We start from the raw sequence: 115,343 nt of genomic DNA on the forward strand, positions 1-115,343 counted from the left end.
CCCGCGGCATCGGCGCCCGCACCATCGAGCTCCTGCAGGATGCGGCGCGTGCCAGCGGCCGCAGCCTCTACCAGAGCGTGGGCGCAGTGGCGGGCAAGGGTGGCGGCAATCTGGCCGCGTTCGTGAACCTGGTCGATTCGATGCGCAACCTGACGCAGGGCCACAACCTGCGCGAGATCATCGAGCAGGTGATCGAGAGCTCCGGCCTGGCCGACTTCTATCGCACCGAAAAGGAAGGCGCCGAGCGGCTGGAGAACTTGGCCGAACTGGTCAATGCCGCGGAAGCCTTCGTGACGCAGGAGGGCTTTGGCAAGGATGCCGTAGCGCTGCCGGTGGACGAGCTCTCGCCCGGTGCGATCACCGAAGGCCTGCCGGCTGCCGTGGCCAACGCGGCGCCGGCGGTGCCGGATGCCGAGACCGGCGAGATCATGTCGCCGCTGGCGGCCTTCCTGACGCACGCATCGCTGGAAGCGGGCGACAACCAGGCCCAGGCCGGCCAGGACGCCATCCAGCTGATGACCGTGCATTCGGCCAAGGGCCTGGAGTTCGATGCGGTCTTTATCACCGGCCTGGAAGAAGGCCTGTTCCCGCATGAGAACTCGCTGTCGGACGGCGATGGCCTCGAAGAAGAACGCCGGCTGATGTATGTGGCGATCACGCGGGCGCGCCAGCGGCTCTATCTGTGCTTCAGCCAGACCCGCATGCTGCATGGCCAGACCCGCTACAGCATCAAGAGCCGCTTCTTCGACGAGCTGCCCGAAGCCTGCCTCAAGTGGCTGAGCCCGCGCAATCAGGGCTTTGGGTCGGGCTTTGCGCGCGACTACCAAGACGCCTGGCAGCGTGGCTCGGGCCTCAAGTCCATGGTCGGCGCCGGCAAGTATGCCGAGCGGCCGGCCTATGCGGCAGCCCCGGTGCCAGCCGCGATGGTCAAGAAGGTCGACGAGGAACATGGCGGCCTGCGCGTGGGCAAACCGGTGTTCCACAACAAGTTTGGTGAAGGTGTCTTGCTGACGCTGGAAGGCAGCGGCGCGGATGCCCGCGCGCAAGTCAACTTCGGCCGCCACGGCACCAAGTGGCTGGCACTGTCGGTGGCCAAGCTGACCCCGATCGAATAGACAGAAGCGCGAGAGACGAGGGATTGATGAGGAGAGTTCTGACAACGCTGGCACAGAGCATGGCAATCGGCATGGCAACGAGCCTGGCCTTGCTGGGCGTGGCCCATGCGGCGAGCAACCTGCCCATGCGTCTTGGCGATGCGGCCCGGCCGCTGGCCTACAAGCTCGACCTGAAGGTTGACCCCGCGCAGCCGCGCCATAGCGGCACCGTCGAGATTTCGCTTGAGCTGAACAGTGCGTTGAAAGCGCTGCGCCTGCATGCCAAGGACCTGCGCATCAGCGCGGTCGAATACCGGGCCGAAGGCGGTGCCGCGCAAATCGGCAAGGCCAGCACGGCCGACGCCGACAGCGTCTTCCTGCGCTTTGCCAAGCCACTGCCGGCCGGCCGCGGCACGCTGCGGGTGCGCTTCACCGGCCTGATCAGCGAGCAGGACACGCTGGGCCTGTTCCGCCAGCGTGAAGGCGGCGACTGGTATGCGACCACGCAGTTCGAGGACCTCGGCGCGCGCATGACCTTCCCGGTGTTCGATGAGCCGGGCTGGAAAGTGCCCTGGACGCTGAGCCTCACCGTGCCGAGCAAGCAACTCGCCGTGGCCAACGAGCCGGTGCTGCGAGAGCGAGCCGCAGGCAAGGGCTGGAAGCGCGTCGAGTTCAAGACCACGCCGCCGCTGCCCAGCTATCTGCTCGCCTTTGCGGTCGGGCCATTCGCGGTCAAGGACGGCGGCCTGGCGGGTGCCACGCCCCTGCGCTACCTGACGCCACGCGGCCGCGCCGAAGAAGCGAGCTTTGCCGCATCGGTCACTCCGGACGTGGTGCAGCAGCTGGAAAGCTGGTTCGGCATGCCGCATCCGTTCAGCAAGCTGGACAGCCTGGTGATCCCCTTGACCGAAAACTTCGGCGCGATGGAGAACCCGGGCCTCATCACCTACTCAAGCAAGATCATGCTGGGCAAGCCCGGCCAGGAGACCTTGAGCCTGCAGCGCAACTATGTCTCCACAGCGGCGCATGAGATTGCGCATCAGTGGTTCGGCAACCTGGTGACCATGGGCTGGTGGGACGATCTCTGGCTCAACGAGAGCTTCGCCTCCTGGATGGGCGACAAGATCACCGCCCAGTTGCGCCCCGATTGGCGTTGGGAACTGACCACCCAGCATGTGCGCCAGGAAGCGATGGCCGGCGACCGCCTGCCCAGCGCGCGCCGCGTTCATCAGCCTGTGCGTACGAACGAAGACCTGGGCACGGCTTTCGACGAAATCACCTATTCCAAGGGCCAGAGCGTGCTTTCGATGTTCGAGTCCTGGCTTGGCGAGGCACGCATGCAGGCCGGCGTGCGCCGCTACATCAAGCACCATGCGGGCGGCAGCGCGTCCAGCGAGCAGTTCGTCCATTCGATCGCGGAAGGCGACAAGGACCTGGAAGCGGCCTTCGCCAGCTTCATCGACCAGCCCGGCATCCCGGTCGTGCGCTTCGAACTGCAGTGCGAAGCCGGCAGCGCGCCGCGCTTGCGCCTGAGCCAGTCGCGCTATCGGCCGCTGGGGGCGAAGAACATGCCCGACAGCCAATGGACAGTGCCGGTGGTCCTGCGCACGCCGGGTGGCGTGAGCCGTCATCTGCTGAAGACGCAGAACGAAACGGTGACGCTGCCCGATGCCAGCTGCCCGGGCTGGCTGCAGCCCAATGTTGGCGGCAAGGGCTACTACCGTTCGCAGATGGACCCGGCCCTGATCCAGCCCGCGAAGTACAGCGTCAGCGAACTGCTCGCCCTGCTGGACGATCAGCGCGCGCTGACGCAGAACGGTGAGCTGAAACTCAGCAGCCTCGCGCCGCTGGTGAAGGCGCTGGCGGCCGACCCGCGCCGCGAGCTGCGTGAAGCCGCGCTGGAAACAATGGCCGGCCTGGAGCCCATGACCGTGGCCGAGCAGCGCAGTGCCTATGCGGCTTTGCTGCAAAGCCTGTTTGGCGCGCAGGCTCGCGAGCTTGGCTGGCAGGTCGGCGCTGACGACGACGAAGACCGCCGCCTGCTGCGCGAAGCGCTCTTGCCCTTCATGGCCGACAGCGGCCGCGATGCGGTGCTGCGCGAACAGGCGCTGCTATACACCCGTGCCTGGCTCGCTGCCGCGACGCGCGATGGCCTGGCCCACGAAGAGCTGATTGACCCAGGCCTGCGCGGCACCATCCTGCGCTCGGCCGCCCTGGCAGGCGATGCGACGCTGTTCGATGGCATGCTGAACCTGGCCCGCGTCACGCCTGACCGTCGCCTGCGCGAGCAGCTGCTGTCGGCGCTGGGCGTTTTCGGTGCGCCGGACCTGGCTGCGCGAGCGCGGCGCCTCCTGCTCGATGCCAAGCTGGACAGCCGCGAAACCATCGGCCCAGTGCTTGGGCGCCAGATCCAGGACCCGCTGCTGGCGCAGAGTGCGTTGGACTTCGTGGCCGAGCATGACGCCGCCCTGCGCAAGCGCATGACCAAGGTGGCCGAGGCCAATCTGCCCGAGGTGCTGGCTGGTGGCTGCACGAAAGAGCGGGCCGAGCGACTTCAGAAGCAGTTCGGTCCGGCTGCCGCGCAGCTCGATGCCGGCCCGGCCCTCCTGGCCAAGGCGGTTTCGCGCATCGAGCTGTGCTCGGCCTATCGCGAAGCCCAGGCGGGCTCCCTGCAGGAGTTGCTTCAGAGCACGCGCTGAGCGGCGCAAGCTGTGCGGATCTGGTCGGCCGCCAGGCGGGCGTTGATCAGGACGTCGGCCTGGTTGGTGAAGGGATAGTCGGCATTGGCCATTTCCAGCCCCAGCCTGCCGTGGCGCAGCGTGGTCCACGCCAGCTCACCCTGCGCGTCGCGGCATGCCAGCTGCAGATGACCCTCGTCCAGGTACTTGGAGCCGGCACTCTGGCCCTTGCCACTGTCGGCGGGGTTCCACAGCGCCCGTGAGACGTAGCGGTAGCGGGTCTCCTTGTCCTCGGCATCGCGCATCAGGATGGTGATGGGCTGGCCGACTTCCGCTGGCACCATCCAGAGTTCGGCCTGCTTGAGGCGGCCGAGCGCCGTGCGCTTGGCCGGCACCGACTCCGGATTGAAGGGATCGGTCTCGACCACCCAGCCGAAGGTGTTGGCGATGTTGCGGTAGTCGTGCGCGGCTGTTGCGCCGGCCACGGCCGCGTTCCAGCGCGCGAACAGGTCCTGCTTGCCGGCATGCTCCCAGCGGCAGAGGCTTTGGTGCCCGGCTCTCAGGCCGTAGCGCTGCAAGCCCGCCAGGGCCTTGGCGCCATGGCGGGGCAGCGTGTCGATGCCACGGCCCACGAACGGCAGAAAGTCGCCCTCTCCATGCAGGCAGGTGCCCCAGGGCGTGCAGACGATGGCGCTGCCGACGAGCGTGCCGCGTGTGCGGGTGCCCAGGCCGGAGAACTTGGTGGCCAGCAAAGCCGAGGCGCGCGCCGGCCCGCTGAAATCGATCACGGTGGCAGCGCTGATGCGCCGGTTCAGGCGCGAGTCGGGCACCGGCAGCACCTGGCCTTCGGTACCGCGCCGGAACTCGGCGATGCCCAGACCCAGCGCATAGATCTCGCGCTCCACTGCTTCCGGGCAGGTCGCCGTTCCGCCTGAACGGTCAACGAGGCCGCCGAGCTGGCTGCACAGCAGGCCCCTGTCTTCGCGCCCGGGCTGGAAAGCGCCGCCATTGCTCAGACCCAACCATGGCACGGGCATCGGGCGGCGTTCCTTCGCTTCAGAGCTTGTCCAGCTTCATGCCGGTGGCTTCGCCGGTCAGGTAGCCGACGGCGGCACCGAAGCGGTCCTTGAAGTTGGCGCGCACCAGCGGGTCCAGCGTCGCTTGCACCTTGCTGTGCAGGCTGGCGCTCCAGTCGCCGGGATGCTGGAAGTTGCTGGTGATGTAGGTCCAGCCGTTCAGGTCGTCCACCACGCCCAGGCCCGTCGCTTCGGCGCCCGAAGGCATTGAGACCAGGCGTGAGAGAACCTTGGTGTCGACGTTGTAGGCCCAGACGAAGTTGTTGACGTGATAGCCGCTGTCTTCGCCGATGAAGAGGGTGCGCAGCTTTTCGGAGAACTTCAGGTTGTCGGGCGCGCCGATCTTGTCGGGGTTGGCCAGGTTGCCCAGTGCGTCGGCGGCGATGTCCTCGCCCACCAGCAGCATCTTGGTCCGCGTGACCACCCATTCGCTGTTGATCGCCGTGCCGGCCGTGTCCTTCTGGCCACCCGACAGCGTGTGAGCCAGCACGCCACCGGCATTCACGGCCTTCTCCAGCGTGACGCCATAGGCCTCGTTCCAGGCCGCGTTGTTGCGCACCATGGAGCTCTGCATGTTCTGCAGGGCCGAGTAGGCGATCTTGTCCTTGGCATTGACCGTCGTGCCTTCCATCTTGCTGAAGGCCATCGTGCCGCCAACAAGTGCTGCGTAGCGATGTGATTCCAGGAAGGCCGCGGCCTTCTCCATGCCCGGCTTGACCTTGACCCACTGCACCTTGCCGCTGAAGTTGATCTTCGTATAGCTGGCGTCCTTGGGATCGGCGGTCTGCACGTCCATGATGTCGGTCGGCTTCAGCGTGTTGGCCAGCGCTTCGATTTCTGCGCTGCTGGCCGAGCCCATCTTGATCCAGGTGACCGCGGCACCGGCGGCGGCCGGGTCGATAGAGAAGCCGGCGCCGAACCTGGCGACGTAGAGGCTGCCCGATGACAGGTCTTTTTCCTTGTCGGCCACGAACATGAACAGGCCGCCATTGGTGGCGTCGTCGCCCATCAGTGCGGTGCGGTTGTCGGGCATCACCTCGATCAGCTCATGCGAAATGCGGCCCAGGCAGTAGTGCTTCTTCAGGGTGCCCGTGCCGTCCGGGTTGACCGTCACTTCGGGCATGTGGCCGTAGTGGTAGGGGTTGGCCTTGGTCTCGTCGCCGAACGTGTTCTTGCTGAAGGCCTTGAACATCGTGTTGGAGGCGATGGTGAAGGCATCCGGCTCGTACTCTTCGCTGGAGAGATGCGTGCCCCAGGGCGAGAGGCTGGAGCCGCAGGTGATCCACAGGCCATGCGCCGCCGAGGTGTCGACGTTGTGGTACTTCACCAGCGTCAGCTTGCCGGTCGTCTGGTCCTGGTCCAGCGTGAGGACGGCGATGGGCGAGGGCAGCTTGCCGTACATGTCGGTCTTGCCGTCTTGCGCCCATGTCGTGTACTCGAACTGCACGACGGCAAACACGGCCTTGCCCTTGATGCCGGCCACGGTCGGGTTGGGCACCGACAGCAGCGAAGTGCCGTCCGGCGAGTCGGAGAAGAACTGGCGGCTCTTGCCGGCCACCGAGGTGTCGATGATGGGCTGGTTCTTGATGTCGACATAACCGCCGGCCAGGAGGGTGCCGCCCTTGCCGTCCGGCACCAGGTCGCCGGTCATGAAGAAGGGCTGGTAGGCCAGCTTGAAGCTCTGCTTGCTGCCGTCGCTGAGCATCACGTCCAGGCTTGAAGCCACAGCCGTCTTGGCCATCGCGGCCGGGTCCGCCAGGCTCGGTGCGGCCATCGCTGCAAAGCTGGCCGAGGTGAAGGTGATGCTCGCGGCGTCACCGCCGCCGCAGGCGCTCAAGCCGATGCTGGTGCCGACGCCGCTGATCGGCAGCAGCATTGGCGTGCCGAGAAACTTCAGGGCCTGGCGGCGGTTCGGGTGATGGGCTTGGGACATGCTCGATTTACTCCACGGTGTCGTTGTCGTCGTGCGCGGCCGTTGGTTGATCGGGCCGTCGCGCTGGGGCCGCAATGTAGGCAGCGGGTGTGTCAACAGCGTGAAGACGCGGCGCGACAAACACAAAGGCCCCGGGGTTGCCGGGGCCGTTGTGGTCGGGGCGTGCGACTACTTGCTCAGCAGATCGCGCGGCGCGCCGAACATGAAGCAGTCGATGAAGGTGAAGTACAGCGAGGCGTAGAAGAGCGTGGGCAGCAGCAGGACCAGCGCCAGCAAGGGCAGCAGCAGCAGCGGCCCCAGCACCAGCGCCGCGCCGCTGATCAGGAGCGACAGCCCCATGATCAAGCCGGCCCATGCCATGGCATTGACCGAGAACGCGCCGCGGTTGCGCCACAAGCCCAGGGTGCTGGAGAACAGCGCTTGCATCGCTCCTTGGCCGCCCCAGTGGACCAGGGCCGGCGCATGCCAGAAGGGAATGGCCAGCAAGGTGCTGGCCAGCAGGTGCCAGCCGAGCGCCTTCAGCACGGCGGGCTCCATCCAGATCGCGTTCATGGCATCGCCGTCCGGCTTCTCGCGGGCCATTTCCTTCTGCAGCGCGCGTATCGCCTGGTCCATGGTCGCGCCATCGACCCAGTTCAGCACCAGGGCCATCACCAGAGCGCTTGCCGCGTAGGCCGCGCACAGCGTCAGCTGGGTCCGGCTTTGCGGGGAATTGACCTTGAAGGGCGCGGCGAAAACCTGGATGCTGGGCGTCTTGTCCTGCAGCACCAGATGGGTGGCCAGCATGAAACCCAGCGACATCAGGGGCAGCGCAGCCACCAGGAGCAGGCCGCCAAAGGGCAGCAGACTCAGCAGCAGGGCGCTGAACATCGAGAATGAGAACAGCCCGGTCAGCGCGAGCGGCTTGCGCTGCCAGACCTTGAAGGCATGGCGTATCCAGAGCAGCCCGTTGCGGGCAGGCACGGTCTGCAGGTGCAGCGTCATCGTCATGCAGCTTCCTTCACGGCATGCCAGGGTGCGCCGATGCGCTCGCGCAGCACGCGCTCGAAATGCGTCGGGTCGTGGGGTTTCAGGAGCGCAGCGTCGCGCGGCAGATGGAAGTCCCAGAGCCGCGAAATCCAGAAGCGCAGGGCGGCAGCGCGCAGGAGGGCCGGCAGCAGCCGGTGCTCGGTGCCGCTCAAGGGCCGCACGGTTTCATAGGCATCGACGAAGGCCTGGGCACGCAATTCATCGAGCCGGCCGCTGGCCAGGTCGATGCACCAGTCATTGATGCATACGGCGATGTCGAACAGCCAGGTATCGACGCCAGCGAAATAGAAGTCGAAGAAGCCGCTGAGCTTTTCGCGACCGGGCAGTCCATCGAACATGACGTTGTCGCGGAACAGATCAGCGTGAACTGGGCCGCGCGGCAGCTCGGCATAGCCTGCCGACGCGGCCAGTTGCTGCTGGAAGCTCAGCTCTTCGGACAGGAGCGCGGCTTGGGCCGCTTCCAGATGCGGCAACACCACGGGCACGGTCTCGGTCCACCAGGGCAGGCCGCGCAGATTGGGTTGGTGCAACTCGTAGTCTTGTGCGGCCAGATGCATGCGGGCCAGCTCGGCGCCGACCTGTTCGCAATGGAAGACGTCGGGCGCGAGCTGATGGCCTCCGCACAGACGGTTGACCACGGCCGCCGGCTTGCCGCTCAGCTCATGCAGGATCTCGCCGCTGGCATCCGCCTGCGGGTCGGGCACCTGGATGCCGCGCCGCGCCAGATGCTGCATCAGGCGCAGGTAGAAGGGCAACTGCTCGAAGCTCAGGCGCTCGAACAGCGTGAGCACGAACTCGCCGCGATCGGTCGTGAGGAAGAAATTGCTGTTCTCGATGCCGGCGGTGATGCCGCGCAATTGCTGCAGCCGGCCCAGGTTCAGGCGGCTCACGAGGGCTTGTGCCTGCTCGTGGGTGACTTCGGTGAAAACAGCCATGGCGCTCAGAGTGGGCTTGCGACCCGGGGCCGCAGGCCGGAGGTGTTCAGAAAGTCAGCAGCTTCCAGACGCGCTTGCCGGCGGCGCCACGCGTGACGGAGCCGGAGGACATGTCGCGGCCGCCGTCGGGCAGGATGATTTCATAGGACGGCAGCTTGCTGTCCTTGGGCGTGACCTTGGCCGTCTGGGCCTGGCCGCGCACGCGCAGCTCCTCGATGCGGGTGCTGTCGTCCTCGAGCACGATGACCTCGACCTTGGGTTCGGGCGGGGTAACCAGGGGCGCCTGCGTGGTTCCTGCTGTTGGCGCGGTCGGCGCCGCGGGTTTGTCAGCCGCCTGAGCGGCATGTGCGGCCAGGGCCAGCAAGGGCAGGGGCAGCAGACGGTGCAGGCGGTGGTTGTGCTGAGGCATGGGTTCATTCTAAGTGCATGACAATCGCCGCCATGAGCAAACCCATCCTGCTGCTGGTCGACGGTTCCAGCTTCCTCTACCGTGCCTTCCATGCCATGCCTGACCTGCGTGGGCCGCAGGGCCAGGCCACCGGCGCCGTGCACGGCATGGTGGCGATGATGAAGAAGCTGCGCGACGACATCGGCGCCGAGCATGCCGCCTGCATTTTTGACGCCAAGGGCCCGACGTTCCGCGACGAGTGGTACCCCGAATACAAGGCCCAGCGCGCACCCATGCCGGATGCGCTGCGCGAGCAGATCGACCCGATCCATGAAGTGGTGAAGCTCCTGGGCTGGCCGGTGCTGGTGGTGCCCGGCATCGAGGCGGACGACGCCATCGGCACGCTGTGCCGCGTGGGCGCTGCGGCGGGCCACCAGGTGATCGTGGCCACCGGCGACAAGGACATGGCCCAGCTGGTGAATGCCGATGTGAGCCTGATCAACACCATGGCCAAGCCGCCCGAGCGCCTGGACGAAGCCGGCGTGCTGGAAAAATTCGGCGTACCGCCGGACCGCATCATCGACTACCTGACCTTGATGGGCGACACCGTGGACAACGTACCCGGTGTCGAGAAGGTCGGCCCCAAGACGGCGGCCAAATGGATTGCCGAGCATGGCTCGCTGGATGGCGTGATCGCCAATGCCGACAAGATCAAGGGCGTGGCCGGTGAGAACCTGCGCAAGGCCCTGGACTGGCTGCCCATGGGCCGCAAGCTCGTCACCGTGGTGTGCGATTGCGACCTTGCCGGGCATGTGCCCGGCTGGCCGGCGCTCGAGGAACTTGCGCTGAAGCCGGTGGACGAGACCGGCCTGAAGGATTTCTACAGCCGCAATGGCTTCAAGACCTGGCTGCGCGAGCTGAGCGGCGAAACGCCGGCTGCATCGGCCCCGAAGGCCGCCCCGCAGCAGACGGGCGACCTGTTCGCCGATGCATCGGCGCCGGCCTCTTCTGCCATCGACAAGCACTACGACACCGTGCTCGACTGGGCCACCTTCGACCAATGGCTGGCCCGCATCAATGCCGCGCCGCTGACGGGCCTGGACACCGAAACCGATTCGCTGGACCCGATGCGGGCAAGCATCGTCGGCATCAGCTTCAGCGACCAGGTCGGCGAGGCCGCCTACATTCCCTTGCGCCACGCCGGCCCCGATGCGCCCGCGCAGTTGCCACTCGAAGAGGTGCTGGCCAGGCTGAAGCCCTGGCTGGAAGACGAGTCCAAGGCCAAGCTCGGGCAGAACATCAAGTACGACACCCATGTGTTCGCCAACCACGGCGTCAATGTGCAGGGCTATCGCCATGACACGATGCTGCAGAGCTATGTGCTTGAGGCGCACAAGACCCACGGCCTGGAAGCATTGGCTGATCGCCACCTCGGCCGCCACGGCCTGAGCTACGAAGACCTCTGCGGCAAGGGCGTGCACCAGATTCCATTCGCTCAGGTCGATGTGGCCAAGGCGAGCGAGTACAGCTGCGAAGATTCGGAGATGTGCCTGGGCGTGCATGAAAGGCTCTATCCGGCGATCGAGGCTGAGGCGGGCCTGAAGTACGTCTACGAGCAGATCGAGATGCCGGCCTCCAAGCTGCTCATGCGCATTGAGCGCAATGGCGTCTTGATCGACGGAGCCAAGCTGCAAGCGCAAAGCCATGAGCTGGCGCAGCGCCTGGTGAAGATCGAACAGGAGGCCTACGAGATTGCCGGCCAGCCCTTCAACATGGGCAGCCCCAAGCAGATCGGCGAGATCCTGTTCAACAAGCTCGGCCTGCCGGTGGTGAAGAAGACGGCGACCGGTGCGCCCTCCACCGACGAGGAGGTGCTGGACAAGCTTGCCGAGGACTATCCGCTGCCGGCCAAGATCCTCGAGTACCGCGGCCTGGCCAAGCTCAAGAGCACCTACACGGACAAGCTGCCCTTGCAGGTCAACCCGGAAACCGGCCGCGTCCACACCAACTACTCGCAGGCGGTTGCGGTGACCGGCCGCCTGGCCAGCACCGACCCCAACCTGCAGAACATCCCGATCCGCACCGCGGAAGGCCGCCGCGTTCGCGAGGCCTTTGTGGCGCCAGCCGGGCATCACATCGTCAGTGCCGACTATTCGCAGATCGAGCTGCGCCTGATGGCCCACATCAGCGAAGACCCGGGCCTCCTTAAGGCCTTCAGCGAAGGCATCGACGTGCACAAGGCCACCGCCTCCGAAGTGTTCGGCACGCCGGTGGCCGAGGTCAGCTCGGAGCAGCGCCGCTATGCCAAGACCATCAACTTCGGTCTGATCTACGGCATGGGTGCCTTCGGCCTGGCCACGAGCCTCGGCATCGAGACCAAGGCGGCCAAGGACTACATCGACCGTTACTTTGCCCGCTTCGCCGGCGTGAAGCGCTACATGGACGAGACCAAGGCCCGCGCTGCCGAGCTCGGCTATGTGGAGACCCTGTTCGGCCGCCGCATCACCCTGCCCGAGATCAAGGGTGGCAACGGCCCGCGCAAGGCCGGCGCCGAACGCCAGGCCATCAACGCCCCCATGCAGGGCACGGCGGCCGACCTGATCAAGCTGGCCATGGTGGCGGTGCAAAAGGCGCTGGACGAGTCGGGCAAGAAGACACGCATCATCATGCAGGTGCACGACGAGCTGGTTTTCGAGGTGCCTGACGCCGAACTGGACTGGATCAAGGCCGAGGTGCCTCGCCTGATGGCCGGCGTGGCCAGCCTGAAGGTGCCGCTGCTGGCCGAGGTGGGCGTGGGCTCAAACTGGGATGAAGCGCATTGAAGAGCGCCCGAGGATTTGTGCTGCCAAGGCGGCTCATATCGGACCATCGGGTCGGCGATGGGCGGCTTAAGGTGGTGGTCTTGTATTGAATGTTCCGTCGGAGGGCAAGTGATGGCAAAAGTGTTGATCTATATCGGCCTCAACCAGGGCGGCAGCTTCGACAAGATCTTCAAGGACTTCGACGTCTGCTACGGTTTTGAGCCCATCCCGCTGCTGGCCGGTCGACTGCAGGAGCGCTACCGGCCGTTCCCGAGTGTCCACATCATCAATGCGGCGGTGTGCGTCAACGAGGGGCCGGTCAGCTTCTATGTCTCCAAGATGGACGGCGACCACGACAACATGCAGTCGTCCTCGCTGTGCGAGGTGTCGGACGGCTACCGCAACAACGGACCGAAGAACCAGGTGTTCACCAAGGAGGTGATCACGGTGCAGGGCATCAACCTGGCGAATTTCCTCAAGCAGCATGGCATCTCCGAGATCGACACCTACATCTCGGATGCCGAGGGCTACGATTTCTCCATCCTGCAGACGGTCAAGTCCTTGTTCGACGAACGCCGGGTCAAGCATGCGCAGTTCGAGACTGAGCCGGATTACGTGGCTGTCGAGCAGCGAACTGGCCAGCCCGCCAACAAGAGCTCGCTGTTCATCGATGCGCTGATCAACAACTACGACCTTGTCGGCATGCAGCAGGGCAATTACGACCCCAGCAGTCCGACGCGCTGGTTCAACCGCGACCTCGAGTTCAGGGTCAAGCCCGAAGGCGAGTGAGCGATGGCCCGGGCCAGGGCCTGGGTTAGCATCGCGCCCCATGAATTGGCCCTACGAGTTGCAGATCGGCTGGCGCTACACCCGCGCCGGTCGCGGCGGTCGCCGAAATCGCTTCATCTCCTTCATCTCCGGCGTTTCGGTGCTCGGCATTGCCCTGGGCGTGGCCGCGCTGATCATCGTGCTGTCGGTGATGAATGGCTTCCAGAAAGAGGTGCGCGACCGCATGTTGTCGGTGATTTCGCATGTCGAGCTGATCGACGCGCGCGGCGGCGGCATGCCGGACTGGCAGCCGCTGGCCACGAAGGCGCGTGAGAACAAGGCCGTGATCGGCTCGGCACCTTTCGTGGCCAGCCAGGCCTTGGTGGCGCGTGGCGAGGAAATGAAGGGCACGATGGTGCGCGGCATCGACCCGGCCTACGAGCTCTCGGTTACGCCACTGGCCGCCCAGTTGACCAAGGAAGGCGTGCTGACCAGGCTGAAGCCCGGCGAATGGGGCATCGTGCTGGGCGCCGAGCTGGCGCGCTCGCTGGGCGTATTCGACGGCGACAAGATCACCATCGCAGCCCCCGGTGGCCAGGTGACGCCGGCTGGCGTGCAGCCGCGATTCCGGACCTTCACCCTCGTCGGCACCTTTCGCTCAGGCCACTATGAATACGACAACGGTCTGGCCCTGATCCATATCCAGGACGCAGCGCGGCTCTTCCGCGTCGAGGGCGCCACCGGCGTTCAGGTGAAGCTCAAAGACGTGCACGAGGCCCGCAATGTGGCCCGCGAGCTGGCCTTGAGCCTCGGCCCGGAAGTGATCGTGCGCGACTGGACCCGCACCAATGCGAACTGGTTCGACGCGGTGCAGATCGAGAAGCGGTTGATGAGCATCATCCTGACGCTCATCGTGGCCGTGGCAGCCTTCAACCTGGTGTCGACGCTGGTGATGACGGTGACCGACAAGCAGGCTGACATCGCCATCCTGCGCACGCTGGGCGCGAGCCCTCGCTCCATCATGGGCATCTTCATGGTCCAGGGCGCGGCCTCTGGCGTGATTGGCACGCTGGCGGGCGTCTTGCTGGGCCTGGGCGTGGCTTTCAATCTGGACGTGATCGTGCCGGCCATCGAGCAGCTCTTGAACGTCAGCTTCCTGCCCGGCAGCATCTATCTGATCAGTCACATGCCCAGCGACCCGCAGCAGGGGGACATCATTCCGATTGCGCTCAGCTCGCTGGCGCTGGCCTTCCTGGCCACGCTCTATCCGAGCTGGCGCGCCAGCCGCGTGCAACCGGCCGAGGCCCTGCGTTATGAGTGAAGCCCTGACCGACTCCATCGTCCTGCAAGGCACGGGCCTGCAGCGCCGCTTTCATGACGGCACCCTGGATGTGACCGTGCTCAGCGGCGTGGACATCACCGTGCGCCGTGGCCAGACGCTGGCGATTCTTGGCGCCTCGGGTTCGGGGAAGTCCACCTTGCTGCATCTGCTCGGCGGCCTGGACCGCCCAACCTCCGGCCGCATCAGCCTGATGGGGCAAGACCTGGCACCGATGAATGAATCGATGCTCGGCCAATGGCGCAACAAGCACCTGGGCTTCGTCTACCAGTTCCATCACCTGCTGCCCGAGTTCAGCGCGCTGGACAATGTGGCCATGCCATTGCGCGTGCGCCGCTTGCCCTTGGCCGAAGCACGTGATGCGGCGGCCGCCATGCTGGCGCGTGTCGGGTTGGCGGCGCGCACCTTGCATCGCCCGGGCGAGCTCTCGGGCGGCGAGCGTCAGCGCGTGGCGATCGCCCGCGCGCTCGTGACCAAGCCGGCCTGTGTGCTGGCGGATGAGCCCACAGGCAACCTGGACCGTGACACGGCGCAGGGCGTGTTCCAGCTGATGCTGGAGTCGGCGCGGGAGCAGGGCACGGCCTTCGTGCTGGTTACGCACGACCAGAATCTGGCCTCGCAATGCCAGGCGCAATTGCGCCTGGTCGGCGGGCGTGTGCAGCAATAGTTTGTCAAGACCACCATGAGCAGCAGTACTCGATTCATTCTCAAGCTGAGCTGCCCGGACCGCCCGGGCATCGTCCATGCGGTCACCGGTTTCCTGCTGGCGCAGGGCGGCAACATCCTGACCTCGGCCCAGCATGGCGATGGGGACCATCAGCGCTTTTTCATGCGCATCGAGTTTGAATCGGCAGCGGCGCTGGACCTCGAGTCGGTGCGCCATGCATTTTCGCCGTTGGCCGCCCAGATGCAGATGGACTGGACCCTGGTGGCCAGTGCAGCCAAGACGCGCGTGCTCTTGCTGGTTTCAAAGCTCGGCCATTGCCTGAATGACCTGCTGTTCCGGGTGCAGACCGGGCATCTGCCTATCGAGATCCCGGCCATCGTCTCGAACCATCGCGAGTTCTATCAGCTGGCGGCCTCGCACAACATTCCCTTCCATCACTTCCCGCTGCTGGGCGCCACGCCCGAGCAGAAGGCAGCGCAGGAGCGCCGCATCCGCGAGGTGATCGAAGAGAACCGCATCGACCTGGTCGTGCTGGCTCGCTATATGCAGATCCTGTCGGGCGAGATGTGCGAGTACCTGTCGGGCCGTGCCATCAATATCCATCACAGCTTCCTGCCCAGCTTCAAGGGTGCCCGGCCTTATCACCAGGCCCATGAGCGCGGCGTGAAGCTGATCGGCGCCACCGCGCACTACGTGACCTCGGACCTCGACGAAGGCCCGATCATCGAGCAGGAAGTGGCACGCATCGACCACAGCATGACGCCCGAGCAGCTGGTGGCGATCGGCCGCGATACGGAATGCGTGACGCTGGCCCGCGCCATCCAGTGGCATGCCGAACATCGAGTGCTGATGAACGGCCGGCGCACCGTGGTGTTCCGCTGAATCGCAGGGCGCGGGCATGTGGATAGACAGCCACTGCCATCTGGACGCTGCTGAGTTCGACGCCGACCGCGCAGCGGTGGTGGACCGGGCCCGTGCCTCTGGTGTTTCGCAGATCGTGATTCCGGCGGTAGAGGCAGCGAACTTCGAAACGGTGCGCGATCTGGCCATCCAGCATCGCTTTGTCTATACGCTGGGCATCCATCCGATGTATGTGATGCGAGCTGCGGAGCAAGATCTTGCCCTGCTGGCCGAGGCGCTGGAGCAGCATCACTGCGACCCTCGGCTCGTCGCCGTGGGCGAGATCGGGCTGGACTTCTTTGTGCCCGGCATTGATGCCGAGCGTCAGCAGTATTTTTATCTGGAGCAACTGAAGCTGGCGCGTCGCTTCGATCTGCCCGTGATCCTGCATGTGAGGCGCAGCGCCGACAAGCTCTTGGCTGGCTTGCGCCGCATCGGCGGCATTCGCGGCGGTATCGCGCATGCCTTCAATGGCAGCGCCCAGCAGGCGGCGGCCTTTGTCGAGCTTGGTTTCAAGCTGGGCTTTGGCGGCACGCTGACATTTGATCGCTCCTTGCAGATCCGCCGACTGGCATCCGAGCTGCCTGCTGAAAGCCTGGTTCTCGAAACCGATGCGCCTGATATTCCTCCGCAGTGGCTCTACAAGACCGCCGAGCAGCGCGCCGGTGGCGGGATCAGCCGCAATGAGCCGGCCGAGCTGCCGCGCATCGCGCAGAGCTTGGCAGAGCTGCGCGGCTGGACGCTGGAGCAGACCGCAGCGGTCACCAGCGCGAATGTGCGGGCCGCGCTGCCGCGGCTGGCTCTCGGCTGATCAGCGGTCCAGCTCCTTCGTCAGCGTCAAACTTCGCGATTGCGTGGCGCCATCGGTGTTTCAGGCACCGGATAACCGGCTGCGCCGAAGGTGGCGACCACAGCCTTGTGGGTGTCGAAATACACCTGCCAGTAGTGATCCGTGTACGTATACGGACGCACGCAGAGCAGCGGGCCTTCGGCGGTGAAACTGAGGATCTCGATGTCCGGTGCCGGTGAGGTCTTGACGTTCGGAATGGCGGCAACGGCAGTGCGCAGCCGGGCAATCGCATCTAGCGGGTCCACGCCATTGGCGATCTTGGCCACGCAGTCGACACGGCGGAAGGGCAGGCTGGAGAAATTCTGTATCGTGTCCGAGAACACCTTGTTGTTGCCGACGATGGTCTGCACGTTGTCCGGCGTGGTGACCGTGGTGCCGAAAAGGCCGATCTCGGTCACCGTGCCGGTGACTCCGCCCACCTGGACGAAGTCGCCCACCTTGAAAGGCCGCAGCACCTGCATGAAGACGCCGGCCGCAAAGTGGGTCAGCAGGCCGCCCCAGGCGGTACCGATGGCCAGGCCGGCGCCAGCCAGCAGGGCGGCAAAGGAGGTGGTCTGGATACCGAAGATGTCCAGGATTGCCAGCACCAGCACGATGTTCAGGAGCACCGTGAGGATCGAGCGCAGGTAGGTTGCCAGTGTCGAATCGATGCGGCGACCTCGCTCGAGTGCGACGCCAACCAGGCGTACGCTCAGGTTGATCAGCCAGCGGCCCACAATCCAGGCTGCCAGTGCTGTCAGCACCTTCAATCCGAAGGCTGCGCCCTGGGTGTTCAGGAACAGCCAGATGGCTTCGGTATTCATCATCTCAATCTCCTGCAGTCGTGACTCAAGTATCTCGGGCGCCGATCATCGCTGAAGCCGTCGGCGCAGGGCAGGCCGAGCGCTGGCAAGGACTGACCCCGCAATTCGATGCGCAGGCGCGCTGGCTGCTGCTGGGCAGCTTTCCAGGGGTGGCTTCCTTGAAGGCTCAGCAGTATTACGGCCATCCGCGCAATCAGTTCTGGCGTCTGTTGGGAGACGTGTTCGGCCTGCCATTGATCGTGGCGGCTTATGAAGATCGGCTGCGCCTGCTGCGCCAGCAGCGCATCGCCTTGTGGGACGTGATCCAGGAGACTGAACGAGAGGGTAGCCTGGACAGCAATATCCGCGACCCGTTGCACAGCGACCTTGGCGGGCTGCTGGCACGCCTGCCGCATCTGGAGACCATAGGCTTCAATGGCGGCACGGCCGCACGCTTGGGCATGCGGCAGTTGGCGGCGCTGGGCGAGTCACGATGGCGAGTCCTGGCGCTTCCTTCCAGCAGCCCTGCCTACACGATGGCCTACGATGACAAGCTGAAGGCCTGGCAGTCGCTGAGGCAGAGTCCCCCATGAGCAGCAAGAAGACGAGCAAGAAGCAGTCAGAGTGGGCCCCGGCCACGCTGAGCGAATACGACGGCGTGCGCTTCCTTCACCTGGATTCGATCTGGGTGCAGGGCGCCATGCGCATCCGCAAGCCCCAGCAACTGGAGCTGGAATACATCCAGCGCATGATGGCGTGGATGCTTTGGCGCGAGACGGACGAGATCCGTGCAGGGCATGCGGTGCAATTGGGCTTGGGGGCGGCAGCCATCACCCGCTTCTGTCACAAGGTGCTGCGCATGCAGACCACGGCCGTCGAGCTGAACCCGAGCGTGATCTCGGCCTGCCGAGCCTGGTTTCATCTGCCCGAGGACGACAGGCGATTGACGGTGCTGAATGAAGACGCTGGCGAGTGGGTGCAGCGGGATGAAAACATCCAATGCGCACAAGTCTTGAATGTGGATCTCTATGACCACGATGCCGCCGGCCCGGTGCTGGACGATGAAGCCTTCTATGCCGGCTGCCGCAATGTGCTGGCCGACGGTGGGCTGATGACGGTCAATCTCTTTGGCCGCAGTGCCAGCTTCACCCGGAGCGCGACTCGCATTGCCCGGATCTTTGGCTCTGACCAGGTGTGGAGCCTGGCGCCGACCAAGGAAGGCAACACGGTGCTGGTGGCTGCCCGCGGGGTGAGGGTTCCCGAGCGGGAGGAATTGGAGCAGCGTGCAGCTAATATCGAGTCGCAGTATGAGTTGCCGGCGCGCAAGTGGTTGCGCCTGGTGCGACCGCTGCCGATCAGCATCATCAACCAGCTGAATGACTAGCCGATGAGCACCAAGACCAAGACAGCCGCACAGGCGCCAGATGCCCGCCCCGAGTTGAAGCCGGAGGGGCGACTCGAATGGCGCCAGCTGCTTCGCTGGCTGGTCGAGGACGAGATCATCGATGCCGAGCAGGCCCAAAAGATGGAGCAGCGCTTTGCGGCTGGCGACAGCTCGCTGCATCCGCTGGTTCGGCTGGGCAGCGCGGGCCTGGTGCGCAAATCTGCTGGCAAGCCGCTCGAAGTTGAGGTGTTGACCGAGTGGCTGGCTACACGGGCCAAGCTGCCTTACTTGAGAATCGATCCTCTGAAGGTTGATGTGGGCCGGGTATCCGATGTGATGTCGGGCAGCTATGCCGAGGCCAAGCGCTGCTTGCCGATCCAGGTCGGCCTGACCGACGTGACGATTGCGACCTCTGAGCCCTTTGACACCAGTTGGATGGCGCAGATCGAGTCCCACACGCGCAAGACCATCAAGCTGGTGATTGCCAACCCGCTCGAAATCGCCCGCTTCACGACCGAGTTCTTTACGCTGGCTCGATCGGTCCGTGCAGCCGCCAAGGCCGGTGAGACCAACCAGGTGGCCAGCTTCGAGCAGTTGGTGGAGCTGGGCAAGAGCAACAAGGCGCTCGATGCCAACGACCAGGGTGTCGTGCAGGTGGTCGACTGGCTGTGGCAGTACGCTTTCGATCAGCGAGCCAGCGACATCCATCTCGAGCCGCGCCGCGAAATGGGCGTGATCCGCTTCCGCATCGATGGCGTCTTGCACACCGTATATCAGCTGCCTTCGGCGGTGATGAGCGCCATGACCTCGCGCATCAAGTTGCTCGGCCGTATGGATGTGGTTGAGCGCCGCCGCCCGCTGGACGGGCGTATCAAAACCCGCAATCCTGCTGGTGATGAAGTTGAAATGCGGCTCTCCACTCTGCCCACTGCGTTTGGCGAGAAGATGGTGATGCGCATCTTCGACCCCGACACGGCGGTCAAGGATCTCAGCATGCTGGGCTTCTCCAGCCATGACACCGAACGCTGGGAGAAGCTGGTCACTCAGGCACACGGCATCATCCTGGTGACCGGGCCGACCGGCAGCGGCAAGACCACCACGCTGTACTCGACGCTCAAGCGGCTGGCCACGGACGAAGTGAACGTCTGCACGATTGAAGACCCGATCGAAATGATCGAGCCGGCCTTCAATCAGACCCAGGCGCAGTCGGCGCTGGATTTCGGTTTTGCCGAGGGGCTGCGCGCGCTGATGCGCCAGGACCCGGACATCATCATGGTCGGCGAAATCCGCGACCTGGCCACGGCCGAAATGGCCATCCAGGCTGCGCTGACCGGCCATTTGGTCTTTTCGACGCTGCATACCAACGACGCTGCGGCTGCGATCACCCGGCTGACAGATCTGGGCGTTGCGCCATATCTAATCAGCGCGACCGTTATCGGCGTGCTGGCGCAGCGCCTCGTCCGCACGCTGTGCGTCAACTGCAAGCAGCCCGACCCCTCGGTGACGCGTGACTCCTTGAACGAAATGCTCAAGCACTGGCGCATGAACGGCGGCGTGAAGCCCTACAAGCCCGTTGGCTGCCTGGATTGCCGCAATACCGGCTATCGCGGCCGTGCGGGTCTGTACGAGCTGCTCACCGTCAGTGAAGCCGTCAAGGCCACATTGCATCCTGAACCGGACATCAGCGCCTTGCGCCGCAAGGCCATGCAAGAGGGCCTCCGCCCCCTGCGCCTTGCCGGCGCCATGAAGATCGCCGAGGGCGTTACCACGATGGAGGAGGTGCTGCGAAGCACGCCGCAGTGGGAGGCATGAAGCGGGTGTCCGTGCCGGCGGCCAGGCCGCCGTGAGAACTTTTCACTGAGAAGTTCTCCGAACCCTGAAATTCTTGTGCTACAGTCGTGGGCTTCGCTGCTGCGAGCGGTGCTTCGAAACGAAGTGCAGATCTGGGTGGTGAAGGCAGGCGAGCCCTGGGCTGCAAGCGCTGCGAGAACTTAGAAAGTTTTCAAAAGCGCTTGACGAATTCGAAAGAATTCAGTCATAATCTCGCTTCTGTGCTGATCGCCGATTTAACGGTGATTAACGCAAGAGGGTCGAAAGATTCTCACTGTTCTTTAATAATTCACAGCCGATAAGCGTGGGCGTTTGAAGGTGAGTTTTGATGCTTGGTGACGAGTATCAAGTCTCTTGGACTTTAAACGCTCACGGAAATTAGATGGAATCATGTAAATGGTTTTGTCGATTCCGTTGAGTAAATCAAGATCGAACTGTAGAGTTTGATCCTGGCTCAGATTGAACGCTGGCGGCATGCCTTACACATGCAAGTCGAACGGTAACAGGTCTTCGGATGCTGACGAGTGGCGAACGGGTGAGTAATATATCGGAACGTGCCCAGTTGTGGGGGATAACTACTCGAAAGAGTGGCTAATACCGCATACGACCTGAGGGTGAAAGCGGGGGATCGCAAGACCTCGCGCAATTGGAGCGGCCGATATCAGATTAGGTAGTTGGTGGGGTAAAGGCCCACCAAGCCGACGATCTGTAGCTGGTCTGAGAGGACGACCAGCCACACTGGGACTGAGACACGGCCCAGACTCCTACGGGAGGCAGCAGTGGGGAATTTTGGACAATGGACGCAAGTCTGATCCAGCCATGCCGCGTGCGGGAAGAAGGCCTTCGGGTTGTAAACCGCTTTTGTCAGGGAAGAAAAGGGTGTTTCTAATACAGACGCCTCATGACGGTACCTGAAGAATAAGCACCGGCTAACTACGTGCCAGCAGCCGCGGTAATACGTAGGGTGCAAGCGTTAATCGGAATTACTGGGCGTAAAGCGTGCGCAGGCGGTTATGCAAGACAGAGGTGAAATCCCCGGGCTCAACCTGGGAACTGCCTTTGTGACTGCATAGCTAGAGTACGGTAGAGGGGGATGGAATTCCGCGTGTAGCAGTGAAATGCGTAGATATGCGGAGGAACACCGATGGCGAAGGCAATCCCCTGGACCTGTACTGACGCTCATGCACGAAAGCGTGGGGAGCAAACAGGATTAGATACCCTGGTAGTCCACGCCCTAAACGATGTCAACTGGTTGTTGGGAGGGTTTCTTCTCAGTAACGTAGCTAACGCGTGAAGTTGACCGCCTGGGGAGTACGGCCGCAAGGTTGAAACTCAAAGGAATTGACGGGGACCCGCACAAGCGGTGGATGATGTGGTTTAATTCGATGCAACGCGAAAAACCTTACCTACCCTTGACATGTCTGGAATCCTGAAGAGATTTGGGAGTGCTCGAAAGAGAGCCAGAACACAGGTGCTGCATGGCCGTCGTCAGCTCGTGTCGTGAGATGTTGGGTTAAGTCCCGCAACGAGCGCAACCCTTGTCATTAGTTGCTACGAAAGGGCACTCTAATGAGACTGCCGGTGACAAACCGGAGGAAGGTGGGGATGACGTCAGGTCATCATGGCCCTTATGGGTAGGGCTACACACGTCATACAATGGCCGGTACAGAGGGCTGCCAACCCGCGAGGGGGAGCTAATCCCAGAAAACCGGTCGTAGTCCGGATCGTAGTCTGCAACTCGACTGCGTGAAGTCGGAATCGCTAGTAATCGCGGATCAGCTTGCCGCGGTGAATACGTTCCCGGGTCTTGTACACACCGCCCGTCACACCATGGGAGCGGGTTCTGCCAGAAGTAGTTAGCCTAACCGCAAGGGGGGCGATTACCACGGCAGGGTTCGTGACTGGGGTGAAGTCGTAACAAGGTAGCCGTATCGGAAGGTGCGGCTGGATCACCTCCTTTCTAGAATAGATTGAGCCACGGTTCAGCATATATGCTGAGCATGAGCGAGATCCAAATGACTCATTTTTAAGCGCCCACACTTATCGGCTGTAATTCAACAGTAAGAGTGAAATAAGCGTGAGCCTGCCGAGCTGGCCTCAACAGGTGAGCGCACTGGCACAGGGCACGCGAAGAGTTCGCGTGGGTCTGTAGCTCAGTTGGTTAGAGCACCGTCTTGATAAGGCGGGGGTCGCTGGTTCGAATCCAGCCAGACCCACCACGGAATTCAAGCCGAGAGGCTATGAGAGAGATCCCGGGGGATTAGCTCAGCTGGGAGAGCACCTGCTTTGCAAGCAGGGGGTCGTCGGTTCGATCCCGTCATCCTCCACCATTTATCTTCACTCAGCGTTGGCAAACCAAAATATCCGGAGTGGGTATTGTGGTTTGCCAGCCTTTATTGGCTGTTGTTCTTTAACAATTTGTAGAGTCGAATCAGCGTTGTCGACGGAAAGTTCAGTTTCTTCGCGAGTCTTCGGATTTGTGGGGCTGGACACCGTGCCGTCGGCAACATTTTGATTGCGTCAAACATAGACTTCAACTAAGCGAAGTAGTGATTGCTGAAAGGTAGTTGCTAAGTTGATTAGGTATGAAGAACGGCGTAACGCGTGAATACTCAAATATAGCCACTCGGGTGAACGATACCTGGGTGGTAAGTTCCTTGATCGGCAGTGCTGTCAGCGCTGTCAAAGTTATAGGGTCAAGTGAATAAGTGCATGTGGTGGATGCCTTGGCGATTACAGGCGACGAAGGACGTGATAGCCTGCGATAAGCTTCGGGGAGCTGGCAAATTAGCTTTGATCCGGAGATTTCCGAATGGGGAAACCCACCTCGCAAGAGGTAACTCTGACTGAATACATAGGTCATTGTGGCGAACCGGGTGAACTGAAACATCTCAGTAGCTCGAGGAAAAGACATCAACCGAGATTCCGAAAGTAGTGGCGAGCGAAATCGGAGTAGCCCTCGCGTTTTAGCAGTTTGTATATCAGAACGGAATGGAAAGTCCGGCCATAGCGGGTGATAGCCCCGTATGAAAAATGCAGATTGTGGAACTAGGCGCGAATAGAGTAGGGCGGGACACGTGAAATCCTGTCTGAATATGGGGGGACCATCCTCCAAGGCTAAATACTCGTAATCGACCGATAGTGAACAAGTACCGTGAGGGAAAGGCGAAAAGAACCCCGGGAGGGGAGTGAAATAGATCCTGAAACCGCATGCATACAAAAAGTAGGAGCCTCGAAAGGGGTGACTGCGTACCTTTTGTATAATGGGTCAGCGACTTACATTCAGTGGCGAGGTTAACCGAATAGGGAAGCCGTAGAGAAATCGAGTCCGAATAGGGCGTCATAGTCGCTGGGTGTAGACCCGAAACCAAGTGATCTATCCATGGCCAGGATGAAGGTACCGTAACAGGTGCTGGAGGTCCGAACCGACTAATGTTGCAAAATTAGCGGATGAGCTGTGGATAGGGGTGAAAGGCTAAACAAACTTGGAAATAGCTGGTTCTCTCCGAAAACTATTTAGGTAGTGCCTCAAGTATTACCATCGGGGGTAGAGCACTGTTTAGGCTAGGGGGTCATGGCGACTTACCAAACCTTAGCAAACTCCGAATACCGATGAGTACAGCTTGGGAGACAGAGCACCGGGTGCTAACGTCCGGACTCAAGAGGGAAACAACCCAGACCGCCAGCTAAGGTCCCCAAAATTGGCTAAGTGGGAAACGAAGTGGGAAGGCTAAAACAGTCAGGATGTTGGCTTAGAAGCAGCCATCATTTAAAGAAAGCGTAATAGCTCACTGATCGAGTCGTCCTGCGCGGAAGATGTAACGGGGCTAAGCCAGTTACCGAAGCTGCGGATGTGCAATTTATTGCACGTGGTAGGAGAGCGTTCTGTAAGCCTGAGAAGGTGGGTTGTGAAGCCTGCTGGAGGTATCAGAAGTGCGAATGCTGACATGAGTAGCGTTAAAGGGGGTGAAAAGCCCCCTCGCCGAAAGCGCAAGGTTTCCTACGCAACGTTCATCGGCGTAGGGTGAGTCGGCCCCTAAGGCGAGGCAGAGATGCGTAGCTGATGGGAAACAGGTAAATATTCCTGTACCGATTGTAAGTGCGATGTGGGGACGGAGAAGGTTAACTCAGCCAACTGTTGGAATAGTTGGTTCAAGCGTGTAGTCGTGCCCCTTAGGCAAATCCGGGGGGATGAGATGAGGCGTGATAACGAGTCTGCTTGCAGACGAAGTGAGTGATACCCTGCTTCCAAGAAAAGCCACTAAGCTTCAGCTTACAACGACCGTACCGCAAACCGACACTGGTGCGCGAGATGAGTATTCTAAGGCGCTTGAGAGAACTCTGGAGAAGGAACTCGGCAAATTGACACCGTAACTTCGGAAGAAGGTGTGCCTCTAGTATGTGAACCATTTACTTGGGGAGCAGAATGGGGCCGCAGAGAATCGGTGGCTGCAACTGTTTATTAAAAACACAGCACTCTGCAAAGACGAAAGTCGACGTATAGGGTGTGACTCCTGCCCGGTGCTGGAAGATTAAATGATGGGGTGCAAGCTCTTGACTGAAGTCCCAGTAAACGGCGGCCGTAACTATAACGGTCCTAAGGTAGCGAAATTCCTTGTCGGGTAAGTTCCGACCTGCACGAATGGAGTAATGATGGCCACACTGTCTCCTCCAGAGACTCAGCGAAGTTGAAATGTTTGTGATGATGCAATCTCCCCGCGGAAAGACGGAAAGACCCCATGAACCTTTACTGTAGCTTTACATTGGACTTTGAACAGATCTGTGTAGGATAGGTGGGAGGCTTTGAAGTAGGGACGCTAGTTTCTATGGAGCCAACGTTGAAATACCACCCTGGTGTGTTTGAGGTTCTAACCTTGGTCCCTTATCGGGATTGGGGACAGTGTATGGTGGGCAGTTTGACTGGGGCGGTCTCCTCCCAAAGTGTAACGGAGGAGTTCGAAGGTACGCTAAATACGGTCGGAAATCGTGTTGATAGTGCATTGGCATAAGCGTGCTTGACTGCGAGACTGACAAGTCGAGCAGGTACGAAAGTAGGACAAAGTGATCCGGTGGTTCTGTATGGAAGGGCCATCGCTCAACGGATAAAAGGTACTCTGGGGATAACAGGCTGATACCGCCCAAGAGTTCATATCGACGGCGGTGTTTGGCACCTCGATGTCGGCTCATCTCATCCTGGGGCTGTAGCCGGTCCCAAGGGTATGGCTGTTCGCCATTTAAAGAGGTACGTGAGCTGGGTTTAAAACGTCGTGAGACAGTTTGGTCCCTATCTTCCGTGGGCGCTGCAAGATTGAGAGAGCCTGCTCCTAGTACGAGAGGACCGGAGTGGACGCACCTCTGGTGTATCGGTTGTCACGCCAGTGGCATCGCCGAGTAGCTAAGTGCGGAAGAGATAACCGCTGAAAGCATCTAAGCGGGAAACTCGTCTCAAGATGAGTCTTGCCGGGGCCTAGAGCCCCCTGAAGGGTCGTTCGAGACCAGGACGTTGATAGGCTGGGTGTGGAAGCGCAGTAATGCGTTAAGCTAACCAGTACTAATTGCCCGTGAGGCTTGACCCTATAACTTTGACAGTTCGAAAGAACAGATCAGAGACTATATTGAGTCAAACACAGTTATGCTGTTCTTCAGAAGTCTGAATTGAACGCAATCAAAATACACAAGCTGATTCGAGCGCTATAATTGAGAGATCAGTTGCGCAACTCTACAAATTGGGTTTGTTGAGCACCTTCCCAGGTCTCAATGAGCCAACCAGTCAAGCCTGATGACCATAGCGAGTTGGTCCCACTCCTTCCCATCCCGAACAGGACAGTGAAATGACTCAGCGCCGATGATAGTGCGGATTCCCGTGTGAAAGTAGGTCATCGTCAGGCTATTTACCTGAGACGCCCAGTCGCAAGACTGGGCGTTTCCATCTGTGTCAGCAGATGCAAGCATTCAGGGCGCCAAGGCGTTGTGATGAAGGTTTGCATCTGCTGATGCTCCCGGCAACGGGAGCTTGCAGAAAAAGAAGCAATTAAGGGTTGACGATAAGATCGTTATCACTCATAATCTCGCTTCTGCGTTGATCAGCGATCGACGCAAGAGAATCAAAAGATTCTCACTGTTCTTTAATAATTCACAGCCGATAAGCGTGGGCGTTTGAAGGTGAGTTTTGATGCTTGGTGACGAGTATCAAGTCTCTTAGACTTTAAACGCTCACGGAAATTAGATGGAATCATGTAAATGGTTTTGTCGATTCCGTTGAGTAAATCAAGATCGAACTGTAGAGTTTGATCCTGGCTCAGATTGAACGCTGGCGGCATGCCTTACACATGCAAGTCGAACGGTAACAGGTCTTCGGATGCTGACGAGTGGCGAACGGGTGAGTAATATATCGGAACGTGCCCAGTTGTGGGGGATAACTACTCGAAAGAGTGGCTAATACCGCATACGACCTGAGGGTGAAAGCGGGGGATCGCAAGACCTCGCGCAATTGGAGCGGCCGATATCAGATTAGGTAGTTGGTGGGGTAAAGGCCCACCAAGCCGACGATCTGTAGCTGGTCTGAGAGGACGACCAGCCACACTGGGACTGAGACACGGCCCAGACTCCTACGGGAGGCAGCAGTGGGGAATTTTGGACAATGGACGCAAGTCTGATCCAGCCATGCCGCGTGCGGGAAGAAGGCCTTCGGGTTGTAAACCGCTTTTGTCAGGGAAGAAAAGGGTGTTTCTAATACAGACGCCTCATGACGGTACCTGAAGAATAAGCACCGGCTAACTACGTGCCAGCAGCCGCGGTAATACGTAGGGTGCAAGCGTTAATCGGAATTACTGGGCGTAAAGCGTGCGCAGGCGGTTATGCAAGACAGAGGTGAAATCCCCGGGCTCAACCTGGGAACTGCCTTTGTGACTGCATAGCTAGAGTACGGTAGAGGGGGATGGAATTCCGCGTGTAGCAGTGAAATGCGTAGATATGCGGAGGAACACCGATGGCGAAGGCAATCCCCTGGACCTGTACTGACGCTCATGCACGAAAGCGTGGGGAGCAAACAGGATTAGATACCCTGGTAGTCCACGCCCTAAACGATGTCAACTGGTTGTTGGGAGGGTTTCTTCTCAGTAACGTAGCTAACGCGTGAAGTTGACCGCCTGGGGAGTACGGCCGCAAGGTTGAAACTCAAAGGAATTGACGGGGACCCGCACAAGCGGTGGATGATGTGGTTTAATTCGATGCAACGCGAAAAACCTTACCTACCCTTGACATGTCTGGAATCCTGAAGAGATTTGGGAGTGCTCGAAAGAGAGCCAGAACACAGGTGCTGCATGGCCGTCGTCAGCTCGTGTCGTGAGATGTTGGGTTAAGTCCCGCAACGAGCGCAACCCTTGTCATTAGTTGCTACGAAAGGGCACTCTAATGAGACTGCCGGTGACAAACCGGAGGAAGGTGGGGATGACGTCAGGTCATCATGGCCCTTATGGGTAGGGCTACACACGTCATACAATGGCCGGTACAGAGGGCTGCCAACCCGCGAGGGGGAGCTAATCCCAGAAAACCGGTCGTAGTCCGGATCGTAGTCTGCAACTCGACTGCGTGAAGTCGGAATCGCTAGTAATCGCGGATCAGCTTGCCGCGGTGAATACGTTCCCGGGTCTTGTACACACCGCCCGTCACACCATGGGAGCGGGTTCTGCCAGAAGTAGTTAGCCTAACCGCAAGGGGGGCGATTACCACGGCAGGGTTCGTGACTGGGGTGAAGTCGTAACAAGGTAGCCGTATCGGAAGGTGCGGCTGGATCACCTCCTTTCTAGAATAGATTGAGCCACGGTTCAGCATATATGCTGAGCATGAGCGAGATCCAAATGACTCATTTTTAAGCGCCCACACTTATCGGCTGTAATTCAACAGTAAGAGTGAAATAAGCGTGAGCCTGCCGAGCTGGCCTCAACAGGTGAGCGCACTGGCACAGGGCACGCGAAGAGTTCGCGTGGGTCTGTAGCTCAGTTGGTTAGAGCACCGTCTTGATAAGGCGGGGGTCGCTGGTTCGAATCCAGCCAGACCCACCACGGAATTCAAGCCGAGAGGCTATGAGAGAGATCCCGGGGGATTAGCTCAGCTGGGAGAGCACCTGCTTTGCAAGCAGGGGGTCGTCGGTTCGATCCCGTCATCCTCCACCATTTATCTTCACTCAGCGTTGGCAAACCAAAATATCCGGAGTGGGTATTGTGGTTTGCCAGCCTTTATTGGCTGTTGTTCTTTAACAATTTGTAGAGTCGAATCAGCGTTGTCGACGGAAAGTTCAGTTTCTTCGCGAGTCTTCGGATTTGTGGGGCTGGACACCGTGCCGTCGGCAACATTTTGATTGCGTCAAACATAGACTTCAACTAAGCGAAGTAGTGATTGCTGAAAGGTAGTTGCTAAGTTGATTAGGTATGAAGAACGGCGTAACGCGTGAATACTCAAATATAGCCACTCGGGTGAACGATACCTGGGTGGTAAGTTCCTTGATCGGCAGTGCTGTCAGCGCTGTCAAAGTTATAGGGTCAAGTGAATAAGTGCATGTGGTGGATGCCTTGGCGATTACAGGCGACGAAGGACGTGATAGCCTGCGATAAGCTTCGGGGAGCTGGCAAATTAGCTTTGATCCGGAGATTTCCGAATGGGGAAACCCACCTCGCAAGAGGTAACTCTGACTGAATACATAGGTCATTGTGGCGAACCGGGTGAACTGAAACATCTCAGTAGCTCGAGGAAAAGACATCAACCGAGATTCCGAAAGTAGTGGCGAGCGAAATCGGAGTAGCCCTCGCGTTTTAGCAGTTTGTATATCAGAACGGAATGGAAAGTCCGGCCATAGCGGGTGATAGCCCCGTATGAAAAATGCAGATTGTGGAACTAGGCGCGAATAGAGTAGGGCGGGACACGTGAAATCCTGTCTGAATATGGGGGGACCATCCTCCAAGGCTAAATACTCGTAATCGACCGATAGTGAACAAGTACCGTGAGGGAAAGGCGAAAAGAACCCCGGGAGGGGAGTGAAATAGATCCTGAAACCGCATGCATACAAAAAGTAGGAGCCTCGAAAGGGGTGACTGCGTACCTTTTGTATAATGGGTCAGCGACTTACATTCAGTGGCGAGGTTAACCGAATAGGGAAGCCGTAGAGAAATCGAGTCCGAATAGGGCGTCATAGTCGCTGGGTGTAGACCCGAAACCAAGTGATCTATCCATGGCCAGGATGAAGGTACCGTAACAGGTGCTGGAGGTCCGAACCGACTAATGTTGCAAAATTAGCGGATGAGCTGTGGATAGGGGTGAAAGGCTAAACAAACTTGGAAATAGCTGGTTCTCTCCGAAAACTATTTAGGTAGTGCCTCAAGTATTACCATCGGGGGTAGAGCACTGTTTAGGCTAGGGGGTCATGGCGACTTACCAAACCTTAGCAAACTCCGAATACCGATGAGTACAGCTTGGGAGACAGAGCACCGGGTGCTAACGTCCGGACTCAAGAGGGAAACAACCCAGACCGCCAGCTAAGGTCCCCAAAATTGGCTAAGTGGGAAACGAAGTGGGAAGGCTAAAACAGTCAGGATGTTGGCTTAGAAGCAGCCATCATTTAAAGAAAGCGTAATAGCTCACTGATCGAGTCGTCCTGCGCGGAAGATGTAACGGGGCTAAGCCAGTTACCGAAGCTGCGGATGTGCAATTTATTGCACGTGGTAGGAGAGCGTTCTGTAAGCCTGAGAAGGTGGGTTGTGAAGCCTGCTGGAGGTATCAGAAGTGCGAATGCTGACATGAGTAGCGTTAAAGGGGGTGAAAAGCCCCCTCGCCGAAAGCGCAAGGTTTCCTACGCAACGTTCATCGGCGTAGGGTGAGTCGGCCCCTAAGGCGAGGCAGAGATGCGTAGCTGATGGGAAACAGGTAAATATTCCTGTACCGATTGTAAGTGCGATGTGGGGACGGAGAAGGTTAACTCAGCCAACTGTTGGAATAGTTGGTTCAAGCGTGTAGTCGTGCCCCTTAGGCAAATCCGGGGGGATGAGATGAGGCGTGATAACGAGTCTGCTTGCAGACGAAGTGAGTGATACCCTGCTTCCAAGAAAAGCCACTAAGCTTCAGCTTACAACGACCGTACCGCAAACCGACACTGGTGCGCGAGATGAGTATTCTAAGGCGCTTGAGAGAACTCTGGAGAAGGAACTCGGCAAATTGACACCGTAACTTCGGAAGAAGGTGTGCCTCTAGTATGTGAACCATTTACTTGGGGAGCAGAATGGGGCCGCAGAGAATCGGTGGCTGCAACTGTTTATTAAAAACACAGCACTCTGCAAAGACGAAAGTCGACGTATAGGGTGTGACTCCTGCCCGGTGCTGGAAGATTAAATGATGGGGTGCAAGCTCTTGACTGAAGTCCCAGTAAACGGCGGCCGTAACTATAACGGTCCTAAGGTAGCGAAATTCCTTGTCGGGTAAGTTCCGACCTGCACGAATGGAGTAATGATGGCCACACTGTCTCCTCCAGAGACTCAGCGAAGTTGAAATGTTTGTGATGATGCAATCTCCCCGCGGAAAGACGGAAAGACCCCATGAACCTTTACTGTAGCTTTACATTGGACTTTGAACAGATCTGTGTAGGATAGGTGGGAGGCTTTGAAGTAGGGACGCTAGTTTCTATGGAGCCAACGTTGAAATACCACCCTGGTGTGTTTGAGGTTCTAACCTTGGTCCCTTATCGGGATTGGGGACAGTGTATGGTGGGCAGTTTGACTGGGGCGGTCTCCTCCCAAAGTGTAACGGAGGAGTTCGAAGGTACGCTAAATACGGTCGGAAATCGTGTTGATAGTGCATTGGCATAAGCGTGCTTGACTGCGAGACTGACAAGTCGAGCAGGTACGAAAGTAGGACAAAGTGATCCGGTGGTTCTGTATGGAAGGGCCATCGCTCAACGGATAAAAGGTACTCTGGGGATAACAGGCTGATACCGCCCAAGAGTTCATATCGACGGCGGTGTTTGGCACCTCGATGTCGGCTCATCTCATCCTGGGGCTGTAGCCGGTCCCAAGGGTATGGCTGTTCGCCATTTAAAGAGGTACGTGAGCTGGGTTTAAAACGTCGTGAGACAGTTTGGTCCCTATCTTCCGTGGGCGCTGCAAGATTGAGAGAGCCTGCTCCTAGTACGAGAGGACCGGAGTGGACGCACCTCTGGTGTATCGGTTGTCACGCCAGTGGCATCGCCGAGTAGCTAAGTGCGGAAGAGATAACCGCTGAAAGCATCTAAGCGGGAAACTCGTCTCAAGATGAGTCTTGCCGGGGCCTAGAGCCCCCTGAAGGGTCGTTCGAGACCAGGACGTTGATAGGCTGGGTGTGGAAGCGCAGTAATGCGTTAAGCTAACCAGTACTAATTGCCCGTGAGGCTTGACCCTATAACTTTGACAGTTCGAAAGAACAGATCAGAGACTATATTGAGTCAAACACAGTTATGCTGTTCTTCAGAAGTCTGAATTGAACGCAATCAAAATACACAAGCTGATTCGAGCGCTATAATTGAGAGATCAGTTGCGCAACTCTACAAATTGGGTTTGTTGAGCACCTTCCCAGGTCTCAATGAGCCAACCAGTCAAGCCTGATGACCATAGCGAGTTGGTCCCACTCCTTCCCATCCCGAACAGGACAGTGAAATGACTCAGCGCCGATGATAGTGCGGATTCCCGTGTGAAAGTAGGTCATCGTCAGGCTATTTACCCCGCGAAACCCTCCGACTCCCATGAGTCGGAGGGTTTTTGCTTTTGCAGCGTGCAGTATCTGCGCTCAGCATGCAATATCTCTGCGTCCTGCTGCAGTCGGCATCCTGGCTCATCTTGGACGCCCCGTTCCGTCAATACCTTGAAAGCGCCGCCGTCTTCCGATGCATCGGCTACAAGGTGCGGCAAGTCCCGGTGACATGTCGAAGACGTCGATGAAGTTGTCTTGAAGTTCATTAATCGAACATGTCGAGATCTCCCTCCTGCAGGTATTCGCTCCCTCGTATCCCCGCTTTGTCGCAGCGGGATGCAGTTCGTCGCTTGTCCGTGGCGGCTCATCTCGGCACTGGGAATACTCCGATCCATACAAAGCTCGGCCATCAGACCGGGCTCGTGGAGAGAGACCCATGCGACGCTGCGATTACCGCCTTATTGCGAGTTCTTTGACCCTTGCCCTGACGTTGGGCTTGCCTGCTGTGCCTGCGCAAGCGAGTGAGGTGGTCAAGCTGGCGCGCCTGGTCATCACGGGCAAGCGCCTGGGCAGCACGCCGCCCCCGCCGGTGGCGCCCGCTCCGGCCAAGCTGCCCCGAGTTGTGATCGAGGGCCAACATGTCGAGCCCATGTATCGCGTGGCTCAGCAGCATCCCATGCCTGTGCGCGGTCTTGTCAGGCCCATCTGATTCCTTCCAGCGCAACCTGAGCGCTGTCCTTCGGACTCAGACCCAAGCGGGTGGCTTCGGGTTTCGGCGCCCCATCGCGAAGCTGTCCACACATGGTGGCGCCGCCTAGCACTTGAAGTGGAGGGTAGTTAAGGTGGTGCGGTGGGGCTCATGGTCCCAAGAAGAAAAGGGCCCAGAAGGGCCCTTGAATCTTCGAGTGAGTGACTCGGGTCAGAGCCGCTCCGCCACCCAGGCTTGCACACCAGCCAATGCAGCAGGCAAGGCCTTGGCATCGGTGCCACCGGCCATGGCCATGTCGGGCTTGCCGCCACCCTTGCCGCCCACTTGCTGTGCCACGAAGTTGACCAGGTCACCGGCCTTGACTTTGCCGATGCTGTCCGACGTGACTCCGGCTGCCAGCTGGACTTTGTCGCCGTCGACAGCTGCCAGCACGATGGCTGCCGTCTTGAGCTTGTCCTTCAACTTGTCCATGGTTTCGCGCAGCGTCTTGGCATCTGCGCCGACCAGCGTGGCGGCCAGGACCTTGATGCCCTTGACGTCTACGGCTTGAGCCATCAGCTCATCACCCTGGGCGGAGGCCAGCTTGCTCTTGGCCGAAGCGAGTTCCTTCTCGAGTGCCTTGACCTGATCCAGCACCGCATGAACGCGTTGCTCCAGCTCGGTGGGAGCCGCCTTCAGCGTGCCGGCCACAGCCTGCACCGTGTCTTCCAGCGATTGCAGATAGGCGAGGGCGCCGTCGCCCGTGACTGCTTCCACGCGGCGCACACCAGCAGCCACGCCGCCTTCGCCAACAATCTTGAACAAGCCGATATCGCCCGTGGCCTTGACGTGTGTGCCGCCGCAGAGTTCCTTGGAGGATCCGATGGAGAGCACGCGCACAGTCTCGCCGTACTTCTCCCCGAACAGCATCATCGCGCCGCTCTTCTGAGCGTCGTCCAGCGCCATCACTTCGGCCTTGGCCCCCGCATTGGTCAGGATTTCGGCGTTGACGATGGCCTCGACCCTGCGGATTTGCTCGGCCGTCATTGGCGCGTTGTGCGCGAAGTCGAAGCGGGTGCGCTCGGCGTTGACCAGCGAGCCCTTCTGTTGCACATGGCCGCCGAGCACTTCGCGCAGGGCCTTGTGCATCAGGTGGGTCGCGCTGTGGTTGCGCACGGTCTTGCTGCGGGCATCGGCGTTCACCTTGGCGGCGAACTGGTCGCCGGTCTTGATCGTGCCTTCCAGCACCCGACCATGATGACCGAACACATCGGCCTGGATCTTCAACGTGTCTTCCACAGCGAAGCGGCTCGTGTTGTTGCGCAGCTCGCCGCTGTCGCCGGCCTGGCCTCCGCTCTCGGCGTAGAAAGGCGTGTGGTCCAGCACCACCACGGCGTCGTCACCGGCCTTGGCTTCGCTGACCAGCGCGCCATCCACATACACAGCCGTGACCTTGCTCGTTTCGCAGACCAGGTGCTCATAGCCGTGGAAAGCCGTGGCCGTGCCCTTGTACTCAAGGCCGGCGGCCATCTTGAACTTGCCGGCGGCACGGGCCTGCTCGCGTTGACGGGTCATGGCCGCGTCAAAGCCCGCTTGATCGACAGTCACGCCACGCTCGCGGCAGACGTCGGCGGTCAGGTCGACCGGGAAGCCGTAGGTGTCGTGAAGCTTGAAGGCGGTTTCGCCGTCGACCTGCTTCTCCCCCTTGGCCAGAGCGGCCTCGAGGATTTCCATGCCATTGGCAATGGTCTGGAAGAAGCGCTCTTCTTCCTGTTTGAGCACCTCGGTCACGCGTGCCTGCGCCTGGCGCAGTTCCGGATAGGCATCGCCCATCTGGTTCACCAGCTCGCCAACAATCTGGTGGAAGAAGGGCTTGCGGGCGCCGAGCTTGTAGCCGTGGCGGATTGCGCGGCGAGCGATGCGGCGCAGGACGTAGCCGCGGCCCTCATTGCCCGGGATCACGCCATCCACAATGGTGAATGAGCAGGCGCGGATGTGGTCGGCGATGACCTTCAGCGAGGCGCTTTCCTTGTCGCAGTCGCCGCCACCGGCCGCATCGACGGCCGCCTTGGCCGCAGCGAGCAGGCTGACAAAGGTGTCGATCTCATAGTTCGAATGGACATGCTGCAGGACGGCCGCCAGGCGCTCCAGGCCCATGCCGGTATCGACGGAGGGCTTGGGCAGCTTGTGCATCACACCGTCTTCGGTGCGGTTGAATTGCATGAAGACGTTGTTCCAGATCTCGATGTAGCGATCGCCGTCTTCGTTCGGGCTGCCCGGCGGGCCGCCAGCGATTTCTTCGCCGTGGTCGTAGAAGATCTCGGTGCAGGGGCCGCAGGGGCCGGTGTCGCCCATCATCCAGAAGTTGTCGGACATGTAGCGGCCGCCCTTGTTGTCGCCGATGCGCACGATGCGCTCGGCGGGCACGCCCACAACCTTGTTCCAGATCTCGTAGGCCTCGTCATCCTCGGCGTAGACCGTCACCCACAGCTTCTCTGCCGGCAGCATGAACTTGGTGGTTAGCAGCTCCCAGGCGAACTGGATGGCGTCATGCTTGAAATAGTCCCCGAAGCTGAAATTGCCCAGCATTTCGAAGAAGGTGTGGTGGCGCGCGGTGTAGCCCACGTTGTCCAGGTCGTTGTGCTTGCCGCCGGCGCGAATGCACTTCTGGCTGGTGGTGGCGCGGCTGTAGGCGCGCTTGTCAAAGCCCAGGAACACGTCCTTGAACTGGTTCATGCCCGCGTTGGTGAACAGCAGCGTCGGGTCATCGCCGGGCACGACCGGGCTCGAGGCAACGATCTGGTGACCCTTGGACTCGAAGAACTTCAGGAAGGTTTGGCGAATCTCTGCTGCTTTCATTCCGGAGGGCTTTCTGCGGCTACCGCAAGCGGTAAATACTTGATTTTTCGGGGCTTTCGATTATAGGCGGCCTGACCCGTCGAAGCGGCTCCCGGCCCGGGTAGAGTTGCCCCTCCAACGCATCGAGCGAATGAACGAACGAGACGGAGCGAGTGACGATGGACCAATCCCTGTTGGAACCCCTGGCGACCCTGGATGACGCCAGTCTGCTCAGGACCCAGGCCCTGATTGGCGGCGAATGGGTGAGCGGCAGCAGTGGCGCCCGCTTCCCGGTGCATGACCCCGCGACCGGTGCCTTGCTGGCCGAGGTGGCCAATCTCGGCGCGGTGGATGCCGAAGCGGCCGTGGCGGCGGCCAACAACGCCTGGCCAGCCTGGCGCGCCAAGCCGGCCAAGGAGCGCGCAGCCATCATGCAGCGCTGGTTCCAGTTGCTGATAAGGCATGCGGACGACCTCGCCCGCATCATGACGGCCGAGCAGGGCAAGCCGCTGTTCGAGGCGCGCGGCGAGGTGACATACGGCGCGAGCTTCATCGAATGGTTTGCCGAGGAGGGCCGGCGCATCTATGGCGAAACCATCCCGACCACGGACAACAACAAGCGTTACCTGGCGATCAAGCAGCCCATCGGCGTCTGCGCCGCGATCACGCCCTGGAATTTCCCCATCGCGATGATCACCCGCAAGGTCGCGCCGGCCCTGGCTGCGGGTTGTACTGTGGTGATCAAGCCCGCCGAGGCCACGCCGCTGTCGGCCTTGGCGGTCGCCGAGCTGGCCCAGCGCGCCGGGATGCCGGCCGGCGTGCTGAATGTCTTGAGCGCCGACGCCGATGCGTCTATCGCCATCGGCCAGGTGCTGTGCGACAGCCCCGTGGTACGCCATCTCTCCTTCACAGGCTCCACCGAGGTTGGCCGCATCCTGATGCGCCAGTGCGCGCCGACGATCAAGAAACTGTCGCTGGAGCTCGGCGGCAACGCGCCCTTCATCGTGTTTGATGACGCCGACCTGGATTCGGCCGTCGAAGGCGCGCTGGTCAGCAAGTACCGCAATGCCGGGCAGACCTGCGTCTGCGCCAATCGCTTCTATGTGCAGGAAGGCGTTTACGACGCCTTCGTCGAGAAGCTGGCGGCCAAGGTGGCCGGCATCAAGGTCGGCAATGGCTTCACGCCGGGCATCAACCAGGGCCCGCTGATCGATGACGCTGCCATCACCAAGGTCGAGGCCCATGTGGCTGATGCCCTGGCTCTGGGTGCGCGCCTGGTTGTGGGTGGCCGCCGGGCCGAGGCGCTGGGCCTGCGCTTCTTCGAACCCACGCTGCTGGCGGACGCCACGCCCGACATGCTCTGCGCCCGCGAAGAAACCTTCGGGCCGGTGGCGCCGGTATTCAAGTTCAAGACTGAGGCCGAGGCGGTTGCCCTGGCCAACAGTACCGAGTTTGGCTTGGCCAGCTACTTCTACAGCCGCGACATTGGCCGCGTGTTCCGTGTCGGCGAGGCGCTGGAGTACGGCATGGTGGGCGTGAACACCGGGCTTATCTCCACCGCTGAAGTCCCCTTTGGTGGGGTCAAGCAAAGCGGTCTCGGCCGGGAGGGGGCTCGCCAGGGCATCGAGGACTATGTGGAGATCAAGTACCTCTGTCTGGGGGATCTCCAGGGCTGAACAGACCGTGCGCCAGGGATTCCACGGGGGCGGCGGACGCGTGCCTGCGTTGAATATCGGGTCATCCGCGCTGCATCTTGCGCGCGCGGAGCAAGCCCATGCAGGCATCGCCCCTGGTCGACGGCATCCACAAGGTCTGGCAGCGCCTGCTGGTGCTGGCCGAGACCTGGCCTGCCTTGCTGGTGCTGGTTGGCGGCCTGGCCAGCACGGGCCTGCTGGCCATCACCTGGCAAGCCGAGGCCGAGCATGAGGTGCAGGGGCGGTTTGCCGGCCTGAGCGAGCGGATCGAGGCCGAACTTGGCCGTCGGCTGGATGCCAGCGTGCTGGCCCTGGAAGGTGCCCGCGGCCTGTTCGCTGCCTCCGGCGAATTGCGGCGCGAGCAGTTCAGCGCCTTTGTCGAATCCTTGAGCCTGCGGCGCGAGCTGCGCGGTGTGCGCGGCCTGGGCTTCGTGCAGGCCGTGCCGCGCGAAGAGCTGGCGAGTTTCGTCCGGGCGCAGCGTGCGCAAGGGGCGGAGCATTTCAACTTGCAGAGCCAGCTGTCCGACGCCGAGCAGTATGTGGTTCGCTTTGCCGAGCCGGCGGCGCGCAATCGCGTGGCGCTGGGCCTGGTGATGAACGCCGAGCCCACGCGTTATGCCGCGGCCTTGCAGGCGCGTCGCAGCGGCGCGCTCACTTTGTCAGGCCGGCTGCGCTTGTTGCAGGAGGAGAGCAATGCGCAGGCCTTCCTGCTCTTGCTGCCGATCTACCGAAGTGGCGTGCCGCGCGCAGGCGAGCCGGAACCGCCTCAGGCCTTGCAGGGTTTTGTCTATGCAGTGCTGATGGCCGATGAACTGGGCGCCGGCATGGGCGAGGCCGCCGACGGCCTGCTGGAGTTCGAGCTCTTTGACAGCCCGCTGCCCTTGCCGGAACAGCGCGTCTATGTCTCCACCACCAACGCTGGCAGCGCTCGTTTCAGTTGGCAGCGACGCATTGCTCTTGGTGGTCGCGAACTGCTCCTGCGAACACAGAGTACGCCGGCCTTCGAGCAAAGCCCCAACCTGGAGAGACCTCGGCTGCTGGCCGGTGCAGGCACTCTGTTGAGCCTTGCGCTGGCCTGGGTAACCTGGCTGCTCAGCTCGGGCCGACGGCGTGCTCAGGCACTGGCCAAGGAGATGACGGTCGATCTGGAACTGCTCGCACGCGTGGCCCGTGCGACCAACAACGCGGTGCTCAGCGGCGACCGCGAACTGCGCATCAACTGGGTGAACGAGGGCTTCACCCGGCTGACCGGCTACAGCAGCGAAGAGGCCTTGGGTCGAACGCCGGGTGAACTGCTCACGGGACCGGAGACCGACCCTGCGGCGCTGCAGTTGCTGGCCGATGTGACCTCTGAAGGCGTCGGCGCCCGCCTCGAAATCCAGAATCGACGCAAGGACGGCAGCCTCTACTGGGCCGAGACCGAGATCCAGCCCATCCGCAACGCTGACGGCACGGTCACCGGCTTCATCGAGATCGCGCTGGACATCACCGAGCGCAAGGCCATGGAGGCCGAGCTGCGTGCGCGCAACACCATGCTGGACCACGCCGGCCGCCTGGCCGGCGTCGGTGGCTGGGAACTCGACCTGCCGACGCGGACCATGCGCTGGTCGATGCAGGCCTGCCACATCCACGACGAACCCAGCGGCCTCGCACCCGAACTCGACCAGGCACTGAAGTACTACGGCAGCGGCGGCCGTGGCCTGTTGCGCGATGCGGTGGAGACGGCTGCGCGCACCGGCGAGGGCTGGGACATCGAGCTGCCCCTGACTACGGCGCTCGGTCGCTTCATCTGGGTGCGCGTGGTTGGCGAAGCCGCCGAGCGCGGGCCCGATGGCAGCGTGATCAAGCTGGTCGGAGCCTATCAGGACATCACGGCCCGTCGCTCTCTCGAGGCCCGCACCGTGCGCAACAACGAAGTGCTGCGCAGCGTGCTGGAGAACCTGCCCTGCGGTCTGAGCGTGTTCGATTCCGAGCTGCGCCTGCAGGCCTACAACGCGCAGTTCCGTGCGCTGATCGAGCTGCCCGACGAGCAGTTCCAGGTCGGCCGCACCCGCTACGAAGACATCGTGCGCTTCAATGCAATGCGCGGCGAGTACGGCCCGGTCGAGAAAGCCGAGCGACATATCGCCAAGATCATGGCGCGCGGTCGCAGCGAGGAGCCACACCAGGTCGAATGGAACCGGCCGAACGGTTGCGTGATCGAAGTGCGCGGAGCGCCGATGCCGGGTGGTGGCTTTGTCGCCACCTACCTCGACATCAGCGAACGCAAGAAGGCCGAGGCCGAGATCGCCCGCACCGGCCTGCTGCTGCGCACGGTGCTTGACGCTGCGGTTGACGTATCGATCATCGCCACCTCGCGATCGCGCGAGATCACCGTCTTCAATCGAGGTGCCGAGCGCCTGCTCGGCTATCGCAGCGAGGAGGTGCTGGGCCAGCGCGCTATGGAGCTGTTCCATGATGCCGAGGAGGTGCGCCAGCGCGCGGCCGAGTGGTCGGTGCGGCTGATGCGTCCGATCATGGGCAACGAGGTCTTTGTCGACCGCGCGTTGCTGGGTGTGGCCCAGGAATGGACCTATGTCCACAAGAGCGGCGCTCGCGTGCCGGTGCTGCTGACGGTGAATCCAATGCAGACCGAGGACGGCGAGATGCTGGGCCACCTCGGACTGGCCATCGACCTGACCCGCCAGAAGCAGCACGAGGCTTCGCTGCAGCTGGCCACGCAGAAGGCCGAGCAGGCCAACGAGGCCAAGAGCCAGTTCCTCGCCAATATGAGCCACGAGATCCGCACGCCGATGAATGCCATTCTCGGCATGCTCAGGCTCTTGCAGAAGACCACGCTGAACCCACGCCAGGCTGACTATGCTGGCAAGGCTGATGGCGCGGCCCGCTCGCTCTTGGGCTTGCTCAACGACATCCTCGACTTCTCCAAGGTCGAAGCGGGCAAGATGAGCCTGGATCCGCATCCGTTCCGGCTTGACCAGCTGTTCCGCGAGCTCTCGGTGATCCTCTCGGCCACGGTGGGCAACAAGCAGGTCGAGGTCTTGTTCGACATCGCACCCGATCTGCCGCCGCTGCTGATGGGCGACGCCTTGCGGCTGCAGCAGGTGCTGATCAACCTCGGCGGCAATGCGATCAAGTTCACGCAGAAGGGCGAGGTCGTGGTGCAGCTGCGGCTGCTGGAGCGAGGCGACAAAGACGTACTGCTGGAGTTTGCGGTGCGCGACACCGGCATCGGCATCGCGCCCGAGCACCAGGCGCGGATCTTCACCGGCTTCACCCAGGCAGAAGCCTCGACGACGCGGCGCTTCGGAGGCACCGGTCTGGGCTTGGCGATCAGCCAGCGCCTGGCTCGAATGATGGGCGGCGAGCTCAAGCTGGACAGCGTGCTGGGTGCCGGCAGCCGCTTTCATTTCCAGCTGCGCCTGCCGGTCCTGGCGGCCGCCGAGGCCGGCGCACCTGTGCATGAGGATCAGGAGCTGCGCGTGCTGATCGTCGATGACAACTCGAGCGCTCGCGAGATGCTCGGCTCGATGGCCCGCTCACTCGGCTGGCGGGTCGATACCGTCGGCTCCGGCGCTGAGGCGCTGGCCCAGTTGGCCGCGCGGCATGGCGGTGGCGCCAGCTACCAGGTGGTGCTGGTGGACTGGCAGATGCCCGGCATGGACGGCTGGGAAACCAGCCAGCGCATCCGCGAGCTGGCGCCCGATGCGGCCACGCCGCTGCTGGTCATGGTCACTGCCCATGGCCGCGAAATGCTGGCCCAGCGCAGCGAGCAGGAGCAGGGTCTGCTGAACGGCTTCCTCGTCAAGCCGGTCACTGCCTCGATGCTGCTGGATGCGGTGGTCGATGCCCGCACCGCCGGCGGCGCCGAGCCCGGCAAGCCCTTGCGTCTGCCTTCCTTGCAGCGCCTGGCCGGCTTGCGGCTGCTGATCGTCGAAGACAACCTCAACAACCAGCAGGTGGCCTGCGAGCTGTTGGAGGATGAAGGCGCCAGCGTGCTGCTCGCGGCCGATGGTCAGCAGGCGGTCAACCTGGTCAGCAGCGCGCAGCCGCAGTTCGATGCCGTGCTGATGGACGTGCAGATGCCGGTGATGGACGGTTACGAGGCCACGCGCGTGATTCGAGAGCAGCTGGGCTTGCGCGAGCTACCTATCGTCGCGATGACCGCGAACGCCATGCCGGCGGACCAGGCAGCGAGCCGGGCCGCTGGCATGGACGAGCATGTCGGCAAGCCCTTCGAGATCGACCATCTGGTGGCGCTCCTGAACCGGCTCTGCGGCCGCGGCAATCTCGCCGCGCGCCTGCCGCGTGCCGGCCTGGAAGACATCGCAGTGCTTGTGGAGGCTGCGCGCCAGCAGGGTGTAGTCATCGCCGCAGCACTCGACCGGCTGGGCGGCAAGCGCGAACTGCTTGCACGGATGTCCGCCAGCTTTGCGCAAGGTCAGGCTGGGCTGGCTGCGCGTCTTCGTGAGCTTCTTGGCGCACGCCAGGTGGCCGAGGCGGCGGGTGCCTTGCATGGTCTGCGCGGTCTGGCTGCCACGCTTGGGGCCGAGCGCCTGAGCGCCCAGGCCCAGCTGCTGGAAAGCCGCCTTCGCGCGGACGGCTCGCTGGCGGATGATCAGCTGCAGCGCTTCGAGCACGAACTGGCCGAGGCCTGCGCAGCACTGCAGTCGGTAGCCAAGGCGCTCGCCGGCGCGGAGCCGCCGCCCGCAACAGCAGCGATTTCCCACGGGCCCTCACTGGCTTCGCAGATGCGCAACCTGGTGGCGCTTCTGGCCCAGTCCGACCTGGCAGCGCTCGACGCCTTCGAGCAGTTGCGCCAGCAGCATGGCGCCAGTCTGGGGCCAGGTCTTGCCTCTTTGCAGGCAGCGATCACCGAGCTTGATTTTGAGACTGCGCTGGCTCAGTGCCAGAATCTGCCGCAGGGAGTCAGCTGATGGAAGACCTGGGCCTGACAGCGGATGGTGCACCGGCGCATGACCACGGCAGCCTGCTGAGGCTGCTCGGGCGGCGTCCGCGCCTGCTGCTGGTCGACGACCAGCCGCTCAACATCCAGGCGCTCTACCAGGTGTTCTCGGCTGACTATCAGGTCTTCATGTCCACCCAGGCCTCGCAGGCGCTGGCCTTGTGCCGGGACCGCCAGCCCGATCTGCTGCTGCTCGACGTGGAAATGCCCGGCATGGACGGCTACGAGCTGTGCCGCGAGCTCAAGCGTTCGCCCGACCTGCGGGGTATTCCGGTGATCTTCGTGACCGCCCACCAGGATGCCGAAGCCGAGACCCGCGGCCTCGAGGCCGGCGCGGTGGACTTCATCTCCAAGCCCTTCAATGCAGGCGTCGTGCGGGCCCGGGTCAAGGCGCAGCTGAGCCTGAAGCTGCAGTCCGATCTCTTGCGTCGCCTGGCCTTTCTGGACGGTCTCACCGGCCTCTACAACCGGCGTCATTTCGACGAACGCTTCGAGCTCGAATTCCAGCGAGCCCGCCGCACCGGCGCGCCCTTGTCCCTGGTGCTGGCCGATGTGGACTTCTTCAAGCGCTATAACGACCACTACGGCCATCTGGCCGGCGACGATTGCCTTCGCCGTGTCGCCTTGGCCCTGAAGGATTGCCTGAAGCGGCCTGGCGACCTGCTCAGTCGCTATGGCGGCGAGGAGTTCGCTTGCGTCCTGCCTGAAACCGACCTGGCGGGCGCGCTGGCGGTGGCCACCGGCATGGAGCAGGCGGTGCGTGAGCAGCAGATGGCGCATGCACATTCCGACGCCGGCGCCGAAGTCACCATCAGCCTGGGTGTTGCCTGCGTGCAGCCGCATGCGGGCATCGAGTCGGCGCAGTTGATCACAACCGCCGACGAGCAGCTCTATCGCGCCAAGGCCCAGGGGCGCGCCCGCGCATGCGCGATCCAGCTGTGAACGCAGGCATGGACAAGCAAAGCCGCCGCGAGTCTCGGTGGCAGGGCCTGACCTTGTTGCTGCCGATGCTGGCGGCGCTGGCCGTTGGCGTGCCTACCTTCCAGGTTGTCAACGCCAGCCAGCAACGGGCGCTCGAAAGCCAGCTGCAGGCCACGCTGACGGCCAACCGCGAATCGATGCAGCTGTGGCTGGAAAGCGAGTGGCAGCGCGCGCGCCATGCGCTCGAAAGTGCCAAGCTGGCCGAGCTCATCGCCAGTGGCAACCGGCCACGCCTGGATGCGCGGCTCCAGGATCTCGAGGAAGGCCTGCAAGGGCAGGCCGTCAGCCTGATCGACATGGAGGGCCGGCTGCTGGCCAGCAGCGTGAGCTGGACGCAAGCGCCCGACTTCTCCCGGGCTCGCGGCCTGGTGCATTTGCGGCGCGGCGAGAACACGGTGCTGGGCCTGCAGCGGCGCGGCCCTGGGCAGTCTGCCTGTGTGAGCCTTGCCGTGCCGCTCGAGCCTGCCGAGGGGCAGCCCGTGCGCCATGCGCTGCTGCTGCACCGCCTGGCCGGCGCGGGTTTATCGCGCACGCTGGCGGTGGCCCGCTTCGGTGCCACGGGCGAGTCCTATGCCTTCGGCCCGGAAGGTGAGTTGTACACCGAGAGCCGGTTTCCCGACCATCTGCAGGCCATCGGGCTGCTGCCTCCGGCTGCGCATTCGGCCATCCTCGGCCTGCGCCTGGGCGACCCGGGCGTCAATCTGGTTCAGGGGCAGCGCAACAAGCTGCCCGCCGCGCAATGGCCGCTCACCCGCATGGCGCAGTCGGCCGTCGCGGGGCGCAGCGGCATCGATGTGGAGGGCTACCGCGACTACCGCGGCGTGCGCGTGATCGGTGCCTGGCAATGGCTGGACGAGCTGGGTTTTGGCCTTGCGACAGAGATCGACGAGGCCGAAGCTTATCAACCGGTGCGAGTCGTCGCACAGGGCTTTGCGGTGTTCGGCCTGATGCTGGCAGCCGGCAGCCTGGCCTTGGCCTGGCAGCAGCGCCGCCAGGCTCTGCAGCGCCGCGCGCTGGCTGCCGCCGCCCAGGAGCTGCAAGCCGAGATCAAGGTGCGGCGCGAGGCCGAGATCGAACGTGAACAGGCCCTGCTGATCGCCGAGCATGCCTCGCGGGCCAAGACCCGCTTCCTGGCCAATATGAGCCACGAAATCCGCACGCCAATGAATGCCGTGCTGGGCTATGTGCAATTGCTGCAGCGAGACGGCCAGCTGGGCCCCGAGGAGCGGCACAAGGTCAACGCCATCGCCAGGGCGGGCCAGCATCTGCTGGCGCTGATCAATTCGGTGCTGGACATGGCCAAGATCGAGGCCGGCCATATCGACCTGCAGGACGAGGTGTTTGACCTGAGCGAGCTGCTTCAGGGGCTGGACGAGTTGTTCGAGCTGCGCTGCCGCCAGCAAGGCCTGACCTGGTGCACCGGCCTGGTCCTGCCCAAGCCCTGCCCGGTGCGCGGCGACCGCCACAAGCTCAACCAGGTGCTGATCAATCTGGTCGGCAACGCCATGAAGTTCGGCCGTGAACGCATCGAGCTGCGAGCCGAGCGGCTGATCGATGGCCGTTTCCGCTTCCTGATCCACGACGACGGTCCGGGCCTGCCAGAGAACGAAGCCGAGCATGTCTTCGAAGCCTTTCACCAGGGTGAGGAAGGCATTGCCAAGGGCGGCACCGGCCTGGGCCTGGCGATCACGCGCGGGCTTGTGCATGCGATGGGTGGCCGGGTGCGTTTGCGCAACGCCAACCCTGGCTGTGAAGCCAGTGTCGAACTGCCCCTGGCAGCCGCGGCGGAACTGGCACCAAAGGCCGTCAGGCAAGGCCCGGTCCAGGGGCGGCTGGAGCGCAGCGTGCGGGCCCTTGTGGTGGACGACAACGATGACAACCGCCGCATCCTCGGCGAGACCTTGCAAGGCCTGGGTGCCGAGGTGCAATTGGCGGTCGATGGCCAGGAGGGCTGCGATCTGGCGCTGGCCCGGCCGCCCGACATCATCTACATGGACCTGCGCATGCCCCGCATGGACGGCATCCAGGCGCTCAAGCACCTGCGCGCCCAGGCTGCGACGGCGCAACTGCCCATCGTGGCTGTGTCGGCGTCCAGCCTGACGATGAGGCGGGAAGACTTTCTCTCGGCCGGCTTTGATGAAGCGGTCAGCAAACCCTTTATGCTCATGGACATCGTAGCCACGCTGACGCAGCTGTTGGGTGTGCATCTGATCGATACCTCGAGCCCGGCCAGGCAAGACCTGCCCCCCGCAACCGGCCGACCGCATGTGCCGGAGGCGCTGCGCCATGCCCTGCGCGAGGCGGCCGAGCTGGGGGAGCTGACCAAGGCGCAACGCCTGCTGGACGGCTGGCTGGTGGCCGGTGGCGATGCCGAGGCTGTGGAGCTGCTGCGGCAGATGCTGCGCCGCTTCGACTGGGACGGTTTTTCTGCAGCCCTGGCGGAGGCCGACCATGATTGAAGCCAGCACCAGCACCAGCACCAGCCGCAGCGCGCGCATCCTGATCGTTGATGACACGCCGGCCAATCTGGAGGTCATCAGCGGTCTCCTGCAACCGCTGGGCCATGAGTTGTCCACCGCCACCAGCGGCGAGCGGGCCCTGCAGATCGTCGAGCGCCTGCTGCCGGACCTGATCCTGCTGGACATCATGATGCCTGGCATCGACGGCCTGGAAACCTGCCGGCGCCTGAAGAGCAATCCGATGACGGCCGGCATACCGGTGATCTTCGTGACCGGCGCTGGCGACAACGTCGATGCGGGCTTTGCGGTCGGTGGCGTAGATTACCTCGTCAAGCCTGTGCGCGAAGCCGAGCTTGGCGCACGCGTGATGGCACATCTGAAGCTGGGCTGGCTGGTGCGCGAGCTGGCCGAGAAGAATGCCGGCCTCGAGGAAGCGCGTCAGGAACTCGAGCGCCGGGTGCTCGAGCGCACGCGCGAACTCTCGGTGGCCAACCGCAACCTGCGCCTGGAGGTCAATGAGCGCCGTCAGGCCGAAGACCGGCTCAACTTCCTGGCGCGTCACGACTTCCTGACCCGGCTGCTGAACCGGCCGGCCTTCGAGGACGCATTCGCTCACCTGCTGAGCAGCCGTGCCGGCCTGCCGCATTGCCTTCTCTACCTGGACCTGGACCAGTTCAAGGTGGTCAATGACGTCTGTGGCCACGTGGCCGGCGATGAGCTGCTGCGTGAAGTGGCGGAGCTGATACGCGGCCTGCTGGGGCCGGGGGACCTGCTGGCGAGGCTGGGGGGTGACGAGTTCGCCGCACTGCTGGTCGGCGTCAGCATCGAACAGGGCAAGCGTCAGGCCGACCAGATCCGCCGCGCCATCGAGGAATATCGCTTCGTCTGGGAACAGCACACCTTTGGCGTGGCCGCCAGCGTTGGCCTGGCCGCCGTGAAGGGTGACGAGACCTCGGTCGACGCGCTGCTGGGCCGGGTCGATGCCGCCTGTTTCGCGGCCAAGGAAGAAGGCCGCAACCGCGTGCATGTCTATGACGAGCAGGTGGGCGACCTGCAGACGCGCCAGGCCCAGATGCAGCTGGCGCCGCGCCTCACCCAGGCGCTCGAGCAAGACCGCTTCGTTTTGTACCGCCAGCGCATCAAGCCCCTGCAGGTCAACGAGGAGGGCGAGCATTTCGAGGTGCTCCTGCGCATGCGCGACGAGCAGGGCGGTCTGGTGCAGCCGCATGGCTTCATTCCGGCGGCCGAGCGCTTCGGCCTGATGGCCCAGATCGACCGCTGGGTGCTGCGCCGCCTCAGCTGGCATTACCGGCGCCATCCCGAGCAGCTGCAAAGTCTGGCGCTGTGCAGCGTCAACCTCTCCGGTCTGTCGTTGGGCGACCCGATGTTCGAGGAGTTCGTCGAGCGTCTGCTGGAGGAGGGCCATCTGCCGCCGCCCAAGCTGTGCTTCGAGATCACCGAGACCGTGGCCGTGACCAACCTGCCGCGCACCTTGCGTTTCATCCACAAGTTCCGCCGCCTGGGATTGCGCTTTGCGCTGGATGACTTCGGCAGCGGCGTCTCGTCCTATGCCTATCTGAAGTCCTTGCCGGTCGACTTCCTGAAGATCGACGGTGTCTTCGTCAAGGACATGGTGAGCGACCCGGTGGACCGTGCCATGGTGCGTTCGATCAACGAGATCGGGCAGGTCATGGGCCGGCGCACGATTGCCGAATATGCCGAGAACGGGGCGATCATCGCCCTGCTCACCGATTTGGGTGTCGATTTCGCACAAGGGTATGGGCTGGAGCAGCCGCAGCCCTTCATTTACTGAGGATTGCGTCGAGAGATTCGCTGAGTGTTTTGCCTGGTTGGGGTAGCTGGGTTGAAGACCTTGTTAAAAGGGGAATGCACATGAACTCGATCTCGATCAGTAAGAGGCTGGCCTTGTTGGTTGTCGGCCTGCTGGGGCTGCTGGCCCTGGTGGTGCTTGTCTCGCTGATGCGGCTGGACAGCTCGAACAACACCTTGCGCTCGCTCTATGGCGACCGCATGGTGCCGGTCAAGCAGCTCAATGAAGTGGCGGACGGCTATGCCATCGGCGTTGTCGATTCAGCGCACAAGCTGCGCGATGGCGGCATGAAGCCCGATGCTGCAGTGCGAGCCATCGAACAGGCGCTGAAAACTGTAGACAAGGAGTGGAAGGCCTATCTGGCCACCGAGCTGACCAAGGAAGAGCAGGCCCTGATCGACAAGACCAGACCGGCCCTGAAAGCCGCCGAGGGCGCCGCCGCCAAGCTGCTCGAACTGGCCCGTGCAGGCAATCTCGAAGGCGTGGCCAAGTTTGCCGGCGCCGAGATGTATCCGGCGATCGACCCCCTGGCTGGCGATCTGCAGGAATTGATCGACCTGCAGTTGACCGTGGCCGAGAGCGAGTACAAGGCCAGCCAGGAGGCCTTCAAGGCGCTGCTATGGACGAGCATCATCGTGTTCCTGCTGACACTGGCGGTGGCTGCGGTGCTGTCGGTGATGATCGTGCGCTCGATCACCGGCCCCTTGAAGGAAGCCGTCGAGATTGCGGAAACCGTGGCCGCCGGCGACCTGCGCCGCAAGATCGAATTCAGCGGCTCGGACGAAACCGCCCAGTTGCTCGGAGCCCTGGCCAAGATGAATCAGGGCCTGGTGGACATCGTCAGCCAGGTGCGCGATTGTGCCGAGTCCATCACTTCGGGCTCCACCGAGATCGCCAGCGGCAGCATGGACCTCAGCCAGCGCACTGAGGAGCAGGCGAGCAGCCTGGAAGAAACCGCCGCCTCGATGGAGGAGCTGACCTCGACCGTCAAGCAGAACTCGATGACTTCGGAAGAGGCCAACAGCCTCGCGGCCAAGGCTTCGGGCGTGGCCGGCAAGGGTGGGCAGGTGGTGCAGGGCGTGGTCACGACCATGGGCCAGATCACCGACCAGTCCAAGAAGATCAGCGACATCATCGGCGTGATCGATGGCATCGCATTCCAGACCAACATCCTCGCGCTGAACGCCGCCGTGGAAGCCGCGCGGGCAGGTGAGCAGGGCCGTGGCTTTGCCGTGGTGGCGAGTGAGGTGCGCTCGCTGGCCAGCCGCTCGGCCGAGGCTGCCAAGGAGATCAAGAACCTGATTGGCGCCAGTGTCGAGCGGGTCGAGGCCGGCGCTGCGCAGGTCACCGAGGCCGGCCGCACGATGGACGACATCGTGTCGCAAGTCCAGCGCGTCAGCCAGTTGCTGGCCGAGATCAGCCTGGCCAGCCGCGAGCAAAGCCAGGGCATCGACCAGATCAGCGACGCCGTGATGCAGATGGACCAGGTGACGCAGCAGAACGCCGCCCTGGTCGAGGAATCGGCTGCCGCCGCCGAGAGCCTCAAGCTACAGGCGCAGACGCTGTCTCGCGTGGTCTCCTTGTTCAAGCTCTGAGCTGAATTGGCGACGCACCGCGGCCGCCTTGCCCAGGCCCTGAGAGCGCTGCCCCGTCAAACAAAAAGCCCGACCTGAGTCGGGCTTTTTGCTTGGAGCGCTCCAACTCAGGCGGCTGCTGTCGCTGCCACGGCTTCGACGGCCTGCTTGGCTGCAACGCGAACGCGCTTGGCCTTGGCCACCACCGGCGCGACAACTGCTGCCGGCGCAGCAGCGCGGCGGGCCGGTGCCTTGCGGACAGGCTTGGCAGCAGGCTTTGCCACCGCCTTGGCAGCCTTGACGACCTTCTTGGCGACCTTGCTGGCGAGCGGCTTGACAGCGGCGCGGGCCTTGCGGGCCGGGCGCTTCACTTCAACAGCCTTCACCAGGCTGTCGGCACCGGCGGCAGCCTTGCCGGCCACGGCCAGCACGGCCAGGGCGCTGGGCAGGCTCAGGCGCGAAGCGGTCTGCAGGCCGTTGGCCAGGACCGGATTGTCGATGCTGTTGGCGAACTTCGCGGCCTTGCTGATCTGCGTGGCGGTGGTCTTGGCGCTGATGTCGATCAGCTGCTCGCTGCGGTCGGCGACCTGGTCCACGCCCTTGGCTGCCAGCTGAGTCAGGGTGTTAACGCGTTCGTTGCTTGTCTTGACCTTGCCGATGACGCGGTGGCCGCCCAGGCGGTAGGCCTTGACGACTTGCGTGGCGGCGCTGCGGCACTGCTCGACGGTGTTCAGGGTGACGTGGGTCAGGGTGGGCTTGCGCATCGGGGCATCCTTGCTGGTTCAGTTGAAGACAAATCGACTGAAGCCAGTATGGGTGGTGAGTTCTAGGGAGGGATACCCAAGCCAGCCCGATTTCCTAGAGAGCGCGCTCCAATGCCGGCGCTAGAATCTGGCCACTTCGCGGGTGTAGTTCAATGGTAGAACGCTAGCTTCCCAAGCTCGATACGTGGGTTCGATTCCCATCACCCGCTCCACTTCCTTGCGCTCCACTCCCTCTCAGCGCACCTTCTTCAGCTCCTCACCGCCCACCGGTGGCGTGGCATAGGGGTTGCTGGTCGTCGTGTACGTGCCATCGGGATTTCGGATCACGCGCTGGCCGCCATGGATGCTGGCGCGCACGTTGTTGCCGTTGGCATCGCGGTAGGTGTTGTATTCGCCAATCGCCTCCAGGTTGCGGCGGTGCATGTTGTCGTTGGTGGCCTGCGTATTGGCATTGGTGTTCGAGTAGATCTGCGCCACCTCGGCATTCGTCTGCGATCGGATGGCGGCGCGGTCGGCCGCACCCTTTGCGTTGATCCTTGCCATCTCGCCAGCGTGCCAGCGCTCGATCTCCTGCCGTTGATTGGATGAGAAGCGCTGCTCGGCATCCCTGGTGGAACCCTGCATCATCGCGACCCATTGCGGATTGGCCTTGATCGACGAGGTGATGCGGTCGCCGACCTTGGGGTCCAGCTGGCCCTCGGGCGCACGCTGCGCAAACACCATCGAGGTGCCGCCCACCACATTGCCCTGCAGCTCGGAAAAGGTGACGCTGGCACTGAACAGCTCGCGCACCGGCTGGCCATTGACCTGGTAGGCGATCAGCATCTGCCCGGCATCGAAATGCATGCGCGTGCCGCCCTGCGGCGCAGCGGTTGCGGCGCGGGCCGCCTGCGACAGGTCGGCGCGGTCGCGGTATTCCACGATCTGCGCGCCGGGGCGCCGCTGCTGCACGACGCCGGCGAGAAAGGCCTGAGTGGAGTTGAAGGGCACGGCGGGGCAGGGGTTCATCTGGATCTGCGTGCCTTGCACCTGCCAGCTGAAGCCGTGCAGGATCTCCAGGGCCTGCTGCCCATCAGGCGAGCTGGCCAGCCATTCGATGCGCATCTGGTTGCCAACGCAGTTCGTCTGGCGGTTCCAGTTCACGCCGCCTTGCGTTCGCCAGCCTGCCGGGATCATGGCACTGGCCGCGGCGATGGGCTGGCCGAAGCCCTGTGCATCGACGATGTCGACCGCTTGCTCACCCTGGGCCAAGGCCTGGGCCGGAGCCCGCAGATTCGCGGCAGGCGGCGCCTGACCCGGCGCTTGCATCGGCACAGGTCCTGGCTGGGCCTGGCTGCCCAGCTTGTCACCCGGCTTTTCGGTGACCGGCTGGGCGCCTTGCGGGCTGCATGCCGCCAGAGTGGCGACAGCAAGGGTGGCAAGAGACAGACGAAGCCAAGGCGTTTGATGCGTGTCCATGGGCACTCCTGCTCGAGGAGCGCCCATGATGTCACGGAGGCACGGGCTTGTGGAGCTTCAGACGGCGTCCCAGGCGCTGGCCGAGGGCCCGAAGGCAAAGGCGTCCATGCCCAGACTGCCGAAGGTCAGGCTGGCATGGATGCGGCGCGCCGCAGCCTCGCGGCCGCCGGCGCCGGCAGCGATGTACCAGGGCAGCAGATGCTCGTCGGTCGGATGCATGTCCAGCGCATGCGGTGCCTGTCGGCGGTAGTTCTTCAGCGCCTCCCAGTCCCGCGCGACGCTGCGTTCGACCATCCACTGGCGGAAGGCGGCCGACGGCCCAATCTCCTCGGCATCAATTGCCGGATTGCCCATGAAGACCATGCGCAAGTTGTGGGTGATGCTGCCGCTGCCGATGATCTGCACGCCCTGTGCAGCCAGCGGCGCCAGGGCCTCGCCCAAGGCGAATTGCTGGGCCGGGCTCTGCGTGGGCACGAAGGCCAGCGGCAGCACCGGGATGTCGGCCTGCGGGTACATATAGCGCAAGGGCACCCAGATGCCGTGGTCCAGGCCAGCCTGGTCAACACGGGCGGTTTCTATGCCGGCCGCCTTCAGCAGGGCCTGGGCTTCCTCGGCCAGCGCCGGCGCGCCGGGCGCGTCGTAGCGCAGCGTCTGCAGCTTGGGATCGAAGCCGCCGAAGTCGTAGATCGCCTGATGTCGAGTGCCGGCCAGCAGCACCGGCATGCGGCCCGAGGTGTGGGCCGAGACAATGAGGATGGCGCGCGGCCGGCCGAAGCGCTCATCGATCTGCCGACCGAGCTGCTGCAGGAAGGCGCCTGCCTCGCGCGGCTCCAGCGCGGTCATCGGCGAACCATGGGAGAGAAACAGCGGAGCATGGACGTGCGTGTTCATGGCTCCCATTGAACGCCTGCCGCTGCGCCGGACCGCGCTGAATTCTTGTACGGGCCATTCGAACGGCTTGCATGCCCGCTCGCCGCTACAGTCGGGCCATGCCTGAATCTGCTATTGCCCCTACGCCTCCCTCGGTCCTGCAGTTGGCCTGGCGCCAGTTCTGGCGCGATGCCCGCGCCGGCGAGTTGCGCCTCTTGATGCTGGCCGTCGCGCTGGCCGTGGCGGCGCTGTGTTCGGTCGGCTTCCTGTCGGACCGGCTCGACCAGGGCCTGAAGCGCGATGCCGCCCAGCTGCTGGGCGGCGACGCGGTGGTCTCCAGCGACCAACCCACGCCCGCTGCCTTGAAGGCGCTGGGCACGGAGCTGGGCATCAGCCATGTGGACAGCGCCACCTTCCCCAGCATGGCCCGTGCGCCGGATGCGCGCGGCGGCGCCAGCCGGCTCGTGGCCGTCAAGGCCGTGGGCGCTGGCTACCCCTTGCGCGGCAAGCTCCAATTGGAAGACGGGCGCAACGTTGGCACGCCGGCACGCGGCCAGGCCTGGGCCGACCCGGCGGTGCTCGATGCCCTGGGCCTGAAGCAGGGGGACACGGTGCTGCTGGGCGACAGCAGCCTGGTGCTCGCGGGCGTGATCCGCAACGAGCCCGATCGCGGCGCCGGTTTCATGAATTTCGCGCCGCGGCTGATGATCCATGTCGCCGATCTGCCGGCAACCGGCCTCATCCAGCCGGCCAGTCGGGTGAGCTATCGCCTGGCCCTGGCCGGTGAAGCGGCTCAGGCGAGCGCGGTGCGCAGCTATGTTGAGCGTGCCAGCAAGATGATCGAGACCGAGCATTTGCGCGGTGTGCGCCTCGAGTCGCTGGAAAACGGCCGCCCCGAAATGCGCCAGACCCTGGACCGGGCCGGCAAGTTCCTCAACCTCGTCGCAATGCTGGCCGCCTTGCTGGCGGCCGTTGCCGTGGCCCTGGCGGCACGCGACTTCGCCTCGCGCCATCTGGACGACTGCGCGATGCAGCGGGTGCTGGGGCAACCGCAACGCCGCATCGCCTGGGTCTACGGCCTGGAGTTCGGAACCGCGGGCGTGATCGCCAGCCTGATCGGAGTGGCGCTGGGCTTTGGCTTGCACTATGGCTTCGTGGCACTGCTGTCAGGGCTGATCGACGTCAGCCTGCCACTGCCGAGCGCCAAGCCCGGCCTCTTGGGCCTGGGGTTGGGCTTGTCGCTGCTGCTGGGCTTTGGGCTGCCACCGGTCTTGCAGCTCGCCGCCGTGCCGCCGTTGCGCGTGATGCGGCGTGATCTGGGCAATCTGAAGGGCGGGTCCTTGCTGGTGCTGGTCAGCGGCGTGCTCGGCTTTGCGGCCATCCTGATGGCGCTGGCTGACGACGCCAAGCTGGGCTTGATTTCGGCTGGCGGCTTTGGCGTGGCACTGGGCTTCTTTGCGCTGCTGGCCTGGCTGACCGTTGTGCTCTTGCGCAAGGTCGTACCGATCAGCGTCAATGGCAATGGCGCGCCGCGCTGGCTCTTGCTGGCCACGCGCCAGGTCGCGGCGCGGCCGGCGTTTGCCGTGGTGCAGGTGGCTTCGCTGGCCGTGGGACTCCTGGCGCTTTCGCTCTTGGTGCTATTGCGAACCGACCTGATAGCCAGCTGGCGCTCGGCCACACCGGCCGATGCGCCGGACCGCTTCGTCATCAACATCCAACCGGAGCAGGGCGAGGCGTTTCGCGCGCGCCTCGTGGCAGCTGAGGTCAAGCGCCTGGACTGGTATCCGATGATCCGCGGCCGCCTGATTGCCATCAATGGCAAGCCCATCGAGCCCAAGCAATTCAAGGAAGAGCGCGCCCAGCGTCTGGCCGAGCGCGAGTTCAACCTCAGCCACACGGCCGAGCTGCCCAGCCACAACAAGGTTGTGCAGGGGGCCTGGACGGCGGACGAAGCCGAGGGCTTGAGCGTGGAGACCGGCTTGGCCGAGCAGCTCGGGCTGAAACTCGGCGACCGTCTGCGCTTCGACGTGGCCGGCACGCAGGTGGAGGGGCGCATCAGCAATCTGCGCAAGGTTGACTGGAGCTCGATGCGTGTCAACTTCTTCGTGCTGTTCCCGCAGGCGCACATGCCCGAACTGCCCAGCAGCTTCATCTCGGCCTACAAGTCGCCTGCCGGCAGGGGGCTGGACACGGCGCTTACGCGCGAATTCCCGAACGTGACCGTTGTCGACGTGTCGGCGCAATTGCGCCAGGTTCAGCAGGTACTGGACCAGGTGATCCAGGCCGTGCAGTACCTGTTCGCCTTCACGCTGGCGACCGGCCTTGTGGTGCTCTTGGCGGCCGTCTCGAGCACCCGCGATGCGCGCACGCGCGAGTTCGCCCTGATGCGTGCCTTGGGTGCCAGCGGCAGGCTGCTGGCCCAGGTGCAGCGGGCCGAGCTGCTGGGCCTGGGGGCACTTGCCGGTGGCTTGGCCGGCTGCGTCGCGCTGCTGCTGGGCTGGCTGCTGGCCCGCTATGTGTTCGAGTTCCAGTGGAGCGCAAGCGCCTGGGTGCCGCTGGGCAGCGCACTTGCCGGCGCCTTGCTGGCGCAGGCCGCGGGCTGGTGGGGCTTGCGCGGGGTGCTCAACCGACCGGTGGTGGCGACTTTGCGTGAGGCGGACACGCAGTAGGGCAGGCCGGGTCGCGCAAGGCCAAGTTGACCCAATGAAAAAGGCGCCTCGCGGCGCCTTTGCTTTTTGTCAGTCGAACGCTCAGTTCGCGGCGGCCGAGGTCACGCTGTCCATCAGGCCCATGTCGGCGCTGCTCATCAGGCCTTCGATGTCCATGAGGATGAGCATGCGCTCATTGATGGCGCCGATGCCGGTGATGAAGCTGGTGTCCACCGCGGCCGAGCTCAGCTCAGGGGCAGGGCGGATCGCATCGCGGCTCAGTTCAAGCACGTCTGACACCGAATCGACCACGGCGCCGACGACGCGGTTCTTCACGTTCAAGACGATGACCACGGTGAAGCTGTTGTACTCGGCCGTGGCGCAACCGAGCTTCAGGCGCAGGTCGACGATGGGCACGATCACGCCGCGCAGGTTGACCACACCCTTGATGAACTCGGGCGCGTTGGCAATGCGGGTCGGCTGCTCGTAGGAGCGGATTTCCTGCACCTTCAGGATGTCGATGCCATATTCCTCGGAGCCCAGACGGAAGGTCAGGTACTCGCCGTTGTGCGGCACGTGTGCCTTCTGATTGACCATCAGCGCACCGGAATCGCGGGGGACCACAGCGGTGGAGGTTTCGTGCATGTTATCCATTTGGGCCTCTTGGTGGTTCATTCAGCAATGCGAAGGGGACGACGGACTGTAATCCGGCTTCAGAAGCTTTCCCAGTCGCCGCCAGCGTCGGGCGTGACCGTTTCACGAGCCGGTGCGGCTGCTGCAGGGCGGGTGACGGACTTTTGCGCAGTTGCCACAGCCACAGGCGCCTTTTTCAGGGCTGGCTGGGCGGTAGTCGGCCGGGCTGTGGCGCCAGCCCTGGACGGGCTGGAAGCGGGCTGAGACCTGGCCACCGTGCTGTTGCCGGCTGCCGGCTTGCGCGTGGTGCGCACTGCAGCAGCGGGGCCTGGGTGGGAAGGTGCCGAGGCGCTGATGCGGAAGCGGTCGACCGACTGTGCCAGCCGCTCGGCCTGGTCACGCAGGCTTTCGGCCGCTGCCGCCGATTGCTCGACCAGAGCAGCGTTCTGCTGCGTCATCTGGTCAAGCTGCACCACCGACTGGTTGACATTGCCGATGCCGTCGCTCTGTTCACTGGCGGCAGCGGAGATTTCGCCAATGATGTCGGTCACGCGCTGCACACCGGCCACGATTTCGCTCATCGAGCTGCCGGCTTCCTGCACCAGGCGAGAGCCAGTCTCGACCCGCTCGACGCTGGCGCCGATCAGGGTCTTGATTTCCTTGGCGGCCTCGGCGCTGCGCTGGGCCAGCGAACGGACTTCGCTCGCCACCACCGCAAAGCCGCGACCCTGTTCGCCGGCACGGGCGGCTTCCACTGCCGCGTTCAGCGCCAGGATATTGGTCTGGAAGGCGATGCCATCGATCACGCCGATGATGTCGTTGATCTTCTTGGAGCTGGTGTTGATCTCGTCCATCGTGCTGACCACGTGGCCCACCACTTCACCGCCACGCGCGGCGGCAGAAGAGGCCGATGAGGCCAGTTGGTTGGCGGTGCGCGCCGAGTCGGCTGTCTGTTTGACCGTGCCTGTCAGTTGTTCCATCGACGAGGCCGCCAGCTGCAGGTTGGAGGCGGTTTGCTCGGTCCGGCCCGACAGGTCCTGGTTGCCGGTGGCAATCTCGACCGATGCGGTGCGGATGCTGTCTGCGGCCACTCGCAGCTGACCGATCAGGCCCTGCAGCGCCTGCTGCATCTTGTGCAAGGAATGCATCAGGTTGGAAGCCTCGTCCTTGCCCTCCACCGACCTGAGCGTTTGGGTCAGATCGCCTTCGGCGATGGCTTCGGCCAGCGCCTCGGCTTCGGCCAGAGGCTCGCAGATGCTTTGCATATTGAGCAGCGTCAGCGGTGCGACGACCACGGCGCTGAGGACCAGCACGACGACGAACCAGGTCAGCATGGCGGACTGGGTCTTCTCGGCAGCGGCTTGAGCAAGCTGGGATTCCTTGCTCAGCGCTTCGCGCAGCCCCTCCAGCAGCTTTTCCGCTTCCCTGATCGACTCCTTGCCGGCGCTGAGATCCTTGTTGGCGGCGACGACGTCGCTGTAGCCGCCCGATTCGAGCTTGCCGAACACCGGCTGTACCTTGTCGGCATAGCTGTCGATCAGGGGCAGCATCTGGCGCAGCACCTGGTTGTCGGCATCTTCCTCGCCACTGAGCATTTCCTTGGCGGCGGCCGCAAAGCCCTGGCGGGCTTCGTCCCAGCGCTTGCGCTGGCTGCGCACCTCATCGGCACTGCCGACGCTGATGATCATGTCCTTTTCATAGCGGCGTAGGTCGCCCATGGCACCGATCAGGCGGCTGAGACTGTTGGCCTCGGCCACCGACATCTCGGCAAACTGCTTGGTCTGCGCACGCAGCGAGTTCATGCCGAGAAGGCCGACCCCGCCCACCATGACGAGCAGGGCCAGGACCATGGCGATGGCCCCGATCATGCGGGTTCGAATGCTGAATTGACGGATCAAGGCGCTGAACGACATTGTTATTTTCCCGAATGTTTCTCGACGGTCTGACAGGTGTCGAGACGAGTGGTCTCAGTGGCGCGATCGGCGAATCAGGCTGCCAACGTCCAGGATCAATGCCACGCGGCCATCGCCCATGATGGTGGCACCCGAGACATCGGTGACCTTGCGGTAGTTGGCCTCGAGGTTCTTGACCACCACCTGCTGCTGCCCGAGCAGTTCGTCGACCAGCAGGGCGACGCGGCCGCCCTCGGCTTCGACGACCACCATGATGGACGAGACATGCTCGAAATCGAAGCGTGGAACGTTGAAGACTTGCTCAAGCTCAATAACCGGCATGAATTCGTCGCGCACCTCGACCACGCGGCCCGACCCGCCCACGGTCTTGATGGTGTCGGACTGCACCTGGAAGGACTCGACCACCGAGGCCAGTGGCAGGATGTAGACCTCTTCACCAACACCCACACTCATGCCATCCATGATGGCCAGCGTCAGCGGCAGGCGCACCGAGACCTTCATGCCGTAGCCTTCGGCCGAGTCGATCTCGACCGTGCCGCCCAGTTGGGTGATGTTCCGCTTCACCACGTCCATGCCGACACCGCGGCCGGATACGTCGGTGACCTGGTCAGCCGTGGAGAAGCCAGGCGCGAAGATCAGGTTGTAGACCTCGTTGTCGGTCATGCTGTCCGGCGCGTCGATGCCCTTCTCGCGGGCCTTGGTCAAGAGCTTCTGGCGGTTCAGGCCGCGGCCGTCGTCGCGCACTTCGATGACGATCGAGCCGCCCTGATGGGAGGCCACGAGCGTGATCGTGCCGGTCTCGGGCTTGCCCTTGGCCGCGCGGTCGGCAGGCATTTCGACGCCGTGGTCGCAGCTGTTGCGCACCAGGTGGGTGAGGGGGTCGGTGATCTTCTCGACCAGGCCCTTGTCCAGCTCGGTGGCTTCACCTTGCGTGACCAGCTCGACCTTCTTGCCCAGCTTGGAGGCCAGGTCGCGCAGCATGCGCGGGAAGCGGTTGAACACGACCGACATCGGGATCATGCGAATCGACATCACCGATTCCTGCAGATCGCGGGTATTGCGCTCCAGGTCGGCCAGGCCCGAGGCCAGCTGCTGGTACAGGGCTGGGTCGAGGCCGGCGCTGTTCTGCGCCAGCATGGCTTGGGTGATGACGAGCTCGCCCACCAGATTGATCAGCTGATCGACCTTTTCGACAGAGACGCGCAGCGTGGATTGGTCCATGCCGCCGGGCGCTCCCTTGGCCTCGACCTTCGGTGCAGCGGCCTTGGGCGCTGCTGCAACCGGCGCGGCAGCGACCACGGGCTTGATGTCGCCGCTGGCTGCACCAGGCGAGCCGGGTGCGTCGTCGAAGAAGCCGTAGCCCATGTCCTTGGCCTCCGGCTCGGGTGCGCCGGGCGCGCCCTCATGGAAACCGAAGCCATCGCTCAGCGGCAGGATCTTGACCTGCTCGCGGGCGACGTGGAAGGTGAACAGGTCCAGCAAGTCGTTGTCGCTGCTGCTGGTCAAGACCTTGAAGCGGCGCATGCCGTCGGCAGCAACGCCGCCGTCCAGCGGCTCGATGGTGCCGAGGTCGGTGATTTCCTTGAACAGGTCGACCAGGTTGTCGGCTTGCGACGGGTTGTCCAACGGGCCGACCTGCAGCTCGATGAAACGAGCGCCAGGCTTGCCAGAGGCCACAGGTGCCGCGGCAGCGGGCGCTGGCGCAGGGGCGGCCTTCGGCGCGGCGGGTGCAGCGGCGGCGGGCGTGCCGCCTTCGACGAAGGTGCGGATGCTGCTGATCAGCTCGACGGTATCGACAGCGTCGCCACCGTTACCAGCATGGCGACCCAGCTGCGCGCGCAGCGCATCACCGGACTGCAGGAGCACGTCGACCATCGGCGCCGAGGCCTGCAACTCATGACGGCGCAGCTTGTCCAGCAGCGTCTCCATGATGTGGGTCAGCTCGGCCACGTCGCTGAAGCCGAAGGTGGCGGCGCCGCCCTTGATCGAGTGAGCGCAGCGGAAGATGGCGTTCAACTCCTCGTCGTCCGCCGTCTCGATGTTCAGATTCAGGAGCATCTGCTCCATGTTGTCCAGGTTCTCACCCGCTTCTTCAAAGAAGACCTGGTAGAACTGGCTCAGGTCAATGCCAGCACTGATGCTTGCGCCTTCGGAGGTCATATCTCCCATGTCCGGACTCCTGCTTTCAACGCACGCAAATTAGCGGATCACCTTGCCGATCACCTCGATCAGCTTGGCAGGGTCAAAAGGCTTGACCAGCCAGCCGGTGGCGCCAGCCGCACGGCCGGCCTGCTTCATCTGGTCGCTGGACTCGGTGGTCAGGATCAGGATCGGCGTGGTCTTGAACTTCGGGTTGTCGCGCAGCTTCTTGGTCAGGCTGATGCCGTCCATGCGCGGCATGTTCTGGTCTGTCAGCACCAGGTCGAAGTCACGCTGGCTGGACTTTTCCCAGGCATCTTGCCCATCCACGGCCTCGACCACATTGAAACCTGCGTTCTTCAGCGTGAAGGAGACCATCTGGCGCATCGAGGCCGAATCGTCCACAGCAAGAATTGAGTGCATCGCTTTCTCTCCGGGGTAACTTGTGTTTGGTTGATCTGTTGATTCTGTATTCAAAACAGCTCGATTGAGCCTGCATCCATCTCGTCCTGCGTGACAGGATTGGGGCGCAGCGGCGCTATTTCGACCACGGCCAGGCCATCTTCGTCATCGCCAAAGGTATCGCGGGCCAACTGGTCCGAGCAATTGCGCAGGCGCTGGCTGGTATGGGCAATCAGTTGCGTGGCCATGTCCTGGAACTGCAGGGCGGTGATCGCGCCGGCCACATCGGAGCGGATCTGCAGCAGGCCATCGCTCTGGAGGCCGGCTTCGGCGGCTTCCTGCAGCAGGTGGTTGAGCTGGGTCGAGGCACTGAAGAAGTGGGCGGAGAGGGCTTCGCCTGCGTCGTCGAGCAGGCGCTGCAAGCGCTCCAGATCATTGGTGACCGTCATCAGATGATCCTGGAGCTCGGCCGCCGCGAGCAGCGGCTGCATGCCCGGGTCTTCGTCCGCAGGGGCTTGCATGTCATTCATCTAGGTCTGGTCTCCAACGGTTGTGCTTTGCCTGCGGCCGCCGCCCCATCCTCTAGACCCCGAGAGCGCGTGCGTGCGGCTGTATCCATTTGTATGGATCTTCGGCATTTCCGTCTCCGGTGTCGACAGGGCTATCGCGGACATGCCGGGACAGTGCAACTGTTCGACGCTTTCCCTGAATTTCTGCCTAGGGTAATCCCTTTTTGCGGGGCAGGGCGTGGTTTTGCAGTCGCACTTGCGATTTGGCATGGTCGGGCGTCATGGAGCGAATTGGCATACTCCCGCCTCATGACGGCCCCCCTGGCAGACCGGCGCCTGCGCGTCCTGCATGTTGAAGACTCCGAGCTCGATCATCAGCTGATCCTGGCACAGCTGCGCCGCGCCGGGCTTGCCATGGACATCCAGCGCGTCGACACCTTGAACGAGGTGCGTCAGGCGCTGACGATGGAGTGGGACGCCATCATTTCCGACTACAACCTGCCAGGCTTCTCCGGCCTGGTGGTGCTGGACATGGTCAAGGATGCGCGGCTGATGATGCCCTTCATCCTGGTCTCCGGCGAGATCGGCGAAGACACTGCCGTGGCGGCGATGCGCACGGGCGCTTCCGACTACCTGCTGAAAAACAACCTGACCCGCCTGGCCCCGGCCTTGTTGCATGCCATCGAGGCCAATGAGAGCGAGCAGGCGCGCATGGAGGCGGACCGTGAGCTGCTGCGTTCCAAGCAGCGCCTTCACGAATTGGCGGGGCATTTGCAGACCAGCGTCGAGATGGAGCGGGCGGCGATCGCCCGCGAGATTCATGACGATGTCGGCGGCTCCCTGACGGCTCTGAAGTTCGACCTGGCCTGGATGGCCCGCCATGCGCAGGATGAAGGCGTGCGTGGCCGCGTGCAGTCGGCGCTGGAGACCGTGAGCCACGCCATTGAGGCCAGCCAGCGCATCATGCACAACCTGCGGCCGGCGATTCTTGAGCAGGGCCTGGTGGCGGCCGTGCAATGGATGGGCGCGCGCTTCGAAAAGCGTACCGGCATCAGCACCTCGATTTCAACCAGCTCCGAACAGATCCAGCTTCCGCCCGGCGTGCCGCTGGTGGCCTATCGCACGGCGCAGGAGGCGCTGACCAACGTCTCCAAGCATGCAAATGCGTCAAAAGTCACGATCGAGTTGAGTGTCGCCTCGGGCGTGCTGACCCTGGAGGTCAGCGACAATGGCGGCGGCCTGACACCGGGCGCGCTGGCCAAGGCGCGCAGCTTCGGCATCCGCGGCCTGCATGAGCGGGCGGCGACGGTGGGCGGCTGGGTCGATCTGAGCAGCAGCACGCGAGGCACGAGCCTGATCTTGTCGGTGCCGCTGGAAGCGCAGCGGGCCGAACAGTTGGGACAAGAGGAGGCTTCGGCCATAGAACACGATCCGTCTTCCTGGGGCAGTGCATGATCAAAGTGATTCTTTGTGATGACCACGCGTTGATTCGGCGCGGCATCCGCGACACCTTGTCCGATGCATCCGATATCGAAGTGGTCGGCGAGGCTGGCGACTACGGCGAATTGCGCACGCTGATGCGCCAGCCCGAGTTCGCCTGCGACGTGCTGGTGCTGGACATCAACATGCCGGGCCGCAGCGGCCTGGACGTGCTGCACGTCCTGAAGGACGAGGGCTCGCCGATCAAGGTGCTCATCGTCTCCATGTATCCGGAAGACCAGTACGCGATCCGCGCGCTGCGCGCCGGGGCCTACGGCTACGTCAACAAGGGCGGCGACCCGCAGCTCCTGGTGCAGGCGGTGCGCACCGTGGCGCAAGGCCGCAAGTACGTGACGCCCGAGATCGCGCAGATGCTGGTCGAGAGCCTTACCGCGCCGATCACCGAGCAGGCGCACCAGAAGCTGTCGGACCGCGAGTTGCAGACCCTGGTGATGATCGCCTCCGGCAAGCGCCTGTCCGACATCGCCGAGGAGCTGATGCTCAGCCCCAAGACGGTCAGCGTCTATCGCGCCCGTGTGCTGGAAAAACTGGGCCTGGCCAACAACTCCGAACTGACCGTCTACGCGATCCGCAACGGTCTGGTCGAGAGCTGAATGCAGCGCGCGACGGAAGTCGCGCGGAACTGGCCGGTGAACCCGGAGCTTCTCTGGGGATCCAGGCGTGCTTTGTGTCGGACTCGACACCCACCAGCAACAAGCCGGTGCTCGGGCCTGCGAAAAATCGATCGGGCCTCGTCGGTGACTCCGTGCGGGGCTTGATTGATCCACAAGCAATCCCGTGAAAGGAGTTCCCATGAGCACGATAGCCACGGTCGGCAGCAGCTCAAGTGCCTGGTCCGGCCTCAGCGCTTCTCGCGCTGGCCCGACAAAGGAGAAGATGTTTGCGAAGGTCGACAGCGACGGCAGTGGCGGTGTCGACAGCAGCGAGCTGCAGGCCATGCTCGACAAGATGAGCGAGCGCACAGGCCAGAGCCTGGGCATGGCCGACGAACTGCTTGCCAAGATGGACGCCAATGCCGACGGCAGCCTCGATGCCGATGAGCTGGACAGTGGCATGAAGAGCCTCATGCCGCCGCCGTCATCGACGTTGCAGTTCGCCGGTCAGCGCAGCGGCAGCGAAGGCGGGCCGCAGGGTGGGCATGGTGGGCCGCCGCCGGGGCCACCGCCAGCCCAGCTGTCGAATGCGGAAAGCAGCCCATCTTCATCGACCTCGACCTCGTCCTCGTCCACGGATCCGCTGGACCTCAATGGCGATGGCACGGTTTCTGCGCAGGAGCGTGCCACGGCGGCCCTGGAGCAATTGGTCCAGCTGCTGCGCGATGCCTACAGCCAGACCATTGAACCCGATCAGACGAGTGCGAAGACGGCGGGCAAGCTCAGCGTCGCGGCCTGAATGAACGCCCCCGGTTGGCTGTTGCACCGGGGGCGTTTTCATGCTGGCAGCCTGGCCCGCTTGGCCTTATAAAGGGGGCTACCCCTTCGGGGCAATAGAAGCGGGCCATGAGCAATCTCGCCACCGAGCACGAGCCGCAAAGTCCGGCCGTGCCAGCAAAGACATCGTTGGCCGCGGCCTTGCCGCAGGCTTCATCGCGCCCATCGCGACCATCGCGCCAGTCCCTGGTCCAGCGCCTGAGCTGGCTCAATCTGAGCGTCCTGAGCCTGACCTTGCTGCTCACCTTGAGCCTGATCGCCTATCTGTCCTGGTGGCGGGTGCGCGAGCGCCAGGCCCAGGCTGCCGAACTGAGTGCGGTGCTCCTGTCCAACAGTCTCGCTCCGGCCCTGGCCTTCAATGATCGCGATGCCGTGCGCAACGAGCTGAGCGCCTTCTCCCGCCGTGCCGACCTGCTCGAAGTGCTGGTGCTCGATCAGGGCCACAGCTTGATCGGTCAGTGGAAGGCGCCAGGGCTTGCCATCGCTTCGCGCGCAGCGGCGCCGCCCGAACTGCTGCAAGCCCAGACCGAGATCAAGGGTGCCGAACTCGAGGTCTGGGTGCCGGTGCAGTTCAAGGGCGAGACCTTGGGCGCGCTGCGCTTGCGGGAAAGCCTGGAAGGCCTGCAGCGAGACGTCTGGCGAATCCTGGCCCTGGCGGCCTTGCTGACTGTGGTGGCGCTCGCCATCGCTGCCCGGGTGTTGCGCGTGGTTCAGAAGCGCGCCCTGGCGCCGCTGTTGGAGCTGTCCAGGCTGGCTGAGCAGGTATCGCTTGGCCATGACTACAGCCGGCGCGGCACCGTCTACCGCCAGGATGAGGTGGGTCGCCTGACTGAGCGCTTCAATGAAATGCTCAAACGCATCGAGGTCTGGCAGGCCGACCTGAACCAGCAGCTCAAGACCGAACAGGCCGTGGGTCAGCAATACCAGCAACTGGCCCACTACGACAGCCTCACGCAACTGGCCAACAGGCACTTCTTTCAGCAGGAAATCCAGCGCATGGTGTCGCAGACGCTTCGCGACAAGGGCCTGTCGGCGCTGATGTTCATCGACCTGGACAACTTCAAGCAGGTGAATGATCGCCATGGCCACGAGGCGGGCGACGAAGTGCTTCGTGAAGTCGCGCGGCGCATGCAGGCGGTCCTGCGCCTGTCGGATCGGCTTTGTCGCCTGGGCGGCGACGAGTTCGCGCTGCTGCTGCCCAATCTGCCCGATGAAGCCGGCGCCGAGCATCTGGCGGGCCGTCTGGTCGCCGCGGTGCGCGAGCCCATGCTGGTGCACGGCGAGCTGATGCCGGTCGGCGCCACCATCGGCCTGGCCTTCTGCCCCCTGGATGCGCGCGATGCCGCCGGGCTCCTCAACCGAGCCGATGGCGCCATGTATGCAGCCAAGCGGGCCGGCAAGAACACCTTTCGTCGCGCGGTGCACGATGATGGCCCGGCACCTGACTGAAGCCCTGGGGCTGGCCCTCGTGCTGCTGGCTGGCCCGGCCTGGCCGCAGGCCGCGGCCGAGAGCGCCGACCCCAGCCTGGAGGAGTTGCTCAAGCGCAGCCTGCCGGGTGCGGCGCGTCACGCGGAGGTGTCCACTGCTTCGCGCTTCTCGCAGAGCGCAGACCGGGCGCCGGCGCTTACCTACCTTGTCACGGCCGAAGACATCCGCAACCATGGCTATCGCAATCTGGGCGACATCCTCAACAGCCTGCCCGGCCTCTACCTGACCTACAACGGCGTGTTCAGCTTCGTGGGTGCGCGCGGCCTCGGGCGGCCGGGCGACTTCAATGCGCGCTTGCTGGTGCTGATCGATGGCATGCGGGTCAACGAGAACATTTATGACGCGGCCCAGATCGGCCCGGAGTTTCAGCTCGACGCGGCCTTGATCGAGCGCGTCGAGTTCACGCCCGGGCCGGGCTCCGCGCTCTATGGCAACAACGCCTTTTTCGGCGTGATCCAGGTCTTCACCCAACGGGTCGACAAGCTGGCCGGTCCGCAGCTGGGCGTGAGCGTGGGCAGTGATCGCTTCGTGCGTGCACATGCCTCCTATGGTCAGCGCCTGGAGCAGGGGGGCGACTGGTGGTTGGCGCTGACCGCCTTCAACCAGCGCCATCTGCCGCTGCTGGTAGACCTGCCATCGCGCGCCCTGGACGTCGAGGCCTTGCGCCAGCGCCAGTGGGACCGCGGCAGCAAGCTGGCCGTCGGCTGGTCGCAGGGCGCATTCAATCTGCATGCGGGTGTCTCCGAGCGACGCCTGGGCTTTCCCGACGTCGCGCTCAACAGCGCGCCACCCCTTTACGTGCAGGCGCGCGACCTGACGCGGCTCAGCTATGTGGCCCTGCAGTACGAAGGCAGCTGGGGCGCCGACTGGGACTGGGAGCTGCGTGCCTCGGCGCAGCGCTCGCTCTACCACCGCGACACGCCGCTTTTCGACGAAGCAGGCCAGGCCCAGACCTTCCGCGGCCGCGCGCTCGGACGCTGGAACGGGGCGGAGTTCAAGCTGGCCACCCAGCGCTGGGCCGGGCAGCGCTGGATCGCCGGGCTGGAGGTGCAGCACGACCTGATCCAGCGCCTGAGCTATCAGTTGCTGGGCCAGGAACCGCTGCAGGAATCCTGGGGCACGGACCGGCGCATGGGCCTGTATCTGCAGGATGAGCTGAGCCTGTCCGACAATCAGCAATTGGTGCTGGGCTGGCGCCGGGACCAGTCCCGCTACTCTCCCGGCAGCAGCAGTCCGCGCCTGGCCTGGGTCTGGCGGCCCAACGAGAACGCCAGCCTGAAGCTGCTGCACGGCAGTGCCTACCGCAGCGCCAACCTGTTCGAGTTCGATCTCAACCTTGGACAGGGTCAACCCATGCCGGCGCCCGAGCGGACCCGCAGCACCGAGCTGGCCTGGGAGCAAGCGCTGGGCGGGGGCCTGCACTACAGCCTGGCCGTCCATCAGGCCCGGCTGCGCGACTTGATCACCCTGGACGCGGAACGCTTCACCTTTGACAACCAGACCGGCGTGAGGAGCCGCGGCATCGACATCGGCATCGATCAGCGCTGGCCTGGCGGGGCCCAGTTGGGGGGCACGCTGTCGCTGCAGCGCAGCCATGACCGGCAGGGGCAGCGGCTCAGCAATTCGCCGACCACGCTGCTGAAGGCTCGCTGGCTGCAACCCCTGGCGGCCAACTGGCAGCTGGGCTGGCAACTGCTGGCCATGAGCGAGCGGCGCACCGCCATCGGCCCGCTGGCCGGCCATGCCGTTCATCACCTGAACCTGCTGTGCAGGCTCCAGCCCGACACCGAGCTGGCCTTCGGTCTCTACAACGCTTTCGACAAGCGCTACTACGACCGCACCGACCCCGAGGGGCCACCGCTGCGCCAGGAAGGCCGCAGCCTGCGCATCAGCCTGACGAGGCGCTGGCCATGAGACGCCTGCTTGCACTGCTGACGCTGCTGGGCCTGGGCCTAGGCGTCGGCGGGGCCTGCCGCGCCGAGGAGTCTGAGGCGCAGCTGAAGGCGGCCTTCATCTACCGCTTCGTGCAATACACGCAATGGCCGCCGCCACCCTTGCGCGAGTTCGGCTATTGCGTGGCCGGCCGCGGCGCGCTGCCTGAGGCGATCAAGTCCCTGGCGACCAAACCGCTGGACGTGGCCGCGGTGCGTTTCCATCGCATCACGGCGCCTGAGCAGGCCGGCCAATGCCAGACCCTGGTGCTGGCAATGACCGAGCGGGGCGAGCTGCGGCGCTGGTTGTCGGCGCTGGCTGATGCGCCCATTCTCGTCATCGGCGACAGCCCGGAGGCCTTTCGTGCCGGTGCGGCCATCGTGCTCGCGGTGGAGCCCAATGGCCTGAGCTTCCGCGTGAATCTGGCGGAAGCGAGAAAGCGTGGCTTGAGCCTGAGCTCGCAGCTCTTGAAACTGGCCCGGGAGGTCAGGTAGCGGGCAAGCGCTGGGCCGCTCCCGAGCTGCCCGCCACCCCCTCGGGGGGCGCCTGACGCGCCGCGTCAGGCCTAGGGGCTCACGTAAATGCCGCCAGCATTCGCTCCAGTGCGATCATGAAGGGCTGATGCATCAGCGGCAGCGTCGCCACCATGCCGATCAGGCCGATGCTCACTGTCAGCGGGAAACCGACCGAGAACACATTGAGCTGCGGGGCCACGCGCGAGATCACGCCCAGCACCAGGTTCACGAACATCAGCATCGTCACCAGCGGCAGGGCGATCCACAGCCCCATGCGGAAGATTTCGGCGCCCCAGGCCTGCGGCTGCGCCACGCGCAGGAAATGGAAGGGTTCCTCGCCGACCGGGAAGGCATGAAAGCTCTGCACGAGCGCATTGATGAGCAGCAGGTGGCCGTTGATCGCGATGAAGAGGAAGGCGACCATCGAGCCGAAGAAGCGCGCGCTGGCCGTGCCCTGGCTGCCGGTTGCGGGGTCGAAGAAGCCGGCAAAGTTGAGGCCCATCTGCAGGCCGATCACTTCACCCGCGAACTCCAGCGCGGCAAACACCACGCGCACGGCAAAGCCCATCGAGAGCCCGATCAGCAATTGCTGCATCAGGAGCATCATCAGGAGCGGCGGCGAGTCCAGGCTCTGCACCGGCATGTCGGGCAAAGAGGGCTGTGCGGCCAGCGAGATGAAGACGGCCAGGCCGATGCGCACCCGCATCGGCACATTGCGCTGGCTGAAGATCGGCATGCCCGACATCAGTGCCAACGCGCGCACCGCCGGCCATAGCAGCGGGTTCAGCCAGGCCAGCAGCTGGGCCTCGGTGACGCTGAACATCAGCGTGCCCCTTCAGCCGACAACGGACGGAATCGTCTGCAGCGTGCGCTGGATGTACTCCACGAGCGTGGTCATCATCCACGGGCCCGCAATCGCCAGCACCAGCACCGCCGCCACGACCTTTGGCACGAAGGACAGCGTGGCTTCATTGATCTGCGTGGCCGCCTGGAACACGCTGACCAGCACGCCCACGGCGAGCACCGTCAGCAGGATGGGCGCGGCCACCAGCATCAGCATGTAGAGCCCTTGCTGGCCGAAGGTGAAGACTTGTTGTGCATCCATGGCAGGCAGTCTTTTCAAGTCACAAAGGAGGCCGCGAGCGAGCCGAGAAGAAGATTCCAGCCATCGGCCAGCACGAACAGCATCAGCTTGAAGGGCAGGGCCACCAGCACCGGCGACAGCATCATCATGCCCAGGCTCATCAGCACCGAGCTGACGATCATGTCGATGACGAGGAAGGGGATGAAGATCAGGAAGGCGATCTGGAAGGCGCTCTTGAGCTCGCTGGTCACGAAGGCCGGCACCAGCACCTTGAAGGGCACTGCTTCGGGCTTGACCGACGCATCGAGCTTGGCCAGGCGCGAGAACAGCGCCATGTCCGACTGCCGGGTCTGCTTGAGCATGAAGCTTCGCATCGGCACTTCGGCCTTCTGCAGCGCCACCTCGAAGCTGATCTGGCCGGCGTTGTAGGGCTGGTAGGCGTCGGCGTAGACCTTGTCCAGCGTCGGGCTCATCACGAAGAAGGTCAGGAACAAGGACAGGCCGATGATCACCTGGTTCGGTGGCGCGGCTTGCGTGCCCAGGGCCTGGCGCATCAGGGAGAGCACGATGACGATGCGGGTGAAGCCCGTCATCATCAGCAAGACGGCCGGCAGGAAACCCAGCGCGGTGAAGAACAGCAGCGTCTGGATGGGCACCGAATAGCTGTTGCCACCTGCGCCCTGGCCAATGATCAAGGGCAGGGTGCCCGGTGCCGTGGTCTGCTGGGCGAAGGCAGCAGCGCTTCCGGCCAGCAGCAGCAAGGCCAGCGAGAGCTTACGAAGCATCGCCGCCCCCGGAGTTGCCGCGCATGCGGGCCTTCAATTGCTCGGCGAAGGGCAGGGCATGTGCAGCGGGCGCGCTTTCCGGCTGCGGCGGCATCACATGCAAGGTGTTGATCTGCGCGCCGGTCACGCCCAGCACCAGCCAGCGGCGGTCATCTCCCTGGCCGACCTCGACGGTCACGATGCGCTGGTTCGGCGACAGCGGCAGCATCGCCACGGTGCGCATCTGGCCGGCGGCTGCGCCGCCGCCCAGCGGCGTGCGCTTGAGCAGCCACAGGGCGAGCGGAATCAGGCACAGGATGGCCAGGAACCAGAGAAAGGGGAGCAGGCTGGAGGTCATTGGCCCTGATTTTGGGCCGCCGTGCGCTCCGCCAATCCGCCGTTCAGGGGCGGATTCCCGGCGCTTCAGAAGGTTTTACTGGCCTTTGGAGAGGCGGCGCATCCGTTCGGACGGCGTCACGATGTCGGTCAGGCGGATACCGAACTTGTCGTTCACCACCACCACTTCCCCCTGGGCGATCAGGTAGCCATTGACCAGCACGTCCATGGGCTCGCCGGCCAGTGCGTCCAGCTCCACCACCGAACCTTGGGCGAGCTGCAGGATGTTCTTGATCGGGATGCGGGTGCGGCCGAGTTCAACCGTGAGCTGGACCGGGATGTCCAGGATCATGTTGATGTCGCTGCCCGGCATATTGCTCGGCGTGGGACTGAAATTGGCAAAGCTGGCCGCGGCCACCTGCTCTTGCGGTGGCGCGACTTCTTCGGCGACTTCGGTGCCGCCTTGCGGGTTGGCTTCAGCGAGCGCGGCAGCCCATTCGGCCGCCATCGCGTCCTGTTCTTCTTGCGACGGGGTATCAGGCATTGCGTGCTCCCAGCCAGCCCTGGTCAGGACCGGTCAGCATGTTTTCGACCTTCAGTGCGTATTTGCCGTTCGAGGTGCCGTAGTGGCAGTCGAACACCGGCACGCCATCGACCTTGGCCTTGATCAGTTGTTCCAGGTCCAGCTCAATGAAGTCGCCGGGCTTGAATGCGAGCATCTGCTCCACCGTGGATGGCGCCGTGCCCAGCTCCGCCACCAGCTCGACCTGGGCGGCCTGGATCTGGTGCTTGAGCAGGTTGACCCAGCGGCGGTCGGGCTCGGTCGAATCGCCCACCGTGGTGGAGTAGAGAACGTCGCGGATCGGCTCCAGCGTCGAGTAGGGCACGCAGAAATAAACGGTGCCGCTGGTCTCGCCGATTTCCAGCGTGAACGAGGTCGAGACGACGATTTCGCTCGGCGTGGCAATGGTGGCGAACTGCGGCTGCATCTCCGAGCGCTGGTACTCCAGCTCCAGCGGATAGATGCCGGTCCAGGCCTTCTTGTACTCGGCGCAGATCACTTCCACGAGGCGCAGGATCACGCGCTGCTCGGTGGCCGAGAAGTCGCGACCTTCGATGCGCGCGTGGAACTTGCCGATGCCTCCGAACAGCGAATCGATCACTGCGAACACGAGCGTCGGGTCGCAGACGATCAGCCCGGAGCCGCGCAGCGGCTTGACCGAGACGATGTTGAAGTTCGTCGGCACCACGATCTCGCGTAGGAAGGCGCTGTACTTCTGCACCTTGATGCCGCCGATGGCGACTTCCGGGCTCTTGCGGATGAAGTTGAACAGGCCGACGCGGATGTTGCGAGCGAAGCGCTCGTTGATGATTTCCATCGTGGGCATGCGCCCACGAACAATCCGCTCCTGGCTGGCCAGGTTGTAGTCGCGGATGCCCCCCTGCTGGACTTCTTCGGCTTCGAGCTTCTGGCTCTCACCGGTGATGCCCTGCAGCAGTGCATCAACTTCGTCTTGCGAGAGGATTTGCTGATTCATGGCGTCGCGCCTTCCGACTCACGGGACGAACCGCCGGGCCGCCCCAAGGTGAGGCCCGGCCCCCTCGGGGGGCAGATGACGAAGTCAGCGGGGGTTGTCATTACTGGACGATGAAGTTGGAGAACAGCACCTGATTGACCGGGCTGACCACGACCGGCTTTTTCTTCTTCTTTTTCTTCGGCGTTGTGTCGGCTTCTGCTTCCTCGTCTTCGTCAGGCAGTTCAATACCCATCGGCCGCACCGACTCGCGCATGATTTCCTTGGCCAGCTTTTCCTTGCCCTCGCGGCTCAGGAGATCCGCCGAGGTCTTGTGCGAGAGCACCATCAGGATGTTGCTGCGGATCGCCGGCATATAGGCCTTGACCTGGTCGGCGATCTTGGCGTCACCCACTTCCAGGGTCACGCCGACTTGAGCGAAGCGGTCCACGTCCTTGTCGGCCAGGTTGACCGTGAACGGGTCCAGCGGCACGAAGACCGGCGGATGGCTGGGGTCGACCTTGTGGGCGGCGGCCGGCGCATGAGATTCGGCTGCTGCTTCCTCGCCGTCTTCGCCCTCGGCCGGCGGCTTCTTCTTCAGCACCAGGAAGGCACCGGCTGCAACGAGGACGAGCACCAACACGCCGACCACGATGATGATCAGCTTTTTCTTGCCACTCCCTGCGGGTGCGGCTGCGGTCTCGGCGGCGGCTGTTGCCATTGATTGGGCTCCTGGTTCGGGCTCACGGCATCACGCGAAGGCGTGAGGATGGGTGAGCCTGACCCGATTATTGAAAACTCCAGCTTAGTGGATGCAAAAAATAACAGGGCAAAGCACTCAGTTATGAGTCGCCCTGCATGAAAACCTTAGGCGTAGAGGTCCAGAACGCCTCGGCTGCGAGGAGGCGGGGTACGGCTGCCCGCCTGGGCCGACAGCAGTTCGGCGTCGCTGGGCAGGCCGTTCAAGTTGCTTTGGCCGGCCAGGCTCGAACCGGATGTGCTCTGCTGGGCCTGTTCACGGGCTTGCTGCTGGCTTTGCTCGAACACGCCGCCGCCACTGAGCGTCAGGCCTTGATCGCGCAAGGCTGCCGCCAGCTCGGGCAGGCTTTGCTCCAGCACGTGGCGGGTATCGGCCTGCACGGCATGGAAGGCAATCTGCGCCTGCTGCCCTTCAACCGTGATCTGTACCGACACCGGACCCATCTCGGCCGGGTTGAGCTGCAATTGCGCCTGCTGCACTCCTTCCGCGGCCAGCAAGGCCAGGCGGGCCGACATGGCGGGCGCGAACTCCGGGCTGTGCAGCGGCTGAGCCAGCGCGACCGGTGCTGGCGCGCTGCTGCCGGCGGCTTGCGCCGAACGTGGGTTGCTCAGTGCTTGCAGATGAGCCGCAAAGCTGCCCGGGCTGCCGGCTGGCGCTTGGGCGCCTGGGGCCGTGAGCGCTTCCGCGGTGCGGGCCGGCCGGGATTCACCCGCGGCCAGCGCCTGACCCTGGAAGGTGTCTGTGAGTTGCAGCTGGCTGGTGCCTGCGGCGGCGGCATCCTTGGCTTGCGCCACGGCGGTGGCGGGCAGGCTGAGGTCTTGGGCCGTGACCGGCAAGGCCGATGCGCCCGCCGCCGATGACTGAGGCAGCGCCTCTGTGGCATCGGGATCGGCAGCGGTGCCATTGGCCACAGTTTTCAGCGGCGCTGCGGCCGGCGTGTTGAGCATTTGCAGAATGGCTTGCGCCACGCTGGCGCCGGCAGCCACTGCTTCATCAAGTGGCAGATCGTCGCCGGCGTCGATGGCCGGCTCGACAGCTGCCTCGTCGGCGGCGCAGGTCAGCTTCAGCGGCTCATCAGGCACTTGCCGAGCCTGGGCCGCCTCGCTGCCTGGCTTGAGCTGCGTCATGACCGCTGTCTTGGCGGCCTTGCGATTGCGCGGATCGACCTGTGTCTCGGCAGTGCCGTTGTCCTGGGCGATGGCGGTTTGATCCTGACCCTCAGCGCTGGCTTCAGCAGCGTCGCCGGCTTGGGTCTGCTCGGCTGCTTCGGCCTCGGCCTTGCGTGCTTTGCCTCCAGGCTGGGTTGGCGCTTTGGCTTGCGTTTGAGCCTGAGCCGGCGCGGGCGCCGGGCTGGCAGCCTTGGGGGCTTCCTGCTTGGGTGCGGCAATCTTCTCGCGCAGCAGCTCGGAGAAGGCGGCTCCGCCACCTTCAGTGCCATTGCCGGCGCGAGCGCTGCCGCCCAGGCCCAAGGTGGGCAAGAGCGCGGTGTTGGGGCGGTTGCCCGCCTGGGTGCTGGGTGTTGTACTGCTCATGGGGAGATCCTTGTTGGGGCGCGACTGCGGGGCATCAGGCCAATCGGGCGACTCGGGCGACTCGGGCGACTCGGGCCAATCACGCTGACAGGCGCATCGCGGGCCCATAGGCCGTCAGCGCGGCGCGGGCGGCCTGCTCGTCGGTGGCCTTCTGTTCCTGGCGTAGCAGGCCGCGCATCTGCTCCAGACGCCGGCGCTCGATCAGCTTGCGCACCGAGGCCACGCGCAGCTCGCGCTCGCGCACCAGGGCCTGGGCCGTGGCCAGATGCGTTTCCGCATGGCTGGCGACATTGCCCTGGCTGGTGATGGCCTGGTCCAGGCGGTTGCCGAAGGTCTGGTAGCAGCCCAGGATGTCGACCGTGGTTCGTTGTGCGAATTGCTGGGTCCACCGCTGCTGGTATTCCTGCCGGTAGTCGGTCAGCTGGTTGGCCTGCATGCGGGCGGCGTCCGCGCGCGCGCGCGCCTGCTGCAAGGCCTGCAGGGCTTCATCGCGCTCAACTTCGGCACGCTCGAGCAGTATCAACAGGGCCGACAGGTTCTGGCTGGCGCTCATGACGGAGATCTCCTTCTTGGCTTATCGGCCAGTTCTGACTCAAGCTTGAAGAATCACTTGGCCCAGCTGTGAAATGCTGCCGGCCAAGGGGGCCGCGCTGTGCATGTCCTGCTGTAGCAAGCGATTCATTTCGGGATGCAGGCGCACGGCCGTGTCCAGGTCCGGGTCGTTGCCTGCCTGGTAGGCGCCCAGCTGGATCAGGTCGCGAGCCTTGTTGAACTTGGCCAGCAACTGGCGGAAACGGCGCGCCGCTTCCACATGCGGCTGCTTGGCCACATTGGTCATCACCCGTGAAATCGAACGTTCGATGTCAATCGCCGGGTAATGGCCGGCTTCGGCCAGCTCACGGGACAGCACGATATGGCCGTCCAGGATGCCTCGGGCGGCGTCCGCAATCGGGTCCTGCTGATCGTCGCCCTCGGACAGCACGGTGTAGAAGGCCGTGATCGAGCCCTCGCCATACAGGCCATTGCCGCTGCGCTCAACGAGTTGAGGCAGCTTGGCGAAACAGGAGGGAGGATAGCCCTTGGTGGCCGGCGGCTCGCCGATGGCCAGGGCGATCTCGCGCTGTGCCATCGCATAGCGGGTCAGCGAATCCATCAGGAGCAGCACATGCTGTCCACGGTCGCGGAAATGCTCGGCAATCGCGGTGGCGTAGGTCGCGCCCTGCATGCGCACCAGCGGCGGCGCATCAGCCGGCGCGGCCACGACGACCGAGCGTTGCAGGCCTTCCTCGCCGAGGATGTCTTCGATGAATTCCTTCACTTCGCGACCGCGTTCGCCGATCAGGCCGACCACGATCACGTCCGCCTGCGTGTAGCGGGCCATCATGCCCAGCAGCACCGACTTGCCGACGCCTGTGCCGGCAAACAGGCCCAGGCGCTGGCCGCGGCCGACGGTGAGCATGGCATTGATGGCGCGCACGCCAGTGTCCAGCGGCGTACGGATCGGTTCGCGGTCCATGGCGTTGATCGGGCGGCGGATCATCGGCTCGTCCTGCACCAGCTCCAGCGGGCCCTTCCGGTCCAGCGGATGGCCATGCGAATCGACGACGCGGCCCAGGAGGCCATCGCCCATGGGCAGATGCAGGCCGCGGTCTTCGCCCCGGCGCCAGAGATGCTGAGGATGGCCAAGCTGTGGCGCCTGTGCCGGGCCGATGCGCGGCAGCACCAGAGCGCCGCTGGACAGGCCTTGCACTTCGTCCGTCGGCATCAGATAGGCCCGATCGCCCGAGAAGCCCACCACCTCGGCCTTGACCGGCGCACTGCCGCGGCGCGGGTTGGCGCTCGTGCTGGGCATGTGGATTTCGCAGACCGAGCCGACGGGCACGCGCACGCCGGTCGCTTCCAGCACCATGCCGGCCACGCGCACCAGCTTGCCTTGCGGCTCCAGCGGCACCGGGTTGGCGGCGAAGGCCTGGAGGTCTTCCAGATACCTTGTCCAGCGCTCAGCCCGCGCGCTCATTCCTCGCCCCCTGCGTCGCCGGCCGTGCCGCCGCGCCGGTCTTCCCAAAGCGAGCTCTGGCCCATCGCAGCCACGGCTTGCTGCCAGCGCGTTGCCATCGTTGCATCGACGCTGGAGATGTCGGAGTCGACCTTGCAGCCGCCGCGGGCGACTTCCGGGTCGGGAATGACTTGCGCCTCGCGGGCCCGCATCTCTTCACCGGCACCGTCCTGCACGAGGGGCAGGTCGGCCGGGTTCACGCGCACACGAACATGGCGGGCGGACAGCAGGAGCGCCTCGACCGCGTCGTGCGCGACGCGGGCGATCAATTCGGGGTTCTGCTTGAGTTCGCTGCGCACCACCTGGCGGGCCAGCTCGACGGCGCAACGCGCCAGTGTCTCGCTCATCTGGCCTTCCAGCTCCAGCAGCTCGGCATCGAAGCCGCTGACCAGCTTGCCGATCTGGGCGCTCATCTGCGTGGCGAAGCTGTGCTTGAAGGCATCCAGCGCGGCCATGCCATCGCGATAGCCATCCTGATAGCCGGCCTGGCGAGCGGCATGCAGCTGCTCATGCAGATCGGGCTCGGGCGGCGCCGGCGGGACCGCGGCCGGCGCCGGTGCTGCCGCAGGGGCGCTGACGCCGGGGCCACCGCGCGGATTGGCGGGCTTGCCGCTGAGCGCGTCCGGGCTCCAGGCCGCGAAGCCGCTGAGCTCTTCGCGCGGAATGAAGCGGGCATAGGTCTCGCGCCTCTCCTCGCCCGTCCGGCGTTCCGGCGGTGGCACTTGGCGTGGAGCTCTGGTGACCATCTGCATTCAGCCTCAGACGAACTGGTCGTCGCCACCGCCCACCAGGACGATCTGGCCTTCGTCCACCAGGCGGCGAACGATCTTGAGCATTTCCTTCTGCTCGGACTCGACCTCGGAGAGCCGCACGGGGCCGCGCGTGTCCAGGTCTTCGCGCAGCGTTTCGGCCGCACGCGTGGACATATTGCGGAACACCTTCTCGCGCAGCTCGGCGTTGGCACCCTTGAGGGCGACCACGAGCGATTCGCTCTGCACTTCCTTGAGCACGGCCTGGATGCCCTTGTCGTCGATCTTCTCGAGATCGTCGAAAGTGAACATGTTGTCCATGATCTTCTGGGCCAGATCGGAGTCGGCCTCGCGGATGTAGTCGAGCACGGACGCTTCGACGCTGCTGCCCATCATGTTGATGATCTCGGCCGCGGTCTTCACGCCGCCCAGCGAGCTCTTCTTCATGCGCTCGCCGCCGGCCAGCAGCTGGCTCATGACTTCGTTCAGGTCTTTCAGGGCCGTGGGCTGGATGCCGTCCAGCGTGGCGATGCGGATCAGCACCTCGTTGCGCTGGCGTTCGGTGAACACCTTCAAGACCGAGCTGGTCTGGTCATGGTCGAGGTGCGAGAGCACCGCCGCGATGATCTGTGGATGCTCGTTGCGCAGGAGCTCGGCCACCGAGCCCGAGTCCATCCACTTCAGGCTTTCGATCGAGGACACATCGCTGCCCTGCAGGATGCGGTCGATCAAGAGGTTCGCCTTGTCGTCGCCCAAGGCCTTGCGCAGGACGGTACGCACATATTCGTCGGTGTCTGCGACCAGCATGCTCTGCGTTTCCGCCACGGCATCGAAGCGGTTCAGGACCTGTTCGACCTTCTCGCGCGGGATCACCTTGAGCTTGGCGATGGTCTCGCCCAGCCTTTGCACTTCCTTGGGCTGCAGATGCTTGAAGACCTCGGAGGCTTCTTCCTCTCCGAGTGACATCAGAAAGATGGCTGCGTCTTCTATGCCTTGTTCGTCCATGGTCGCTGCTTTCTTCGGGCTCAGGCGGTGCCGGCAATCCAGTCGCGCATGATGTTCGCGACGGCCACCGGGTTCTCCCGCGCCAGTTGCCGGGCGCGTTCGAGCTTCTCATTGTGCAGGGGGGCTTCCAGCTGCGGCAGCTGCACCATGCCATCGGGCAGGGCGTTCTCGTCGTCGACCACGGCGTTCAGCTGATTGCCGGCAGTATCCGCGCCGGCCACCACTTCCGGCGCGGGCGGATTCACGGCGCGGATGGCCGGGCGCACCATGCCGAACACGGCGATCAGGGCCACGATCACGAGCGCTGCGGGCACAACGGCGGCGCGCAGCAGGTCCAGCAGCCAGGGCTGTTTCCAGACCGGCACTTCGACAACGTCGATCTTTTCCTGGATGAAGGGTGCGCTGACCACTTTCACCGAGTCTCCACGGTCGGCATTGAAACCGAGCGCCTCCTTGACGAGTTCGTTCAGCTTGTCCAGCTCGGCCTGGGGCAGGGCGGCGCTGGTGGACTTGCCCTTGGGGTCGACCGTCGTGCGATGGTTGACGACCACGGCGGCATTCAGGCGGCGCAGATTGCCGGTGGCGTTGCGGGTCACGCGCACCGTCTTGTCGAGCTCGTACTGGGTCGAGGCATCGCGGCGTGAGCTGTTGTTGCCAGCACCTCCTTGCGTGGCCTGCAGCGGCGCGGAGGCGCCATTGATCGGCGCCGTGGCCGGCACGGGCGGCTGATTGGTCGCGGCGCCGGGCACACCGGTGGGCTGTTGCGGCGTGGCGTTGTTCGATTCGCTGCTCTGCTGCACCCGCACCGCGGCGCTGGCGTTCTGGCCCTGGTTGGGCTTGTATTCCTCGGCGGTCGACTCGGTCTGCGAGAAGTCCACATCGGCGGTGACCGTCGCGCGCAGGTTGTCTCGGCCGACCACAGGCTCCAGCAGCTCGTAGATGCGCTTGTTCAGGTTGGCTTCGACCTGCTGCTTGTATTGCAGTTGCTGGCTGTCGAGGCCGCTGCCGGTCTCCGGCGGCGTGGAGATCAGCGCGCCGGTGTGGTCCAGCACGCTGACGGCCTTGGGGTTGAGCTCAGGCACCGAAGCCGAGACCAGGTGCACGATGCCGGCCACCTGGGCGCGGTCCAGCGTGCGGCCTCCGCGCAAGGTCAGCATCACCGAGGCGCTGGGCTTTTGCTGCTCGCGGAAGAAGCCGTTCTGCTGCGGCATGGCCAGGTGCACGCGGGCGTCGGCCACATCGGCCAGGGCGGTGATGGTGCGGGTCAGCTCGCCCTCGAGAGCTCGCTGGAAGTTCAGCCGCTCGTTGAACTGGGTCTGGCCGATGGAGGTCTTGTCCATCAGTTCGAAGCCGACCGTGCTGCCCTTGGGCAAGCCGGCCGAAGCCAGCTTCATCCGCACGTCATAGACCTGGGCTGCCGGCACGAGGATGGTGCCGCCAGGCTCGTTGCGATAGGGCACGTTCATCGCGGCCAACTGGGCGATGACGGCGCCGCCGTCCTTGTCGGACAGGCCGGAGAAGACCGGTCGGAAATCGCCCTGGCTGGACCACAGCGTCATGGCCAGAACGGCAGCGGCCAGCGCGGCCAGACCGGCCACGAAGCTCAGCTTGGAGCGCAGCGGCATGGCAGACACGCGCGCTGCAAACCCGGGCTGGGCCGGTTCGGCTTCGATCACGTTGCCAGCGGCGTTGAGGTTGGGGCTGAGGGCGTTATCCATGAGAGGCTGCAGTTTTCGCGGGCCTTGGACAGCATGCTCCCGCTGGTGCCGATTATTTAGAAATGTCCCCTCAAGAAAGCCGGGAACAGGCCGATGAAGCGAGCGCAGTTCCCACCTTAGACGGGCGCAGTCCTGCCTACCATTGCCTCACCTTGCCACCCTTGGCAGGAGCAGGCCATGGACCTCAAGCTCAAACCTTTCGATTTCGCCCAAGCTGCCGCACGCGCCGGACTGACCCCAACCGGTCAGCCCCTGGCGACGGCCAAGCCTGTGGGCGGCACCAGCTTTGCCGATGCCATGAGCCAGGCGATGAAGGGCGTCAGTGCAGCCCAGAACGAGGCTGGCCGGCTGCAGCGCGAGGTGCAGCTCGACAACCCCACCATCAGTCTTGAAGAGACGATGGTGGCGATGCAAAAGGCCCAGATTGGCTTCCAGGCGACCCTGCAGGTCCGGAACAGGCTGGTTTCCGCCTATTCCGAGATCATGAACATGCAGGTGTAGAGCGGTCTCAACAAGGCGCCGACTTGGGCGCATCCTTGCCGCACAGCGAGGCGCGGCCCAGCGCATTGAGCTGCACCCGTACCTGGCCACCATGCTTGGTCGAGAACTCGGTCGGGCCATGCTCGACGGCGCGGCCCAGGCCCGCCTCGAACTGCGCATCGCTGGAATACACCATCCAGACGCCCGGCCAGTCCTGACTGCGCTGCGAGATCACGTTGCAGCGTTCCTTCAGGCAGTTGCAGGGCGTTGTGCTGTTGGCGCCCCAGCACCATGCCTGGCCTTCGTGCTTGAAGTTGAAGAACACCGGGCCGACCTTGCTGCTCTGGCTGTGCGCCAGCTGGAAGTCCCGCTGCAGGGACTCGGCCGCCAGCCGCATGCGCTGACGCTCCTGCATGCGCTGGTAGTTGGGCACCGCCACGGCGAGCAATATCGCCGCCACAGCCAGCACGATGGCGACCTCCATCAGTGTGAATCCGGCGTGGCGTGGGCGGCTCATCAGATCTTGCGCTGCAAGAGGCGGCGCCGCTTCTGGGTCTGGTCGATGAAGCGCTGCAGATCGCGCAGCGAGAGCGGTGGCAGCTGCACGAAGGCGCAGCCCAACTGCACGAACTCGGCCGGGTTCTGCAGCGAGCTGACGTGCTGCAACCGCAGACTGGTTTCCAGCCGGGTATCCCGGTCCAGCTCCAGGCGTGCCAGCTCGATCAGTGCACCCGGTTCCAGCGGCGGCAGCTCCGGCGGCAGAAGCAGGGCGAGGCCGCCAATGCTCACGTCCAGCACTCGGAGGCGCAAAAGGCCGATGGCAGGGTCGGGGTGCTCGAACTTGGCGAAGGGATAGGCGCTACCCGTCGGTTGCACCCGGTAGGCCTGGCGGCGCTGGAAACGAAACAGCGGGCTGGGCAGATTGGCTTGCAGCATGGCGCCGGCGCTGCCTTGCACCAGCACCAGGCCGTCGACGTCGAACTGCAGCCTGATGTTGTCCAGAAAGGCTTGGGCCTGGACCTCGTCGCTGGCCAGCAGCGTGCGCAGGTGCTCGGGGCTGGCACTGCTGTCCAGGTCGATCACGCCCCGGCGCGCATCCACCTCGACGAGCAGGGCCTTGCAGCTTTCCCCAGTCGGCGTGCTGAGGGTCAGCGGTGTGCGTTGGGCCTGCAGCTCGCGCAGCAGGGTCTGGATCTCGAGGGTCGCATCGAGACGAAAAGAGCCGACGTCGACTGTGTCGACGCCGGCCTCAGACGACGGGTTGGCATCAGGCATGCCTGGAGGATGCGCTTTCCCGGTTCAGTGAACCGTCTTGTTCTTGCCGGCCAATACTTGGTCGAGGTCTTCCAGCCAGGGTTCGGCCAGGTGACGGATCTCGGCGTCGTTCAGGAGGATACGCTGCATGATGCGCGTTTTCAGCTTCGACTCTTCCGGCTGCAGGGCCGCCTGCGAGGCCGCGTGCTTGAGCTGCGAAATCAACAGCACGCAAGCGCCTTCGAGCTTGACGACTTCGTCCCAGTTGCCGGTGCGGGCGGCCGAGAGCATGTCGGCACTGGCCTGCTCGATGGCTTCGTAATAGCTGAGAAGGTGGGTGTTCATGGAACGTCCGCTGGATTCTGGGTGAATGAAGGGCGCTGTCTGACTACCTGGCATCAGGCTGCCGCACGTGCATGTGCGGCGCTTGGAGCAATGCTAGCCCAGGCTTCGCGGATCGGTTGCAGCAGACGCTGGCATTCCTCAACGGCGCTGGCATCGCTGTGCAAATTTGCATGAGTGAGGCGTCCACAGGTGTAGACATAGAGGTCACGCAGGTCGGTGGCCAACGGGCCGGCTTCCAGCTTGAGCCCGGCCTTCAGGCCTTCGTCAAGGATGCGCACGGCCCGGCTCAGCGAACGGTTCTTCAGCTCCGTGTTGCCTGCATGGATCGCACCCAGGCCCTGGTTCATTGCGTCGAACAGGCCGTCGAAAAGCATTGCCACCAGGCGGTGCGGGCTGGCGCTGAGCACGTCGGTCTCGACGCCGACCTTGTTGTAGAGGTGGCTGGCCCGATGGGCGCGCGAGGCAAAGGGAGAGGCATTGCCGTACATTTTTCTTAGCTTTCCGAGTGGCCGGGTTGAGAGCGTCTTGAGAGGATTTTCGGCTCACGAGCGGCAAACTTGAGGGAGGCCATTGCCGGGATTGCCCCGCATTTCCGGCGCAAAAAAACCCGGCAGGGCCGGGTTGGTGACGGAGTTGGCACGGCGCGGCCTCGAAGCTTCAGGCGGACTCAGCTGCTCTTGTTGAGCAGTGCCATCTGCTGCGTCACATAGTTGGACAGGCTGGTCAGCTTGCTCATCTGCGTGTCCAGCGCTGTATAACGTGCGCGCAGCCGCGCTTCGGTCAGGCTGACCCGGTCTTCCATCTTGTCGGCCTGCTTGCCGTTGTTGTTGATGCGGGTTTGCAAGCCGGCCTGGCGGCTGGTCAGGCTGCCGTCGGTGCTCAGCAGCTTGTCGGTCAGCGTGCGGAAGCGCACGGCCAGGCCGCTGTTGCTGGCATCGGTCGTATCCACGCCGGCAAAAAAGCCCTTGACCTGGTCCAGATTGGCCAACGCCTTCGTCAGCTTGGTGTCGTTGACCTTGATCAGGCCGTCCGACCCCGGGTCCAGACCCAGGTCGGAAAAGCGGCCCAGGCCGCTGCCGCCAAGCGTGGTGCCGCTGCCGGCGAGGCCGCGCAACTGGTTCTGCAAGCTGGTTGCGGTCGAGTCGCCCTGCAGCGTTCCGGCAGTCTTGTTGCTGGCGTCGTACTTGGTCTGGTCGCGCAGCATCGTGACCGCGGCGTTGTAGTTGGTGACGAATTCGTTGATCGCCTTCTTGATGCCGTCCTTGTCCTGGTCGACGCTCAGCGTCACATCGGCCGTGGTGGGCTTGAGCAGCGTGATGTTGAGGCCGTCGATGGCGTCCTTCATCGTGTTGCTTTCGGACTCGACCGCCACGCCGTTGAGCACCGCCATCGCGTTGGCCGCGGCCAGGTTCAGCGCCATCGAGCTGACACCAACGCTGGGGTCGTAGGCCAGTGCCGACAGCCCGGAATCGTCGCCATTGATGCCATCGGCATCGCCCACGCTGATGCGGAAGGCATTGGTCTGGCCGGTTTCGCTGGAGCGCATCACCAGGCGCGAGCCCGAAGCGTCTGTCACCACCGAGGCAACCACGCCGGCCTTGGCCGCATTGATCTTGTCGCGGATCTGGGTCAGTTGGTCTTCGCCCGGGGCGATCTCGATCGTGACCGCAGTGCTGCCCGCCTTGGTGGTGAACTCAGTCTGGTCGCTGTTCCAGCTGCCCAGCTCGATGGTGATGTTGCCGTTGCCAATGGTGGCGGGCGCTGATGGCAGCACCTTGCTGGACAAGGTCTGCGAGGCCGCCAGCTTGGAAACGGAGACGGCGAACTTGCCGGAGGTGGTGCTGGAGCCGGCCGTGACGGCCACGCTGGTCGAGTCAGTGGAAGAGGCCAGGCTGGCCTGCCAGGTTTCTGGACGAGACAGTTTGAGTGCCGAGTCGCGCAGCGTCGAGAAGGCGCTTTGCAGCTTGCCATACACCGACAGCTGGGTCTTTAAGGTGTCTGTGCGGGTCGCCAGCTGGGTAATGGGCGCGCGCTCGGCTGCCACCAGCTTGGTGATCAGGGATTCGATGTCCAGGCCGCTGCCTATGCCTGCTGATGTGATGGTTGCCATGAGAGTTCTCCAGCGTCTCGAGGGCATGGCAGGTGCCAGGACCCCGGGCGGTTGCCGGTGTTGAGGCTTTTATCGACCAGTCCTGAAAAAACTTTAGGCCGGTTTTTGGCCGGCCCGTCAGTTTGCCGCAAAGGGCGCGATTGCTGCGGGCGATCAGCCGTTGCGCAGCAGCGAAAGCACTTGCTGAGGCAACTGGTTGGCCTGGGCCACCATGGCATTGCCAGCCTGCTGCAGGATCTGCGAGCGGGAGAGGGCCGAGGTTTCAGCCGCGTAGTCGGCGTCCATGATGCGGCTGCGTGCCGCGCTCTGGTTCTCGACCGAGATCATCAGGTTCGAGATCACGGCCTCGAAGCGGTTCTGCGTCGCACCCAGTGCCGCTCGCTGCTCGCTGGCCGTGTTGATCGCCAGGTCGATCGCGTCGATCACGGCGCCCAGCGTCGTCGGGTCGGAGGTGTCGTCGATGGTCGAGATCGTCGGGTCGGTGATCGCGATGATGGTCGGATCGACCGTCAGGTCGACCGTCGTCACGTCGATGGTGTCGTTGACCGAGGTGTTCGGGCCGACCTGGAAGGTCTGCGGTGTTGCCGCGTCCGCACCCAGAATGGTCTTGCCGTTGAAGGTGGTGCCGGCGATCACGCGCTGGATTTCCTTGGCCAGTTCCTGGTATTCCTTGCCCAGGCTCTTGCGGTCCGCGCTTGTGTTGGTGGCATTGCGTGCCTGCACCGCCAGTTCGCGCATCCGCTGCAAGGTATCGCTGACCTTGGCCAGCGCGCCTTCAGCCGTCTGCGCCAGCGAGATGCCGTCGTTGGCATTGCGGATCGCCACGTTCATGCCGCGCACCTGGGCGTTCATCCGCTCGGCAATCGCCAAGCCGGCCGCGTCATCCTTGGCCGAATTGACGCGCATGCCGGATGACAGGCGCTGCATCGCCACGGCCAGGGAGCCCTGAGAGTTGTTCAGGTTCCGCTGCGCGTTGATCGAGGCAATGTTCGTGTTAATGGTCTGGGGCATTTCAGCACTCCTGCAAATTCAGGCCGGGAGGCAGGATTCCACCTACCCGATGACTGAATTCTGCGAGTGCTCAAATTTTTCAAAAGCCCGATCAAGCGCCTAAATCACGGCCAAAAAGGAAGCGTCAGGCCCCGACCTTGAGGTCGGTGCCCAACACTTCCTGCGCTTTTGCTAGCTGGATCGCGTGCGACGCGCGCGACCCCTGCCGCGCCTTACTGCAGCAGACGCAGCACTTGCTGCGGTTGCTGGTTGGCCTGCGAAATCATGGCCGTACCGGCTTGCTGCAGGATCTGCGCGCGGCTCAGGTTGGCGGTTTCCGAGGCGAAGTCCGCATCCATGATGCGGCTGCGGGCGGCGGTCTGGTTTTCCACCGAGATCTGCAGGTTGGAGATCACCGCGTCAAAGCGGTTCTGCGAGGCACCCAGCACGGCGCGCTCGGAGTTGGTGGTGTCCAGTGCCAGGTCGATGTTCTGGATGATGGTGTCCAGGTCGGTGCCCACCGTGGTGTCGTCGAACGTTGCGCCGGTGACCGCCGTGATCGTGGCGTCAGCCGTCATATCCCGGGTGACCACGTCGACGCGGTCGTTGGCTGTCGTGTTGGCGCCAATCTGGAAGGTCTGCGTGCCGGAGTCGGCGGCCAGGATCGCCTTGCCGTTGAAGGTCGTGCCGCCGGTGACGCGGACGATTTCCTTGGAGAGTTCGGCGAATTCCTTGCCCAGTGAGCCGATGTCGGTGGTGGTGTTGGTCGCGTTGCGGCCCTGCACGGCCAGTTCACGCATGCGCTGCAGTGCGTCGCCCACTTTGGAGAGCGCGCCTTCAGCCGTCTGGGCCAGCGAAATGCCGTCGTTGGCATTGCGGATCGCGACGGTCATGCCGCGAACCTGGGTGTTCATTCGCTCTGCAATCGCGAGGCCGGCGGCGTCGTCCTTGGCGGAGTTGACGCGCATGCCGGAAGACAGGCGCTGCATCGATGTGGCCATCGAGAGCTGAGAAGAAGCCTGATTGCGCTGAGCGTTCAGCGAAGCCAGGTTGGTATTGATGATCGCAGGCATTTTCAATCCTTTCGGTGTCTAAGGTTTCGGGTACTTGTCCGGTACTCGGGTAGCCTTCTTGCGGTTCGATAACTCGGCCGTCTCCACAGGGAAGAAGCCTTGCCGGTACGACCATGGCTTGCGCCTGGCCTCCTACCGTCCGCGTCCTGCCTAACTTCAATAAGGAATGCCTTGAGGGCAAGCCAATATGTCCATCGGCCGGCTGACCGGACAACGCAGTCCTCAAACATTTCGGACCCGTTGGATGTGTTATCGACGACACCTCGATCTACTTAAATCCTTTCTTGCATGGCGACGCCGGCCCGGCAATTTTTTGCCGGGCGGCGTTCTCAGGGTGCTTGGGCTGGCGGAGTGACTACTTCCGTAGTGACATCGGCCGTGGTCAGGGCCAGCGAGGCTGGCCCAGGGTCATCGAAGAAGCGACAGGACGTTCTGAGGCATCTGATTCGCCTGGGCGATCATTGCCGTACCGGCCTGCTGCAGAATCTGCGCGCGGCTCAGGTTGGCAGTTTCGGCAGCGAAGTCGGCGTCCATGATGCGGCTGCGGGCAGCCGTCTGGTTCTCCACCGAGATCTGCAGGTTCGAGATCACGGCATCGAAGCGGTTCTGCGAGGCGCCGAGCACGGCGCGTTCGGAGTTGACCGTGTCCAGCGCGGTGTCGATGTCGTCGATGATGGTATCCAGGTCGGCCTGGACGATGGTGTCGTCGAACGTGGCGCCGGTGACTGCCGTGATGGTGCCATCGGTGTTCATGTTCTTGGTGGCGACGTCCACGCGGTCATTGGCCGTGGTGTTGGCGCCGATCTGGAAGGTCTGCGTGCCGGAGTCGCCGGCCAGGATGGCGCGGCCGTTGAAGGTCGTGCCGCCGGTGACGCGCAGGATTTCGTTGGACAGTTCCTTGAATTCCTTGCCCAGCGAACCGAGGTCGGCCGTGGTGTTGGTGGCGTTGCGGCCTTGCACAGCCAGCTCACGCATGCGCTGCAGGTTGTCGCCGACCTTGGCCAGCGCGCCTTCAGCGGTTTGCGCCAGCGAAATGCCGTCGTTGGCATTGCGCATCGCCACGTTCATGCCGCGCACCTGGGTGCTCATGCGTTCGGCGATGGCCAGGCCGGCGGCGTCGTCCTTGGAGGAATTGACGCGCAGACCCGAGGACAGGCGCTGCATGGCGACGGAGACCGCCGCCTGCGAGTTGTTGATGTTTCGCTGTGAATTCAGCGAATTGATGTTGGTATTGATGACGGCGGGCATGATTTGCTCCTGTTTCAGCTACATAGACGAATGGCTAGGACCAGTGGCCTGTACCCCCACGGAACAAGGCCGACGTGAACCGAGCGCCCTTGCGGGCTCCCGTGACATGGCTACCCCTGGCCTTCCGGCCAACGATGTCCATACCGCCCAGCAGACAAGTTCACCAATCCAGCATCCTTGCGGATACCCGACCAACAGAGCCTTCTCTACCGGACCACGTGTCTGTTTCCAGACCCGTTGGAATGGGTATCGGACAAGCCAGCGCTGAACTTGAGCGCTGTTTGTCAATAGGCCGATCAATCGATAAGCGCCGTGCATTCCTGCCAGTTCTTCGCTTCACCGTGGGATGCACCTGTAGCGGGGTGCTGAAGCGAGATTGCCGTCATCAGATCCGGCAGGGTGGGGCGCTTGAGGGGTGGGGAGCTCTTGCCTGCTGCGTCTTTGTCAGTCCTGTTGCGAGTTCGTCTATTGAGTAGCTGAAACAGGCTCGCGGTCCAGGGAACTCCGGACCGCGCCGCCATGAATGGTTTTCGGCAGGGGCGCGCAGGGACAGGCTTTGATAAGCAGGGGGCGAATGGGTGCTTTTCTCACGAATGAACGGCAGGGGGCTGCCTAAAGTTCTCCCCATCGTGGCCGATACGCGCGCACCGCGCATGCATTGGAATCTTGTTCGGCGAGAGGCCCCGATCAACTTTTGGAGACTTCCATGCAAGCATGTGAGAACGCAGCCGGCCGTCAAGGTCGCGATGAAATCAGTGAGGAAGCAGCGATGTTGCTGGCGGCCGCCCGCAACGCCGCCTTCGCTGAAGCGAGTCAGGGCCGCCTGGGACACGGGCTGGACCTGCTTCAGGCTGCACTGCAGCATGAGCCGCAAAGCCATGACCTGCTCAGCGACATGGCAGCCCTGCTGCTCAGCGCCGGTGAACTGACGCATGCCGCTTCGCATGCCCGCAGCGCGCTGGCCATTGCGCCCGACCATGGCCCGAGCCTGTATTCGCTGGCTTTCGCCCTGTCGGGCCTCGGCCAACTGGGTGAAGCGCGCGACGTGATGCGCCGCCTGACCCAGGGTGAGGCGCTGCAAAGCCTGGTGGCCGAGGCGCCCGAGCTGCTGGTGCTGGTCCAGACCGAGCTGGAGCGCCTGGAGGCTGCCACGCCCGCACCGCTGCCGGCCGCAGTGAAAGCCATGCTGAACCAGCTTGCCGCTGGCAACAGCCACCGTCCGGCCCCCTGAGCGCTCACGAAGCCGGGCCCGCGGTGACCCCGCTTCATTTGTGCATCCTGCAATCGGCAGGTGACATCCACGCGCTGGGCTTTCTGGACCAGGCGCGCTACCTGCGCTACCAGTTCCGGCGCCTGGGCGCTGAGGTCAGCCTGGCCAAGAACCGGCTGCGCCAGGATGCGATCAATATCGTCTTCGGCGCCCACCTGGGCTTCGACGCCGAGTTGTGCCGGCGCTACCGGTGTGCCTTCCTGAACCTGGAGCAACTGGGCGAGGGTGGGGCGGCCGTGAGCGCCGACTACATCGAGCTGCTGCGCCAGTCCTGCGTACTGGACTACGACGCCGACAACCGTGCCGCTTATGGTCAAGACCAGGCGCCCTTGTTGCCGCTGCTGTACTCGCCATACCTGGCCGTTGCAGAAGCCGTGCCACTGGAGCAGCGCCCGATCGACTTGCTGTTCTTCGGCGTGCTGAACGAACGTCGCTCACGCATGCTGGCGCAGATCGAGGCGGCCGGCGTCAACGTGGCGCAGTTTGATGCGCCGCTGTATGGCCCGGAGCGTGATGACTACATCCGCCTGTCCAAAGCCGTCTTCAATGCCCACTTCTATGCCAGCAGCCGCTTCGAGCAGACGCGGGTTGCGCATTGCCTGTCGCTCGGCACGCCGGTGATTGCCGAGCGTGGCCCCGAGACTCGGCCGCATGCCGCGTTCGAAGATGCTGTGCATTGGGTCAATGAAGAGACCATGGCCGAGTTCTTCACCCAGGATTTCGGCAGCGCTGAGTTTTTCAAGCGCAGCCGCGACCACTTGCAGCGCTTCAAGTCCGCGGATCCCCAGGCCAGCTATGCCCAGGCCCTGCAGCATCTGCAGAAGGCGCTGCCCGAGCGAAACGTCGAGGTCTGGCAGCCCACCTGGCTCAATCTCGGCTCCGGCAAGGATTACAAGACCGGCTGGCTGAACCTGGATATTCTGGAATCGGCCCAGCCCGACCTGGTGCTGGACCTGGCGCGGCCGCTGGAGCTGCCTCTGCGGGCGCGGAGTCCGCTGGCCGGCGAGCTGCAGCTCGCTGCCGGCCAGATCGAACTGATCTATGCCAACAATGTGCTGGAGCATGTGCCCGACCTGCCGGCCCTGATGGGCAATCTGCTCAAGCTCTTGTGCCTCGGTGGCGAGATCGAGATCGAAGTTCCTTATGAGCGTGCCAGCAGCGCCTGGCAGGACCCGACGCATGTGAGGGCCATGAACGAGAACAGCTGGCGCTATTACTGCGACTGGTTCTGGTACCTCGGCTGGTTCGAGCACCGCTTTGACTTGATCGAGTTCACCTGGCTGGACGACAACATCCAGGCCTGCGAGCAGCCAAGCGCCGCCTTCATGCGCGTGGTGCTACGCAAGGTCGAGACCACGCCGCATGAGCGAAACAAGGTCCGCATGCTGCGCGCCGACTTCGGCGGCCTTCCCGACGACCCGGTCGATTCGTGACATCCTCGACACGCTTGTAGGAACTTGCCTGACAAGCGGCGCGGCCGGGCGGAGACAGCTCAGGCAGATTTGGGCTGATTTGAGGGCCCAGTTCGGCTCACCACAATGGGAACCAGACACCCCCACGGAGCCGCCCCATGAATGCCGACCAAATCCTTGCCGAGATCCGCGAAGCGAATCTGAATTACCTGATGCTGGCTCAGAACCTGATCCGTGCCGACCGCGAACAGGCGCTGTACCGACTGGGCGTGTCTGAAGAGACGGCCACGCTGATCGCGACGCTGTCGCCGGCACAGGTCATGAAGATTGCCAGCGGCAACACCTTGCTGTGCCGCTTCCGCATGGATGACGACCTGGTGTGGGGCTTGTTGACCAGCCACGGCAAGACGGCAGCGAACGATCAAGTTTCCCGTCTCCATGCTTCGATCCTGATGGCCGGCCGCCATTCCGAAGCCGCCTGAACCGTGAGCCCCCGGTCACGCGGGTACGCGTGACCACCCCCCGAGGGGGTGCAGCCCGATGGGCTGCCTCGGCGGGGCCGCTTGGGAGCGGCCCGGCGCTGGCCCCGCAAATACGAAGAGAGATAGTCCTATGCGTCAAAAGAGCATCCTGACCGAAGCCCGCCAGATCGAACGTGCGGTGACGCTGATCAACCTGGGCGCGCGGCTGCAAGTGCTGGAGTCGGAGACCGACCTGAGCTATGAGCGCCTCTTGCGCCTGTACAAGGAAGTCTCGGGCAAGAGCCCGTCCAAGGGCCAGCTGCCGTTCTCGACCGACTGGTTCATGACCTGGCAGCCCAATATCCACGCCAGCCTTTTCCTGAACATCCACGAGTACCTGAACAAGGTGGCTGAGATGGATGAGATCGACACGGTGATCAAGGCCTACCAGCTCTATCAGGAGCAGACACGGGCTCAGCAACTGGAAGAGCTGCTGTCTGTCACCCGCGCCTGGCGCCTGGTGAAGTTCGTGGACAACGGCATGCTGACGATGACCAGGTGCAGCAAGTGCGCAGGGCAGTTTGTGACGCATCCGCACGAGGTGGCACGCCACTATGTGTGCGGCTTGTGCAACCCGCCCGCACGCGCAGGCAAGGGTCGCGCCAGTGGCGCCATCCAGATGCACTGAAGAGATGCAGTCCCTGATGTCCAGCACCTGCCTGGTCGTCATCGCTCGTGACGAAGCCGCTCACATCGAGCGGCTTTTGCGTAGCGTGGCGCCCTGGGTCGACCGGATGCTGGTGCTGGACACCGGCTCGGTCGATGACACGCCGGCCTTGGCCGCGGCTTGCGGCGCACGGGTCGAGCATTTCACCTGGGTCAATGATTTCTCGGCGGCCCGCAACCGCGCGCTGGCGTTGGCGAACGCCGACTGGCATCTGGTGCTCGACGCCGACGAATGGCTTATCGACGGTGGCGAGGCGCTTCAAGCCTTGCGCCACATGAAGCCGGACTTCATTGGCAGCATCGCCCTGGAAGACCAGTTCTTCGATGGCGAGCTGCGCGCCTCGCAGGGCCGCTTGAGCCGCGTCCTGCCAGGCGCTGTGCGCTATGCCGGCGCCATCCATGAACAGCCGCAGCATGAATTGCCTGTGCGTCCCGTGCCCATACGCATCGGCCATGACGGCTATCTGCCCGAGCGGCTCGCCGCCAAGCGTGGCCGCAACCGGCGCTTGCTGGAGCAGGCCCTGGCCGCAGCGCCTGACGACGCTTACCTGAGTTACCAGCTCGGCAAGGATGCCGATGTCTATGAAGAGTACGAAGCCGCCGCCGCCGCGTTTGCGCGAGCCGCAGAGCAGGCGGGGGCGCAAGAACAGGGCTGGTGGCCCGACCTGATGGCACGCCACCTGTTCGCGCTGAAAAAACTCAAGCGTCATGACGAGGCGATGAACCTGGCCGAGCTGCAATTGCAGCGCTGCGGCGAATCACCGGACTTCTTCTTCGTGCTGGGCGATGTGCTGCTCGACTGCGCGGCCGATGCGCCCGAGCAGGCCCCCGGTCTGATTCCGATGATCGAACAGGCCTGGCTGCGTTGCCTGGAGCTGGGCGAGCACCCGGAGCTGCCTGGCGCCGTGGCAGGGCGGGGCAGCCATCTCGCCGCACACAACCTGGCTTTGCTGTTCGAGGGCACCGGCCGCGACGAGGAGGCTCGGCAGCTGCGGCTGGCCTACGCCCTGGAGCGGCCGCAGTAGAGCGTGACTTTCTGGACGTTCCTGTAGGAATTGCACTGACAGGATCGGCCCGCAAGAGAGACAGCGCGGGCAGATTTGGACCGATTTGTAGGTCCAGTTCGGCTCATCACAATGGGAACCAGACACCCCCACGGAGCCGCCCCATGAATGCCGACCAAATCCTTGCCGAGATCCGCGAAGCGAATCTGAATTACCTGATGCTGGCTCAGAACCTGATCCGTGCCGACCGCGAACAGGCGCTGTACCGACTGGGCGTGTCTGAAGAGACGGCCACGCTGATCGCGACGCTGTCGCCGGCACAGGTCATGAAGATTGCCAGCGGCAACACCTTGCTGTGCCGCTTCCGCATGGATGACGACCTGGTGTGGGGCTTGTTGACCAGCCACGGCAAGACGGCAGCGAACGATCAAGTTTCCCGTCTCCATGCTTCGATCCTGATGGCCGGCCGCCATTCCGAAGCCGCCTGAACCGTGAGCCCCCGGTCACGCGGGTACGCGTGACCACCCCCCGAGGGGGTGCAGCCCGATGGGCTGCCTCGGCGGGGCCGCTTGGGAGCGGCCCGGCGCTGGCCCCGCAAATACGAAGAGAGATAGTCCTATGCGTCAAAAGAGCATCCTGACCGAAGCCCGCCAGATCGAACGTGCGGTGACGCTGATCAACCTGGGCGCGCGGCTGCAAGTGCTGGAGTCGGAGACCGACCTGAGCTATGAGCGCCTCTTGCGCCTGTACAAGGAAGTCTCGGGCAAGAGCCCGTCCAAGGGCCAGCTGCCGTTCTCGACCGACTGGTTCATGACCTGGCAGCCCAATATCCACGCCAGCCTTTTCCTGAACATCCACGAGTACCTGAACAAGGTGGCTGAGATGGATGAGATCGACACGGTGATCAAGGCCTACCAGCTCTATCAGGAGCAGACACGGGCTCAGCAACTGGAAGAGCTGCTGTCTGTCACCCGCGCCTGGCGCCTGGTGAAGTTCGTGGACAACGGCATGCTGACGATGACCAGGTGCAGCAAGTGCGCAGGGCAGTTTGTGACGCATCCGCACGAGGTGGCACGCCACTATGTGTGCGGCTTGTGCAACCCGCCCGCACGCGCAGGCAAGGGTCGCGCCAGTGGCGCCATCCAGATGCACTGACAGCGACGATTCGAAGCCTTGGCTTCCACCCTGATCTGGCCGCTGGCCGCCCTTGCAAGCTGGGCGGCCTGCTGGTTCTTGTACCGGCTGCTCCTGTCGCAGGGGCTGCTGCTGGCCCTCGCTGCCGCCAGCCTGCTTGGCCTGGCACTGGCCTGGCCACATGCACGGCGCTGGCGACGCGTGATCATCGCGGCGGGCTTTCCGCTTTCGCTGCTGGTGTCTGCCCAGGGCCTGTTGCCGGCCTGGGCCTGGCTGCTGCCGCTGGGCTTGCTGCTGCTGGCCTACCCGCAACGCAGCTGGCGCGACGCGCCGCTGTTCCCGACGCCTGTGGGTGCACTGGATGAGTTGAGCCAGCAAATCACGCTCCAAGCGGATGACAAGGTCCTGGACGCCGGCTGCGGCCTCGGCGCAGGCCTGCGGGCGTTGCGCCGCGCCTACCCGCAGGCCCGGGTCGAGGGCGTCGAGTGGAGCCATCTCCTGGCCTTCCTCAGTCGTCTGCGCTGCCCTTGGGCTCACGTGCACCAGGGCGATATGTGGGCGCTGGACTGGCGTCCCTATCGGCTTGTCTATCTGTTCCAGCGGCCCGAGTCCATGGCGCAGGCCTGGGACAAGGCCCATGCCGAACTGGCACCCGGCAGCTGGCTGGTCAGCCTGGACTTTGAAGTGGCCGAGCGCCAGCCCGATGCAAGGATTGACCTTGATCACGGGCGGCGACTGTGGGTCTATCGCATCTAGTTGGACCCAAAATCAGGCAATGATGAGAGGATGGGGGCGCAGCGCGACCCTCGACACTCAAGTCATGAAGCATTGCGCCGAAATGAACGCTAAGCCGGCGCCGCATCTTCAAGGGAGCGGCGCGTCTGAAGCTCAACACAGCCTGAATCACAAATGTTCGTAATCATCGGTTGGCTGGTCGCGATGGCCTGCATCTTCGGGGTGTACATCGCCCACGGAGGCAACATCGCCGTGATCCTGCATGCACTGCCCTTCGAGATGACCACCATCTTCGGCGCAGCCATTGGCGGCATGCTGGCCACCAATCCGCCCAAGGTGATGAAGGCCACCATGAAAGGCCTCGGTACCTGCTTCAAGGGCGGCAAGTACACCAAGGCTCGCTACATGGAGCTGCTGGCGCTGCTCTACGACATCCTGCAGAAGGCCCGCAAGGAAGGCCTGATGTCGATTGAAAAGGACGTCGAAGACCCGCACAGCTCGCCGCTGTTCCAGAAGTACCCGGTGGTGGGCCATGACCATCATGTCACCGAGTTCATCACCGACTACCTGCGCATGATGGTCTCCGGCAATCTGAACGCCCATGAGATCGAATCCTTGATGGACAACGAGATTGACACCCACCACCACGAGGCCTTCATGGCGGTGCAGGCCATCCAGCGCCTGGCCGGCGGCCTGCCGGCCTTCGGCATCGTGGCCGCCGTGCTGGGTGTGGTGAACACCATGGGCTCGGTGGGTCAGCCGCCGGCCGTGCTGGGCGGCATGATCGGCTCGGCCCTGGTCGGTACCTTCCTCGGCATTCTCCTGGCCTATGCCTTTGCCGAGCCGCTGGCCGGCCTGCTGGAATCCAAGGTCGACGAAGATGGCAAGGAGCTGCAGTGCATCAAGACCACGCTGCTGGCCTCGATGCAAGGCTATGCCCCGCAGGTTGCGATCGAGTTCGGCCGCAAGGTGCTCTATTCCACAGAGCGCCCGACCTTTGCCGAGCTCGAAGCTCACGTGAAGAAGAAATAGTGAGCCCCTCGCCTGCGGGTACGCAGTTGGCCCCCCGAGGGGGCGCGAAGCCTCGCGGGCAGTGACCCGCAATGCTTCGCAGTCGTCGTCCTTGGGGCGGCCCAGCGGACGACGGAATACGGAAGGACAGTTGAAACATGGCTGGTGACGCCAAGAAGCTCCAACCCATCATCATCAAGCGGGTGAAGAAGGGCGGCCATGCCGCCCATGGCGGCGCCTGGAAGATCGCCTATGCCGACTTCGTGACCGCCATGATGGCTTTCTTCCTGCTGATGTGGCTGCTTGGCTCCACCACCGAAGGCGACAAGAAGGGGATTGCCGACTACTTCCAGTCGCCGCTGAAGGTGGCCATGGCCGGCGGCTCGGGGTCAGGTGATGCCTCGCACGTGATCAAGGGCGGCGGCAAGGACCTGACCCGGCAGTCCGGCCAGGTCAAGGAAGGCGACGTCGAATCCAAGCGCTCTTCCTTCAATCTGCGCGCATTGAAGGAAGAGCAGCGCCGTGCCGAGCGCACGCGGCTGCAGGAGCTCAAGAGCAAGGTCGAGGAGGTGCTAAAGGATAACCCTCGGTTTTCGGCGCTGGGCGGGCAGATTCGGCTGGACATGACCAAGGAAGGTCTGCGCATCCAGATCGTCGACGAGAACAACCGGCCCATGTTCGACAGCGGCAGCGCCGTGGTGAAACCCTATATGCGTGAGCTGCTGCGAGAACTGGGCAATGTGCTGACCGAGGTGCCCAACCGGCTGACCATCGAGGGGCACACCGACGCCACACCATTCCCGGCGGGCGACAAGGGCTACAGCAATTGGGAGCTCTCGGCCGACCGGGCCAATGCTTCGCGCCGCGAGATGGTGGCGGGCGGCCTGAGCGAAGAGCGCATGCTGCGGGTGCAGGGGCTCGCTTCCAGCAAGCTGCTGGACACCAAGGACCCCAAGGGCCCGGCCAACCGGCGGATCAGTATCATCGTGATGAACCGTGATGCAGAAGACGCGGTTTTGAAAAATCTTCCCGATATCGACGACGAAACTGCCCCGGCGCCTGGACAAGCGAGTGAAAATGATTCCTCCAGTTCGGCGCCCACGCCCAGATAGGGCACCGATGCAATGCGAGGAATGCCATGAGCACTGAAATGAGATTCTTGGTCGTTGACGACTTCTCCACCATGCGCCGCATCGTGCGTGGCCTCCTGAAGGAGATCGGCTACAACAACTGCGAAGAAGCCGAAGACGGCGTCGAAGCGCTGAACATGCTCAAGCAGTCGAAGTACGACTTCGTGGTCAGCGACATCAACATGCCGAACATGACCGGCTTCGAGCTGCTCAAGGCGATCAAGGAAGATCCGAACCTGAAGCACCTGCCGGTGTTGATGGTGACCGCCGAAGCCCGCAAGGAAGACATCGTGCTGGCCGCCCAGAGCGGCGCCGCCGGCTACATCGTCAAGCCTTTCACCAAGGCGACGCTCGAGGAAAAGGTTCAGAAGATCATGCAGAAGCTGGCCGCCGCGGCTTGAGAAAGACGAGGCCACCATGCAACAAGCCGATCAATTCGAAAAACTCGGCAGCAGTGCCGAAGCGCTGATGGTGTCTCCGGAGGTGTTCCAGCAGCTGGGCACCATCACCCGGGTGCTGCACGACACCATGCAACAGCTGGGCGTGATGCCCAAGCTGCAAACTGCGACGGATGGCCTGCCCGACGCCCGCAGCCGCCTCACCTATATCGCCACCAAGACCGCCGAAGCCGCCAACAAGGTGCTGAACTCGGTCGACCAGGCGAAGGCCGAGCATGCCCGCATCTCGGCCGCCACCACCGAGATGGCGCAAGCCATCATGGCCGACCCGGTCAAGGCCGTGGCCACGGGCGCCGTGTTCAATTTCGTCAAGCAGGTCGAGGCTTCCACCAGTCATATCGATCAGCACCTGACGGACATCATGATGGCCCAGGATTTCCATGACCTGACTGGCCAGGTGGTGGCCAAGGTCGTGACCCTGGCCAACGACCTGGAAGACAGCCTCGTGAAGCTGCTGGTGCAGGTGGTGCCGCCGGATCAGCGTGAAAAGGTCGATCCGACCATCCTGCAGGGCCCGGTCGTCAATGCCGAAGGCCGCACCGATGTGGTGACCAACCAGGGCGAGGTCGACGACCTGCTCGCCAGCCTGGGCTTCTAAGCAAGCCGCCAGGCACCAGGAAGGGCTGCAGCCGTGAGGCCGCAGCCCTTTGTCACGAATACAGGCCGGAATGACAGCCCAATTTCCGGGCCTTATCCGGCTTAAGTTCTGACCGCTCGCGTCCAACAATGACGGGACGGCGCTTCCCCAGCGCCCCATCCCCTCATGGCCGACCAAGACGCACAGGACCGCAACTTACCCGCCTCAGCCAAGAAGATCGAGAGATCTCGGGCCGAAGGCCAGCTGCCGCGTTCCCGCGACTTGCCGCATTTCGCCATGCTGCTGGCTGCGGGCGCCATGCTCTCCGCGGCCGGGCCGATGCTGAGCGACTGGACGCAGCAACTGCTGCGCGACGGCCTGCGTTTTGATGCCCAATTGCTTGCCAGCCCGACCAGCATGGGCGAGCGGCTCTCCGAGATGACCGGCCGGCTGATGATGTTCGTGCTGCCCATGGGCCTGCTGATGACCCTGGTGGCCGTGGCCAGCAATATCGCCTCCGGCGGCTGGAACATGACGTTCAAGCCGCTGACGCCGAAGTTTTCCAATCTCGATCCGCTCACCGGGTTTGGCCGCCTGTTCCAGTGGCAGGGCATGGGCCAGGCCATGAAGGCGGTGCTCCTGGCCCTGGTGCTCGCCACGATAGGCGCGCTGGTCCTGAAGAACCGCATGGCGGCCTTCGTGGGCATCATGTCGGTGCCGCTCCCGGCGGCGCTGGCCTATGCCGGCCAGCAACTGATGTCGGGCCTGGCGATGCTGGGCCTGGCGCTCGCGCTGTTCGCCATCATCGACGTGCCGCTGCAGCGCCACCTCTATCTCAAGCGCCTGAAGATGTTCTCGCGAAGAGGCCAAGCAGGAAATGAAGGAGGTCGAGGGCAACGTCGAGATCAAGTCCAAGATCCGCGCCCGCATGCGCGAGATGGCCAAGCGCCGCATGCTGGCGGCCGTGCCCACGGCCGACCTGGTCGTGATGAACCCGACCCACTATGCGGTCGCCCTGAAGTACGACGAAAGCAAGATGGGTGCGCCCTTTGTCGTGGCCAAGGGCGCCGACCTCCTGGCGATGAAGATCCGCGACCTGGCCAAGGACGCAAAAGTGCCGGTGCTGCAGTCGCCGGTGCTGGCCCGCGCCCTCTATGCCCACGCCGAGGTGGACCGCGAAATCCCGGCCGCGCTGTTCGCCGCCGTGGCTCAGGTGCTGGCCTACGTCTATCAGCTGCGTGCCGCCCTGGCTGGCCGCGCAAACATGCCGGTGCAGCCGCAGCCGCCGGTGCCCGCCGAGCTCGACCCGCACAACAAGCCCGCGCGCGCGCAGTCCGAGGAGGATGAGCAATGAACCCGCTGATGCAGCGACTGCAAGAAATGCTGGGCCCGCGCGCTGGCATCCTCCAGGCCCTGGGTGCGCCGATCGCCGTGCTTCTGGTGCTGTCGATGATGGTGCTGCCGCTGCCGCCCTTCGCGCTGGACCTGCTGTTCACCTTCAATATCGCGATGGCCATCATGGTGATGATGGTGGCCTCGCACATGATCCGGCCGCTGGACTTCGCCGCCTTCCCGACTGTGCTGCTCCTGACCACCTTGATGCGCCTGTCGCTCAACGTGGCTTCCACCCGTGTGGTCCTGCTGGAAGGACATACCGGTACCGGCGCCGCGGGCAAGGTGATCGAGTCCTTTGGTCACTTCCTGATCGGCGGCAACTTCGCCGTCGGCCTGATCGTCTTTGCCATCCTGGTGGTGATCAACTTCATCGTGGTCACCAAGGGTGCCGAGCGGATCGCCGAAGTCGGTGCGCGCTTCACTCTCGATGCGATGCCTGGCAAGCAGATGGCTGTGGACGCCGACCTGAACGCCGGCCTGATCGACGAGAAGGAAGCCAAACGTCGCCGTGCCGAACTGGGCGATGAAGCTGACTTCTTCGGCTCCATGGACGGTGCCAGCAAGTTCGTGCGTGGTGACGCGGTGGCCGGCATCCTGATCCTGGTGATCAATATCGTCGGCGGCTTCATCATCGGCGTGGCCCAGCATGGCCTCTCCGCCGGCCAGGCGGCCGACAGCTACATCCTGCTGGCCGTGGGTGACGCGCTGGTCGCGCAGGTGCCGGCGCTCCTGATCTCGGTCTCGGCCGCCATGGTGGTGTCGCGCGTCGGCAAGGACAAGGACATCGGCAGCCAGATCGGCAAGCAGGTCTTCGGCTCAGCCAAGGCCATGGCGATCACGTCGGGCGTGATCGGCGCGCTGGGCCTGATCCCGGGCATGCCGCATGTGGTCTTCCTGATGATCGCCTCGGGCATCGGCTACCTGGCCTGGTGGCTGCGTCGCAAGCAGCAGGATCTCGAAGCCACTGCGGCCGAGGCCGCGCGCTCGGGCGCCACGGCGGCAGCCGTTGCCGACCCCGCCAATGAAGCGAGCTGGGACGACCTGGTGCCGGTCGACGTGCTGGGCCTGGAAGTGGGCTATCGCCTGATCCAGCTGGTCGACAAGACTCGCGAAGGCGACCTGCTTTCGCGCATCAAGGGCGTGCGCCGCAAGTTTGCCCAGGAGGTCGGCTTCCTGCCGCCCTCGGTCCACATTCGTGACAACCTGGAGCTGCGCCCCAGCCAGTACCGTTTGTCCCTGCGCGGCGCCGTGGTCGGCGAGGCCGAGGCATTCCCGGGCATGTTCCTGGCGATCAACCCGGGCCATGCGACGCAGAAGCTGATCGGCACCCAGACCACCGACCCGGCCTTCGGACTGCCGGCCGTGTGGATCGAGGAGCGCCAGCGGGAAATGGCCCAAATGGCCGGATTTACGGTCGTTGATTGTTCGACCGTGATTGCCACCCATCTTTCACACTTGATGCAAGTGCATGCCGCCAAGCTGCTGGGTCGCACCGAGACCCAGGCCCTGGTGGAGCACCTGACCAAGCAAGCCCCCCAGTTGATCGAAGACGTGATTCCCAAGATGGTCGGCATCGCCACACTGCAAAGAATTCTCCAGCTGCTGCTGGAAGAGGGCGTGCACATCCGCGACATGCGTTCCATCGTCGAGGCCATCGCCGAGAACGCGCCGATGACCAACGACCCGATCGAACTGGCACGCCGCATCCGCGTCCATATCTCGCCGGCCATCGTCCAGCAGATCTACGGCCCCGTGAAGGAGCTCGACGTGATCGCGCTGGAACCCGAGCTGGAACGCCTGGTCACCCAAGCCTTGAATTCCCCGCATGGCGCAGCGCTCGATCCTGGCGTGGCCGACACGCTGGCGCGCAGCGCCGCCGACACCATGTCCAGTCAGGAAGAGCGCGGCGTGCCCGCCTGCCTGTTGGTGCCCGACCTGATTCGCGCGCCAATGGCCCGGCTGCTGCGCCGTGCCGCGCCGCGCCTGAAGGTGCTGGGTCACAGCGAAATTCCTGAAACGCACACGATCCGCATCGGCTCCATCATCGGAGGCACAACATGAATGTGAAGCGCTTTACCGCCCGCACCTCGCGCGAGGCACTCTCCCTGGTCCGCCAGGCCTTTGGCGACGATGCGGTGGTCCTGTCCAACAAGCCTTGCGCCGCTGGCGTCGAGGTGCTGGCCATGGCGCCCGAAGGCATGGCGCAGATCGAGAAGGCGGCTGCCTCCGCGCCGCGCGCCGAGCCGCGCGCGCCGAGCCGCGTGCAGGCCCGCCCTGCCGATATGAGCTCCGGCCGCTCTTCGCTGCGTGCCCGTACCGAGCCGGGCTTCGCCAACAGCGCCACAGATGTCGGCGAAGACGTGCAGACCCTGGCGATGAGTACTCTGTCTTTCCAGGACTATGTGCGCGAGCGCATGCTCAAGCGCCGCCAGGCCGAACTGACCGGTCAGCCCGACCCGATCCTGCAAGCACCGCCGGCCGCCCGAGCCGCGCCCGAGCTGCCGGACGACGTCACTTCCCTGCAAGCCGCCCGCCGCCAGCGTGCCGAGGCCGCCTTGAAGGCGATGCAGCCGCGCCAGGCGCCTGCACCCGCGCCCGAACCTGCACCGCGCCGCATCACGCCGCCGGTGCTGCGCGACGAGATCCGCATCGACGCGCCGGCCGTCCCGACGCTGGCCGAGCGCGATGCCGGCCGCGGTCGTCGCGACCAGCAGGACATGATGAATGAGCTGCGCTCGATGAAGGGCCTGATCGAGGAGCGCTTCGGCGCCCTGGCTTTCATGGAGAAACTGCAGCGCCAGCCGGCCCAGGCTCAGCTGACGCAAAAGCTGCTGGAAGTCGGCTTTTCGCCGGCCCTGGTGCGCAAGCTGGTCGAAGGCATGCCTTCCGACCATCACAGCCCGGATGAAACCGCCTGGGCGGCCAATGTGCTGTCTCGCAATCTGCATACCGACGAGCATTCGCCGGCGCTGGAAGAGCAGGGCGGGGTGTTCGCCCTGATCGGCTCCACCGGCGTGGGCAAGACCACGACCACGGCCAAGATCGCCGCTGCCTTCGCTACCCGCTTCGGCGCAGCGAACCTGGGCCTGATCACGCTCGACGCCTACCGGGTTGGCGCCCACGAGCAGTTGCGCGCCTATGGCCGCATCCTCGGCGTGCCGGTGCACACGGCGCATGACCGCGCTTCGCTGGAAGACCTGCTGGAACTGCTGTCCAGCAAGAAGATGGTCCTGATCGACACGGCTGGCATGGCGCAGCGCGACACCCGCACCGCCGAGCTGCTGGACATGCTGGCGCACCGCAGCATCCGCAAGCTGCTGGTCGTCAATGCCGCCCAGCAGGGCGAAACCATCGACGACGTGGTCAGCGCCTGGCGTGCCACGCAGGCCCACGGCATCGTGCTGTCCAAGATCGACGAGGCGGTGCGCCTGGCACCGGCCCTGGACATCATGATCCGCCACAAGCTCAAGGTGATTGGCGTGACCAACGGCCAGCGCGTGCCCGAAGACTGGCATCGCCTCTCCAGCCCGGCCTTGGTGCAGCGTGCGCTGCGTGCCGTGTCGGCGCCGGCCTGGCGCATGGACGCCTCTGACGTCAACCTGATCTTCGCCGGCGGCCCCGCGCTGCCCGCCGCTGCGAATCCGAACGTCCACGCCCAACCGATGGGCAGCTTTTGAGGTCTTCGACCATGACGCGCGACCGCCAGGCTTTCAACTCCGCGCCGCTGGACCAGGCTGATGGCCTGCGCAAGCTCTTCTCCAGTTCGCGGGTGCGTTTCGTGCCGGTGCTGTCCAACCCGCATGTGGTCGGTTCCGGCGCGCTGCTGGAAGGCCTGTGCGCGGCTTTTGCCGAGCTTGGCCTGCACACACTGGTGGTCGATGCCGGCGAACTCTCGCCGCCGGCCAACGAGCTGGCCGCCATCGACTTGCCGGCCTGCGTCGAGCGCCTGTCGGATCACGTCTCCTACCTGTCAGCGCGCGGCTTGCCGATGCGCTACATCAACGCCCAGGGCTCTGCGGCGCAGTTCCTCGAGGCGGTGGCCGCCGCTTGCCCGCATGCCGACGTGGTCCTGCTGCATGCCAGCGCCGCTGAGCTGGCCCGCGTTGTGGCCACACGCGAGCTGCGCCCAGTGCTGCTGGCCGATACCGACCCGCGCTCGGTCACCCATGCCTACAGCGGCATGAAATGGCTGGCCCAGCGTGCCGGCCTGATGGTTTACAGCCTGCTGCTGGCCAGCCCGCCTCAATTGCGCCTGACCGGCCGGATCGCCCAGCAGATCAGTTCCTGCGCCGACGGCTTTCTCGGCGCGGTGCTCAGGGACTGGGCCTGCCTGGACCCGCGCCAGCCCGCCAGCGTGCCAATGTCCTCGGAAATGCGATTTCTCGCACGCGAGCTCTTGATTGCGGCGCCGCCTGGAGCGATGCTTGAGGTGTCGGCAGACGCCGCGCCATTGCGCCCCGTTGTCCGACACGCGCAGGGCGCCTCCGTGGCGACCCTCTGAAATCGCAGGAGACAACGATGTACACCGCCAAAGGTCGGCTTGAGACCTCTGCGATGCTCAAGCAGTACAGCCCCCTGGTGCGCCGCCTGGCCCATCAGATGATTGCCAAGCTGCCGGCCAATGTGGAACTCGATGACTTGATCCAGGTCGGCCTGATCGGCCTGACCGACGCGCTGTCGCGCTTTGACACCGCGCAAGGAGTGCAGTTCGAAACCTTTGCCACCCAGCGCATCCGCGGCGCCATGCTCGACGAGCTGCGCGGCGGCGACTGGATGAGCCGTGGCACCCGCCGCCAGCAGCGCGAAATCGAATCCGCCGTCCACAAGCTGGAGCAGCGCCTCGGCCGAGCGCCGCAGGAAAGCGAAATCGCCAAGGAAATGGGCCTGAGCCTGGGGGACTACCAGGAGTTGCTTGGCAAGGTGCGGGGCACCCAGCTCGTCTACCTGGAAGACATGTCGGGCGACGAGGGCGACAACGACTACCTCGACCGCCATGTCGCCGACCCGGCTGCCAATCCGATGGCCATGCTGCAGGACCATCGCATGCGCGAGGCCCTGGTGCTGGCGATCACGAACCTGCCCGAGCGTGAGGGCTATGTCATGTCCATGTACTACGAACATGACATGAACCTGAAAGAGATCGCTGCGGTGCTCAAGGTCACCGAGTCGCGTGTCTGCCAGCTGCACAGCCAGGCCATTGCCCGCTTGCGGGTCAAGTTGCGCGACTGGTAACCTGCCCTGGTTGCGGCCGTCAGAGCCGCAGGGGAGACAGACGCATGTTCAGCAAGCGCAGCAGCGCGTTCACGGGCCCGTCGAGTCATTCGCCGGCCGAGCCAGCTGGCGTGAGCCCGCTGGAAACCATCAAGACGCTTTCGCGCACGGTCTCTACCGTGGGTCGGGACGCTGCCGAGGTGCGCGGCGTGATCGAAGACACCAAGAAGCATGTGCAGGCGCAGGGTGAAACCATGAGTGCGCTGGCCGGCGAGCTGGGCCAGGTCCAGCGCTCGCAGGCTGCCATCACCCAATCCACCCAACAGACCCGTGCGGCCGTCGAGCGTTCGCGCCAGGCACTGACCCGTCTGGACAGCGAGGTCGGCGGCATCGTGCAGAACCTCAAGCAAGTGGAAGACGCGGCCAGCCAGATCACCAAGATCGCCCTGCAGACGCGGCTCGTGGCCTTCAATGCCTCGGTCGAGGCCAAGCGTGCAGGTGAGGCCGGGCGCGGTTTCGGCGTGGTGGCTGACGCGGTGAAGGACCTGGCGGCGCAGGTCGAATCCTCGGCCAAGGCCATCATGAGCACGGTGACAACGCTGGACACCCGCATCGAGGCCTTCAGCCGCGAACTGCGCAGCGAAGGCAATGCCGGCCAGCAGCGCGGTGGCATTCATGCCTCGTTCGCTGAAATGGAAGGGGACGTTGCCGCCATCGATCAATCGGCCCAGGCCAGCCAGTCCACGATGCAGGCACTGGCCGCTCGCGTCGAAAGCGCTGGCCTTGCAGTCCGCCGCGTGATGTCGGACCTGGACGTGGCCTTCGCCTGCAGCGACCGCTTCCTGAGCGTCTCGGAAACGCTGATCGAGCAGATTGCGCACAGCGGTGTCGAGGTCGAAGACTCGGCCTACATCCGCGCCGCGCAGGAGGCTGCGGGCGAGATTGCATCCTTGCTGGAGCTGGCGCTGAGCGAGGGCCGCATCCGCAGCGAGCAGCTCTTCGACACCAACTACCGGCCGATTGCGGGCAGCAATCCGGCCCAGGTACTGACCGGCTTCGTCGATCTGGCCGACCAGTTGTTTCCTGCGGTGCAGGAGCGCATGCTGCAACTCAGCGACAAGGTGGTGTTCTGCATCGCCGTGGACCGCAACGGCTACGTCGCGACCCACAACCGGGCCTACTGCCAACCCCAGCGCGCCGGCGATGTGGTCTGGAATACCGCCAACAGCCGCTACCGCCGCGTGTTCAACGACCGCACCGGCCTTGCATCGGCGCGCAACGAGAAGCCGTTCCTCCTGCAGACCTACCGGCGCGACATGGGCGGCGGCAAGTTCGTGATCATGAAAGAGGCCAGCGCACCAATCACGGTGAACGGCCGCCACTGGGGTGGCCTGCGTCTGGCCTTCAAGTTCTGAGCTGACACGCACGAACCGGGCGTGATCAATGTCCTGCCAGACGCGTCAAAGCGCTTGCCGGCACGGTGCTGCGTACCTACATTGAGCGCTGGAGACAACAGCAAAAGAAAGGTCCGACATGGACACCATCAAGAACCTCCGCGTTGGGACGCGCCTGGCACTGGCTTTCGGGCTGGTCCTGGTGCTGCTGCTGGCGATGGCCGGCGTCGGCGCAAGGCAGACCAGCGCGATCAATGCGTTTGCCGAGTACTACCCCGAGAACATCCTGCCTTCCCTGAAGGTCATCTATCGCATCGAGCAGACCGTCTCGGATGCGCGCCGCCTCGAAGGCCAGTACCTGTTGACCGACGATGTCGCCGAGCGCAAGTCGCTTGCCGAGCGGATCGAGAAGGCGCGCGCCGAGCTGGGCAAGCAGCTGAAGGTCTATGAGCCCCTGGCCGCGGATGCCGAGGACACGGGATTCATGCAAAAGGTCGGGGAGCAGGGCGCAGCCTACTTCGCGGTGCAGGCCAAGGTGCTGCAGGCCGCCGACCAGGGGGCTGCCGACCCAAGTCAAGCCACGCAGGCCAAGACACTGACCTTTGGTCCCGGGCGCGCGGCCTTCAATCCGTTGCGCGAAACGATTACCAAATGGTGGCAGTACAACGAGAAGCTGTCGGCCAACACGACCGCAGCTGCCGAAATGGCCTATCGCAAGGTGGTCTGGACCTTTGCGCTGATGGCCGGCGGTGCACTGCTGGTCGGCATTTTTGCGGCCTGGCTGATCACGCGCTCGATCACGGTGCCGGTGTCGCGGGCCATCAAGGCAGTGAAGCTGGTGGCCGGCGGCGACCTGAGCCAGCGCGTTCAGGCCGACTCTCGCGACGAGCTTGGCGAGCTGCTCAGCACGCTGGACGAAATGACGCTCAGCCTGGCGCGCATGGTGTCGGATGTGCGCATTGGCTGTGGCCAGATCAATGTGGCCGCGGCCGAGATCGCGCAAGGCAATGGCGACCTGTCGGCACGCACCGAAAACCAGGCGTCAAATCTGGAGGAGACGGCCGCCTCGGTCGAGCAGATGACGGCCCAGATCAAGGGCAATGCCGACAACGCCCGCCAGGCCGACCAGCTGGCCAACCATGCCTCCGAAGTCGCCCAGTCCAGCGGCCAGGCCGTGGGCAAGGTGGTGACCACGATGGACGAGATCTCGGCCGCCAGCCGCAAGATCAGCGACATCATCGGCGTGATCGACGGCATTGCCTTCCAGACCAACATCCTCGCGCTGAACGCGGCGGTGGAGGCGGCACGTGCCGGCGAGCAGGGCCGTGGCTTCGCCGTCGTGGCCAGCGAGGTGCGCTCACTGGCCCAGCGTTCGGCCGAAGCGGCCAAGGAGATCAAGACCCTGATCGGCGACAGCGTGGCCAAGGTCGAAAGCGGCAGCACCCTGGTCCATGGTGCGCGCGAGACCATCGAGCAACTGGTCAACGAGGTGCGCAAGGTCACCGACCTGGTGGGTGAGATCACGGTGTCCAGCCGCGAACAGTCCGATGGCGTGGCCCAGATCAACGTGGCCGTCAGCCAGCTGGACCAGGCAACGCAGCAGAACGCGGCCCTGGTGGAGCAGACTGCCGCGGCGGCAGAAAGCATGCGCCAGCAGACCGACAAGCTCGCGCAGACCGTATCAGCATTCAAGCTCAATGAGCAGGGCCTATCGGCGGCTCGCAGCCCGGCGGCGCGGCCGGCTCATTCGCCCAAGCCCATGCCCGCAGCGGCTCCCAGGCCCGCGGCCAAGGCCACGCCCGCAACCTACAAGCCATCGCCAGTGGCAAAGCCTGCTGCAGCCAAACCGGCAGCGGCATTGAAACCTGCCGTCAAGCCGGCCGCCGCAATGCCTTCGCCCGCCAAGGCGGCAGCACCGAGGCCCGCGCCAGCGCCGGTATCAGCCCCGGCAGCCGACGGCGATTGGGAAACCTTCTGAGTGGCTGAACGCAGGGAGCGCTACTCGGCCACGCATGCCCGGTTCTTGCCGGTGTGCTTGGCTTGGTAGAGGGCCTCGTCGGCGCGGTCGAGTGCGACCTCCAGGGTCTCGCCCTGGCGATAGAGCGTGACGCCGGCCGAGAAGGTCACGAAGACCTGCTGGCCTTCATGCATGAAGAGGCTGGCCGAGAGTGAACGCTGCAGGCGCGTCAGCACCTGCACGGCTTCATCGATCGGCGTGCGCGGCAGGAGCAGCACGAACTCCTCGCCGCCATAGCGGGCCACCAGGTCGCCCGGGCGCAGCAGCTCGGTGCAACGGGCCGCCAGAGCCACCAGGGCCTGGTCGCCCGCGGCATGTCCCAGCGTGTCGTTGAGCTTCTTGAAATTGTCGATGTCGAGCAAGGCCAGCGACAGGTGCGTGCCTTCGCGTTCGAACTTGGCCTGCTCGGTGCTGAAGCTGGCGATCAGGCCGCGGCGGTTTGCAATCTTGGTCAACTGGTCGGTCTGCACCTCGGCGGAAAGCCGGCGCAGCTCGTCTTCCAGCGCATCGACCTTCTTGCTCAGCTCGCTGGCGCGCGAATGCTCGTCGCTCAAGCGGCCCTGGGTCTGCTTGACCAGGGCCTGGACGGTGCGCGACTCCTCGACCATCTCGCGCACCACACCGGCCAGGCTCTCCAGCGAATCGGCCTTCTCGATCACCTCGGCATAGCGGCCGACGCTGTCCTGGAAGCGGTCGGTGTGCTGGCCCAGCTCGCCGAGTTCCTCTAGCATCTTGTGGATCAGCGTCTTGAGCGAATCGCGGGCCTTGCTGCGCTCCTCGCGTATCACCTTCTGGCGCTCACGCGTGCCGCTCAGCAGTTCGCCCACCGAGCGCACGCCGCGCGCCGACAGCCCCTGCGAGAGCTGGTTGTTCATGGCTTCGCATTGCCCCTGGGCCCAGGAGTCGTCTTCGGCCAGTTCGGCCAGGCTGGCCGTGAGCTCGCGCACCAGGCCGCCCAGTTCGCCGAACAGATGGGCGCGGTGGTCCAGCATCAGGCGGGCACGCTGGCACAGCGATTCCATCTCTCTCGCTTCGGCTTCGTTGACGCTGCCGCCTTGCAGGCGGCCATGGGCCTGGTCCAGCTCGAGCATCAGGAGCTTGGCACGCTCATCTTCGATCTTCAAGGCATGCTGAACGGTGCTGTGCAGGCTGCCGGCCACATCGGGCCAGCGGCCATTGCCGCTCGCGGGCAGCAAGGTCTCGAGGCTGCCACTGGCGCTTGTCGGCGCCGGCTCCTGCTGCATCTCGTCTTCAGTGAAGAACTGACTGGGCGTGCCGCCTTCGCTGTCATCCACTGCGGTGTCGACCGAGCCACCGCTGGCATCGCTGTCCCAGCTCGCGACCAGTTGGCGCAAGCGCGCGAGCAGGCGCTGGAAGTCGCTGCGATTGGTTTCCAGCACGCGCTGCAGCCCGTCCTTCTTGCGCGCCACGGTCCAGGATTTGCCACCGCGCTCCAGGCCTCGCACCAGGCGCTCCAGGAGGATGGCGAGCGACTCCGCCTGCGCGCCCGAACTTTCACTCTGAGCCAGCTTCTCCAGGCGGCGCAGAGCGTCGTCCCAGCGGCCTTCGCGTGTGGCGGTGCCAATCTCGAGCCGGGCCTGCGCTTCATGCACGCCCTGGGTCAGCAAGCGCGACAGCAGCCGCTCGACCTTTTCGGGCAATGCATCGCTGGCGCCCTGCGATTCGCCGGATTCAGCCGCATAGGCGCGGGCATAGTTCTCCGGCGTGGGTTCCAGCTTGTCGAGGGCCAGTTGGCGGAAGGCGGCCTTGGCTATCTGGGCCGGAGCTTGTTTCATGCGCGGGTCCTAGCGCTGGCCCGCCGGGCGAGCCAGGTCGTTGACGGGGTCGGGGGTCGGCCCCTCCAGGCTGGCCTGGCCAATCCAGGGTGCCTTGCGGGGCAGCACCGTGTTGGCCAGCCACTGCTCCAGTTCATCTGGCGGCAAGGGCTTGCTGAACAGGAAGCCCTGCATCAGCGAGCAGCCCAGCCGGTGCAGCACTTCCATCTGGCGCAGCGTTTCCACGCCTTCGGCAATCACTCGCAAGCCCAGCGAACGGGCCAGCGCAATGATGGCCGTGACCACGGCCGAGCTCTGCGGCGTGATGCCCAGGTCGCGCACGAAGCTGCGGTCGATCTTGACTTCGGAGATCGGCAGCGTCGTCAGGTAGGCGAGCGAGGAATATCCGGTGCCGAAGTCGTCGATGGAAATTTCCACGCCGACTTCGTTCAGGCGGTGCAGCGCGGGAATCACGTTCTGCAGGTCCTTCATCAGGCCTGTTTCAGTGATCTCGAGCTGGATGGCGCGGTGCGGCACGCCGTAGCTGCTGACGCACTGATGGATGTGCTCCACCAGGTCGGAGCGTTCGAACAGGCGGTTCGGCAAATTGACGGCGATGGAATCGGCAAAGCCGAAGTTCAGTTGCCAGACCTTGGCCTGTCGGGCTGCCTCGCGCAAGGCCCATTCGGACAGCGGCACGATCAGGCCGCTTTCCTCGGCCAGCGGAATGAACTCGCCCGGCGGCACCAGCTTGTCGCCGCGCTTCCAGCGCATCAGCGCTTCGGCGCCGACCATGCGGGCCGAGCGCACATCGACCTTGGGCTGGTAGTGCAGGACGATTTCGTCCCGCTCGATGGCCTTGTGCAGTGCGGACTCCAGCTCCAGCTTCTCGCGGCCGCGGCCGGCCAGCTGCGGCGTGTAGAGCGCCGAGGCATTGCGGCCCTGGTTCTTGACCGCGTACATGGCCACGTCGGAATTGCGCAGCAGGTCGGCCATGCTCATGCCGTCGCGCGGATAGATGGCAATGCCCACGCTGGCGGTGACGAAACATTCCTGGCCGGCGATGAAGAAGGGCTCGCGCATGGCCTCCAGCACGCGGTCTGCCACGCGCTCGGCATCGCGCTCGTCGACGATCTCGGGCAGCAGGGCCACGAACTCGTCCCCGCCCAGGCGACCCACGGCCTCCAGGGAGCGGTGCGAACGCGAGCCCACGGCTTCCAGCATGCCTTCCATCACCTGGTCGGAATGGCGCACGCAGCGGCGCAGGCGGCGGCCCACTTCCATCAGCAGCTCGTCGCCTGCGGCATGGCCCAGCGTGTCGTTGATGATCTTGAAACGGTCCAGGTCGATCAGCAGCAAGCCCACTTCATGGCCGCTGCGGCGAGCCTGGTCGATGGCTCGTTCGGCGCGCCAGATCAGCTGGTGGCGATTGGGCAGGCCGGTGAGGGCATCGAAGTTGGCCAGCTGGCGGATCTTGTCTTCGGCCAGGCGGCGGTCGGTCACGTCCTGCAGCACGCCGGTATAGCCGCTGGAATTGCCATGTTCGTTGAACTCGGGCTCGGCTTCGATGTGGATGACGCGCTGGCGGCCGTCCAGCAGCGTCACCGGCAGGTCTGTGACGAGAACCGAGTTGTGGGCCAGCACGTCGCGCAGCAGGCGCAGGAACTGGGTCCGCTCGTCGGTGGGCACCATGCGCATCGCGCCGATGAAATCGAGGGTCTCGGTCGGGCTCTTGCCGAACACGCGCAAGGCCTCGGCCGCGGGCATGAAGTCGCCGGAATCACGGTGCCATTCGAAGCTGCCCATGCGCGCCAGGTCTTGTGCGCGGGCCAATCTGGCCTTGCTGCGCTCCAGCTCGATGCGGGTGCGTGAGCTGCGCAGGAGATAGCGCAAGCGGCCGGCCAGAAGGCTCCACTGGTTGGACTTGACGAAGAAGTCGGTCGCGCCCACCTGGTAGGCGCGGTTGATCGAGGCCTCGTCGTCCAGGCCGGTCAGCATCAGCACCGGTATCGATTCGAAGCCGGGCAGCTCGCGCAGGCGCACGCAGGTTTCGAAGCCGTCGAGCTCGGGCATCAAGGCGTCGAGCACGATCACGTCGGGGCTCCACTCCGCCATCATGCGCAGGGCCTGTTCACCGCCGCTGGCTTCCGTGATGTCAAAGCCACGCTCGCGCAAGGCAATCGCCGTCAGGAGGAGATTGACCTCGTCATCGTCGACCAGCAGCACGCGCGGCTGCTCGGGCAGGTCGTCGTCGAGCTGGGAGCCCAGTGCAGTCATGAAGCAGTTGTCAGCAGTTGATCCAAGGCCGAACGCACCGCCTCGATTTCGGCAAGCATCGCGTCCAGCAGGCCTTCCAGGCCTTCGGTCTGGCCCGTGCGGGCCAGCGCCTCTATTTCAGCACAGCGTTGGGCCAGTGCCAGCGCGCCGAGGCTGGCAGACGAACTTTTCAGCGTATGGGCCACATGGCGGATGCCTCCCAGGTCCAGGCCGGCGGCGCGGGCCTGGGCCAGTTCGGGCAGCAATCGCTCCAGCGACTTCATGTAGGCCTGGATCACCCGCTTGAGCAGCTGGTTGTTGCCGCTGGGGTCCAGCTCGCGCAGACGTGCCAGGGCCTGCGCGTCCAGCTGCGCGCTCGCGCCGGTTTCATTCGGTGGGTTGGGTGCTGTCGCCATGGCTGGATGTTCTGGTGAATCTCCCGGGACCGCCGGCAGGCGGCGCTTCAGCATGTCCAGCAGCTGGTTGCGACGCAGCGGCTTGGACAGATAGTCATCGAATCCGTGTTGCAGCAGCCGGCGTTCATCCCCATCCAGCGCATTGGCTGTCACCGCCACCACCGGCGTGCCCGGCGGCGTGCGGAACGGGAAGCGCTCGCTCGGGCCCTTGCGGAACCAGCTCAAGGCTTCCATGCCATCCATGCCAGGCATGTGGATGTCCATCAGCACCAGGTCGTAGCGCTCCTCGCACAGGGCCTGCAGGCCGAGCAGTGCATCAGCACGCACATCGACCCGGTAGCCCAGCTGAAGCAGCATCTCGCGCAAAACCTCCTGGTTGACCGCATTGTCTTCGACCACCAGGATGGCATGTGCAGGCGAATCGCCCAGCGCGCCAGGCTGGGTTGCCGTGCTTTCCGTCACGCCTGTGGCGCTCTCGGCGACATGCAGCGGCAGGCTGAAGAAGAAGCGCGAGCCATGGCCGGGCTGGCTCTCGGCGCCGATCTCGCCGCCCATCAGCTCCACCAGCTGCCGCGCCGTGGCCAGGCCCATGCCGGCGCCGCCATGCGGTCTGGACAGGCTGGAGTCGCCAGGCGTGAAGGCCTTGAAGAGCTTGGGCAGGGCATCGCCCGGGATGCCTTCGCCGCTGTCGACCACCTCGAACAGCAAGCGCTGCACGGTGCCGCCCTGCAGCCCGATATTGAGCGCCACGCGACCCTGGTGGGTGAACTTGATTGCGTTGTCCAGCAGCGCCTGCAAGACCTGCTGCAGGCGCTCGGCATCGCCATGGGCGCGCTCGGGCAACAGGGCGCTGAGCCGCAAGTCCAGATGCAGGCCCTTGGCCTCGGCCCGCGGGCGCAACTGCGCATGCAGGCGCTCCGCCAGCGCGGTCAGCTCGAATTCCTCGGCCTGCAATGCCAGCTGGCCGGCCGAGGCGCGGGCAAAGTCCAGCACGTTGTCGAGCAGCTTGTTGAGGCCTTCGGCGCTGCGGTAGGCCGTCTCCGCGTAGTGGCGCTGCAGGCCATCGAGCCGCGTGCCCAGCAGCAGCTCGGTCATGCCCAGCATGCCGTTCATCGGGGTGCGCAGCTCGTGGCTCATCGTGGTCATGAAGGCGCTCTTGGCGCGGCTGGCGGTCTCGGCGGCATCGCGGGCGCGCTGCAGCTCGCGATGGCGCTCATGCTCTTCGGTCACGTCGGCCAGGATGGCGTAGACCAGGGATTCGCTCTGGCCATGCGCCTGCAAGCGCGTGCGCAGGCGCACCCAGCGCAGGCCCCGGCTGGGATGCTGGACGCGCAGCACCAGGTCGCTCGGCTCTCCTTGGGCTTGCGCCAGCAGGCGGCGGTCGTAGAGCGCGCGGTCGTCCGGATGGATGCGTTCGCGTATCAGCTGGGGTCCCTGGCGCAGGTCCAGGCTGTTCAGGCCAAGCGTATCCAACAACAGCGGCGAAGCGAAATGCAGGCGATCCCATTCAGGTGTGGTGACGAACAGGCATTCGCGCACTGCATCGGTGACTTCACGGAAGCGCGTGTCGCTCTCGCGCAGCGCTCGCTCCAGCTGGCGCTTGGGGCCGAGGTCGGAGAGCGTGAGCATGCCCACGGGTTTGCGCAGGCCGCTCCAGGCCAGCACGCTGCGCTGCAGAAGCAGATTGCGATTGCCCGCTGGCGTGGCCAGCGTCAATTCCTCGCGGGCACTGCGGCGGCCATGGGCGAGGGCCAGCCAGCGTGCAGGCTGGCAAAGCGCGGCCAGGGCGGGCTCCAGCGCTTGCGCGACGGTGCGGCCCAGGACCTGCGGCCGGCGCAGCCCCAGCAGGCGCTCGGCTTCGCGGTTCAGGTGCAGCACCCTGGCCTGGGCGGTGTCGATCAGCAGCTGGCCCAGAGGCAATTGATCCGCCAGCAATTGCAGGTCCGCCAGGCTCAGGCTGGCGGGCAATTGGGGCAGGGCCTCGGGGCCTTCGGATGTGTCAGACGCCGGCGGCTGCTGGTCTGGCGCGGTCATGGATGGGGGAGGAATCAAGCGATTGATGAGCCAGGATGGCCCAGTCTAGCCGGGGCGAGCCTCCTCGGGTTATCGGCAGGTGCCCGAGGGGCTTGAGAAGTGCGCGCGCTCCTACAATGCCCGCGATGAACAGCCTCAGCGATGCCAGTGCCGCGTTGCGCCGCCCACCGTGGTGGGCCTTCGGCTTGGCGCTGTCGATAGCCGTAGTCGCGGCGCTGCTCTGGCTGGTGCTCGCCGAGCCGCAGCGCTCGCAACAGGGCCAGGTCTTGCTGACCTTGCTGCTCAGCAGTGTGCTGGTGGTGCTGATGACGGCGGTGGGCTGGCATGTCGGCGTGCGCCTGACACGCCAGCGCTATGCCGAAGCCTTGCGTGAGGCACGCATCCATGCGCAGGCACTCGTTCATCTGCAACCCGATTGGCAATGGCAGACCGATGCCCAGCACCATCTCGTTCGCTGGCAGGCGCCGCTGGGCGCGCCGGCCTCTTCATGGGTGGGTGCCACGGCCACGCAGTCGCTGTGGGAACGCTTCGAGTTGCCCGAACTCGGCAGTGGCAGCTCCGGCGCCAGCCTGCGCCAGCGCCTCGACGAGCAGGCGCCGTTTGGCGAGCTGGAAGTCGCCGGCCAGATCGACGGTGGCGCGGCCGCGCAGTTCTCGGGCCGCTGGCTCTTGCGCGCCCAGGTCTGCCTCGATGCCAGTGGCCGCTTCTGCGGCTACCTCGGCACGGCACGCCAGGTGCCGGCCCAGCAACCCAGCCGGCTCGACTGGCTGCGTGCCATGCCCGGCCCGGCCTTGCTCGTTGAAGCGAATGAAGCCCCGAGGCTGGTCGACCTGAATTCGGCCGCGGCCGAGTGGCTGGGCCAGCGTGAGTCTGCAGTGCGCGGTGGCGCCTGGATCGACGCGCAACGCGGTCTGGACGCCCAGGCCAAGGAAGCCCTGCGCAAGGGCGAGGGCCAGGTCGGCGACTGGGTCTTCGGCTGGCGGGTGCTGAGCCCGGGCCTGCGGCTGCTCACGCTGTGGCCTCTGCCGGCGGGTTCGCTGGCCGGCCAGGCCGCGATGGAGGCAGCCGAGGCCGCGCGGGCCGATCATGAGGCCTTCAGCTACACGGTCTCGCACGACCTGCGCGCGCCGCTGCGCGTGGTCGAAGGCTTCAGCCGCATCCTGAAAGAGGACTACGGCCGCGCGCTGGACCGCATCGGCACCGACCATCTCGACCGCGTGATGGGCGCTGCCGCCCGCATGAACAGCATGATCGATTCGCTGCTGTCCCTGAGCGCCTTGTCCAGCCAGCCCCTGTCGCGCCAGCCGGTCAACCTGTCTCAGGTGGCGAGCTTCGTCTGCGAGGACCTGCGCCGCAGCGCGCCTGAGCGCGAGGTCGCGCTGACCATTGCGCCCGACATGAGCGTGCACGGCGACCCGACGCTCTTGCGCATGGTGCTCGAGAACCTGCTGGGCAATGCCTGGAAGTACAGCGGCAAATGTGAGAAGGCCGAAGTGCGTTTCGAGACGGTGATCGACCAGGGCCAGCGCGTCTTCGTCGTGGCCGACAACGGTGCCGGCTTCGACATGCGTTTTGCGGACCGCCTGTTCGGGGTGTTCCAGCGCCTGCACAGCGCCAGCGATTTCCAGGGCACCGGCGTGGGCCTGGCCTCGGTGCGGCGCATCGTGCGCCGCCATGGGGGCGAGATCTGGGCCGAGTCCGAAGTGGGGCGCGGCGCGCGCTTCTACTTCACGCTGGCCGACTAGCCGCCAGCAGCTCCACCGCCTCCACGAGGCGCTGGGCCTGATCGTCCAGTGAACGCTGCTCGCTCTCAGCCAGGGCCTGAAGTTGCGTGCGCGCTTCCTGGCGCGAGAGCGAATAGCGGTGCATCAGGACGCCGAGGGCCGTCGCGATGATTTCCCTGCCGTCCGTCGGCGCTGCAGCCGGACGCGGCGTGTTGCTGCCGGCCTTGATGTTGGCAAACGCGGACTCGACGGCCGGCACGATCTGGTGGATGTCCAGCGGCTTGACCAGATAGGCCACGGCGCCGAGTTCCTTGACCTGGGTGAGCGTCGCTTCGTCGGCAAAGGCCGACAGGAACATGAAGGGTGTCTGCAAGGACTGGCGCAGGTACTCGGCCACGTCGAAGCCCGACATGCCTTCCATGCGGATGTCCAGCAGCGCCAGCTCGGGGCGGTGCTCGCGCGCCAGCAGGATGGCATCGTCGCCGTTGTCGGCGTCGATCACCTCGTAGCCGGCTTGCGACAGGCCATGGACCACCGTCGCCAGCACCAGCCGGTCGTCGTCCACCACCAGAATCTTGCCCTTGCTTGTCACCGTTGCGGTCCTTTTCTCTCTGGAATCATAGGGGAAGCAGGAAGCTCAGGCCCGGCGGGCGCAGCTCGACCTGGCAGACCACTTCCTCACCCTGCTGTTCCAGGCTCAGCCGGGCGCTGCGCCGCGGCAGCAAGGCGCGCACCAGGCCCAGGCCCGAGACGCCGCCGCGCAGCTGTGCGAGATCGAATCCGGGCGGC

87 protein-coding genes, 5 tRNA genes, 6 rRNA genes and 1 pseudogene (2 of these 99 only partly in view) are annotated in these 115,343 nt (G+C 64.1%); 58 read left to right on the forward strand and 41 right to left on the reverse strand.

Annotated features, from left to right (window positions below):
• Both ABT392_RS04465 and ABT392_RS04470 read left to right on the forward strand, forming a co-directional pair.
• Nucleotides 1-1,115: the end of a UvrD-helicase domain-containing protein gene (locus tag ABT392_RS04465; protein ID WP_395386482.1), read on the forward strand. It extends 1,291 nt beyond the left edge of the window; only the last 1,115 of its 2,406 coding nucleotides appear in the window; the start codon falls outside the window, past its left edge; it ends in the stop codon at nt 1,113-1,115.
• 71 nt (nt 1,116-1,186) lie between these two features.
• A complete protein-coding gene (locus ABT392_RS04470; RefSeq protein ID WP_464970915.1) occupies nt 1,187-3,793 on the forward strand; it encodes a M1 family metallopeptidase in 2,607 nt (868 codons plus the stop codon).
• Here the strand turns inward: ABT392_RS04470 and ABT392_RS04475 are convergent.
• The 5 genes from ABT392_RS04475 to ABT392_RS04495 form a co-directional block, all read right to left on the reverse strand.
• The gene (locus ABT392_RS04475; RefSeq protein WP_395386480.1) at nt 3,778-4,809 is read right to left on the reverse strand and encodes a PhoX family protein; all 1,032 of its coding nucleotides are present in this window, start codon (nt 4,807-4,809) and stop codon (nt 3,778-3,780) included. The two genes, ABT392_RS04470 and ABT392_RS04475, sit on opposite strands and share 16 nt — an antisense overlap.
• A 19-nt stretch (nt 4,810-4,828) precedes the next feature.
• The gene (locus tag ABT392_RS04480; RefSeq protein WP_395386479.1) at nt 4,829-6,781 is read right to left on the reverse strand and encodes a PhoX family protein; all 1,953 of its coding nucleotides are present in this window, start codon (nt 6,779-6,781) and stop codon (nt 4,829-4,831) included.
• Nucleotides 6,782-6,949: 168 nt separating this feature from the next.
• Nucleotides 6,950-7,771 carry a BPSS1780 family membrane protein gene (locus ABT392_RS04485; RefSeq protein ID WP_395386478.1) on the reverse strand — a complete coding sequence of 274 codons (822 nt, stop codon included), beginning with the start codon at nt 7,769-7,771 and terminating at the stop codon, nt 6,950-6,952.
• Nucleotides 7,768-8,745 carry a homoserine kinase gene (locus tag ABT392_RS04490; RefSeq protein ID WP_334278917.1) on the reverse strand — a complete coding sequence of 326 codons (978 nt, stop codon included), beginning with the start codon at nt 8,743-8,745 and terminating at the stop codon, nt 7,768-7,770. Before ABT392_RS04490 ends, ABT392_RS04485 begins: the two co-directional genes overlap by 4 nt.
• A gap of 46 nt (nt 8,746-8,791) precedes the next feature.
• The gene (locus ABT392_RS04495) at nt 8,792-9,154 is read right to left on the reverse strand and encodes a hypothetical protein (RefSeq protein WP_334278918.1); all 363 of its coding nucleotides are present in this window, start codon (nt 9,152-9,154) and stop codon (nt 8,792-8,794) included.
• A 32-nt stretch (nt 9,155-9,186) separates the two neighbouring features.
• Here ABT392_RS04495 and polA point away from each other — a divergent pair, with 32 nt between their 5' ends.
• The 6 genes from polA (at nt 9,187) to ABT392_RS04525 (ending at nt 16,419) form a co-directional block, all read left to right on the forward strand.
• The gene (gene polA, locus ABT392_RS04500) at nt 9,187-11,955 is read left to right on the forward strand and encodes a DNA polymerase I (protein ID WP_395386477.1); all 2,769 of its coding nucleotides are present in this window, start codon (nt 9,187-9,189) and stop codon (nt 11,953-11,955) included.
• Between the two features lie 111 nt (nt 11,956-12,066).
• The gene (locus tag ABT392_RS04505) at nt 12,067-12,723 is read left to right on the forward strand and encodes an FkbM family methyltransferase (protein WP_334278920.1); all 657 of its coding nucleotides are present in this window, start codon (nt 12,067-12,069) and stop codon (nt 12,721-12,723) included.
• A 40-nt stretch (nt 12,724-12,763) separates the two neighbouring features.
• Nucleotides 12,764-14,023: a lipoprotein-releasing ABC transporter permease subunit gene (locus ABT392_RS04510; RefSeq protein WP_395386476.1), complete on the forward strand. Its 1,260-nt coding sequence runs from the start codon at nt 12,764-12,766 to the stop codon at nt 14,021-14,023.
• Nucleotides 14,016-14,708, forward strand: a complete 693-nt coding sequence (locus ABT392_RS04515; protein WP_334278922.1) for an ABC transporter ATP-binding protein — start codon at nt 14,016-14,018, stop codon at nt 14,706-14,708. Before ABT392_RS04510 ends, ABT392_RS04515 begins: the two co-directional genes overlap by 8 nt.
• 15 nt (nt 14,709-14,723) lie before the next feature.
• A complete protein-coding gene (gene purU, locus ABT392_RS04520; protein WP_395386475.1) occupies nt 14,724-15,590 on the forward strand; it encodes a formyltetrahydrofolate deformylase in 867 nt (288 codons plus the stop codon).
• 16 nt (nt 15,591-15,606) lie between these two features.
• The gene (locus ABT392_RS04525; protein WP_395386474.1) at nt 15,607-16,419 is read left to right on the forward strand and encodes a TatD family hydrolase; all 813 of its coding nucleotides are present in this window, start codon (nt 15,607-15,609) and stop codon (nt 16,417-16,419) included.
• Nucleotides 16,420-16,445: 26 nt separating this feature from the next.
• Here the strand turns inward: ABT392_RS04525 and ABT392_RS04530 are convergent, their stop codons facing one another.
• Nucleotides 16,446-17,261, reverse strand: a complete 816-nt coding sequence (locus tag ABT392_RS04530; RefSeq protein ID WP_334278925.1) for a mechanosensitive ion channel family protein — start codon at nt 17,259-17,261, stop codon at nt 16,446-16,448.
• A 47-nt stretch (nt 17,262-17,308) separates the two neighbouring features.
• Between ABT392_RS04530 and ABT392_RS04535 the strand changes: the two genes are divergently transcribed.
• From ABT392_RS04535 to ABT392_RS04600, 14 genes are all read left to right on the forward strand, one after another.
• Nucleotides 17,309-17,833 (forward strand): DNA-deoxyinosine glycosylase, encoded by a 525-nt coding sequence (locus ABT392_RS04535; RefSeq protein WP_395386859.1) that lies wholly within the window; start codon nt 17,309-17,311, stop codon nt 17,831-17,833.
• On the forward strand, nt 17,830-18,624 hold the full coding sequence (locus tag ABT392_RS04540; protein WP_334278926.1) for a spermine/spermidine synthase domain-containing protein: 795 nt from the start codon (nt 17,830-17,832) through the stop codon (nt 18,622-18,624). The genes ABT392_RS04535 and ABT392_RS04540 overlap by 4 nt, the downstream gene beginning before the upstream one ends.
• 3 nt (nt 18,625-18,627) lie before the next feature.
• Entirely contained in the window at nt 18,628-20,436 is a 1,809-nt protein-coding gene (gene tfpB / locus ABT392_RS04545) for a type IV pilus assembly ATPase TfpB (protein ID WP_334278927.1), read from the forward strand.
• A gap of 449 nt (nt 20,437-20,885) precedes the next feature.
• Nucleotides 20,886-22,414, forward strand: a 16S ribosomal RNA gene (locus ABT392_RS04550).
• 182 nt (nt 22,415-22,596) lie between these two features.
• Nucleotides 22,597-22,673, forward strand: a tRNA-Ile gene (locus tag ABT392_RS04555).
• Between the two features lie 35 nt (nt 22,674-22,708).
• Nucleotides 22,709-22,784, forward strand: a tRNA-Ala gene (locus ABT392_RS04560).
• 364 nt (nt 22,785-23,148) lie between these two features.
• Nucleotides 23,149-26,030: ribosomal RNA gene (locus ABT392_RS04565) — 23S ribosomal RNA — on the forward strand.
• A gap of 199 nt (nt 26,031-26,229) precedes the next feature.
• A 5S ribosomal RNA gene (rrf, locus tag ABT392_RS04570) occupies nt 26,230-26,342 on the forward strand.
• Between the two features lie 387 nt (nt 26,343-26,729).
• Nucleotides 26,730-28,258, forward strand: a 16S ribosomal RNA gene (locus ABT392_RS04575).
• Nucleotides 28,259-28,440: 182 nt separating this feature from the next.
• Nucleotides 28,441-28,517, forward strand: a tRNA-Ile gene (locus ABT392_RS04580).
• A gap of 35 nt (nt 28,518-28,552) precedes the next feature.
• Nucleotides 28,553-28,628: transfer RNA gene (locus ABT392_RS04585), tRNA-Ala, on the forward strand.
• 364 nt (nt 28,629-28,992) lie between these two features.
• A 23S ribosomal RNA gene (locus tag ABT392_RS04590) occupies nt 28,993-31,874 on the forward strand.
• 199 nt (nt 31,875-32,073) lie between these two features.
• Nucleotides 32,074-32,186: ribosomal RNA gene (gene rrf, locus ABT392_RS04595) — 5S ribosomal RNA — on the forward strand.
• Together the 16S, 23S and 5S rRNA genes with 4 tRNA genes alongside form the textbook arrangement of a ribosomal RNA operon.
• 467 nt (nt 32,187-32,653) lie before the next feature.
• A complete protein-coding gene (locus tag ABT392_RS04600) occupies nt 32,654-32,872 on the forward strand; it encodes a hypothetical protein (RefSeq protein WP_334279841.1) in 219 nt (72 codons plus the stop codon).
• 210 nt (nt 32,873-33,082) lie between these two features.
• On the opposite strand, the gene alaS is transcribed toward ABT392_RS04600, so the two are convergent.
• Nucleotides 33,083-35,710, reverse strand: coding sequence for an alanine--tRNA ligase (gene alaS / locus ABT392_RS04605; protein WP_395386473.1), 2,628 nt, complete (start codon nt 35,708-35,710; stop codon nt 33,083-33,085).
• 158 nt (nt 35,711-35,868) lie between these two features.
• Here alaS and ABT392_RS04610 point away from each other — a divergent pair, with 158 nt between their 5' ends.
• The 6 genes from ABT392_RS04610 (at nt 35,869) to ABT392_RS04635 (ending at nt 49,215) form a co-directional block, all read left to right on the forward strand.
• Nucleotides 35,869-37,365, forward strand: coding sequence for an NAD-dependent succinate-semialdehyde dehydrogenase (locus tag ABT392_RS04610; RefSeq protein ID WP_395386472.1), 1,497 nt, complete (start codon nt 35,869-35,871; stop codon nt 37,363-37,365).
• A 98-nt stretch (nt 37,366-37,463) separates the two neighbouring features.
• Nucleotides 37,464-42,320, forward strand: a complete 4,857-nt coding sequence (locus ABT392_RS04615) for a CHASE domain-containing hybrid sensor histidine kinase/response regulator (protein ID WP_395386471.1) — start codon at nt 37,464-37,466, stop codon at nt 42,318-42,320.
• Entirely contained in the window at nt 42,320-43,291 is a 972-nt protein-coding gene (locus ABT392_RS04620) for a diguanylate cyclase (protein ID WP_395386470.1), read from the forward strand. The genes ABT392_RS04615 and ABT392_RS04620 overlap by 1 nt, the downstream gene beginning before the upstream one ends.
• Nucleotides 43,292-43,299: 8 nt before the next feature.
• On the forward strand, nt 43,300-45,789 hold the full coding sequence (locus ABT392_RS04625) for a hybrid sensor histidine kinase/response regulator (RefSeq protein WP_395386469.1): 2,490 nt from the start codon (nt 43,300-43,302) through the stop codon (nt 45,787-45,789).
• Entirely contained in the window at nt 45,782-47,602 is a 1,821-nt protein-coding gene (locus ABT392_RS04630; RefSeq protein ID WP_395386468.1) for a GGDEF/EAL domain-containing response regulator, read from the forward strand. The genes ABT392_RS04625 and ABT392_RS04630 overlap by 8 nt, the downstream gene beginning before the upstream one ends.
• 80 nt (nt 47,603-47,682) lie before the next feature.
• Complete coding sequence (locus ABT392_RS04635; protein ID WP_334279848.1) at nt 47,683-49,215, forward strand: methyl-accepting chemotaxis protein; 1,533 nt, start codon at nt 47,683-47,685, stop codon at nt 49,213-49,215.
• Nucleotides 49,216-49,322: 107 nt separating this feature from the next.
• On the opposite strand, the gene ABT392_RS04640 is transcribed toward ABT392_RS04635, so the two are convergent.
• Entirely contained in the window at nt 49,323-49,958 is a 636-nt protein-coding gene (locus ABT392_RS04640; protein ID WP_395386467.1) for a hypothetical protein, read from the reverse strand.
• A gap of 138 nt (nt 49,959-50,096) precedes the next feature.
• Here ABT392_RS04640 and ABT392_RS04645 point away from each other — a divergent pair.
• A tRNA-Gly gene (locus ABT392_RS04645) sits at nt 50,097-50,170 on the forward strand.
• A gap of 22 nt (nt 50,171-50,192) precedes the next feature.
• On the opposite strand, the gene ABT392_RS04650 is transcribed toward ABT392_RS04645, so the two are convergent.
• Both ABT392_RS04650 and ABT392_RS04655 read right to left on the reverse strand, forming a co-directional pair.
• Nucleotides 50,193-51,416: a hypothetical protein gene (locus ABT392_RS04650; protein ID WP_395386466.1), complete on the reverse strand. Its 1,224-nt coding sequence runs from the start codon at nt 51,414-51,416 to the stop codon at nt 50,193-50,195.
• A 57-nt stretch (nt 51,417-51,473) separates the two neighbouring features.
• Complete coding sequence (locus tag ABT392_RS04655) at nt 51,474-52,307, reverse strand: dioxygenase family protein (RefSeq protein ID WP_395386465.1); 834 nt, start codon at nt 52,305-52,307, stop codon at nt 51,474-51,476.
• A 98-nt stretch (nt 52,308-52,405) separates the two neighbouring features.
• Between ABT392_RS04655 and ABT392_RS04660 the strand changes: the two genes are divergently transcribed.
• Nucleotides 52,406-54,955, forward strand: coding sequence for an ABC transporter permease (locus ABT392_RS04660; RefSeq protein ID WP_395386464.1), 2,550 nt, complete (start codon nt 52,406-52,408; stop codon nt 54,953-54,955).
• 81 nt (nt 54,956-55,036) lie between these two features.
• Here the strand turns inward: ABT392_RS04660 and ABT392_RS04665 are convergent, their stop codons facing one another.
• The 5 genes from ABT392_RS04665 to ABT392_RS04685 form a co-directional block, all read right to left on the reverse strand.
• Nucleotides 55,037-55,531, reverse strand: coding sequence for a chemotaxis protein CheW (locus tag ABT392_RS04665; RefSeq protein ID WP_334279887.1), 495 nt, complete (start codon nt 55,529-55,531; stop codon nt 55,037-55,039).
• A gap of 116 nt (nt 55,532-55,647) precedes the next feature.
• Nucleotides 55,648-57,480: a methyl-accepting chemotaxis protein gene (locus tag ABT392_RS04670; protein ID WP_334279853.1), complete on the reverse strand. Its 1,833-nt coding sequence runs from the start codon at nt 57,478-57,480 to the stop codon at nt 55,648-55,650.
• A 54-nt stretch (nt 57,481-57,534) separates the two neighbouring features.
• On the reverse strand, nt 57,535-59,649 hold the full coding sequence (locus tag ABT392_RS04675; protein WP_334279854.1) for a chemotaxis protein CheA: 2,115 nt from the start codon (nt 59,647-59,649) through the stop codon (nt 57,535-57,537).
• Nucleotides 59,650-59,679: 30 nt separating this feature from the next.
• Nucleotides 59,680-60,042, reverse strand: coding sequence for a response regulator (locus tag ABT392_RS04680; protein WP_282826159.1), 363 nt, complete (start codon nt 60,040-60,042; stop codon nt 59,680-59,682).
• A gap of 50 nt (nt 60,043-60,092) precedes the next feature.
• The gene (locus tag ABT392_RS04685) at nt 60,093-60,542 is read right to left on the reverse strand and encodes a hypothetical protein (RefSeq protein ID WP_334279855.1); all 450 of its coding nucleotides are present in this window, start codon (nt 60,540-60,542) and stop codon (nt 60,093-60,095) included.
• Between the two features lie 297 nt (nt 60,543-60,839).
• Between ABT392_RS04685 and ABT392_RS04690 the strand changes: the two genes are divergently transcribed.
• From ABT392_RS04690 to ABT392_RS04715, 6 genes are all read left to right on the forward strand, one after another.
• Nucleotides 60,840-61,985 carry a hybrid sensor histidine kinase/response regulator gene (locus tag ABT392_RS04690; protein ID WP_334279856.1) on the forward strand — a complete coding sequence of 382 codons (1,146 nt, stop codon included), beginning with the start codon at nt 60,840-60,842 and terminating at the stop codon, nt 61,983-61,985.
• Nucleotides 61,982-62,623 (forward strand): response regulator transcription factor, encoded by a 642-nt coding sequence (locus ABT392_RS04695; protein WP_334279857.1) that lies wholly within the window; start codon nt 61,982-61,984, stop codon nt 62,621-62,623. The genes ABT392_RS04690 and ABT392_RS04695 overlap by 4 nt, the downstream gene beginning before the upstream one ends.
• Before the next feature lie 199 nt (nt 62,624-62,822).
• On the forward strand, nt 62,823-63,422 hold the full coding sequence (locus ABT392_RS04700) for a hypothetical protein (RefSeq protein WP_395386463.1): 600 nt from the start codon (nt 62,823-62,825) through the stop codon (nt 63,420-63,422).
• 107 nt (nt 63,423-63,529) lie between these two features.
• A complete protein-coding gene (locus ABT392_RS04705; RefSeq protein ID WP_395386462.1) occupies nt 63,530-64,909 on the forward strand; it encodes a diguanylate cyclase domain-containing protein in 1,380 nt (459 codons plus the stop codon).
• Entirely contained in the window at nt 64,887-66,863 is a 1,977-nt protein-coding gene (locus ABT392_RS04710; RefSeq protein ID WP_464970916.1) for a TonB-dependent receptor plug domain-containing protein, read from the forward strand. The genes ABT392_RS04705 and ABT392_RS04710 overlap by 23 nt, the downstream gene beginning before the upstream one ends.
• Entirely contained in the window at nt 66,860-67,375 is a 516-nt protein-coding gene (locus ABT392_RS04715; protein WP_395386459.1) for a YfiR family protein, read from the forward strand. Before ABT392_RS04710 ends, ABT392_RS04715 begins: the two co-directional genes overlap by 4 nt.
• 79 nt (nt 67,376-67,454) lie before the next feature.
• On the opposite strand, the gene fliR is transcribed toward ABT392_RS04715, so the two are convergent.
• The 13 genes from fliR to fliF form a co-directional block, all read right to left on the reverse strand.
• Nucleotides 67,455-68,219, reverse strand: coding sequence for a flagellar biosynthetic protein FliR (gene fliR / locus ABT392_RS04720; protein ID WP_334279862.1), 765 nt, complete (start codon nt 68,217-68,219; stop codon nt 67,455-67,457).
• A 12-nt stretch (nt 68,220-68,231) separates the two neighbouring features.
• Entirely contained in the window at nt 68,232-68,501 is a 270-nt protein-coding gene (gene fliQ, locus ABT392_RS04725; RefSeq protein ID WP_334279863.1) for a flagellar biosynthesis protein FliQ, read from the reverse strand.
• A 14-nt stretch (nt 68,502-68,515) separates the two neighbouring features.
• On the reverse strand, nt 68,516-69,265 hold the full coding sequence (gene fliP / locus ABT392_RS04730; protein WP_334279864.1) for a flagellar type III secretion system pore protein FliP: 750 nt from the start codon (nt 69,263-69,265) through the stop codon (nt 68,516-68,518).
• Entirely contained in the window at nt 69,255-69,602 is a 348-nt protein-coding gene (locus tag ABT392_RS04735; protein WP_395386458.1) for a FliO/MopB family protein, read from the reverse strand. The genes fliP and ABT392_RS04735 overlap by 11 nt, the downstream gene beginning before the upstream one ends.
• A 75-nt stretch (nt 69,603-69,677) precedes the next feature.
• A complete protein-coding gene (gene fliN / locus ABT392_RS04740) occupies nt 69,678-70,124 on the reverse strand; it encodes a flagellar motor switch protein FliN (RefSeq protein WP_334279866.1) in 447 nt (148 codons plus the stop codon).
• On the reverse strand, nt 70,117-71,118 hold the full coding sequence (gene fliM / locus ABT392_RS04745; protein WP_334279867.1) for a flagellar motor switch protein FliM: 1,002 nt from the start codon (nt 71,116-71,118) through the stop codon (nt 70,117-70,119). Before fliM ends, fliN begins: the two co-directional genes overlap by 8 nt.
• A 100-nt stretch (nt 71,119-71,218) precedes the next feature.
• A complete protein-coding gene (locus tag ABT392_RS04750; protein WP_464970917.1) occupies nt 71,219-71,815 on the reverse strand; it encodes a flagellar basal body-associated FliL family protein in 597 nt (198 codons plus the stop codon).
• Between the two features lie 146 nt (nt 71,816-71,961).
• Nucleotides 71,962-73,386 carry a flagellar hook-length control protein FliK gene (locus tag ABT392_RS04755; RefSeq protein ID WP_395386456.1) on the reverse strand — a complete coding sequence of 475 codons (1,425 nt, stop codon included), beginning with the start codon at nt 73,384-73,386 and terminating at the stop codon, nt 71,962-71,964.
• Nucleotides 73,387-73,465: 79 nt separating this feature from the next.
• Nucleotides 73,466-73,939 carry a flagellar export protein FliJ gene (gene fliJ / locus ABT392_RS04760; protein ID WP_334279870.1) on the reverse strand — a complete coding sequence of 158 codons (474 nt, stop codon included), beginning with the start codon at nt 73,937-73,939 and terminating at the stop codon, nt 73,466-73,468.
• 39 nt (nt 73,940-73,978) lie between these two features.
• Nucleotides 73,979-75,403, reverse strand: a complete 1,425-nt coding sequence (gene fliI, locus ABT392_RS04765; RefSeq protein ID WP_334279871.1) for a flagellar protein export ATPase FliI — start codon at nt 75,401-75,403, stop codon at nt 73,979-73,981.
• Nucleotides 75,400-76,194 carry a FliH/SctL family protein gene (locus ABT392_RS04770; protein ID WP_464970918.1) on the reverse strand — a complete coding sequence of 265 codons (795 nt, stop codon included), beginning with the start codon at nt 76,192-76,194 and terminating at the stop codon, nt 75,400-75,402. Before ABT392_RS04770 ends, fliI begins: the two co-directional genes overlap by 4 nt.
• 6 nt (nt 76,195-76,200) lie before the next feature.
• Nucleotides 76,201-77,196 (reverse strand): flagellar motor switch protein FliG, encoded by a 996-nt coding sequence (fliG, locus tag ABT392_RS04775; RefSeq protein WP_334279873.1) that lies wholly within the window; start codon nt 77,194-77,196, stop codon nt 76,201-76,203.
• 20 nt (nt 77,197-77,216) lie between these two features.
• Entirely contained in the window at nt 77,217-78,914 is a 1,698-nt protein-coding gene (gene fliF / locus ABT392_RS04780) for a flagellar basal-body MS-ring/collar protein FliF (RefSeq protein ID WP_395386455.1), read from the reverse strand.
• 177 nt (nt 78,915-79,091) lie between these two features.
• Here fliF and fliE point away from each other — a divergent pair, with 177 nt between their 5' ends.
• Nucleotides 79,092-79,415: a flagellar hook-basal body complex protein FliE gene (gene fliE, locus ABT392_RS04785; RefSeq protein WP_395386454.1), complete on the forward strand. Its 324-nt coding sequence runs from the start codon at nt 79,092-79,094 to the stop codon at nt 79,413-79,415.
• A 7-nt stretch (nt 79,416-79,422) separates the two neighbouring features.
• Here the strand turns inward: fliE and ABT392_RS04790 are convergent, their stop codons facing one another.
• The 8 genes from ABT392_RS04790 to ABT392_RS04825 form a co-directional block, all read right to left on the reverse strand.
• Nucleotides 79,423-79,911, reverse strand: coding sequence for a pilus assembly FimT family protein (locus tag ABT392_RS04790; RefSeq protein ID WP_395386453.1), 489 nt, complete (start codon nt 79,909-79,911; stop codon nt 79,423-79,425).
• Entirely contained in the window at nt 79,911-80,669 is a 759-nt protein-coding gene (locus ABT392_RS04795; protein WP_395386452.1) for a flagellar brake protein, read from the reverse strand. The genes ABT392_RS04790 and ABT392_RS04795 overlap by 1 nt, the downstream gene beginning before the upstream one ends.
• A 24-nt stretch (nt 80,670-80,693) precedes the next feature.
• Nucleotides 80,694-80,993 carry a flagellar protein FliT gene (locus tag ABT392_RS04800; protein ID WP_334279878.1) on the reverse strand — a complete coding sequence of 100 codons (300 nt, stop codon included), beginning with the start codon at nt 80,991-80,993 and terminating at the stop codon, nt 80,694-80,696.
• Nucleotides 80,994-81,046: 53 nt separating this feature from the next.
• Complete coding sequence (gene fliS / locus ABT392_RS04805; RefSeq protein ID WP_334279879.1) at nt 81,047-81,481, reverse strand: flagellar export chaperone FliS; 435 nt, start codon at nt 81,479-81,481, stop codon at nt 81,047-81,049.
• A 179-nt stretch (nt 81,482-81,660) separates the two neighbouring features.
• Complete coding sequence (fliD, locus tag ABT392_RS04810) at nt 81,661-83,103, reverse strand: flagellar filament capping protein FliD (RefSeq protein ID WP_334279880.1); 1,443 nt, start codon at nt 83,101-83,103, stop codon at nt 81,661-81,663.
• 153 nt (nt 83,104-83,256) lie between these two features.
• The gene (locus ABT392_RS04815; protein ID WP_334279881.1) at nt 83,257-84,114 is read right to left on the reverse strand and encodes a flagellin N-terminal helical domain-containing protein; all 858 of its coding nucleotides are present in this window, start codon (nt 84,112-84,114) and stop codon (nt 83,257-83,259) included.
• A gap of 212 nt (nt 84,115-84,326) precedes the next feature.
• Nucleotides 84,327-85,166 carry a flagellin N-terminal helical domain-containing protein gene (locus tag ABT392_RS04820; protein WP_334279882.1) on the reverse strand — a complete coding sequence of 280 codons (840 nt, stop codon included), beginning with the start codon at nt 85,164-85,166 and terminating at the stop codon, nt 84,327-84,329.
• A 408-nt stretch (nt 85,167-85,574) separates the two neighbouring features.
• Complete coding sequence (locus ABT392_RS04825; RefSeq protein WP_334279883.1) at nt 85,575-86,414, reverse strand: flagellin N-terminal helical domain-containing protein; 840 nt, start codon at nt 86,412-86,414, stop codon at nt 85,575-85,577.
• Nucleotides 86,415-87,120: 706 nt separating this feature from the next.
• Here ABT392_RS04825 and ABT392_RS04830 point away from each other — a divergent pair.
• From ABT392_RS04830 to ABT392_RS04925, 20 genes and pseudogenes are all read left to right on the forward strand, one after another.
• Nucleotides 87,121-87,645, forward strand: coding sequence for a tetratricopeptide repeat protein (locus ABT392_RS04830; protein WP_334279884.1), 525 nt, complete (start codon nt 87,121-87,123; stop codon nt 87,643-87,645).
• A gap of 23 nt (nt 87,646-87,668) precedes the next feature.
• Nucleotides 87,669-89,117 carry a methyltransferase domain-containing protein gene (locus ABT392_RS04835; protein WP_395386451.1) on the forward strand — a complete coding sequence of 483 codons (1,449 nt, stop codon included), beginning with the start codon at nt 87,669-87,671 and terminating at the stop codon, nt 89,115-89,117.
• A 137-nt stretch (nt 89,118-89,254) separates the two neighbouring features.
• On the forward strand, nt 89,255-89,578 hold the full coding sequence (flhD, locus tag ABT392_RS04840; RefSeq protein ID WP_334279886.1) for a flagellar transcriptional regulator FlhD: 324 nt from the start codon (nt 89,255-89,257) through the stop codon (nt 89,576-89,578).
• A 130-nt stretch (nt 89,579-89,708) separates the two neighbouring features.
• Complete coding sequence (gene flhC / locus ABT392_RS04845; protein ID WP_395386449.1) at nt 89,709-90,245, forward strand: flagellar transcriptional regulator FlhC; 537 nt, start codon at nt 89,709-89,711, stop codon at nt 90,243-90,245.
• Between the two features lie 16 nt (nt 90,246-90,261).
• The gene (locus tag ABT392_RS04850; RefSeq protein WP_395386450.1) at nt 90,262-91,308 is read left to right on the forward strand and encodes a glycosyltransferase; all 1,047 of its coding nucleotides are present in this window, start codon (nt 90,262-90,264) and stop codon (nt 91,306-91,308) included.
• A gap of 143 nt (nt 91,309-91,451) precedes the next feature.
• Nucleotides 91,452-91,775 carry a flagellar transcriptional regulator FlhD gene (gene flhD / locus ABT392_RS04855; protein WP_334279886.1) on the forward strand — a complete coding sequence of 108 codons (324 nt, stop codon included), beginning with the start codon at nt 91,452-91,454 and terminating at the stop codon, nt 91,773-91,775.
• A 130-nt stretch (nt 91,776-91,905) separates the two neighbouring features.
• A complete protein-coding gene (flhC, locus tag ABT392_RS04860) occupies nt 91,906-92,442 on the forward strand; it encodes a flagellar transcriptional regulator FlhC (protein ID WP_395386449.1) in 537 nt (178 codons plus the stop codon).
• Between the two features lie 18 nt (nt 92,443-92,460).
• Complete coding sequence (locus ABT392_RS04865; RefSeq protein WP_395386448.1) at nt 92,461-93,177, forward strand: class I SAM-dependent methyltransferase; 717 nt, start codon at nt 92,461-92,463, stop codon at nt 93,175-93,177.
• Between the two features lie 153 nt (nt 93,178-93,330).
• On the forward strand, nt 93,331-94,188 hold the full coding sequence (gene motA, locus ABT392_RS04870) for a flagellar motor stator protein MotA (RefSeq protein WP_334277344.1): 858 nt from the start codon (nt 93,331-93,333) through the stop codon (nt 94,186-94,188).
• A 137-nt stretch (nt 94,189-94,325) separates the two neighbouring features.
• Complete coding sequence (motB, locus tag ABT392_RS04875) at nt 94,326-95,279, forward strand: flagellar motor protein MotB (RefSeq protein WP_334277343.1); 954 nt, start codon at nt 94,326-94,328, stop codon at nt 95,277-95,279.
• 26 nt (nt 95,280-95,305) lie between these two features.
• Nucleotides 95,306-95,698 (forward strand): chemotaxis response regulator CheY, encoded by a 393-nt coding sequence (gene cheY, locus ABT392_RS04880; RefSeq protein WP_334277342.1) that lies wholly within the window; start codon nt 95,306-95,308, stop codon nt 95,696-95,698.
• A gap of 16 nt (nt 95,699-95,714) precedes the next feature.
• Nucleotides 95,715-96,353, forward strand: coding sequence for a protein phosphatase CheZ (locus ABT392_RS04885; protein ID WP_334277341.1), 639 nt, complete (start codon nt 95,715-95,717; stop codon nt 96,351-96,353).
• A gap of 165 nt (nt 96,354-96,518) precedes the next feature.
• Nucleotides 96,519-97,118 (forward strand): annotated as a pseudogene (locus ABT392_RS04890) (EscU/YscU/HrcU family type III secretion system export apparatus switch protein); the annotation flags it as partial.
• Nucleotides 97,119-97,209: 91 nt separating this feature from the next.
• On the forward strand, nt 97,210-97,686 hold the full coding sequence (locus ABT392_RS04895; protein WP_464970919.1) for an EscU/YscU/HrcU family type III secretion system export apparatus switch protein: 477 nt from the start codon (nt 97,210-97,212) through the stop codon (nt 97,684-97,686).
• Nucleotides 97,683-99,788, forward strand: a complete 2,106-nt coding sequence (flhA, locus tag ABT392_RS04900; RefSeq protein WP_334277339.1) for a flagellar biosynthesis protein FlhA — start codon at nt 97,683-97,685, stop codon at nt 99,786-99,788. Before ABT392_RS04895 ends, flhA begins: the two co-directional genes overlap by 4 nt.
• Nucleotides 99,785-101,404, forward strand: coding sequence for a flagellar biosynthesis protein FlhF (gene flhF, locus ABT392_RS04905; protein ID WP_334277338.1), 1,620 nt, complete (start codon nt 99,785-99,787; stop codon nt 101,402-101,404). Before flhA ends, flhF begins: the two co-directional genes overlap by 4 nt.
• Before the next feature lie 11 nt (nt 101,405-101,415).
• Nucleotides 101,416-102,228, forward strand: a complete 813-nt coding sequence (locus ABT392_RS04910; protein WP_334277337.1) for a flagellar biosynthesis protein — start codon at nt 101,416-101,418, stop codon at nt 102,226-102,228.
• A gap of 17 nt (nt 102,229-102,245) precedes the next feature.
• Entirely contained in the window at nt 102,246-102,959 is a 714-nt protein-coding gene (locus ABT392_RS04915) for an RNA polymerase sigma factor FliA (RefSeq protein WP_395386447.1), read from the forward strand.
• A 44-nt stretch (nt 102,960-103,003) separates the two neighbouring features.
• The gene (locus tag ABT392_RS04920) at nt 103,004-104,353 is read left to right on the forward strand and encodes a methyl-accepting chemotaxis protein (RefSeq protein WP_395386446.1); all 1,350 of its coding nucleotides are present in this window, start codon (nt 103,004-103,006) and stop codon (nt 104,351-104,353) included.
• Nucleotides 104,354-104,471: 118 nt separating this feature from the next.
• Nucleotides 104,472-106,310 carry a methyl-accepting chemotaxis protein gene (locus tag ABT392_RS04925; RefSeq protein WP_334277334.1) on the forward strand — a complete coding sequence of 613 codons (1,839 nt, stop codon included), beginning with the start codon at nt 104,472-104,474 and terminating at the stop codon, nt 106,308-106,310.
• Between the two features lie 20 nt (nt 106,311-106,330).
• Here the strand turns inward: ABT392_RS04925 and ABT392_RS04930 are convergent, their stop codons facing one another.
• The 3 genes from ABT392_RS04930 to ABT392_RS04940 are packed head-to-tail and all read right to left on the reverse strand — an operon-like array spanning nt 106,331 to nt 112,830.
• Nucleotides 106,331-108,145 carry a GGDEF domain-containing protein gene (locus ABT392_RS04930; protein WP_395386445.1) on the reverse strand — a complete coding sequence of 605 codons (1,815 nt, stop codon included), beginning with the start codon at nt 108,143-108,145 and terminating at the stop codon, nt 106,331-106,333.
• 9 nt (nt 108,146-108,154) lie between these two features.
• Nucleotides 108,155-110,401, reverse strand: coding sequence for a putative bifunctional diguanylate cyclase/phosphodiesterase (locus tag ABT392_RS04935; protein WP_395386444.1), 2,247 nt, complete (start codon nt 110,399-110,401; stop codon nt 108,155-108,157).
• Nucleotides 110,398-112,830 (reverse strand): hybrid sensor histidine kinase/response regulator, encoded by a 2,433-nt coding sequence (locus ABT392_RS04940; protein ID WP_464970920.1) that lies wholly within the window; start codon nt 112,828-112,830, stop codon nt 110,398-110,400. Before ABT392_RS04940 ends, ABT392_RS04935 begins: the two co-directional genes overlap by 4 nt.
• A 125-nt stretch (nt 112,831-112,955) precedes the next feature.
• Between ABT392_RS04940 and ABT392_RS04945 the strand changes: the two genes are divergently transcribed.
• Nucleotides 112,956-114,575 (forward strand): sensor histidine kinase, encoded by a 1,620-nt coding sequence (locus tag ABT392_RS04945; RefSeq protein WP_395386442.1) that lies wholly within the window; start codon nt 112,956-112,958, stop codon nt 114,573-114,575.
• Here ABT392_RS04945 and ABT392_RS04950 read toward each other — a convergent pair.
• Nucleotides 114,559-115,146 carry an ANTAR domain-containing response regulator gene (locus ABT392_RS04950; RefSeq protein WP_395386441.1) on the reverse strand — a complete coding sequence of 196 codons (588 nt, stop codon included), beginning with the start codon at nt 115,144-115,146 and terminating at the stop codon, nt 114,559-114,561. The genes ABT392_RS04945 and ABT392_RS04950 overlap by 17 nt on opposite strands.
• A 25-nt stretch (nt 115,147-115,171) precedes the next feature.
• A protein-coding gene (locus ABT392_RS04955) for a sensor histidine kinase (protein WP_464970979.1) crosses the window boundary here: on the reverse strand, nt 115,172-115,343 show its 3' portion. It continues 845 nt past the right edge of the window; 172 of the gene's 1,017 nt are visible here — the last part of the coding sequence; the start codon falls outside the window, past its right edge; the stop codon is at nt 115,172-115,174.

Source organism: Paucibacter sp. JuS9, from assembly GCF_044043925.2.
Lineage (GTDB): Bacteria > Pseudomonadota > Gammaproteobacteria > Burkholderiales > Burkholderiaceae_C > JAUASW01.

Excerpts from the sequence above, each read along its gene's own strand:
- ABT392_RS04470 (WP_464970915.1), top strand. The coding sequence starts at position 1,187 with ATGGCAACGAGCCTGGCCTTGCTGGGCGTGGCCCATGCGGCGAGCAAC.
- ABT392_RS04475 (WP_395386480.1), bottom strand. The coding sequence starts at position 4,809 with ATGCCCGTGCCATGGTTGGGTCTGAGCAATGGCGGCGCTTTCCAGCCC.
- ABT392_RS04480 (WP_395386479.1), bottom strand. The coding sequence starts at position 6,781 with ATGTCCCAAGCCCATCACCCGAACCGCCGCCAGGCCCTGAAGTTTCTC.
- ABT392_RS04485 (WP_395386478.1), bottom strand. The coding sequence starts at position 7,771 with ATGACGATGACGCTGCACCTGCAGACCGTGCCTGCCCGCAACGGGCTG.
- ABT392_RS04490 (WP_334278917.1), bottom strand. The coding sequence starts at position 8,745 with ATGGCTGTTTTCACCGAAGTCACCCACGAGCAGGCACAAGCCCTCGTG.
- ABT392_RS04495 (WP_334278918.1), bottom strand. The coding sequence starts at position 9,154 with ATGCCTCAGCACAACCACCGCCTGCACCGTCTGCTGCCCCTGCCCTTG.
- polA (WP_395386477.1), top strand. The coding sequence starts at position 9,187 with ATGAGCAAACCCATCCTGCTGCTGGTCGACGGTTCCAGCTTCCTCTAC.
- ABT392_RS04505 (WP_334278920.1), top strand. The coding sequence starts at position 12,067 with ATGGCAAAAGTGTTGATCTATATCGGCCTCAACCAGGGCGGCAGCTTC.
- ABT392_RS04510 (WP_395386476.1), top strand. The coding sequence starts at position 12,764 with ATGAATTGGCCCTACGAGTTGCAGATCGGCTGGCGCTACACCCGCGCC.
- ABT392_RS04515 (WP_334278922.1), top strand. The coding sequence starts at position 14,016 with ATGAGTGAAGCCCTGACCGACTCCATCGTCCTGCAAGGCACGGGCCTG.
- purU (WP_395386475.1), top strand. The coding sequence starts at position 14,724 with ATGAGCAGCAGTACTCGATTCATTCTCAAGCTGAGCTGCCCGGACCGC.
- ABT392_RS04525 (WP_395386474.1), top strand. The coding sequence starts at position 15,607 with ATGTGGATAGACAGCCACTGCCATCTGGACGCTGCTGAGTTCGACGCC.
- ABT392_RS04530 (WP_334278925.1), bottom strand. The coding sequence starts at position 17,261 with ATGAATACCGAAGCCATCTGGCTGTTCCTGAACACCCAGGGCGCAGCC.
- ABT392_RS04540 (WP_334278926.1), top strand. The coding sequence starts at position 17,830 with ATGAGCAGCAAGAAGACGAGCAAGAAGCAGTCAGAGTGGGCCCCGGCC.
- tfpB (WP_334278927.1), top strand. The coding sequence starts at position 18,628 with ATGAGCACCAAGACCAAGACAGCCGCACAGGCGCCAGATGCCCGCCCC.
- alaS (WP_395386473.1), bottom strand. The coding sequence starts at position 35,710 with ATGAAAGCAGCAGAGATTCGCCAAACCTTCCTGAAGTTCTTCGAGTCC.
- ABT392_RS04610 (WP_395386472.1), top strand. The coding sequence starts at position 35,869 with ATGGACCAATCCCTGTTGGAACCCCTGGCGACCCTGGATGACGCCAGT.
- ABT392_RS04615 (WP_395386471.1), top strand. The coding sequence starts at position 37,464 with ATGCAGGCATCGCCCCTGGTCGACGGCATCCACAAGGTCTGGCAGCGC.
- ABT392_RS04620 (WP_395386470.1), top strand. The coding sequence starts at position 42,320 with ATGGAAGACCTGGGCCTGACAGCGGATGGTGCACCGGCGCATGACCAC.
- ABT392_RS04625 (WP_395386469.1), top strand. The coding sequence starts at position 43,300 with ATGGACAAGCAAAGCCGCCGCGAGTCTCGGTGGCAGGGCCTGACCTTG.
- ABT392_RS04630 (WP_395386468.1), top strand. The coding sequence starts at position 45,782 with ATGATTGAAGCCAGCACCAGCACCAGCACCAGCCGCAGCGCGCGCATC.
- ABT392_RS04635 (WP_334279848.1), top strand. The coding sequence starts at position 47,683 with ATGAACTCGATCTCGATCAGTAAGAGGCTGGCCTTGTTGGTTGTCGGC.
- ABT392_RS04640 (WP_395386467.1), bottom strand. The coding sequence starts at position 49,958 with ATGCGCAAGCCCACCCTGACCCACGTCACCCTGAACACCGTCGAGCAG.
- ABT392_RS04650 (WP_395386466.1), bottom strand. The coding sequence starts at position 51,416 with ATGGACACGCATCAAACGCCTTGGCTTCGTCTGTCTCTTGCCACCCTT.
- ABT392_RS04655 (WP_395386465.1), bottom strand. The coding sequence starts at position 52,307 with ATGAACACGCACGTCCATGCTCCGCTGTTTCTCTCCCATGGTTCGCCG.
- ABT392_RS04660 (WP_395386464.1), top strand. The coding sequence starts at position 52,406 with ATGCCTGAATCTGCTATTGCCCCTACGCCTCCCTCGGTCCTGCAGTTG.
- ABT392_RS04665 (WP_334279887.1), bottom strand. The coding sequence starts at position 55,531 with ATGGTCAATCAGAAGGCACACGTGCCGCACAACGGCGAGTACCTGACC.
- ABT392_RS04670 (WP_334279853.1), bottom strand. The coding sequence starts at position 57,480 with ATGTCGTTCAGCGCCTTGATCCGTCAATTCAGCATTCGAACCCGCATG.
- ABT392_RS04675 (WP_334279854.1), bottom strand. The coding sequence starts at position 59,649 with ATGGGAGATATGACCTCCGAAGGCGCAAGCATCAGTGCTGGCATTGAC.
- ABT392_RS04680 (WP_282826159.1), bottom strand. The coding sequence starts at position 60,042 with ATGCACTCAATTCTTGCTGTGGACGATTCGGCCTCGATGCGCCAGATG.
- ABT392_RS04685 (WP_334279855.1), bottom strand. The coding sequence starts at position 60,542 with ATGCAAGCCCCTGCGGACGAAGACCCGGGCATGCAGCCGCTGCTCGCG.
- ABT392_RS04690 (WP_334279856.1), top strand. The coding sequence starts at position 60,840 with ATGACGGCCCCCCTGGCAGACCGGCGCCTGCGCGTCCTGCATGTTGAA.
- ABT392_RS04695 (WP_334279857.1), top strand. The coding sequence starts at position 61,982 with ATGATCAAAGTGATTCTTTGTGATGACCACGCGTTGATTCGGCGCGGC.
- ABT392_RS04700 (WP_395386463.1), top strand. The coding sequence starts at position 62,823 with ATGAGCACGATAGCCACGGTCGGCAGCAGCTCAAGTGCCTGGTCCGGC.
- ABT392_RS04705 (WP_395386462.1), top strand. The coding sequence starts at position 63,530 with ATGAGCAATCTCGCCACCGAGCACGAGCCGCAAAGTCCGGCCGTGCCA.
- ABT392_RS04710 (WP_464970916.1), top strand. The coding sequence starts at position 64,887 with ATGATGGCCCGGCACCTGACTGAAGCCCTGGGGCTGGCCCTCGTGCTG.
- ABT392_RS04715 (WP_395386459.1), top strand. The coding sequence starts at position 66,860 with ATGAGACGCCTGCTTGCACTGCTGACGCTGCTGGGCCTGGGCCTAGGC.
- fliR (WP_334279862.1), bottom strand. The coding sequence starts at position 68,219 with ATGTTCAGCGTCACCGAGGCCCAGCTGCTGGCCTGGCTGAACCCGCTG.
- fliQ (WP_334279863.1), bottom strand. The coding sequence starts at position 68,501 with ATGGATGCACAACAAGTCTTCACCTTCGGCCAGCAAGGGCTCTACATG.
- fliP (WP_334279864.1), bottom strand. The coding sequence starts at position 69,265 with ATGCTTCGTAAGCTCTCGCTGGCCTTGCTGCTGCTGGCCGGAAGCGCT.
- ABT392_RS04735 (WP_395386458.1), bottom strand. The coding sequence starts at position 69,602 with ATGACCTCCAGCCTGCTCCCCTTTCTCTGGTTCCTGGCCATCCTGTGC.
- fliN (WP_334279866.1), bottom strand. The coding sequence starts at position 70,124 with ATGCCTGATACCCCGTCGCAAGAAGAACAGGACGCGATGGCGGCCGAA.
- fliM (WP_334279867.1), bottom strand. The coding sequence starts at position 71,118 with ATGAATCAGCAAATCCTCTCGCAAGACGAAGTTGATGCACTGCTGCAG.
- ABT392_RS04750 (WP_464970917.1), bottom strand. The coding sequence starts at position 71,815 with ATGGCAACAGCCGCCGCCGAGACCGCAGCCGCACCCGCAGGGAGTGGC.
- ABT392_RS04755 (WP_395386456.1), bottom strand. The coding sequence starts at position 73,386 with ATGAGCAGTACAACACCCAGCACCCAGGCGGGCAACCGCCCCAACACC.
- fliJ (WP_334279870.1), bottom strand. The coding sequence starts at position 73,939 with ATGAGCGCCAGCCAGAACCTGTCGGCCCTGTTGATACTGCTCGAGCGT.
- fliI (WP_334279871.1), bottom strand. The coding sequence starts at position 75,403 with ATGAGCGCGCGGGCTGAGCGCTGGACAAGGTATCTGGAAGACCTCCAG.
- ABT392_RS04770 (WP_464970918.1), bottom strand. The coding sequence starts at position 76,194 with ATGCAGATGGTCACCAGAGCTCCACGCCAAGTGCCACCGCCGGAACGC.
- fliG (WP_334279873.1), bottom strand. The coding sequence starts at position 77,196 with ATGGACGAACAAGGCATAGAAGACGCAGCCATCTTTCTGATGTCACTC.
- fliF (WP_395386455.1), bottom strand. The coding sequence starts at position 78,914 with ATGGATAACGCCCTCAGCCCCAACCTCAACGCCGCTGGCAACGTGATC.
- fliE (WP_395386454.1), top strand. The coding sequence starts at position 79,092 with ATGGACCTCAAGCTCAAACCTTTCGATTTCGCCCAAGCTGCCGCACGC.
- ABT392_RS04790 (WP_395386453.1), bottom strand. The coding sequence starts at position 79,911 with ATGAGCCGCCCACGCCACGCCGGATTCACACTGATGGAGGTCGCCATC.
- ABT392_RS04795 (WP_395386452.1), bottom strand. The coding sequence starts at position 80,669 with ATGCCTGATGCCAACCCGTCGTCTGAGGCCGGCGTCGACACAGTCGAC.
- ABT392_RS04800 (WP_334279878.1), bottom strand. The coding sequence starts at position 80,993 with ATGAACACCCACCTTCTCAGCTATTACGAAGCCATCGAGCAGGCCAGT.
- fliS (WP_334279879.1), bottom strand. The coding sequence starts at position 81,481 with ATGTACGGCAATGCCTCTCCCTTTGCCTCGCGCGCCCATCGGGCCAGC.
- fliD (WP_334279880.1), bottom strand. The coding sequence starts at position 83,103 with ATGGCAACCATCACATCAGCAGGCATAGGCAGCGGCCTGGACATCGAA.
- ABT392_RS04815 (WP_334279881.1), bottom strand. The coding sequence starts at position 84,114 with ATGCCCCAGACCATTAACACGAACATTGCCTCGATCAACGCGCAGCGG.
- ABT392_RS04820 (WP_334279882.1), bottom strand. The coding sequence starts at position 85,166 with ATGCCTGCGATCATCAATACCAACCTGGCTTCGCTGAACGCTCAGCGC.
- ABT392_RS04825 (WP_334279883.1), bottom strand. The coding sequence starts at position 86,414 with ATGCCCGCCGTCATCAATACCAACATCAATTCGCTGAATTCACAGCGA.
- ABT392_RS04830 (WP_334279884.1), top strand. The coding sequence starts at position 87,121 with ATGCAAGCATGTGAGAACGCAGCCGGCCGTCAAGGTCGCGATGAAATC.
- flhD (WP_334279886.1), top strand. The coding sequence starts at position 89,255 with ATGAATGCCGACCAAATCCTTGCCGAGATCCGCGAAGCGAATCTGAAT.
- flhC (WP_395386449.1), top strand. The coding sequence starts at position 89,709 with ATGCGTCAAAAGAGCATCCTGACCGAAGCCCGCCAGATCGAACGTGCG.
- ABT392_RS04850 (WP_395386450.1), top strand. The coding sequence starts at position 90,262 with ATGTCCAGCACCTGCCTGGTCGTCATCGCTCGTGACGAAGCCGCTCAC.
- flhD (WP_334279886.1), top strand. The coding sequence starts at position 91,452 with ATGAATGCCGACCAAATCCTTGCCGAGATCCGCGAAGCGAATCTGAAT.
- flhC (WP_395386449.1), top strand. The coding sequence starts at position 91,906 with ATGCGTCAAAAGAGCATCCTGACCGAAGCCCGCCAGATCGAACGTGCG.
- motA (WP_334277344.1), top strand. The coding sequence starts at position 93,331 with ATGTTCGTAATCATCGGTTGGCTGGTCGCGATGGCCTGCATCTTCGGG.
- motB (WP_334277343.1), top strand. The coding sequence starts at position 94,326 with ATGGCTGGTGACGCCAAGAAGCTCCAACCCATCATCATCAAGCGGGTG.
- cheY (WP_334277342.1), top strand. The coding sequence starts at position 95,306 with ATGAGCACTGAAATGAGATTCTTGGTCGTTGACGACTTCTCCACCATG.
- ABT392_RS04885 (WP_334277341.1), top strand. The coding sequence starts at position 95,715 with ATGCAACAAGCCGATCAATTCGAAAAACTCGGCAGCAGTGCCGAAGCG.
- ABT392_RS04895 (WP_464970919.1), top strand. The coding sequence starts at position 97,210 with ATGAAGGAGGTCGAGGGCAACGTCGAGATCAAGTCCAAGATCCGCGCC.
- flhA (WP_334277339.1), top strand. The coding sequence starts at position 97,683 with ATGAACCCGCTGATGCAGCGACTGCAAGAAATGCTGGGCCCGCGCGCT.
- flhF (WP_334277338.1), top strand. The coding sequence starts at position 99,785 with ATGAATGTGAAGCGCTTTACCGCCCGCACCTCGCGCGAGGCACTCTCC.
- ABT392_RS04910 (WP_334277337.1), top strand. The coding sequence starts at position 101,416 with ATGACGCGCGACCGCCAGGCTTTCAACTCCGCGCCGCTGGACCAGGCT.
- ABT392_RS04915 (WP_395386447.1), top strand. The coding sequence starts at position 102,246 with ATGTACACCGCCAAAGGTCGGCTTGAGACCTCTGCGATGCTCAAGCAG.
- ABT392_RS04920 (WP_395386446.1), top strand. The coding sequence starts at position 103,004 with ATGTTCAGCAAGCGCAGCAGCGCGTTCACGGGCCCGTCGAGTCATTCG.
- ABT392_RS04925 (WP_334277334.1), top strand. The coding sequence starts at position 104,472 with ATGGACACCATCAAGAACCTCCGCGTTGGGACGCGCCTGGCACTGGCT.
- ABT392_RS04930 (WP_395386445.1), bottom strand. The coding sequence starts at position 108,145 with ATGAAACAAGCTCCGGCCCAGATAGCCAAGGCCGCCTTCCGCCAACTG.
- ABT392_RS04935 (WP_395386444.1), bottom strand. The coding sequence starts at position 110,401 with ATGACTGCACTGGGCTCCCAGCTCGACGACGACCTGCCCGAGCAGCCG.
- ABT392_RS04940 (WP_464970920.1), bottom strand. The coding sequence starts at position 112,830 with ATGACCGCGCCAGACCAGCAGCCGCCGGCGTCTGACACATCCGAAGGC.
- ABT392_RS04945 (WP_395386442.1), top strand. The coding sequence starts at position 112,956 with ATGAACAGCCTCAGCGATGCCAGTGCCGCGTTGCGCCGCCCACCGTGG.